We start from the raw sequence: 107,234 nt of genomic DNA on the forward strand, positions 1-107,234 counted from the left end.
GAGTGGTGATGGCACACCGCAATTTTGCACATCAGCGATACTAGAAATAGACTTCGCCTTTGGTAGCAAGAATCGCACTGACGTTAGTCAACATATGGCTTTAGCCGTGGGAGTGTCAATTCATGTACTGCATTTCAAAATATAGTTTTTCTGGTTTTTGATTTTGGTCTAAATAAAAAAGTATTTCTCTAATAGTTCCTTTTTCAACTTCAATATTTTCCATATAGGACTTACTTTCATTTTCTTTAACCTTTTGAAAAATAGAAGTAGGTAGCTTTACTGCACAAAATACCCCCATCTTACTTCCTAGCTTTTTATCTGAAGCCGCATCGTAAAAAATTTCATTTACAATTACTTCATTATCATCCGGATCGTACATGTACCCTCTTTGTATGCGTAGCAATGTATTACTCCTTTCTTGTATATTTTATTTTAATAAAAACAACATTTATATATGTCGTTTTTATTAAAATCGGCATCAAATAGTATTATTTCGTAAAACCCGTACTTTGTATAGAGGTAGACACAGGATAATTAGTTTTCTTAAATTATTTTTGAATATTTCGTGCTTTTTATATAACAAACAAGCCACCCTTTAAAAGAAAGCAATAGCTTGTAAGAGTGGCTTAGTTTATTGTGAATAGCTTTGTGTTTAATTGCTTAATCTCTCCCTCTGCAAGAGGTTGATAAAAAGCATGTTGTAATCCTTCTAAATGTAATGTTTCTCCTATACATAACAATACTTTACCAGGAATTAAATCGAGTAGTAGATCATTATTAATTTGCTTTGCTTGTTTTTCAGTAGAAACATAAATAACTAGGATTGTGGGGTTATTCCCTAAACCGTTCATGATAACATCCTTACCTGACTCTACGAAATCTTTCCATTTAGCGATAATTTGTCTTAAACGATCTTTTTTATCTGTTAATAAGGTGGAGTATACAACAAAATTAAATTCTTGATTTACTCCGCCTTGCACTGCAAAACTTAAAGGAGGGGTAAAAACCCCTTTACTAATAGATGGATGCATAATATGCCCTATAAAGGAAGGAGCATAACGCAGGTGGCAAAGTAGGTCTATATCATGCCAATAGCGTAGATGAACATATTTACCGTGATTATCAAGACGCTCTGGAGCAAAGAAGAACATATTGCCTTTCCAGTATTTTAAGAGCTTATAACCATTATCGGATAACGTATATGTTTCTTCAAAGATCTCCATATCAAAACTCTCAACTTGCCATTTTTCAATTAGACGATAGTAAAGTAATCCTTGAAGTGCATCATTTATTTTCTTACGTGAATATTTGTTCTTGAATAAATATAATAAATGATTGAATCGAACAGATGTGTGAACACCAATAAAAGTGAGTATGGCATATTGTTCTTCTGTTAAACGCTGCTTAAACTTAACTAATTCCTCATAAGAATGGAATACAAAGGATTTATCCAGTTCATGTATTCGATATATTTGAAGTCCCTGTACATCCTCATTTGATAAATGAGGAATAGATGGTACATACGTAGACAATTGTTTTTCTATTGTACGCATAGTTATCCATTAAAATTGGTAAATTGACGAATTAGATTTTTTACTTTGTCCTTGCGGGTAATTTAGGATACGCACAGTTCCTCTTCTATTTTTGGCATCAATATTAAGCAGCTCGCATGTAACAATGGTTTGGCTTATTGCATCTTCCGCAGTTGGATTGGCAAGATTACGACTCTTTAGTCCTTTAAATTGAATACCTGGCGCAACTTCTACGAAAATACCAGCAATTGCATCTATCCCTACTATTTTACCTATAAAGCGGTCATGACGTTTTTTTAGTTCTAATAGTTTGTCCATTGGATCTGTTTCTAGTTTCTTTTTATTTCCCCTAAATTCATAACGATCATTCTTTTCTACTACTTTATCAATGATAAGTTCTATAACATCGCCAATCACAATATCTTCCGGACGTACAAATGAGTGTGACCATTGGGAATACCTTACTCCTACTATTATACCCTGAACTTCAACTAGAACAGTTTGTGCAGATGGTATATGTCCAGAAACGGTTCCTGTGTACACCTTATTTCCTTCTTGCGCTGTTACTTCTTCATATAATCTTTTTTGAAGTGCTAATTCCCCTGCTGTGATAGATACAACAGCAAAGTTGCCTTCCTCCGTTTTCTGGAAGTGTTCAATGATTAAAGGCTTTGTTCTACCAACTAGCCATTGAGGATTTTTAGGAACATTTATACCTGCCTCTGTAATGGGGCAATATGCTGTTGTATGAGTACCAATTTGCATTGTTAGTACTTGTATACGCTCAGACTTTCCGTTTTTAGTCGGGAATAGCTTTTCGGATACGACTGTAATCAAGCCTTTTCCTACAGTACGCTCACGTTTCATACGGGCTAATTCCTCTAGTTCATGATCACGTACTCGCTCAAATTGATTAAAGTTTGTTTCTAACATCGTGTCACCTTGTGGGTTCTCTGTTTCAAAAGTCATTCCAAGTTCTTCTACAGTTTGAGTGGTTGTCTTATCTTCTGCCATTATATTTTCCTCCTAGAACGTAAAAAAGGACACACCTGTACCGTTGGGATGGTACGTAAGGTGTGTCCTTCACGTAAATTATATTTTATTTATATAGTCGTTAATACAAATATAATGGTATTTATACTCAAATGCAAGAATAATTTTAAAATCATAAGTTTGCTATAGGTTAAATCAATATCTAGAATGCAGCCTTGCTAGGGGTACCGCTAGTATTTCGGAAAAAAACACGCTAAGAGTATGCATAATTTTATACAATTTTTCGAGTGATTCAGTAACAAACGAGAACCCTAAAACCTCGACAAGATAGGAATGTATAAAAAATTGAATAAATCTATAGAACAAAAAAAGCGGACTCCCTGTGAGAATAAGGGTCCGTTTTTTTCTTTCTACCGATAATAGGACGTTATGTGAACTATGTATGTATATGATATTCATATGGAATGTTATGTATTTATACTTCTAATTATGGTAAAATTTTCATAAAAAAGAGGAGAAAAACTATGATTATAAATTTTAAGTTACCAGCCCTTTTATTAATTATAATTTGGGTTATTTATAAAGTTATCTATTATAGCTTAAACAAAAATAGGTTTAAATTACATAAGGAATTACTTTCTACTTCATGTTTTGTATATGTTGTAGGAGTAATAAGTGTAACTATTTTCCCTTTAGCAATAGGTCTTCAAGAATCATTCCCAACAAGACACAATTATATTCCTTTTGTAAGTATAAACGAACTACTACATAATTCTTATTTTATAGTTCCTTTGCGCAATATAGGAGGAAATATTCTACTGTTTATACCTTTTGGAATTCTAATTCCAATGAAATTCAAAAAAACAAATAAAGGATTAAAAATAGTATTATTAGGCTTGTTAAGCTCTTTAACGATTGAATGCATTCAATTAGGGCTTACTTTTAGGTCATTTGATATTGATGACATTCTTTTAAATAGTTTTGGAGTATATATTGGATTCTTAATCTATAAGTGGATCACTCTGATTTTTATAAATAAACAATCCCATAAAAAGATATATCAAGAGCTTTAGTCCAACTTCTGATAACGAAAATTATGTAAATAAGCTATCCATATGGACAGCTTATTTTATTTTTTGCTTAGCGTGGTTTTTTTCCGAAATGCTGGCTAGACCAATACTAGGCTTAATTTAAAAACTATTAATCAAAGAAATTATTCAATTCCTTACTCATTACGTTTGATGTTTTGTGCTTTGGTTTCTCATTTTTATTAAGTATTGACTGTGTAGTATTATTCTTATTTTTTTGCTGAGATTTTAACTGCTCTTGGCGTTCTTTGTAACTCATAGGTTTATATTCTGGTTGCTTCTCATCATTTTTCGAGTGATTTTCTCTATTTTTTTCTAAGTTTTCTTGAACCATAATACTAATAGATTCGTAAACTTTTGCTACATCTTCATCTAGCTTGTTTTCTTCAACTGGAACCGTGTTGATCTCTACATGCGTTTCTTCTGCCGCTGTTATAGTAACGGGAGGTCCATCAGAGGGGAATTCTTCAAACAGCGTTTCGGTCTCATCAGGAATCACGGAATGAATAATGGCGCCTTCATTCCAATCTTGCTCTAACATAGTAATAGATAAGTCTTTGTTTAATTTTGCTACCTCCATGTTTATTTCATAGCATTCGTCCATAGGAGATAATTCTATATCTATGGTTTCTTTAATATCTTTTTTTACGACCGGTTCTTTTATTTCAGAGCTTATACTTTCTAAATGTGTTTCTTCTGCTATAACAGGCAGTTCACCATTTCGTTGTAGGGCATCTATTAATCTTGATGCACGTGTATAACTAATTTCAAACGTGTCTTGTAGTACAGAGATAGAGATAATTCCCGATTCCTTCACAAAACTTAAAACATCGTCGTATAGAATATCCTTAAAGGAGCTAGTTTCCTCTTGTTCGATTCCCTTTCCTTTAATTGGAATTGCTACTTCCGGTGAAATAGTATTGTCAGATGAATGAGTAGTATTAACACTTGTTTCTTCTGATGTACTGCTATTATTTGAAATTAATACTTTACGAGGACCATCCCCTGTGTAAGAACTTACAACTAGATTTTGTTCTAACTTTTCAATATATTGCATAGATTTCATATAGCTAATCTTGAATTTTCTTTGCAGAAAAGATGGCGAGACTTGTTGTGATTCAATAATAAATTCCTTAATATCTTCATACAAGTTATTTTCAATTTCATCATCGACATTTCCCTGCTGGCTCATTGCTACGGAATCATTAGGTAAGGTTTCATTTTGAGACTTTTGTCCCGTATAATCCTCCAATGATACAATGTGTTGATGCTCCTCGTTTGTTTCTATGGAGTTATTCTGTTCAATCTCACTTTCTCGTATAGGTGGTGATGGTTGTATGTTCTTCATGTTTCCTGCATCTACATGCTTCATAGGGTTTGCTTTTTCGATAGATTCATTAATAAGGCGAAGACGCTCATTTTCCCAATATTCACCCATTTTTGTATCTACTTGAATGATTGCTTGGGCGAATTCTTCTTTTGATACAAAGTTACTTGTGATTTGTTGTACAGCTTGCACATGATTATCTAGTACGATACGAACAGCACAGATGAATGCACCTTGTGCCATGATATCTCCTGGTGACATAACAACTTCTTTCGTTTTTTGATAGGTTGATCCTAGTCGACTAACTGGATTCTCTTGCATAGGAGAAATGCCCTGTTCGGATTCCGCCTCTTTAAATTCCTCTTTCTCACCAAACATGTCAGAGAAAATTTTTGCATCATATGGTGTTACATCTCCAAATATCATTTTGTTACGGAATGAACCTAATAAAGTAAACATGTATTGTTCTGTGAAATCAAGAGCTAATTGCGATAGCGTTTGGCTAGCGATTGTTAAAATTACTTTATATTTACGAGATTGTGCAGGGAATTCTTTAAACGGCCGCACAACATAATCCGGAAACTCATCGACAATTATGTGATGGTAAGGTGAGACGTTTGGTTCCCTACGGAATACCGCATTCTGCATACTCAGCAATACAAATTTTCCTAATACGTTAGAAAGGTCTGCTAATTCCCCTTTTGCAGTATTAACAAGTAGAATGCCACCCTGCTCTAAATGGACATCGAAATCAAAATCAGATTTTCCAAATAAAACACGTCGTATTAAAACGTTTGAAGCTAAATCTTTTAATATGTTGCGTAAGCCTTTTACATATTCTTCTTCTCTGTCATAATGCATTGGTTGTCCGCGGTATTTTCCTGATTTATAAACCGCTGGTTCACCTTGAAAATCCATTTTTTCACGAATGGTATTATCAAACCATTCATCAATACCTTTTATAATTTTATATTCATTTTTTTGGTCACGTGAAGCAGCGCCACTTTGAACAAAATCATATAACTTTTCGACCTGTACTTTTAATAGTTTATGCATACGGTGAACACGTTCTACATCGTCATACATCTCAATCAAATCGTCGAAGGTGACATCTTTTTGCGGGTTGTGAAGCTTTAATAAATAGATATGTTGTTTAAGGTGGTTACGTTGAGCTTGTTCAAAGAATGCATTGTTAGATTCAGACAAACCCTGAATAACCATTGCGAAAACTTCTGCTACTTTATCAACTGGCCCCCGCAGAATGTTTATATTTTTGGTATCAGGATTAGTTGGATCAATGTAATAAACCGAGCTTGCTGGAATCTTATGTGCTTGTACCAATTTAAATACTTTTTGACATAAATCATTACTGGGTTCAATAACAGTGACACCATTTAAAAATGTTCCTTTTACTTCTTCTGTATCATAATCATTCTTTTTATAAGCAGTTTCAAACTTATTTATGAAACGCACCATCCAGTGTAAATCTTGATTTATCATAGGAATAATTAAACTTGATGTTTTACCAGAACCAATTGGCCCAATAATGATACCATTCAACGTTCTATCTTTCCCTTTAATTCGGACCATTTCTTTATGTTCAATATGCGGTCCAATTTCTACATCAGGATATATTTGTTCTTCTTGGCTATTAAACCATTTTTGTAATTTGTAATTTTTATATTCGTATTTTTGTAACCACTGTAATATCTCTTCTCGGTAACGAACAATATGCCCACTATACCAAAGTGTAAACAAAATCATAAATACTGTTGGTAAAAATACAAAAATCATAGTGAGTGTGTGAGAATTGCCTGTTAAGACATGACCTAAGGCTTCATACTCACCAAAATTAAGATGTTTTGATTTATCCGCTAGATAAGGAATAACCTTTGCATGGATCGGAGCAGTTGCAAACCATAAAAATTGGATATCAACTGCAATGTGAGAGGCAATTAAAATTAACAAATTTCCATTTTTAACATGTAAAGTAGGAATACGGCTGTAAAACCTAAAGCTAAATTCTCCTAATAGCAAAGAGAAGAACATTAAAATAAGCGGTATATATGTAATTTCTATAGGATAAGACGGTGGTTCAAATGCATAGTAGAGTAACTTTATGTAGTTTACCAGACCGAATCCAAATGAAAGAAGAAATCCGCTAATTAAGGTGAGTGTAGTAAATAACGGTAATCGTTGTTTGAGTGTCCCCATAGAAACTCACCTACATTTTACAGGTATATTTGAATTTTATGATGGAATGTGAAGCGATTATTGAATTCTTGTTTAAATTGTTCTTTTGATTTTTCTAAAAAGAACTTTGCTGCATCTTCGGTTTGTTTTAAATATAAATCAATACTACTTCTTTCACATAGTTGATCGTATTCTTCTTGAGAAAGTACTGCAATATTCACCTCTATTTTTTTATTCGTTGCTGTTTCAATTATGACATCGTACCAAAAGTAATTTGGTTTTCCTGGAATTTTGATATCTTGTAGAGAAACATTAAACGTTGCACCCTCTTCTGTAATATGTTTAAGTACAAGTTCTGGATTCTTAAACGCTTCTCTTGCAGAGATTACTCCCCCATTAGTAGTTGTTGCAAATTGTAAATTCATTTTCATTTTCCACCTTTCTCCATATAAAAAAAGACAAGCGACACCCACTGTAAAAACAGCGTGTGTCGCTTGCCTTAAATTCATATGTTCTGATTTGATTGTTGTGTTCATTATATGTTCAAACGTTATTCTAACACCTTAAATAATAATAATCAATAAAATTATATAGTGTTATATAAAAATAATGGATTAATATAATTCTACAAGCCTACGCCTTTTCGGATGAATGTTATTTGCAGTACGTACCATGATCTGTTCATCCGCGTCTATAGTAACACTTTCATTTTGTAAGGATAGTAGTAGTACGTTGTCATAAGTGTTCATTAAAAGAATATCTCTAGGTTTTTCACGTTTAGGATAAATAACAACAAGTGGAACGCCTTCGTCCCCTTCTTTTCTTGAAAATACGACATCATCTAGTCTAGCAATCATCCGGTAATCATTTTCATTTCCGAAAATAAAGAAGAAATCTTGGATAACATCTTTATCTCTCCTATACGTTCGTCGAAGTCCTCCATCTATTGCTTCTTTGAACGTCTGAACCTTTTCAACAAATGCGTAACGCCAATCGGCATCTCCTACTGTACGTTGGGATAAAGATAAAAGAATATCTTGTTCGAAGTTTTGATTATCATCTTTTCCAAGGATGATATCTGTAATTACATCTCCAGCATTTTTAAGGGAGCAGACGTGTACATGTAGATTGGGTAAATTAATTAAAATTTCATGATATTTCCGTATGGAAAATAATAGATTTTTCATCCGCACGTATGGTGGTTCAGTATCTTCTGCAAGGAACATAGATTTATCGTACATAACAAAAACAACGGTTATATTCTCATTCGTTTTTCGTGCGAATTCAATGTACTTACCTACTTTTTCAACTAAGATAGTATTCGTTTCTTTACACATATCCATCTCGATATAGATATTTTTACCTTGATATGAAATATGTTCATCAGGAATTAAAGGCAACTGGTCATCCTCAATTTTCATATTTTGCTTCTGGTAAATAGAACGAATATCCATTTTATATAATACTTCATTGGTTTGTGTTTTCTTTGTAGTCGCTAGAAGAGTACGGATAATGACTTCACGTGAACATACTGTGTGAAAAGAAGTTGCTCGTGAGTACCTTCTTTTGGAACTTTTTTGGGGAATTCTTCCTATCTCAATTAAGAATTCAATTGTTTTTTCTTTTAAGGAAAATAAGGCGCGTTTTGTAATGCTGTCATTCCTTTTATCTATTTTTTTAGTTAGCATAGCCCCGTATTGTGAATATCGGTCAAGCTTTGTAAATATGCTAGCTTCAGAACATTCCCTTCCCTCAAATGCACTATATAACATTGTGATTTGTCGTGTTGTAAGGGCTCTTTTGTAATATAAAACTGTTAACATAAAAACGTCTGCTTCTTTTAAGTGAAAATGTTTTTTAGTACCTGGTCGTTTATATTTATACACTTCTCTGGACAAAGTATACACCTCTTATATTGAATTAGACTTAAATTAGATAATTATCATTTTTAATATACTATTACATTGATATGGTGATTGTAAAATAAGAAAACATGAATAAGAGGTTTTGTTTTTCAGAGATACCCAATTTTGTACACCAGAGTTGGGATGGTAACTACTCTAATAAATCAGTTGAAAATTATGGGGGTATATGCATCTATTAAACCTCTCATGTTGTTAGGCCGATATACTACTAGCCATCTAACAATAGTTATAATGAAATTTCGTTAATAAAATAATGTTATGACGTCCTAACATTTATTAGATAGGTATAATAACATTCTGATTGATTACAATTACTTAAGAATTATAAAGAGGCTTTTGATAACAAAGAGTAGTTATTCCTATATTTTTTAGAAAGTAAACTCTTTGTTGAAGTACCCTCCCCTACTTTTGTTACTGATTCATTGTAAAAAATTCAACTTATTCTTTTAGGTGTTCTAGCTTATAAAATTATAAATTTATTTAGACAAAAAATTAATGAGTATGTCTACATGTGCTTAACAAAAAGGTTCCATTCACATGAAATTAATTAGTTGTTAATTTTATGTGAAGTTCTAATTGCTATCATCATTCCTACTAAATTAATAAGACTTTTAGTGTAATGTAAGTATCACTTTGATGTTAATAAGATAAGAACTTACTGTTAATAATTCCATATACATAAATGTTCCTTTTTCATAGCAGTGATGCAATTTTTTAATATAATACTATTAGAATATCTTAGTTTAAAAGATTGTTTACAGGAATCTTAAGAACTATTGCATCAATCAGCTTAACCTTGGACTTTCTTTGTAACATGTTAATTATAATTTCATAAGATTTCTGGTGTTCATATGAAATTAACAGCCTCTCCAAATGGCTTTCTAAGAATGACTGAAATTGACAAGGAATTGTATTTAAATGAGGCTCAGAGCATATTTGTTTCTGTTAACATATCCATTCATGTGAACTAACAAGTACTAGGTAAAGAACAGCGCATTAACATAACATTAACAATTATCGTCCTTATAAGAGATAGATCCCTTCAAACCAATTAAGTAATAAAAAAACTTAGTGTGAATTGTTATAAGATCTTCATGAAATCTCTTTAGTAAAATATAGACACGCCTATGATAGTAGGTGCTTGGATATTGAATATTTTAGATGCGATTTATATAAGCTGTATAAGTAAGGATTATATATAAAACTTATTTATACAGCTTATATAAAATAATATTATATAATTTTTGTAAATAAAATTTAAATTATTGTTGTTATAACAGCGTTTATGTATACGACTTATATATAAGATTTATATATAAGTCGTATACATATTTTTGTGAGTTTTATGTTAATAAAAAGGATTGGTTTTTCATGTGTTTTTATCAATTTTTTCTATAGTGTTTTATTACAATTAATTAAAATGTAAATCACATGAAATTTAAGATTGATATAACATGTATACGCGTTATATATACGCTGTATATAAAAAACCTCATAAAACATAGATTATTTACGATTTAATATATATAGGTCTTATATATAAGGCCTATATATAAGTTTTATTTATAATGACTTGATATACAACGTGTAATGATGTACTATGTTTCTAGGAATAATTAACCAATGCTTTAAGGGGGGGACAACTTGAACGAGGTTTTAAGTGAAAAATATCAAACAATCAAGTTTGCAGATGAGGTAGTAAACATGTTTGCTGATATACTTGAACAAGATGAAATACTCTACAGTGTATTTCTATACATAGGAAACGTAGTAAATAAACAATTTCAAGAGACAAAGTACATGAGGGGCATATCGATTAATGAAATAGTGGAAAATGTAGTTATTGATAGGAGAGTAAAGAAGAAAAAAGGTAAATCCTATTCATTAGAAGTTGAACGTACAAATATATCTAGACGTTCAGCCGAAATAAGTGTGAGTACACTATCATCAATGTCTTTAATCTTTGAAAAGACTATGCATCCATATAAATTTTTAATCTCAACTTATAGAGGGCAACAAGTACTTATTGAGTTAGGGAAAAGAAAAAAGGTAAATAAGGAGAGATAAAATAATGGCAAAAAACTTCTTGAAAAATGAAGTAGCAGTTAAAATGACAATGGTTGGATTTGGTCAAGCTGGTACTAGAATGGTAGATAAATTTGCAGAATATACACATACAGATGGCACAGCAGTATATAATTGCTTAGCACTAAATAGTAATGATGGAGATCTAGCTGAATTAAAAAATGTACCAAAAAGTAATCAAGTTTCACTTAAATTAGGTGGTTTAGGTAAGAACCCGGAGCGTGCGGTAAAGGTTCTTGATTCAAATGAGGAAGCAAAAGAAAAATTAAAAGAATTTATTACTGAACGTGTAAGACCTTCTGATGAACTTGTTCTATTCTTTGCGGGTTTAGGTGGAGGAACAGGAACTTCTACAATCATTAAAGCTATTGAAGAATTTTCGGCTTTTCATAACAAACCAGTTATCAGACAAGAATTACAAAAAGTTGCGCAGCAATATCCAATGTCTGAAATCAAAGCAAATCAAGCAAAGTTTGCGAGAATTGCCTTTGAAAATGCTATTGAGCGCAAAGATTTTATTAAAATGGGGATTGTCGTAACACTTCCCGTTCGAGCAGATGGGCCAGATGTATTACGACAAGTAAATAAATTTTCACAGGAGATTTGGAAATTAGCAAATGATAAATCCAAAGGTGTAGCCTTTGTAGTATTTGCTGATAATCAGCACTTCTACGATGAATTTAAGGAATTAAATGAAAATGAGAAAAAAGGTATCGCCAATTCACGGGATTATGCAAATCAACGCATTAGTGAAATTATTCATGAGCTAAATACCGCTGCCAATGGATCGGGTACATCTGTAATACTCGATTCTCAAGACTTTAAGCGTATTTTACTTGAGAAAACGGGCTGTTTAGTAATTAATAAGGTTTCACGTAATATGAACCAGATAGAAAATAGCCATGCAATTATAGAGATGTTCCAAGAATCATTAAGAGGTAGCTCTTTCCATCCCCCAATTGATTTGATGAAGAAGAATAACGACGGTTCTGTAGAAGCGTCAAAAGTACATCATTTTGGTATGCTTGCTATCTTAGATGAGCAAAAAAATATTAATGATTCCTTTATGGATGATGCTAAGGTAGAAGTTTCAAATAATCTACCTATAAACGGTACAGTTTTTAACGGATATTTGGTGAGTAAAAATGATTTCTTAGGAAGTGTATATACGTTCTATAAAACTGATGCATTACCATCGAGACTATCTAAAGGATTAGTTGAAGAATTTAATGAGTTTAAAGAAAGACAAAGCCAGATTCAGTTTACAAAGTCTCAAATTAGTACTATCGAGAGTATTGATGAGGAAGAGGATTTAGGTTTTGCATTTGGAGATTTTATCGATATGGGTAGTGACGAAGAAAATAATGCTGGAGCGAATGAAGATGAAGATTTATCAGATTTTCTAGATCCAGATAAGATGTTTGGTACTACAAAATAATAAAAAAGTCTGGACTAAGTTCCAGACTTTTTTTGTTATTCCACAGAATTCATAAGAGATTTTATATAATCAATTATATTATCCTGTACATACTGTTCAATGAAAAGTTGTTTTTTACCCAAATCTTCCTCTTTTTTAAACCATCCTACCTTTCTGGTACGTTCATCTTCAGCTTTACTATTCCATAGGCCTTCTGCTTGTTTTCTTAATTCCTGTCGTGCTCTGTGTTCAATAATAAAGTTATCAAGTCTTTCTTGACGTTGACGTAATTTTAGAGTTTCAGCATCCTCTGGTTGCGGTAATTGTTTAAGTATACTGTCTACCCTCTCTTCATAACGAGACTCAATATGTTTTATTTTTTCCTCTAACTGTTTAGCTACCATTTTTTCAATGATTTCTGCAGTGGCCTGAAGGTTTAATTCAGTAGACACTTCATTTGATTGATTTTCTGGTGATACAGGTCTCAAATCGAATTGATGAGGTAATAGGTCAATAATTGCATCTAAAGACCATTTCTCATCCCTTTTTTGTTTAATAAATAGAGCAATTTCAAGATCTAATGCATTATAGAGTTTTTCATTTGTATTTTGGGTTCTTAACGTTTCGTGGAGCCCTTTTTCCTCTAAAATATTGAACCAATTATAAACGGTATTGTGATGACGTCCAACTAGTTTAGAGAATTCAGTTATTCGCCATGCTTTTTCAAAAATATTATCATCTAATATGTCATCATCGTTAATTTGATGGTCTTGTGATTCGTTTTTTTGTTCAATCATTGTAACAACCTCCTTAAAAATCAACTCATGAACACTCAATTTGGAATTAACATGTGAACTGAGATTAACATGTTAGTTATTATTTCGCTAATATGTATGCAAATCCCTATGTATTCAGTAACTCACATGAAATATAAAATTAACATGTAATTGAATGTTTGTTAACAGAACATTGACTATTGATATAAAATACGCTTAATTTGTTGATGCTATTGTTACCCCAAAGTATATAAATGGCAATGTTCTATCAAAGGATACCTCTATCCTTTATGCTAGCAGGATCGATGATAGTTGCCATGAGATTAACAAAACACGTTACTTAATACTAATGATAAGGAAATATAGGTATTTTGTAAATAAGTTATGAGGAGATAATCAATGATAGTGCGGAAAAATAAGCCGACATAAGCTAGGGAATTTAAATTAAAATGTATAATAGCTAGAAAAAAGGTAATAATATTAACAAGTTAGTAGTTTTTTATGAGAGCAAATATAGCTATGGATATAAGATTAGAATTAATGTGAATCGACTTTGAGGTCTAATGTTTACTCTATGTCACGATCAATATGATATTTACGAGTATTTTTAATAGTATATGGAATATTTGCGATAGATTTATGTCGCTGTGTTAGCACCTATGATTTTCAAACAATTCCAAGAGATGATTTGCTTAATTTCCAACAGGATAGCTTTTGTTAAAGCTGCAAATTATCCAATTTGAACAGAAATCCAAACCCTACTGACATTAACATGAGATATGAGATTAACATAGAAAGAAATTTTAGTAGATAACTATCAATGTCTTGTCAACCGAACTACCATTAGTTATCGCTGTATTAGTGGTATACCTATTAAAGCACCTTATTTATATGAGGGCAAATATAAGAAAAACTTATTCAAAATGACTGGATAAGTCTTTTAACACCCTGTAATATTGCTTAATTTAGTGGAGAAACTAGCATAAAGTTAATTATTTACTTGATTCCGTTATGAATATCTACACTCCTATTATTAACATGAAATCGATATTTAAACGCATTACTATAATTTATTGTCAATTTCATGTTAACCTAAAGGATGAAATATTAATACGGTAGTTTTATTTAGGTTATAGAACTAATAGCTATTAAGAATATCCCTAATAGAAATTGTTTTTTCAGGGGTGTTAATGAGTACTATGCTTATTGCATTGAAGGTGTTAACATAAAATTGATATTTCACTCTAGGCTTTATGGTTACATGTTGATATCGGTTGATATGTCAATGTCAGTGTCAGTGCGTATTGTGAAGAGGCCTTTTCTTGTCCATATGACATCGATAATGTTTAATTGTATATAAAGATTATAGTTTAATATACAATGGCTTCAGGTCTCTTGAAGTGATCGTTTAAATATGGTAGTACGCTAATGAGTTTAATTGACATGTAAAAGTTAGTTTAAATGGAAGTGGCGAGAATCCGAATGGATAATTCTTTAAATCTACACTACTATCATTAACATGAGGTTGACATTAAAATATTTTACTCTATTCTACTGTCAATTTCATGTTAACTATAAGAATGAAATGTTAATAAGATAGTTTCATATAGATTATTGATAGTTTGAACTTTGTACATGATTAGAGGTTTTATATCTTGTGGTAAGTATTTAATTAATTAATTTATTTATTATAAGTTCAGGTTACAGAATTAAGAGATATTAACAATGTTTCTATTAAAAAAGTGCTTTCCTATTGTTTTTTATAAATACTTATACTTAATATAGCAAAGATGTTGATATGAAATTAACATTTAACGCGGCTTTGTGATTACATGTCAATGTCTGTTGATATGTCAATGTGAGTGCGGGTTTCTAAGGAGCATTTTCTTATTCAAATGATACCAATAATAGGAATAATGTAGTTTTGAAAGTTCAAATGGTATATAAACATCCTAGTATTTCGTATAAAAGCTCCAGGTCTCTTGAAGTAATCATTTAAATAAGTGATGTGTCAAAAGATTTGAATAACATGTAAAAGTCATTTTAAAAGAAAGTGACAAGGATCTGAATGTATAATTCCTTGATTTCGTGTGTATAATTAACATGTAAACAATTATTGGTTGAATCTGTACAAATATCTGTACCGCTAGTATTAACATAAGATTGAATTTAAATACTTCACTATATTCTGTTGTCAACTTCATGTTAACCAAAAGAATAAAATGTTAATGTGATAGTGTATTAATAGATTGAGATTTCCATTTGATTAGAAGTTTTATATTTAGTTAATAAGTAATTTATATATTAAATATTTCTATTGCAGGATTAATAGCTATGAATAATATTACCATTAAAACATTTTTTAGATTATTAAAGAGTATTTGTATTTATTGCATAATAAACTGTTGATGTAAAATTAACAGTTCTTTTCGGTTTTTTGTTGACATATCAATGTTGGTTGATATGTCAATGTGAGTTCGGGGTGCAAAATGGATTTTTCTTGTTCATATGACATCAATAACAGAGATAATGGAATTTCGAAAGTTGAATAATATATAAAGATTATAGGTTTTTTTTACAAAAGCTCCAGATCTATTGGAGTAATCTTTTGAAAATAGTAGTCTGTAAAAAGAATTTATTGAAATGTAATAGTTTTTCTACATGAAGATGACAAAATCTAAATTTATATTGCTATTAATAGATGGTTATTTATAATTTTTTCTATTAAGAAGTGTATCTTATAAGATGTTAATGATATCTAATATACATACTTATTCTATTAAAATGTTGATATGAAATTAACAATTCTCCTTGGATTTTTCTATACATATTAATGTCGGTTTATATATGAATGTGAGTGTACTTAATAAAATGGGCTTTTATAGTTTACATAATATTAATATGGTGGCGATTGTAGGTTAAGTAGTTTTAAAAATTTGATCGTAAATAATATTACGAGATTTTTTTATAATAATTGCAGATTTCAAGTAAATAATCTTCTGTACATGGTATTATTCTGAAAATTGTTTGATTAATATAGAAGTTTGTGTAATTAACTGTATTTTTGAGTTTAGATACATGAAAGTATAGAGAAAGAGGAATAGATATATGTGAACAAGGATGCAATAAAGCTATTGACTTTTAAAAATTATAGCTTTATTCTTATGTGTGAATGACAATTATTTAAGATTAATATACAAATTGATAGATTTAATTTCTAGCTAAACGGACACACCGAAGGCACATAACCTGCCATTGGTGTGTCTTTTTTTGTATATATAACATTTGAGAGGGAGAATCCAGGCTATGAATGAAATTGTAAACCTGAGTAAAAAGAGATTTACAAAGTATTGTGAGAATAATACAACATTTGAGGAAAGTATTAATCGAATGATTAATCATTACTTTTTGCAGTTAGGTAATAGAACAAATATCTTACAAGAAAGAGAATTTAATAACGAAGTTGAAGAACAAAAATTTAAAAACAATGTAAAACGTTTTGAAACTTTATTCCCAGCAGCAGCTAAGAATGCGTTTTTAAAAGGGTATCAACTTTGCCTAGAGTTTATACATCATCCTGAAACACAAATTCCAGACACTTTATATACTGATCCTAACTTTATAAAAGATATTCCTTTTGCCTTAGCGAATGCATCTGAATTTGAATTATACGAAATCATTCGAACAGATGAAACACAGGAGTTTTGTGTGTTTGCCATACGAACATATGAGGGGATTCGTCCATTACTAGAACAAGTATTTTGTGAAATTGCATTTGCTGGTGCTGAATGTGCTTTTGAACATGAGCGATTGGAAAAAGGTTTTGAATTAGAGAAAGGTGATATTACCTCGTTAACCAAAGTTCCTGTAGATCGTTTTTTTGCTATTACGCCTTCAATAAATGGAGTTGTTGTGCACGCAGAAGAACATTGTGAGATCTGGAATCTAAATTGGAATAGTAAAGTTACAATTGATGATTCTTTTATTGAGGTTGCAGAGATTACATTTATTCATCAAACAAAGGATATGATTCAAAAAAATATTGATGATGGTGTTTTATACTACAGTATTCTTTATCTTGATACACCTTTACATGAGATACAAGATCGATTAGAAATAAGAGTAAAATTAAATTCTGATTTTGGTGCTCCACGTCCAATGGAACAAGTTGAAATGGAGTATATTCTGAATGAGATTATTGGGAAGATTCATCTTGAGGCACAAATTCCCATTGAAAACATGATTTTAATCCAACGTTAGAGTTTGTAGGAGGTTAACTATGGTGAAAAAAATCGTTTTAGCTATTAGCGATACTGTATATACGGCATATTTACGTGAAGATTTTATTGGTGCGGGATTTGAAGTTGCTGATAGTGATGTGATGCATATCAAGTATCTAGATGAAATTCTAGATACAGAACAGCCCGATATTCTATGTATTAATGACAAACGATTAAATATTGATGCGGGACATGAAGAGAATCGTGAATTGATTATCTTACAGAAACTAAGAGATATTCGCTTTAATCGAGATATTCGTATCGTGGTATTTACAGAGCGTGAAAATGATGATGAGTTTTTGGCGAAACTGATTTATCTAGGTATCTATGACATTTTTAACTCTCGTAAAATTGATATTGATAATAAAGTCATCCCGCAGCTGCTACAGGAATCGGATATTAAAAATGTAGCAGAAATTGTAGGAGCAAGTCAGGCACCGCAACAAACAAAGTTGCCCGAGGTTCCTGTTGATGATGAAGAAGGGGAAGAGGAAGAGGAAGCATCAAGTGAATTAGAGGAAGGTGGCAACAGTAAATCTGCCTCTAATTCCAACAAACTATTTAAAAACAAACAAAAACGTAAGTCTGTTTCAGAGAAGATACTAAAAGCACCTATTAAAAAAAAACAGTATAAATTGGCTTTTGAGCCGGTATATGAAAAACAAATCGGTATCGCTATTCCAAGAAGAACAATTGTTGTGGCCAGCATGAACAGAAGAAGTGGTGCTACTTTTGTTTCACATCTTTTAGCCGCTTACTTAAATGAACTACAGATTGATGTGAATTATATAGAGAATCTATATGATGATGGCTATACGTATCCGTTACTAAAGGGATATACAGAAGCACCAGAAAACTATCGTAGTGAATTTATCTTGCAGCGATATAAGGAGATGCTACAGAAGGAATCTGATATATTATCAATTCCAAAATGGAAGCAAGGCAAAATAAATTATATTGTAAAGAATCCTATAGTGGATCAAGAGCTGAAAAACGAGACAGAGCAGGACTTTGACCATTTTATTAAGGTTTTATTGAGTAACCAAGAAGCGCCTTTAACTATTATTGATGCGGGGTACGATTGGGATAAAGATTTATACCATGAAATATGCGAAATGGCAGATTATATCTTCTTTGTAGCAGAACCAGATTTACATCAATTGCTAAAGATAGCGCATCCTCTTACACAAAAAGAGAGAAAGCTCGTTTCTTACTTAGCTTTAGAGAAAACGAGAATCATTGGGAATAAGTTCTCCCCTGCACTTTTAAAGCACGAAGTAGTAGAAGAATGTTTTGGAGATAAGTTATTAACTGCTCTACCACCATATGATGTTAAAGATGTGTTTGAATCTCAACTGAATAGCAGTACGTTACTATCTAGTCGGAATTATTATAAAGAGCTAGAAGGAATACTGAAGGAAATAGCTGAGCTACTACTACCAAATCAATTGTTGAACCAAAAGAAAAGTTCCATTTTAAGTGGATTTCGATTTCGGAAGTCCGAAAATTAAGGAAGGATGAAGAAGGATGCAAAAATTTATCATAGGTGCCGCCTCACTATTATTATTTGTTGGTTGTTTATTCTTAATGACAGATTTGATTATTGGAGATACAACACATTCAGATAATAAGTCTGCCTTAGAGCGAGCTGGAAGTGCAGCAATGGATAAATCCGTAAAAGTTGGTATATTACGTGCACAAGAAGAAATTGCTATCGATCCAGAAATTGCAAAGAAAGAATTTGAAGAGTCCTATAAACAAAATGCAACATTTAAAGATCCGGCATCAAAACGAGATTTTTCTGTACATGCTGTACATGAGCAACCTGCAATGATTGCGGTTGAAGGAGAGGCGGAAGCTGCTAGTTATACTAAACAATTTAATGAAAAGAAAGGCAACATTAAGAGTAACGCAAAACACATATTTATTTATGAAGCAGATTCTGACAACAAGAAAGCTGGAGGAAACGTGAAATAAATAAGAAAAAGTAGGTGTGTAAGAAATGCAAAATACAGTAACAACAGCGCTTTTTCTAACGCTTTCTTTATTATTGATAACTCTTATACCAGAAGGTGTACTGTATGGTATGCAGTTAGTAAAGGCACATGATTTTGCTTCTAGTACAGTAGAGTTAGCAGAACAAACAGGTGGTTTTCAGTACACATATGAAGGAAAAAACGTAAATCTAATTCCTGATATAGAGAAGAAAATGAAAGAGCAGAATATGGATGGATGGAAATATGAATATACGAAAGGGCGCGTAGATCATAATCAGCCATTAAACTTTAAGATAAAAGCTGAACATCACTTCTTTATTTTTAAAATGATAGGGATAGACAGTGTGAAAGCACCGATATGGGCAAACAAAGATGGAATGGGACAAATCTATTTCCGTTGAAAATAAGAATACGTATAAAAGGGCAAAAAACTATACTTTTCAGTATAGTTTTTTGCTAGAAGAATATATTTAAAAATAAATATATAAAAATACTTTACAAGCCTATTTATATATGGTGATAGTTTCCATATATAAAAGTGGTTATAAAAAAATATTTATTTATAAATTTATATGTTAAATTATCTGGATTTTATATTTAAATTCGGTACAATAAAGGAATCTATGAAAAAACTAATATATTTGGAGGAACAAACAATGGCAAATAAATTTTTAAAAACAGCAACAGCATTAACAATTATGGGAACATCTTTATTAGGGGCAGGAGCATTTACAGCGAAAGCTGCTAATAACACAGATTCACTGAAATTCAATGATGTTCCAGCAGATCACTGGTCTACGAAAGCAATTTATGATTTAGCAAACCGTAAAGTAGTAGCTGGATACGGAAATCATGTTTTTGGTTTCGGTGACAACGTAACTCGTGGGCAAGTTGCTCGTATGATTTATGCATACGTAAAACCAGCAGATGCAGATACTAGTTTCAAAAATCCATTTACAGATATTAAAGGACACATGTTTGAAAAAGAAATCTTAGCACTTGCTAAAGCAGGTCTGGTAAGTGGTTATGGTGAAGGGAAATATGGTCCAGATGACATTTTAACTCGTGAACAAATGGCGCAAGTTCTTACAAATGCTTTTAAATTTAAAGCAGCTAAAACAACATCATTCACTGATGTGGATAAAAACTCTTGGGCATATAATGCAATTAATGCATTAGAGGAAAATGGTGTTACAGCTGGTACAGGAAGTAAGAAATATTCACCACAAATGCATGTAACTCGTGAACAGTATAGCCAATTTTTATATAACTCTATTAATGCAGTAGAAAAAGAGACTAAGCCAGAAGTAAAGCCAGATCCAAAACCGGAAGAAAAACCAGAAGTGAAGCCAGATCCAAAACCGGAAGAAAAACCAGAAGTGAAGCCAGATTCAAAACCGGAAGAAAAACCAGAAGTGAAGCCAGATCCAAAACCTGAAACAAAACCAGAAGAAAAGCCAGAAGTAAAACCAGACCCAAAACCTGAACCGAAACCAGAGATGAAGCCAGATCCAAAACCTGAGACGCCTAAAATACCAGAAGGATTAGATGCAAGCATTGTATCAGAAGACTTTAAATATTATCCAGAAGCGTTGGAAAATCCAGTAGTACAGAAGCAATTATCTCAAGAGGCACAGAATATTTTAAAAGGAATTAACAGTAAATATAAAACAAACCTTAAGTACGATAATCTTTTGGGTTCTGTACACATAGTAGATAAAAATATGTATCTTCCAGCAGGTACAATTGGGGCACAATTTGTTGTAATAGGTGGAAATACTACAGACGATTTTAAACTTTTATTCTTAGATAATAATGATGCAACTGTAGAATTAACAAAACAATGGGCTACATTTTTAAGTGGATTGAATTTAGATAAAGAAATTCAAGAAACGGTTGATGCACAAGTGATTAACAACTATGAAAAAGGTAATTATAAAATCCGTATTGGACATTCCACTGCTGATCATACAATGTATGTACAGGTTGAACCTAAATAGTGTATAATTAATTTAATATAAAAATAATATAATTCTTAAATGAAATACGTGAAGGACAAACCTTACGTACCTATTCCAAGGGTACAGGTTTGTCCTTTTTTCGTTATAGGAGGAAAAGGAATGAAGTTTAAGAAGAAATTGTTATTAGTGTGTACTTCTGTTTTAGTAAGTTTACCTAGCGTGGCAAGTGCCAGAAATAATGATGTGCCATTTTTTAATGGCAATGAAAATACGTTTTTAGAATCGGGTGAGTTACAAATGCCTGGAAAGTATTTGAGACCCGGAAGTGGGTATGCACCACCTGGTGTAGAGTTGTTATATAAAGGAGATTTGCATTATCCCGCAGTTTACAATGGTTCTTTTAGTTGGGGCACCCCACAGGTGAATTTAGTACAAAATGAAGATAGTTCTGAGCCATTTGTACGAATTGCGAATGAGGGTTATTTTAATGCTTCTGTTCCTGTGGGAGATAGAATGGTAACAGAAACAGAACGTGTAAATGCTTCTGTTATTGCTGATAAATACTGGGGAAATCCAGATTTTGTTTTAACTAATATGATTAAACACTCTATTACTGGGTTGAAAACTCTAAAAAATTACGGAACATTTTACTGGATTCGAGACATGGCTTACCTTTCTGGTGGATACGCTGGAGCTAGTGGTGTAGATGGTGTTAATAAGTATAACTTGTGGTATGTGCGTACAAGTAAACCTGAAATAAAAGATTTTAAAGCGTCTAGTGGTAAAAAAGATGTACCTGTTAAATTCACATTTAATGGTTTTGAATATGTAAGTAAGGGCAAAGGATACAACGATAGAGATCCAAATGGGACAACCGTAAATCCATATCAAGCAGCTGCTGGCGAGCGAAATCGTGTGAAATGGATGCTAGACATTACAAAAGATGGCGAAACAGTACACCACCACGAAAATTACTTGCGTTCAAACCCACAAACAGATAATCAGAAACCAAATGAAGGTGATGCAGGACAATTTACTAAAGAAGATCTAAGCTGGCAGCCGCAAATGTGCGGGCGTTATACTGCAAAGTTAAAGATTACTGATGCTGTTCAAAGGGATTCAAATGAGAAGACCGTAAACTTTAATGTGGATGGTAACTGTGTTACTGAAGTGACACCTAACCCAGATTCAGGCGATGAAGATGACTTTAAATATAAAATTGACTTTTCTAGTGACAGAATCGAAGGAGAAACAGCAAGAGAAGGAAAGAATATAAAAACAAGAATAGATGTATCACGTGATAATTTTAAACCGGAACGTGACCAATATAGAGCAAAGGTAAATAATAATATTAATAAGTCCCAGCAAGAAGTAAATAGTTCTGAATCCGATAGAGATAGTGCGCAGTCTAGTTTAAGTTATTGCCGTCGTGATCCAATTCATGAGGTAGATGCAGAAGGGAACCATCACTATTACGATAGAGACTGCTCTTGGGAAGAAAATAGACTGGATAGTGCAGCAAGTAGGCTAGATACAGCAAGACAGAAACTAGAAAAAGAGAAAAATAAAATTAAAAAGTTAGATTCATTAGAAGCAAAATATGCAAATCCTGAAACAGTAGTCGTGCTCAAGCATAACGGACAACAAGTAGCGTCACAACAGGTAAGGTTAACTGAGGGAGAAAAGAAAACCTTGAACCTTGGCTGGCAACATAAGGGGAAAGGAACAATTCAGGCAGAAATTAACCCTGCTGGTAATCGTCTAGATATAGAAGAAACCACATACAAAAATAATCCTATTAAAACAGCTATCTATGCACCATCTCATGAAAAAGGGATGTGCGGAGTAACGAGTGTAAAAGGTGTGGTAGAAACAGTAAGTGAACGTGTGTCAAAAGAGGATACAGTGGGAGAAATGTTCTATGAAACATTAAGTGGAAGTATTGATAGTTTAGTACCATCTAAGCTCCATGCTGGGTATGGTTTTTCTTATGAAGTTAACGGAAAATATAAAAATGATTGGAATGCCAATTATCCAGGTGTATTTACAAAAGCAACGGTACAGTATCCATTTGCAGATGAAGGACTAAAAACAACATATGATTTAGAGAGTGTTTCTAATAATGGCTTAACATCAAAATTCTTACCTAAAAATATGTATTTGTCTGAAATAACGGGACATGTCTTTGATAGTAAAAGACCAACTAAGTCTTTATATTGGGATGGACAAGAGAAAATTATTGATGGTGGACAAAAATGGTATGCACCATTAAAGACGAAAGATGGAAAGTATTCTTTCAATGTTGAGACAAATCCTGCCGGTGTGAATGAAATGAGCTTGTGCCTGACTAATGACGTAGAAATTAAAGGTGTAGCGTATGATGACTTTAAGAAGAGAAGGGTGCTTGCAGACCTCCCATTCCCTGTACAAACGCCTGGATGGAACTGGGTTGGAAAAGAACACATAATTACAGACTTATCAAACTGGTACTACATGAAGAATAAAAATTAGTTAAATAGTATTATATAATTAGTTGAATCGATAAAAGTATATAATCCTTCTTAAACTAGTAGCTGAATGGATAAACCAAAGGCACACCCTTAATGGGGTGTGCCTTTTTTACGTAGAAAGGGGAATTTTCGAATGGATAAAAAGAAAAAACAGCGTATGAAACGAACGATTTTTATTGGAGTAATCGCAATGATTATCTCGCTATATATTGGAAGTAAATTTCAGGATCGGAACGGGAAAAGCTATGCCCCTGCAAAGTATTTTGAAACAGGAACGAAATTGATTTCGTATTAAAAATACTTTGTGTTATTTCACCTCCTTTCTCCATAAAATGAAAGAGAAAGAATAGCAACCGACCACCCTGAAATATTCAGTTACGTTAGATTAATTATACCATATTTATGAGGTGTATAATAGCTTAAAAACCTTGATATGACAACGTTTTAAGGCTATTTTTTATTTTTGTAATTAGAATTTTAGAATGGTGAAAATAATATTTTTTTTAGAAATGATTGACATAAAACTCTATATATCATAATATTGAAATTGTAATATTAAAGAAAACAAATGCAATATTTTCATATAGACTTTAGATTAGCTAAAAGGACACACCTAAGGCGCATTATGCCATAGGTGTGTCCTTTTTTTGCGTTTAAAGGCTACGTAAGGAGGAATACAAACATTGAAGCCATCTAAGTTTCAAAAGAAGCAGATTGTTGCGGTAGGTCTAGCTGCTGCAACAGTAGCGGGTATCTATGGATACAATCACTTTGCAGTAGAAAATGCAGTAAAACCGACAAAGATTGTTGTAGCCGCAAAGGATATCCCTGCGCATACAGAGATTAAAGAAGACATGTTAGTGGAACGTACATTGCCTGGTGATGCCATTCCACCAAATGCATTACGTGTAAGCAAAAAAGAGGTTGTAGGTAAGTGGACAAATGATGGGCAACCCATTGTTGAAAACAGCTATTTATTTAAAAACAAAGTAGTAAAGAAAGAGGAGTTACCGGACTCTGCCATTTTAAATTTGAAAGATGGAGAAGTTGCATTCCCGTTACTCGTTGATCTGGAAACAAGTTCAGGAAATAGTATTATTCCAAACACATATGTGGACTTGTATTTTAAACAGGTTGTGAAAGAAGGGGACAATGAGAAGGTTATCTTCGGTGGTCTGTTCCAACGTGTACGTGTGACAGCTGCAAAAGATAGTAATACAGAAGATGCCTTCGTTCTAGAAAAGAAAGAATCAAAAGAGGAACAAGAAGGAAAACAGAAGCCCAAAGTAACGCGATTATATACACTGGCTGTTTCACCTGAACAACTTCAATACTTAAATCGTGCAAAAACACTTGGAGATGTAATCCCTGTTGCAGTCGGACAAAAGATGGAACAAACAGGGAAAGAATTAGAACCAGCTGAAGGATTCTCGCAAATATCTGATCAGAAGAACATTTTAGACTATGTAGAGAAGCATTCGACGAATCCAATTTCTAAAAATGTAAAAGAGTATGTAGCACAGTATCTAAACGAATCCAAGTAAGAAAGGGGTTATTAAGATGGAGCGGCAAGTAAGAAGCATTGCCTTTTATGCGACAAACGAAAATGTAGGAAAAAGCACATTAAGTATTGCGATGGCAAATGAATTGGCTCATTTAGAGAAAAAAGTGCTTTATGTAGAAGCCGACCAAGTAAGACCAAGCTTTGCAGTTGGAACTGGTCTTAGCCACGATAGTAAAAATATATTAGAGCTTGTAAGAAAAGAAAGTGAATACAATCTCTTGCAGTATATTTGTACCAAGCAAGATTTACTAGAGAAAAAAGTAAATCCAAGGCTGATGCAAAAATTGCACGATAAGATGGATTTTCTTGTATTTCCATCAGGTTATAACCTAGCTCAATTCCCTGAGATTCAAAACAAAGAACTGTTTGTAACAACATTAATCGAATCACTTGTAGACACAGAATACGATTATATCATTCTATCGGTGCCAACTGAATTATCAGAGGTGTTGAGTTATCCAATCCTATACCAATCAGACCTTGTTGTTCATGTGTTAAACGGCAACCCTCGTGGTGCGATAGCAATTAAGCGAGAATTACAACTAATAGAAGATGCGAAGCTAACATTACCACGAATGATTCATGTGCTAAATATGGCAGATGAGAATTATGTAGAAGATATTGAAAAGCTTTCTTCTCAAAAAATAGCGGTAACCATTCCGTATGACAGAGATCGTACGAGTTACGAATGGGGGATGCAATTTGGTTCCCCACAAATTAATACAAAGGTCCATCACATTATGGAAGCAGCTGGTCTTGGTATTCTATCTCAGCAATCCTCCGTGAAAAAGGGTTTCTTTAGTATACGAAATTAAAAAGGGGGGACAGGAGCATGTGGGGCTATTTACAGGAAAAACAAATCGCCTTAAAGCGAAATCGAGTGGATTTATATCACTTTGGTTACATGATTCGTTCCAAATCGGCTCGAAAATTAGGAACAACTACAGCCCAACAAATTAAAGATGTAACGGATGAAATTCGTGCATTTTTAGTAAAAGACCATCGTGATATTTTAAGTGAATCTTTTATGAATAAAGAAAAGAGAGCAGCTGTAGAACAAATCATTAAAAGCTTTTTATTGAGTAATCAAGTCGTTATTTCAGATGTACCTTCTGAACAGTTATTGAATATGGTGTGTGACGAAATTGTGGGGTTTGGGATTATAGAACCTTTAAAAGAAGATCAGGATGTAACTGATATTTATATCAATGGCACAAAAGAAATCATTTACGAAAAAATTGGAGAGGGAGAATGTACATTTCCTTACCGATTTGAGACGGAAGAAGAAGTGAAAGCTCTAGCTTATAAGATGGTAAACAGTACATCAGAGTCATTAAATACAGCCAAGCCGTATGTGGATTGCGTGTTTCCATATATCCGCATCAATATTGCTTTAGATGAACTTGGGGGACTCGGAACAACAATAACGATTCGTAAGAATGCAGATTACCTCCGTGCTTCTGAAGAGCGTATGCTATCTACTAATCAAGCGTCAAAAGTGATGTTGGACTTTTTGGCTGCAGCCGTGAAATCAAAAATGAATATTCTAGTTGCTGGAGCTACGGGTACAGGGAAATCAGAGTTTATGAAATATCTTGCCTCTCACATTCCGAAAGGAAAGAAAAAAGAACGTACTCTTGTAGTAGAAGATAACCCTGAATTATATTTGCATCGCATTTTTCCAGAACATCATTTTGTTCCGATGCAGTGTAGGGCATCCGAAGTAGAAGAGAATGCGATTGATTTTGATAGGCTGTTAACAAATGCTTTACGTCAAGGACCAAAACGATTAATCGTAGGGGAATCGAGGGGTAAAGAAGCATTGAAAATGATTAACTTCTTCCAAACAGGACATCCTGGCTTTACCTCTGTCCATGCAAGAAGTGCAAAAGAAGCAGTTAGACGCTTAATGCTCATGTGTCTGCAAAGTGGTGCGAATATCGATGCTCAGTATTTATATGAATTAATTTCACAGACATTTGATTTGATTGTCTTTTTAGAAAAGAAAGATGATGGGAATCGCTATATTACAGAGATGATTGAATTATTGGATTATCAAGATGACATACAGTTCAATCAGCTTTCTCAATTTATTCCGTCAGGTGAGGAATACGATGAAATGAATGAGAGAGTAAGAAAAATTCATGGAGATCATATCATTACAGCAAAAATGTCAGCTGAAATGGAGAGAAAATTCCGTTCTTCTACTGTAAACCCAGCTCTTTATGCACCATTCCTTTCACAACAGGAGGTGCAATATGCATAGTTTATTGGCCTATGGATGTATATTTTTAATCTTTATGAGTGTAGTATTGCTCGTTTTACTTTTTGCAAAATCTAAAGGTTCTGCTCTTTCTCAATTTGTACAAGAAAACGAGAAAGAAGAAAGACGCTTGGAATTAAGGAATATTAAAGGGATACGAATGTATCTGCCACAATCTGTTATCCAAGAGGCCCAAAAGTACGAGTGGAAATTAACGAAAAGCATGTACTGGGTATATACGATTCTTTCCGGAATGAGTATAGCAGCAGTATTCTATTTTTCCTTTGATAGAGATCCTTTTACACTGATTACCGTTTTATCTGGATTTTTAATTCCAAGGTTTCTTCTTTATCGAAGAAAAAAACGTTACTACTTGGTTGTTATTGACCGTCTTTCTATTTATATGAAAGCTGTAGCAAATGCACTTCAAATTAGTAATAACGCTAAACGCGTGTTAGTACAAGTAAAGCCAATGATGCATGAGAGCATTCAAGAAGAAATAGAAAAAGTTTCTCTTTTATTAGAAGGGGGAACTACAATGCACCGTGCATTTAGAGGATTCAATGAAACCTTTAACTTTAGAGAATTGGTATTTTTCCATGAAATGTTGAAAGTGTGTAGCCGAGAAGGCGGAGCAAATTCAGTGCAAGTTTTACTAGATATTGCAGAAGATTTTGAAAAACAAAAACTATATCTTGCAAGATTACGTTCTAGTTTATCACAAGCACAGCGTGCCTTTGTACAGAACTGCTTAATCGTCATTGCCATGCCGATTGTGATTATGTTGATGTCAAAAGAAGCATATGGATTTTTAGCAGGTTCTATGATGGGGAAAATTGCATTAGCGGTAAATATGTTCATTGTCTTTTTCTTAGCAACCCGTGTAGAAAAGATTGCAAATTATAATCCAACAGAAAGAGGGGAATAAATTGGCTACGATTCTAGTTTTAGTGGTATTCGTTGTCATGTACTGGGTATTCTCTACCTTTCTACAAAGTAAAAAAGACAGCGGTAGCCTACTTACAAACTATGTAGAAAACGCAAAACGAATTGAAAAAAAGAATTTAAATCAAATGATGCTCGCTCCCTTCCAGTCGTTATCACATAAGTATCTGACAGAAGAAAAGAAAGAGCTGATCCAGAAAAAGTTAGAAGAAGCTGGTTTGGATACGAAACCAGAAGAATATCTGAAAATGAAAGTTGCGTATCCTGTCATTTTCACCTCTGTTTTCTTGATATGTACGGTATTTCATGATTACTACTTATTTAAAATAGGCGTTTTAATTTCACCACTGCTTTATTTCTATCCTGATTATCTATTAAAGAAAAGAATCAAGCAGGCGATAGAAGCAAGGAAGTTCGAATTACCAGAGTATCTAATTCCAATGCTGCAGTTGTTAAAAACACATACAACATTAGAAGCAGTAAAAAAGGCGCAGATATATGCTGGGAGACATCTTCGGCCGTATGTATCTACCCTTACAGCGGAATTAGAAATGTATGCGGGTTCGGATCAACCATTTCGAAACTTCGCAGCAGCCTTAAATAGTCCAGAAGTAAATACCTTTACGATTGCATTGCAACAAGCGCAAAAAACGGACAAGGTACAAAGTCTTCGCATTATGGATGCACAAATTAAAATGATGCGTGAGTTAAAACATGAGAACTATAATCGTCTCATTCAAAATAAACCAATGGAAATGAATAAATTTAACGTTGCCGTTATTGGCTGTATTGTAATTTATCCAATGGTTATTGTTATTCAATCCTTAATGCAAGGATTTGCAAGTATATAAGAAGCTAGTATCCCAAATTGAATAAGAAGAGGAGCAACGCACATGTTAACAAAAATGAAGAATTGGTTAAAAAACGAAGACTCACAATTATCATCAGAAAATGGTATGTTAATCGCTTTGGCGGTAATTATTGTGCTAGTAATTGGCCCATTTGTATGGAAAGCAATCCAAGGTGGATATGATACAATTCTAGCTCGATTTACAAAAGCATCAAGCAATGCAGATGTGAATTCTTGGAACAACTAATAGAGGCTTTAGGTAGGCAATTTCTTATTTTAGTAGATTCTTAAAATCGATATATAAAGGAGAATAAATAACATGTTAGCAAAAATGAAGAACTGGTTAAAAAATGAAGACTCACAATTATCATCAGAAAATGGTATGTTAATTGCTCTTGCGGTAATTATCGTATTAGTGATTGGCCCATTCGTATGGAAAGCAATTCAAGGTGGCTATGATACGATTCTAGCTCGATTCACAAAAGCATCGAAAAATGCAGATGTGAATTCTTGGAACAACTGATGGGGAATTTAGGTAGGTAATTTCTTATTAGTATATATTCTTAAAATCGGTATATAAAGGAGACGAAATGCAATGTTAGCAAAAATGAAAAATTGGTTAAAAAATGAGGATTCACAGTTGTCATCAGAAAACGGAATGTTAATCGCGTTAGCGGTAATTATTGTGCTAGTAATTGGCCCATTTGTATGGAAAGCAATCCAAGGTGGGTATGATACAATTCTGGCTCGATTCACAAAAGCATCAAAAAATGCAGATGTAGATTCTTGGAACTAAATATAAATTGAATAGTAAACAGGGGGCTACTCTAAAGTAGTTCCCTTTTTTAAACAACAAATATAAGCGGATTCAGAAAAGGAGAGAAGAAAGTGTCTTTGTATATTATAGGATTACTACTAAGTTATATGTTCCTAAATGTATTTACTGATTTAAAATATAGAAAAACAAAGAATATGTGGCACCTACTATTCTTAATTTTTGGAATAGGAACCACGTATTTTACTGGAATAAGAACAGGGAAAGAGATTGTGATTGTACTAGCCATGGCATTAGCATGTGGTTTATTGTTGGAGACATTTAAATTTTCTTCACCTGGTGATACGAAAATGCTTGTGGTAGTAGCTTTATACATTAGCAATGTAGTAGAAGAATCGGCTGTGTTTACCGCAATTACACTAACAGCTTTCCATTTACTATTCTTTTGGATTGCCAGTATGTATCGGTTAATTAATGTTTTAGGATTTATAGGAGCAATTAAAGACCAATTAGAGCATGCTGCTTCTATATTTGGTGCAAAACTACCTAGGAAAGAAATACAGCTGATACAGAGCTTTCCAGGTGCTTGTTCTATTTTATTAGGAGCACTAGTTTATGTTGCGTTTACTGTATATCACAACGGAGGTATCTTGGCTTGAACAGTAGAATCATTCATCAAAGAGAAAAATATATTTACTTTACAATATTTGTGCTTATAGGAGTTCTCATTCTAAACATGTTTATTAATATGTTATTGGTATTAGCATATCCTTTATTAATTGGATTAATTGTGCAGGTTATCTTACTACAGAGGATAAAAAAATCTTTTTATCGGAATGGAAAAGAATTAACAGAACAGTTAAAACTAAAAAATATATTTCTGGTAGAATCAAATATTTTAGGAGATGAAGAAGGGACAGTCTATGAGGTGCATCAAATGCCTTTTGCATTCTCAAATGGATTAATCAATAAGGAGAAAGGTTATAAAGTAGTAAAACAAGAGTATGAAAGAAAAGTAAAAGAAGATTTAACTAAAATCGCAAAATGGCAAGTTACAACAAAAGCTAGACTTGTTACAACAACACATTTTCGATTATATACAATTTGGCAGAAAAATAGTACAGGCTATCAATTGAAAAAAATAGAGGATTGTATTGATCCATATGCAAGGATGAACCTTATACAATGGACGATTGCTTCATTCTGTACGACTGGTCGAATCAAGTATGATAAGAAACCAAAAGAGTGGGCAAGCTATGAATGGATTACTTTAAGGTAAATAAAAAGACAGAAGAAAAAACTAAGTAGTTTAGTTATTGTAGGGAAACTTATTAATATGCTGTTTGTATTCGCATATCTTTTATTGAGTGGATTAATTACGTAGGTTGCTTGCTACGGATGTTAAATAGTCATTTTATCGAAACGGAAAAAATTAAAGGAACAATTAAAGTTGAAAAATATATTTTTACTAGAATGAAATGTTTTAGGAGATGAAGAGGGAATAGTTTATAAGGTGCATGGCAGAAAAATGGTACAGGCTATCAATTGAAAAAATAGAGGATTGTATTGACTTTTACACAAAGTTGAATTTTATTTAATAGATGATAGCTTCTTTTTGTACCACTGGCAGGCTCAAATGTAACAATATATGAGTATAAGAATATTTTCTACCGTGTAATCTAATATAAGTTTCTTTTGATTTTCATATGAATAATTTCGAAGGCGTTTATTTTATACGAAAGAGAGTTAGAAGTGGCTAATTGAAGAATTTAATAATATTTTGTTTATTGGCTACATTCTGTCTAAATATTATAGGATGTTCTAAAAATTTGAGTTCACTAAGGGAAAAGTCTAAAACTTCAAAACCCATGGAGTTTAAACGAATTAACAAAGCATGGTACAAACATATGTAATAGTTTAAAAGAAATTGAAATGGTTACTGGCTAAAGGTTATAAGGAACAATTAATTTGGCTGATAGCAGATGATGTAGATCGAGAAAAAATATAACGAAATTACATTTGAATTTAAGTAATTATAAGATAAAAATGGTCTAGATTTAGACCGTTTTTTTTGATGTTTTTCATTGAAAAGACACACTAAGGTGCCTTCCTCCGACTAGAACCACTTTAATTTTAAAAATATATATTGGAATTTCATCCGAATATTATTTTTCTCAATGGACAATTGATATATTTCAGGGTTGTTAGTACTGTTTTTATGTTAAGATATTCTGGTTGTTATCTGTCTTATTTTAGGAGGTTGGAAGATTTGCTAAGGGCTTTTGATTTGGACATTGGTTTCTATACAGAAAATATAAAAGTTTTAGAGTTATTAGGGAATCCTACTCGATTATCAATGGTTTGTAAATTGATTACATATGGACCTTTGTCAGTTTCTGATCTAAGTAAGAAAACAAAAATTCCGGAAGATTTAATTGTACAACATTTGCGTAAATTAACTTCTGGAAATATTGTAATTAGTGAACGTTTGGGGAAAAGGCTTTATTGTAGAATAAAAGATGATAAAATAATTGAGATTATTAAGGTTTTAGGGTTATTAAGTTAGTTTTAATTACTTTATATATAAATGATACTTAAAGTTTTTTTATGATTTAATTGTATACAAGTCCAAGTCCAAAATTACATATAGTTCTCCTTGAAGAATAGGTGGGTTATTTTATATTAATGAGATTGTACCAGTATGAAAGAATAAAGGTAACTGTTTATTCTGGGGGCAATTGGTTATCCCTGCTTTCAATTTGGAAGGATAGGGATGGGATTCGTAAAAAATAAATGATATATCACTACCCTAATAGTAGGTATTAGAAGGGATGTTAACGCATCTCTTCTTTTTGATATGTATATGAGGTATTAATGTAATACTACTTCAGAGATTATATTAAACGTAAATAAAAATTAATGAGCTTATAATGTACAAGAGAAAAGACACCTTAAGGTGTCTTTTCCAATAGTTTTTTAGCAGAAGCAACTGCATCCGATAATGATTAATAGTATAAAGAGTACAACGAGTAAAGCAAAGCCTCCAGCAAAACCGCAGCCTTTTCCACAACTACCACTATATCCCATAACAATAGTTCCTCCTTTAGATAAGGGGGGAAACCCAGGATTCATTCCATGGATTTTAACGGGTTCATTTTACCTTATGTTTTGAAGAAAGAAATGAGCAGGTCCTTTTGAAAATAAAGAAAAGACGCCATTAGGCGCCTTTTCCATAGGTAGATAAGATTTGAGTTTTCCAATCTAAAGAAATTTTGTATCAGCTCCTTGTGAGTATATCATAATATCCGATTGATTTATTATGCATTGTTACATACTTCTCTAAATCCCTCTATTTTTCATTTGATAAAATAAAATCCTAATATTACCAAAAAACAAATAAATATTTCTACATATTCAAGATATTTACATTAATTACAGAAGTGATACATTTAAGCTGTAAGTTATAAAAACTATTAAAGGGGGAATTATTATGTTTAAGAAATTAGTATTAGGAGCTTTAGCAACTGGGCTTATGCTGTCTGGTGCTACAGGAGCATCCGCAGCTTTAGATACTGATAATAGTAAGAAGTCAATTGCTGCATCATGTGATTATAAGGCTTTTCCTTATGCTAAAAAAGAAGATATGCCTATGGTAGTGATAAAAGGTGGAATAAAACATTATTTAAAAGGAACTGTTATAAAGGATGGACAGTTATACGGGTTATATGAACCTGAATATTGTTAAAAAAGAAAGGACACTCAATGAGTGTCCTTTCTCCGACTTGAACCATCTTAATTTGAATAATATATATTGGACTCCCATCCAACTATTATTTTACCACGTTAAGTAATATTGGTGTAACTTTTAGATGAATTCATGACGTTTAGAAAGACGGTGTACTGTTTTCAGTCCTTTTTATTATCACATAGGAGGTTTGTATGAAAAATAAATTAGCATATTTAGGGCTTCTTGTTTTTTTTAGGTCCGTTTACATTTTTAGGTAATATTTCGTGGGCATATTATTTTTTCGGTTTCTTTTTCTTCTTCACATATGCAAAAGTAGTACCAGATGAGCTTTTTATGCTGCATGTTAGGATCGCTGCTACAAGAGCTTTTTTCGTAGCACTAGTACTAGGCAGTATACTACTCTTAAGTGTTTTTATATTAGAAAATTTACATATAATTCGGTTATTCGTTATAATTTCAGTTTTCATACCTTTAGGCACATTTATAATTAATTTAGAGATATTTGAGCGTAGAGAAAAGAAAGGAATGCAAGATGCCACTTAAGACTAGAATGAAAGAATATAGAGTTAGGTTAAATATGTCTCAAGAAGATTTAGCCAAAGAGGTGGGTGTTAGAAGGGAAACAATTGGAAATCTTGAAAATGGAAAATATAATCCTTCATTCAAACTTACTTATGATATAGCAAAGGTTTTAAAAGTACCTATTGAAGTTCTGTTTTGGTTTGAAGAATAGGCTGTGTATAAAATTAAATTCAGATTTCTAACAAGAGACTCTATTTTATTTAATATTTTTTAAAATGGAGTCTTTGTATTTACCATTTGGGTACCCTCAATATTTTTTATAAAAATACATATAAGTTATAAGTAATATGAGCAATTATACAAGGAAAAAGTAAATTGTTTTTTTATAAAGAAAAGACACTCATTGAGTATCCTTCCTCCGACTTGAACCATCTATATGTATTAGACCCCATCTAATGTAATTGTATCAAGCTGATGCACAGTGGCAATTGAGAAATACGGTTAACAAGAGAATGATAGTAGTGAAGACACCTAAAAATAAGGAAGTAGATTCTTACAGGTTGACTACGAATTCATTGACTCGTGGTAACCAAAGTGGCTGTAAACGATATCATTAATAGTATTACAATGATATACAATTCAGGTTGAGATAGCATAATACCAATCATTATGCCATAAATCCTCCTATTGCTCCTGCTACAATCCCATTTAATGTGGGGATTATATCTTAAAATATAATAATGACACTAACCGAAATACCAATCAGGGGTCCTAAAACAGAGGCTGTACTTAAATGGTTGTTACATTATTTGTAAGATATATTTTTTGTTCATTTAAAAATCCAAACAAGCTTATTAATGCATTACGGAGGTTAACAGGTAAAAACATCAATCATACAGATTTCTTGACTTAAAAAGGGCTACTAAACTACGTAGTCCTTTTTAACAATTTAGTTTCCAAAAATCTATATTTTTTGTAATTCAGTTGCAAACTACAAAGTTTCTTTTAAAAAAAATGTACGTACATACACATTATATTTTATTTCATAACGCTCTATCTTTTTTCACGATAGTTTAATATCGTGAAAAATAAAATATTTGGTACGACATCACTTTGTTTTTTTATATAGACTTGTAATTAAACTATATATTGAAATTAGTAATAAGAAAATGTATTATTGAAAAGCACAATTTATAATTCAAGTAATCAAGACTATGTACCCATAATAATTTGAACATTCAGAAATTATAATATTATCTAAAAATGAGGTGAGATTCATAGAAACAGTACATATTAAATGGTATGGATTGTATAGTATAAATGATTTTTATAATAGAGAAGAAGCTTCTAAGAAGGGGATATTTACAATTTCTAGAGTAGATGCTAAGAATATAACATTGCTCTATATAGGAAAAACCAAAAGAAGCTTTATACAAAAGATAAGGGAACTTAATAAGGAGTGGCTTTGTGATGATAGCGAATTAAAGATTACATTAGGAATAATAGAATTTCCTAGTGGTGAAAGTTACTCTGAAAAGAAGGTAAAAGAGATAAAATCCCTTTTAATTTTACGACATACCCCATTAGAAAACGAAACGTCATTATTATACCATAGAGGGAAATTTAAATTGAAAATTATAAATAAGGGAAGAAGAGGCTTAATTGTTAAAAAGCTTTCTACAGAAGATCTAATATGGAAGTAATTGGAATCACCTTTGAATAAAATTAAAGGTTTTTTAAGTACCTAAGCTTATCAATTTTTAATGTATTAAACTATTTTGAATAACATATGTCAGATGCTTGAAAAAAATAAATTTTATTATGATATAAAATCCTGTATGGAAAGTGTAGTTCATTTCTATTATTTAATAAAAATATTAAGAATTATAGGGATAATACATAAAGAGTAGAGGAGAAAATAAACACGGAGGTTTAAAGAATGGGACAAGTAAGCAGGTTTCAAGAAAAACAACAGAATCGTCGTCAAAAGGCGATTTTTAATATTGCATTTACTTTGGTATTAGTGACAGTTGGTATAGTGACATACCAGTTGTTTACCCCTTCTGATGCATCAAAGAAAGCAATTGCTCAAGAAAAGAAAGCAACAAAGATAGAAGAGAAAAAAAGTGAAGATAAAGAAATATCAAAGATAGAAGAGAAGAAAAGTGAAGATAAAGAAACATCAAAGATAGAAGAGAAGAAAAATGAAGATAAAGAAACATTAAATATAGAAAAGGAGAAGAATGAAGATAAAGAAGTAACAAAGATAGAAGAGAAGAAAAGTGAAGATAAAGAAGCAGCACAGCTAGAAGGGAAACTAAAAGCAGAAAAATCGGTAAAAACGAATGAAAACGAAAATGAAAATAAAGAGGGAGAAAAAACGGTATCTCAAGAAAAGGGTTCTCAAACTAATTCTTCTTGGAAGCCAATTGGTACAGAGCAAGGAGCAAAACCTGAAATGAAATTTAAAGAAGGAACAGTAGATTGGAGTGAGATGAAAAAAGCAATTTCTTATGCTGTTGATGTTCCAGAAAGCCAATTGATTTTCGATTTTATTGGAAATAATGGTAATAATAAAGCCTATGGTAATGTACGAGATAAGCAAAGTAATAAAAAATATAAGGTTAATATTGATTGGGTAGAGAATCAGGGATGGAAACCAGTATCTGTTCAGATGGTAAAATAAATAATAGAAATTGTAATTATGTGTTTAAAAGTTTACTTTTGTAAAAAACCCAAAAAGAGTCCGTATCAATCAGGACTCTTTTTGGGTTTTTTACAACATTAATTACTTGGATTCATTTATTAGATTCTGATGCGGACAAACTTGGAAATCTATAAAAAAAAATAATCTATGCGTCTACTTTATGTAGGGAAATAGATTATTTTTTGTTATATATTTATATAATTTCTGTTATTTATTTCATTTGTGATGGTGTAATATAATCTAGCCATAGAATACCATCATATTGTTCAATTGGATTCATAATTTCTTCAAATTCTCTCATACCCCAGTATCTTCCCGCAGTAGGAGAGAACATCCAAGAGGTTTCTGGACGGTTTCTTTCACCTTTTAAATTGACAAATATATTTGTGTATTGTGTAGCACTTAATATTTTTTCAATACTCTGTTCGGTGTGATCAGTTTCTACAGGAACTATTTCACTAATACCGCTATTCCAGCTGCTGCCACTATAAGCGTACACACCGACCATGTACATTTGATCCTTAATACGTTTAGGCATGTAATCAATCATATTCGGTGCTATAAAATTATGTTTTTGTATACCAGTAAAATCGAGTATCATCTTTGAATTTTGCTTCCGAATATGATAGTTATGTCCCCATACGATGATTTTTTTGTTTTTATATTGTATGTCACTTAGCCATGCTAAAGTTTGTCCCATTTTCTGATCTCGAATATATAATGAGAACTCGGACGCTTTTGGATTCGATGAGAATATGAAGTTTTTTTCTTTTACTTTAGCATCTTGATGTGTTTTAATCGTATCAATTCGTATACTAATGGATTTTTCTAATAGATTTACATCATATGTATTAACTGGCGCGGCCTCGAGTAATTCAGTTTTATGCTCTTGAATAAATGCTTTAATTCTTTCGTATTTGTCTATTACAGGCTGAATCTCCTTTTTATATTGTTCATACGGATACTGATTACCTTTTGGGGTAAATGTCCGCTCTATATCGACCAATTCTTTATCAGCTAATTCAACATCATTAGCAATTTCAGGACTAATTTTCCTTAACCATTCTTTTGCGAATTGTGGGAAAGTTGATTCCCACCAAATTTGAATATCAAATCCAGTTAAAATCAGTGGAGTCCCTTTTTCTTTTTGCTCTTTTAGATAATGAAACAGCTCCTCAATTTCTTCTGTATGCCATACGTTTTCTAAAGATTGTATCATGGCTTGAGTAGCCGTTAATCGGTCCAGTTTTTGATTAACAGCATTTGCTTCTGCAAATCCAGATTCAAATGCCAATACATCATATCCCATTTGTTCATGCAAATACTTAATGATTCGTACTTTAGATTGGTTTATTTCTTTGGCACCATGTGTACTTTCACCAAGAAGAACAATACGTTTATCTTGTACTGTTTCTTTTAAAAAGGACAAATCTTCAGTTGTCTGAGCATTAGGGTTGTTTAATTTTTTTGCATGCTCCTGTATCCAGTCTTCCCATTTTTGTTGTCCTTTAGGCTTTTCTTCTGCAGAAACAACGAATGTAGCCGTCGTAAATGCTAGGAGAAAAGTAAATATACCTACTTTCCACTTTCTAAACACATATCTCCCCTCCATAAATATATTTTGAAAAAAGTAGAATAACCTTCCAAAAATTACTATTTTCCCCCGTGTTTATAATACTTAATAATCTTAAAAATAACAAGTTGAATATTCTAAATACTTTATATTTAAGAGATTATATTTTCTAATTTTAGAATTATGATAAGTAATATAGAATGGTGTATTCGAACCCCCTAAGTTAATTAGTGAATCAAAAGGCGGTAATTAATGGGAAAATAAACTGCGGTGCAGGTGCAAAGTGAACTCTAGTAGAGAGTAAGATTCGTAAGATAGAATATTACTTAATCCGATTGAATAGTGAGAAAAGGAAAATAAAATTGGAGGTGAAAAATTAAACGTTTAAAAAATGTGGATCTGCCAAAGTATGCGAAGCCTGGTGATAATGGATGCCGTGGGGAAGTTGGAGTACTGGGTGGTAACTTTGAAATATGTAAAGTAGAAAACATGCACGCTAGTGTAATTGAAAAGGGTAATCAAATCGCTTAAGGCATCATCGTGCCAAGTGGAACCAACTATTTTTGTTGAGGTGGACGAGCTTTCTGAAAGCAAAAGAGGTAGCTAGGCTTCCGAAAATGGAGATTAAATAAAACAGGCTAGGGTTTGCTCCTAGCTTAGAGTTATGTCGTTGCAAATTTGTTTTTTTGAAATTCATTATATAACGTTTCTATTATATAAAGATTGAATCATAGCAATCTTTATGTAACCTTTACAACTGATTGAAGTATTTGATTAAAACAAAATTTGAATTTTGTAGAACTGTAGAGTAAGGAAATATGCTTGGGGTATTAGCGAAACCCAACTTTAATCAATTCTTCATCGTTTATTTCAATTACGAATCTATATTCTTTATCTAATAGCCGGTAATAAAAACTGACTGCCTCTACGTCAACTAGTGATTGGAATACTTTATCAAGATTTGTACTTACTACAGGGATTTTAAAATTATCCCATATTATAAAAATCTGTTCATCAAAATCAAGTTGGTTTGCTTTAATAAGGGAAATTAGTTGTTCTTTGTTTGAAGCTATTAATTGACTGTCTATCTGTTCCCAATCTACTCTTCCTGAGCCAGTTAAAGGAAATGAGTTAATTAAAGTAGTAACAATCTGCTGGCTTTTTTCTTGAGAGAAAATGAAAGTTTCGTTTCCTAGGGATTCAAGGCATTCATTAAACAAAGGGTTTGTATCATTTCTGTTTTTTGTTTTCAGTTCTCTTAACTTTTGTTGTATTTTCCATTGTCTTGACGATCTATCATCCATTATTAACATTCCTTATACAATTATTTATGAATGAGTATAGCATATCAGGGAAGTCCTTATGAAAATGAATTTTTATAATATAAATTAAACAAAGGCTTTATAAATATAACTATACATACGGTAAAAGAGATACTTTGGATTGTATTTTTCATTCCAGTTCATAATAATCACCTCTCATATAAATAGCTTAATCATATAATACAGTTGCTAATTAGAATGTTAAGAAAATTTGATGGAAATTAAGGTGAATTTAAACAAAATAGTTATTTAAAAAAAGGGCCCCTTACGGAAAGATAAGAGGCCATTAAAAAGTGTTGTATGTGAAACACGTGATGTTTCACAAAGGGATCGTAAAGTGTATTTATATATTAAGTATGTATAATGTTTAAGCGAAATGAATAAAATATACAAAATCCTTATTTAAATATAGAAGCCCTAGGATTAGGGGGCTAGGGCTTCTAGTCATGGTATATCTCACACGACATTATAAAAAGAAAAGAACGTACTGAAGATAACACATGAATGTTTCATAAATGTATCAAAAAAGTGAACAAAAAGTGATTTTGTAAATCAAGGTAGTCAGCACAATTAACTAACGCCTTGTTGAAAAAAGAAGCCCCGCAGAAAATGTTACAGGGCTTCATAAGATTGAGTTATGTCGTACTCACAAGAGATTTTAACATGGATTTAGCGGTGAATAAATTGGTAAATGCGTCCAACCAATCTGAAACTATTATCTTAAACAAAAACGTTAGTTTAACACAAAGGGAAATTGAATTTTATCAAGCTATACTTAAATAAGTCAAAGCAGTAAATCCGTAAACCAATAAGCTACAAGTAGCAAGGAATTTTATAGTTCCATTTGTAGAAATAATAGTTACATACAGTGCTACAGATACTCCTATAAAGAATTGGTACTTCGTATGTATATTTGTAAGATTGATTATTACAAGTACAGTGAAGAAAAGTGAAATGAAGTTAAAATATCTATTTATTGTTATATTAACTTTAGTTGTTTTTACCTATATTTATTATACCAATTTGAACCATTTATAGAATACTTTGTAATGAAGCTTTAAAAAATTTCATTTTGTCATAAATAAAAAGGTGATCGTTTCTGCAACCACCTTTTTATAAAACAGAGCAACTTTTTCAGAAATAAAATATGAATGGTTTCTGAAAAGGTTATAGGATATAATCCTATTTTTATAGCCTAAGTGACGAGCTTAATTTATAAGAAAGGAATGACTACATTATATGAAAACTTGTCTATAAAGGTCACAAATAAAAGAACAGCTAGCAAAAGCTAACTGCTCAATACAAGGAGATACAGAGAAAACTAAATGAATTTTGGCATACAGCCTATCAACATTATGGACATAATGTTGGTTTTTATTCGAAGGAGTTTATGTTTTATAAATTAGATTATAATAGTCGATATTCTCCATATTGACCAGAAAAGAACTAAGAATTCTAGGAAAATTCCAAGTGTTCTTTTCCTAGTTTTTTGAAATTCTTTTACCAAATACCCAACAGCACTAATTGCTAGAAGAATGAAAAGAATAAGTTCAAGTGTAACTGGCATTTGATCTACTCCTAATCATTTATTTTAATTTATTATATAACGATTATAAGATATTTTTGTGGCTAATGGTGAAAAATTAAACAAAACTATCTCTATATGAAAAAAGGTCCTGTTGTCTCCAACAGAACCCCTTCTAAAATGGCAAAGAGTAACTCTTACCTTACTCTTTGTTTATATACTACAGGAGTGTTAATGGAAATCCAAGGCTTCTCATATTGAGAAATAAAGAAGAATTATTATAAAAGATTTTACCTGTTTTCATAAATAAAAGAGCAGCTAACAAAAACTAACTGCTCAGCTGGTTCTCCAAGGGGGAAAGGAGAAAGGTTAGGGACTTCATTAAATGAGTTATGGCCATCGCCTATCTATATTATTGACAAAATATTAAGTTTTATTCCAGTGAACCTAAAAAGAGCACTTTTAAAAAGTGCTCTTTAAGGGAAAAGTGAGATAGCAAAAAATAAATTAGTATTTTTTTCTTCGAGATAATATATGACCATTTTATCATAATGTGACGATGAATCCAAAAAGAACAGCTAGCAAATGCTAACTGCTCAGTTCTCCAAGGGGGAACAAGGAGAAAATCTAATGTCATATACAGTATTGACAGAATGTTTAGTTTTATTCAAGAGGGGTGTGCTAATTATACAGGTTACATAAGAAGTCCTATTAACATCCAGGCTGCCCCGACCAGAATTAAAGTTTCGAATGTAATCCAAAACTTTCTTTTTTCTGGTTTTTGAAATTCTTTGATTACAGAAAATATGGCACTTATTCCTACAAGAGTGAAAAGAGCAATTCGAATTGTTTCCGTCATTTGCATCACCACCTAATATTTGGATAACTTAATTATATATTAATTACCATTTTATTTCTCTCTATTAGATGGGTTAACTATGATTAAGTTAACAAAACATATTTTTTGAATTATTTAATACAAATATATATAATTATATAGATGTTTATATATCAACTAGTTAAAAATGGGGAAAGAAAAATGAAAATTAAATTTGATGTGGTTAAAGATGAAAATTTTGATTTTACCTTATTAGAAGCAAAATTACTGAAAACTTTTAAAGAAGTAGATAATGTAGCAATAGTTGAAAAGGTTGAAGACAAAATTTTTGAAAAAGACGATGTGAAAACCCATTTAGAGGAGATTACTATTAATGTTACAGGAAAGAATATCGGATATAGATCAGTTTCAGCTAGTATATTTATTGTTCTAGAAAGTCTATCAATGAAGCTATTCAATATTAATATTAGTATACATTAAGCATCCAATACGGGTGCTTTTCCTTTGTTATATAAAAATTACATATTAAACATATATTTATACGATTTGTTCCTACACAGTAATAAGCAATAAAAGATGATACCGATGAAACCGTATAAAAACCAAAAGAATCCTAAGATGGGTAATATTTTGGAAATTAAGCGTGGTAAACCTCCTTGGGTATATAGGAGATTTTTATATATTGTTGGTCTATTTAGAAGGAAAAACATAAATTGGTATATATTAAACGAGAATAAGAACAAGATGGACATTTGGTTTAAATGAGTATATAAATAGGGAGAATCTAATTATTTGATTTACATTTAAACCAAGAGGTACAAATTCGATGCGACGTGAAAAGAATTTGTTGAAACAATGGAAGGCGGATTTGCAAGCTATTCAAGAAGAGAAAAGGATGAAGAAGAAAGCTAAGAAAAAGAATAAAAAATATAGCATTCCGGGTAATACAGCTGACTTCATGAATGGCAAGAATACTTATCGTAAAGAGAATGGGGTATGGAAGCAAAGAAATAAATAATGTAAAGGTAAATAAGTTTGATTAAGTTTATAGCAGTTATTGTAGGCGCTGCCGCGATCTGGGCGGCGTCTTGTTTGTTGTTAAGGAAAGATAAGAGGGAAATAAAAAAGAGAGCTAATGCCCTCTTTTTTGGATGTGGTAATTAATCACAGATTGGTATTCCAAGCACTCTTAGAGCTAAAGCTACTTGAAGAGAAATCTCTAATCTAGCAATTGTTTCCGTACCCCTTTTAATGTGTTTCTAATGGTATTTTCCCAATATCCGAAACATCTTTATGCTCGTATTTTATTACTTTAAAACCTGGTATTTGTAAAGTAATTGTATCAAAACCGTAATAGACCATACTTTCAACCTCTAATTATGGAATATATCATGTAAGAAAAAAGCGGATTTATGCCCTAATATTGAACATAGTATCTGCTTCTAATTATAGTCTGTTTAAGAATGTTTTAGGTCTGAAGGATAGTGATATTTTTCAAATTCAAATGGTATGGTACGATCCAAACCAAGAGGTTAAAAAATAATAAAGGTGTAAATAAGGGGTTGTATTTTTAAAATCGTATTGCTATAATATGAACGTAATAAGATTTTATAATAAAATAAAAAATTAATCAGTTCGCATATAAGAGAAGACCTCAATATGCGCCATGTCCTTAGGGGACGTGTGCGTATATTGGGGTCTTTTTGCATTTTGCGAGCAAAATCACCCGGAGGTGCAGGAATTATGTTGAATTGGTTGTCTGCAAAACTTATGACAACATCAGTAGGAGATTTTTTACTGGCAAAAGATAGTTTTAAGGGAGGGCTTGGTAAGAACAGTAGTGGTTCGAATGCTGCAACTGTCCAAGATAGCATGAATACCCTTGTAAAAACATTAATTGGTTTTGGAGGTATTTGGGTAGTTGCTTGTGTTGTATTCGCAAGTATCAAACTCTCAGGTGCCCAAGGGAAGAACCCTGAAAACCGTACACAAGCTATGATTGGTTTAGCTTGCGCGGCAATTGGAGGCTTTGTCATGATCAAAGCGTACGACATCGCTGCATGGGTTACAACAATCTAACATAAGAGTTTGTACAAGCTCTCCTCCATTTGGGGAGAGCTTCTCTTATACAAGGGAGGAAACAATATGAGAAAAGTAACTGTTCCTGTTGACATGACTTCGGAACAAAAAACGTTGTTAGGTGTATTAAGTAAACGCCAATTGATTTATCTATTAGGTGGCGGTGCGGCTCTTTATTTATATGTACCATTTTTATGGCGGCTATTTGCACCTATTGATGCGGTAGTAGCATTTTTTATTTGCTTAATCTTAGCACTACCAACGGTAGTTGGTGTAATAGCGTTTGCTTTTATTTATAAAGAAAAACAACACATGTATCTAGATAGATTTTTACTTATCAAAATGCGTAGTCGTTCCGAAAAAGGCAAGTGGAGAAAAGGGTACGAGCCAACTACATGGGCAAAGGAGAATTTATAAATGTTGGAAATGATATATTTTGCGGCGATAGCCATTGTAGGATTTTTCTTTTATCGGAAAATGAATGGAAAACCGCTGTTTGGGTCTAAGAAAAAGGGAAAAAGGCAAGGCGGAGTAGAGAAACATACAGCAGAAAAAAGTGGAAAGAAGAATAAAAAGAATATGCCTGCTGAATCGGAAATTAATGAGGATAATGTTGATTTTTTCAGTGCTTTTGTAGAAGACATTAAAGAAATTGATAATCATATGATTCGGTATCATGATGATACATTTGTCCTGATTGCGGAAGCGCATCCAGTTAACTATTACTTACTCTCCAATATGGAACAAGAAGCGATTGATATCAAAATTGAATCATGGTTAACCACATTAGAGTTCAATACAAAAGTATATATTCAAAGTAAGTTTGTAGATTTAACAGATCCTGTACGAAAAATGACAGAAACGATGAAAGGTGCGAAGGACCTTACACCAGAGACAGTACTATATGGGCAAGAAGTTATCGATAACTTAGAGTACTGGCAACGTTCGCAACCTCGATATGAACAAAAACGATATTTAATTTATCCATACAAGGTGGATATTAGTACGATTACTGCTGATACAGAGGACGAGTTAGAGGAAAAGATTGTAGATAAGGCATTTAACGAATTATATCGTCGCTATAATGCTTCTAGAAATCTATTATCGAAAGCAAAAATTAATGTAGAAATGTTAACGAAAGATAAATTAATAGAACTCTTATACGTAGCGTTTAACCGTCGTAAAGCTGTAAAAGCGCGTTTCCAGGACTTAATTGAAAATGAGAATTTCTCCCTATATTCAACAGGTGAAACGAATGAGAGAAAACTAGAGTTACTAAAGAAAGTGCTAGCGGAAGAAAAAACAGAAAAATCAAATAATGGGGTGGCGTAAACATGAAGTTATTCGGGAAAAAGAAAAATAAAAAGAAAAAAATAGAAGCAGAAGAGAAAGATGAATTGGAACTAGAGGAGGAAGAGTTGGAAGATGAGGAAATACCGACCCAATTAGACAATCAAACAACTGTGTTTGATGTTATAGCTCCAGAAGGAATGAAAATTGACGCAGAAGATTATGGAGTCATTAAACAATCTTTAGGAAGTAATACCTTCTTCCGTCCGTTTTATATTCCACGTGATGGATACCCACGTATGATGCAAACCAATTGGTTGAATATGTTAACTTCAGCTGGGGAAGTGGATGTGATGATTGATATTCATAAAGAGCCAAAAGCCAAAGCGATGCGCTCATTAGATATGCAGCTTACGATGCTACGTTCGAATCTTTCCTTCCAGCGTACACGAGGCAACATTGACCAAGAAAAAGACTTAGATGCAAAAATTCAAGATACAAACAATTTAATGGATGAAATCCAGTTCAATGAAAACGACTCCTATATGGTGAGTACAATGGGTGTTGCGTATGCCGAATCAAAGAAAGAATTGGACGTCTTATGTGAGTATATTGAAGATGAAATGCAAGCATCTCACTTTAAGATAGCGAGTACTTGGAATCGGGTGAAGAGCGGTTTGAAAGCTGTTATGCCGCTAGGGGCACCGAATACCTTACAAGATACCTATCGAAATATCGATAGACGTGCTCTATGTACATTTGCACCTTTTGTATCAGGTTCCGGAAGGTTTAACGGTGGGATACCAATAGGAAAGAACAAAATTACTGGGCAAGTAGAATTTTTAAATTCATTCGGGAATGCTGATTATCGTCCACCAAACTATAACATTGGTGTGACGGGGATCTCAGGTTCCGGAAAAAGTTTACTTTTAAAAATGAAGCTCGCTCGTGAAACATCACTTGCAGATACACATGCGATGATTATAGATCCAGAGGGTGAATTCGTAAAAATTACAAAACGTTTGGGCGGTATTAATTTAAATATTTCACCTGAAAGTAATATCATTATTAATCCTTGTGCAATTGCTGTAACGGAGCTTCAGATTACGGATAAAGATGAAGAGCTAGAAGCACTTGAACAATACGATAAGAAGGAACTCGTAGAGCGTGATGGCGTGAAGTATGTAAGGTTTGTGCCGATTTTAGAGAAAATCAATGAAATACTAGGATTCTTTGACATTATTATTCGAGGGCAAGACTTTGATCAACCAGGATTAAATGTATTCCAGCGTACGATGCTAGAAGACGCGATTCGTGACGTGTTTGATAAGCATGGTATTACCTCACATCCTTCATCTCTATATACAGATGAAGTAAAAAAGGTGGATGGACAATTAATTCAGTCTCAAGTGAGAAAGCCAGAGCCCGAGTTAAAAGAAATCTACGATGTCATAGTAGAACGTCATGGAGACGATGTGAAAGCAGAAGAGTTAATTGCCGCGATTCGTCCGTTTTTACGTGATGGTTCCAAGCCATTATTTGATGGACAAAGTCATTTTGGACGTGGTGTAGAAACACAGTTAAATGAATCACGTGTTGTTAACTTTAATATTAGTCATTTAGAGGAAGGCTTCTTAAAACCAATCGCTTTCCACGTTATCTTGAACTATATCTGGGAGCATTGGATTAAGAGTCCAGAGCACGCTATTAAGCGAAAAGTACTGTATGTAGATGAGATGTGGCAGTTTATTGATTATGAACAGACAGTTAACTTCTTAGAAAAGGTAGCACGTCGTTCACGTAAAAGAAATGCTGGTATGTGTTGGGCCAGTCAGGACTTTGTTCGTATTTTAGAAAATGTGAAAGCGCGCGGTATCTTACAATCTACTTTCTCTTATTTCTTCTTAGAGCAAAATAAGATTGATAAGAAAAAAATCCAAGAGAACTTTAATTTAACTGCTGGGGAGTTAGATATTATCCTAAACAACCCAGGAAAAGGAGAAGGAATCTTCCGTGTTGGGGATAGTTCGGTTTGGATTCAAACAGATCCATCCGACAAAGAAATGATGTTCATTGAATCAAATGAAGCGGTACTACAAGAGCTTTTAAATAACATGAAGAAAGTACAAGGGTACGCAGGATAATAGCGTACCTTTGAAAAGGAAGGTGAAAATATGCTTGAGAAAATAATAGATTGGGTTGGTGGCCTTATTATCCACATGGTAAAGACTCTCCTAGCGCCTATTTATGGATTTATGGATACTATTCCAGTTCTAGTTTTTGGTGGAGATAATGCGAATCTAGATTTTTTATATGAAAAGAATGCGGTTACGAATGTATTAGATACCGGTATGCCTGTCATGTTTAAATTTGTTGCTTTTTGTGTCCTCGTCAGTGTAGTTTTTACAGCAGCAAAATATTCAGCAACAGCTATAAATCCAAATAATCGGACGGCATTAATTGAATATGCAAAAGACTTAATGATTATCTCGATTTGCCTCTGGCATTTAGATTTCTTTTATAATTTTGTATTTGATTTAAACACTTGGATTACATTGGAATTTAAAGAGGCGATAAATGGAGTAAATAACGGGAATTTTAACCCGGATCAACAAATACCTTTATTAAAGTCGGGACTGTCTGACTATAAGACAATTACAGAGCTTTCTATGAAAGGTCATGAAAACGATTATATGTTTATCATATTTGGACTATTCATTGAAGCTGGATTAATGATTTGGGCAAACTTTTATTATTTAATGCGTGCTGTGACACTGTACGTATTAATGTTACTAGGCCCTATAATGGTAGGAATGTGGTTGTTCCCACAAAAGAAACAACAGACGTTATATTGGATTCGTGAGTTTATGGGAACAGTATTAATTCAAGCGATTCACGCAATTACCTTATGGTTAGTCATTACACTTATTGGGGATGCCAAAAATCCTATTATAAAATTAGTATTGCTTGCCATGTTTATTCCAGTTGGTGAGATTGTGAAAAGCTTTATCGGCCTTAGCACCAATGCATCAGGTGGTATTCATAGAGCGGGTACGATGATGGGGATGGGTGCTTTAGCAAGTGTGGCTGGATTGGTTAAAGGTGTTCGTGACGATTACCGTAGTGCAAAAGATAAAGGGAAAGAAAAGAAAGATGGAGAGAAAGATAATAAAGAAGATGCTGATAACCCGAAAAATGCATTAGGAGCGAATTTAGGGACAGATGTTGGCACAACATCTCGTGCAGCTCGTATGTTAAAAGCAGGTCAAGTTGGAAGCTCACTTGGTAAAGCAACGACAGGACTTGCAGGTATGGCAGCAGGTGCAGGTCTTGGACCGGGAGCGATGGTAGCAGGATCGCAAGTTGGAAGTGCATTAGGTGGTGCTCCTGGTGCAGTGGCTGGTAGAAGTGTGGCTGCATTGGGTGAAGGAGCTGTAGCCTTAGGAAAACATATTGGTTCGAGTATAAAGAAGGGTACGGACACGTATTCAAATCTAAATGGTGAATCGTATCCGGAACTAACCGATGAAGATATCGCACAGGATTTAGCTACAAAAGATTTTGAAAATTGGAAAGCGGATAATCCTGATTCTGCGGTGGCAAGCCGCTTAAAACAAGCATTCCCTAATGCTTCCGATGCAGAGATTGCTAAAAAAGTAGCGAAAACAAATAGTGATCAAATGTCTCGTTTCACAAATCAGCGGAAACAAGATTTACAAAATATGAAGAAAACCGCTACACCATATGGAAATGCTAGAGATTTAGTTAACGCTGCGACTAACGCATTCCAAAAAGGATATGAGGCAGACCATAAAGATACGTTTATGAGTCAATTACCAGCAAATATGTTAGCGGAAGAAAAAGAGAAACAATGGAATGACCATCTGAATTCAAAAGTACAAGGATTTAGAAGCCACGCAGAACAGGCGGCAATAAAAGCCGGAGCTATGCCAGTTGATGCGAAAGATAAGCAAGGAGATAACTTGTTTGATAAGTCCTATGTGAATAAAGATGCCTTTGCTTCTCAACTTGCATTAGGAAAAATAGGAAAAGCAGTCGAGGATGTAAAAGGAGAAACGTTAGAAAGTGGCCATCAAAATATGGGGCAAGTCGGTGCTCTTGTCGGTGCATCTACTGCTGCATTTAAGAAAGCGTATAGTGCAGACCATAAGGCTGGATTCATGAAACAATTCCCTGCAGATATGCCACAACAAGAAAAAGAAGCAGCATGGAATAAGCATTTAGATCAAAAAGTACAAGGATTTAAAAATCATGCACAACAAGCGGCAGAATCGGCTGGTATTGTACAGCAAAAAGACGGTACAAACTATGCGAATAAAGAAGCTTTCACTGCTCATTTATCACAACAGTTACAAAAAAATCCTGACTTAAATGCTATGGGTATATCCAGTGCGGCAGGCATTCAGAAGGCAGTCCATGGTTTGAAAACACACGGTTTGACAAGTGGAGCTGGAAGCCAGCAATCAAAACAAGTAAGTAATGTTGGGAACCTGGTACAAGCCTCTACAGAATCATTTAAACAAGGCTATGCTGCAGAACAACAGGCAAGCTTTATGAAAAACTTGTCTCCAACTATGTCTCAACCACAAAAAGAACAAGCTTGGCAGACGCACCTAAATGAAAAAGGAAATGAATTTAAAGCAGTTGCACAACAAGCGGCAGTACAAGCGGGAGCGATGCCCGTACAGGCAAAAGATACGAGTGGGAAGAGTCTACATAATCAATCGTATATTAATAAAGATGCCTTTGCTTCGCAATTAACGAAAGGTTTACAAAATCATGCAAGTCTTGGAACGGTGAGCCAACAAGTAGGTTCTGGAATTACTAGTGCGATTCAAGGTGTTCGTTCACATGGCGTTGCGACAGGTGGCGCAATCAATAAAGCTGTATATGCAGCGACACAAACGCAAGCGAGTATCGCACGTGCAGGAAATCTTTCCGTTGCGGAAATTGAACGCTCTTATGCTGATGCATCAACAAGTGTAGCGAATATTGCACAAAGTGCTGGTAAAATGTCTATCCCAACTTCTGCAGTGGGACGCATGACACAGCAAAGTACAAAACTTGGCATGAGTGTAATGGAAGGTACAAAACACTTTATGCTTGCGGATCGTATTGATACGGTATCAAATGCATACTTTAGTGCCGCAAGTGCTGTACAACAATCCGGAGGGAATGCAGTACAACGAGTGATAAGTGGGACTAATGCTGCTGTTAATGCATCATTAGGTGGGAATGCAGCAGAACGCCATTACAATGTTACAAAAGGGTTAAGTTATGCAGCAGGTGTAATTGGTGGTGCAGGTGCTTATCAAGCGACTGCACGTATGGTAAGTAAACATAATCCTTATAACAAAGCTGTTCAAACAGAAGCAAAAGAAATTCAGGAAATTCAACAGATGGTACCTACGACAACAGATCATACAGGTACGAAATCGGTTGTAAAAGGTGCAGTACATCTTGTGATGACAAATAATAAATCGTGGATTGAAGCAAGAGACTCTAGTGGTATGACGCAAGTTGTCTCTCGTTATGGTAGTGGAGATAGTAGTATACGCTCTGGACAAGTGGTATATCAGGATTTAAATATTTCAGATGGACAGTTAACGCAGTATCGTAATGGTATGAAAGCTTCTCTAGCTTATATACAAGATTCAAGTGGTGGCAAAATCAATATCAATCGCTCGATCAATGTAAATCCAAATCAATTGGTAGGAAATCAAAATCAAAGACCATTACAACAGAAACCGGTATTTAATGAACCACCACTTACGGTCAATCACAAGGTAGACAATGGTCACTTCTATATGTCTGATTTAGACCAAGGTGGATATAAGAATGTACAAATGGTTGTAGAAAGAGATCGTAGTTACATGGTTGCGACAACAACAGACGGTACAGTGTCACGTATTTCACCATTCGGAAAAGGAGATACGCGTTTACAAGCAAACCAAAGGATTGAAAGAGCTTGTGAAGTGAAAGACAGTAGTATTAAACCAAGAGAAGAAATATTAGTCACACATGCACAGGATGAAGTCGTTCGTACAGAGACGCATCTGAACTTATCAGAACATGACCCGCAAAATCTGATTCCATTTGCGCCAAACCCTCGCTTGGCACAGCGAAGAGGAAGAAATTCTCAAAATGGAAAATATGGTGTGATTAGTCTATGAGTCAAAATCCTAATGATCCAAATGAACAGAAAAAAAGTAATCCTTTAAAAGATGTAGCTTCCCACTTTATTAAGAAAAAAGGGATGCAAGCGCGTGGGAAGATGGCAAAATTAGCAGGGAAAGCAGGAAAGGCGGCAGCGAAAGCTGCTGCCAAAATGCTAAAAGCAGGTATACTAAAAATTGTGGGTGCTGTTGTGGCAGCGGTTGGAGTACCTGCCGCTTTGATTATGGGAGTCATTATTGCTGTGTGTGTGATTTTAGTCTCTTTGATACCTTTTACTGATGATGATACGAAAACAGAGGAACAAGTAAAAAAATATATGGAAGTCTCAATGGCTCTTAATGTGGATTGGAAAGAGGTCGTCGCCTTTGACATGGCACGATATGATAATGATTTAACTGGTAAAAATCCGCATGATGCTATATCATATTTCTTAGATATCCAATATGAAGAATATACGGAAAAAGAGGTATGCGAGGCGGGACCGAATGGTCCTTGTGAAAAAAAGAAAAAAGAGATGCAAAAAACCAAATCTGAAAGTTACTCCGGACCAGATGTAAAAAAGATATTAGGAGATACAGATTTTAAGAAAAAGATAGATGAGATTAATGCGAGTGGAAGTAAAAAAGTGACAACATCTTCTCATGGGTTAGAGAAAGCGATGGAACTCGCAAAGTTTAGTAAGAGTCAAAAAGAGCGTGCTCGTGAGATATTGGAAGCAGGGTTGTTAGAGGCAACATATGGACACCTTGCACCTTCTAGTAATTTTGTTGGTGGTATGTGTGTAGGTAATGTGAGTCCTGGTGGAGAGCCTGTTAACCTTAATGAAAAAGTTACAGGATATCTACCTAAGATTAAAGAAATGGCAGAAAAACATGGTGTTGCTGAATATGTTGGTATTCTGGCAGCCCAAATGATGCAGGAATCAGGTGGAGCAGGAAATGACCCAATGCAGGCTTCAGAGGGGCAATATGGAGACATGAGCTCATCTTGTATAGGTGTAAAGGGAAATGCACGTATGGGTTGCATTAAAGATCCTAATATTTCTATAGAAGCAGGTGTACGGGAATTTAAAGATGTACTAGGAAAGGCCAATGGTGATATTGCTCTCGCTTTGCAGTCTTACAACTTTGGCGAAGGTTTTATTAGTTACGCTTTAGCAAAGGGTGGCTATTCAGAAGAAACAGCTATTGAGTTCTCAAGAAGTAAGAATCATTTAAATCCAGGTGGTTGCTCCGATCCGAATAACTTCAGGACAAAGGTTAATGCGTGCTACGGAGATTTTACATATGTTTCCAAAGTTTTAAAATATTACAAGGATTTGGGGTGTGTGGCAGCTGGAGATGGAGAATGGATTTCTGATAAAGGTTGGAAATGGCCAACGAAATCAGGTCGTATTACAGACACATTTGATGCAGTTCGTAATGGAAAGCAACATAATGCTGTAGATATTGGAGCCATGACCGCTGGAAAACCAGGAGACCCCGTATGGTCGATGGAAGCGGGAGTAGTTACAGCTCAAACAGGATATGTAAACTACGGTGGTCTAGGTGTCTATATTGACCATGGAAATGGCATTGTATCTCGTTATTTACACTTGAGTAAGATTTCAGTTACCCCAGGAACTATGGTAACAAAAGGACAAATTATCGGAGAAATGGGTGGTTCTAACTATGTTGGTGGCGTTCTGAATATGCTTGGATACGCTGTCCATTTAGATTTCCAAATTCGTATAAATGATCAACCGACGGATCCAATGAAGTTCTTTAAGAAAAATGATGATCCAGGGTTATCATCTGGTGGTTCTCCTACCATGACAAATGCTAAACGACAAAAGGTATTGGAAGAAGCGAAAAAATGGCTAGGGCAAGGGAAAGTCAGATATGTATTAGGAGACCGTAATCCACCAGGTGGCTCTTCAGACTGCTCAGGATTTACGCAGTATGTCTTTAGAACAAGTATAGGTGTGCAACTTGGAGATTGGACAGGTGCTCAAGTTGGGCAAGGTAAACAAGTACCAGAAATTAATCATGCACAACCAGGGGATCTTATCTTCTATGAAAATCCAGGGCACGTTGCAATTTACATGGGGAATCAAAAAATGATTCATATTGGTGATAACAAAGGTGTACAAATTACTGGTCTAAACTATACGGCAAGAGGTCAACATATGACGCAAATTCGTAATGTTATAGACTGATAAAGGATGAGAGTAGATGAAGAAAATAATCAACATTTTATCCAATATGCCTCGTAAGTACTTAGTTATATTGGGAATTATAGTGTTAGTAGTAGGCGTTGCTACCTATAATACTATTCATCGTTACATGATGAAATCTCAAGTACAAGAGGAAGAGCAAGTAAATCAAGATGAAATCGAGATGCTTGGAGATAAACCGAAGGGATTTGATACAAAAGAGGAGGAATATATCGCAAAGACAAAAACTGTAGAGGATTTACTACGAAAAATTTCTAATAGTAGTTATGATGTTCCGTATTTGTTTACAAAAGATGGATTTGGTATTGAACCAATGAAAATGACAAGCAATGAGCGTATGCTCGCTACAGAAGCTGTACAACGATACTTCCTAAATGGAGATAAGTTTTACAATGCGCGAATTACCAAAATTGACCGTGGAAAAAAAGTAGATACCTTTCATATTGAAGTTTTAATTCAACAGGTAAACTTCTTAGAACCACGACAATTTAAAGTGCAGGTAAACAAATATGCACAAATTGTAACACCAATTGCACAAATTCCACATGGACAAGAAGAAGTACCTGTGGATTAAGAAGGAAATGAGGGTTGTGGAAGAAAAAACACAACCCTTTTATAAAAAAATAAAGAGTACCTAAAATTATTTATTGAATATTCATAATTTTCTTATATGATAAAACCATGGTTAAATGAAATTTGTATATAACGCTAAAATGAGATGGATATGGAGGAATACAAATGAGAATGTTGATTGGAACAGCTGCGAATTTTGTTTCGGGGTATTATATAGGACGAAATTCTGGATTATTAGGAACGTTGTTTGGCTGGGCTTTTCTGTTGGGTGGTGGCTATCTGTTAATAGAAAATTGGGATAGCATCACAGCATGGATGCATAGTTTGAATATTGTAAGAGGATTAGATGGTTATGAAGACATGAGTAATGGCTTTATTTTTATCTGTTTGGTAGTAAGTGGCTTTATTCTCATCTTGTTGTCGCCGATTTTCGTTATTTTACTAATAGTTTGTTTCGTGTTAATGAATATTGTTGCTTGTACACTTGTGTTATTAACATCACCAAGTACATATATAAAGAAGAAAGATAAGGAGAATGAGTGGGAATGAATACAATTTTAGTTTTAGGTGGATCGAATGGAAGAACGTTAGAGAGGTTGGCCAAAAAAAGAGACTGCCAGGTTATTTTCCATGATGGGAAAAATCACGGTGGCGTAAAGAAAACGTTTCGAAGTGTAATCAAAAAATGCGATGTTATTGTTGTTCAAAAAGGTGCATGTGGCCATGTATCTATTGATGTAGCAAAAGAGTACGCAAAGAAGTATGATGTCCCACTATTATTTAATCAAGGGTTTGGTGGAACCAGTGCATTAGAAATCGGGTTAAAGCATCTGCAAGCGGCTTGATTTTAGTAGGTAGTCTGAGATAACTGTTTGGACATTATATCATTTAATTGTTATATATAATTTTTAAATCAAAATAATAATTATTTAACTTACTAAAATTTGAATTTTGTAGAAAAGTAAGTGAATAGACCGATGGTTACTATTCTTGAATCGAAGGATGTCAAAAGCAAAAGTAACATGAAAATTCTCTAAAAAGACAAACGAAAAACATCACTGGATCCAATGAAAGTTCGCTATTAAAAACAAAATCGTAAATTAAATAAAAAAGTGAAGGGCAAATACATGAACATGAATAATAGTAATATACATAAATCAGGTTATATTATACTTATATATTTTGTAATGACTCAATTTGTTGGGATTATAGGGGTACAATTGCTAGCAAAGACGGGCTGGTATGATATTCAGGGAAACCAACAGCAAGCAATCCAACAACTTCTTGTGCACTGGGACCTAATTGGGTTTTCACTTATGCTGATAATCATCTTTCTTATATATAGTAAGGAGATAATAAATGATCAAAAGTTATCGATTAAATTATCAGGAAATTCATTCATATGGATTTTAGTTGGGATCATATTCGTATTTCTTGCGCAGATAGTAGGTAGTATGTTAGATAAAAGTATATTTCAGTTAACTACTCAATCAGCAAATACATCTAATACGGTCGCTGCTGCAGCAATATCTCCTGTGGCACTTATTTCAATTGTTCTTCTTGCACCGTTAGTAGAAGAGTTTGTTTTTCGTTACGCGGCCATAAATATTTTAATGTCCAAGTTTAAGCGAACTTGGAGCATATTAATAAGTTCATCGTTCTTTTCTATCATGCATTTTGATTTTCCATTTATATTTGGATACTTTTTAATTGGAGTTATACTGGCTTTAGTATATGTACATACCAATAGGTTGCTAGTATCATTTGTTGTTCATGCTAGTATGAACTTAATTGTTGTTATACTCCAAATTTCTTGATGAAAAGCAGCGGATTCGTGCGATTTACTAGTGATTTAGCTTTTTTGTGTTTATGAATTTAAAATTATGGTAGTCTTAATAAGACTAGATTTGAAAATGTGGGTTCAAGTTGCTGTATCGACTGAATTGCACAAAAAAACCAATTCCATTACACGGGAATTGGTTTTTTTGGTGTGTGTTTTGTTAGCATAATGTTTGACGGCCTAAAGGAGAGTTGTTCCTTTGTAGTTTAGTATAACGCAAATAAAAAGAAAATTCAAAATGAAATGATGAATCTTTACATATTTTAAAAATTCAACACAAATATGTAAAGATATGGTTTATAATAAGTGTTGAAACACTCTCCTATGTTTCTAGTGATTGTATCTTTTATCTGTTTTTGGTGCGAAATCTGTTGATAGATTTTGCACTTTTTTATTTATTGTTTAATAGGATATGGATGATATAGTCACTACTATTTCTTGTAAACTCCTTTTCTCCATACCCACTCAATAGGACCATAACGGAAATATTTACTCCACATTTTGCTGAACATAATTTGTACAAGGATAATTAAAAGTCCGAAGATACATAGTTGCCAGTAATATACGTGTGAGACATCTTTCAAGTACAACGAAAGTATGACAAGAGTTAGTATACTTTGGCTAATGTAATTTGTTAAAGCACACTTGCCTACGTTCATAAGGGGGCGCAGCCACTCTATATATTTTTTATTCTCACAAACTCGAAGTAGGGTACAAATATAGAATATAGCTAGCGTTTTTCCTCCAAATAGAATCCATATTTGTATATCCTGAGAGTAATAGATATCCGATTTTATAAAGTAGTAGATAATAGGACAAGAGAGAAGACATGAAATGCATAACGAACTCCACTGTAAAAATTTAATTTTCTTTATTAACCCCGGTATCCTTTTAAAAATATCTTTCTTACCAGCCCATAAGCCGATTAAAAATAAGCCTATATATTCAGGAATTCCTATTAGTAGTTGTTGAGGTTCCTCTATCATCAGAAAAAACAAACGTGCTTTTACTTGATATAAATAATGTGTAAATAGATTTACCGTGTGGTTGGTAGTGTTACCTGTAAACATATATTGATAGTAAGTTGGCACTTCAAGAATAGAAGAACTTGCTTGTAAAAATACAATAATATGTAATACATAACTAACCGTTAGGAAACTACAACCAGCTATAAAAATAAGCTTAGTAGATCGCTTATAAAAGAACAATAGAATAAATCCTGCTATAGCATACGCATGTAGAATATCTCCATACCATAGAAAGGTGAAGTGGAGTAAACCAAAGGCTAGTAAAATACACAGTCTCCGGGTAAATAACCTATACATGGGATAACCTTTTGCTTCTGTATTTTTCATAAAGATATAAAACCCTACGCCAAATAAGAATGCAAAAATAGTATAGAACTTTGCCTGTATAAACAAATCTACTAAAAAACGAATCGCTTTATCCGTACCGGAGTAACCTGCCTGATTAAAGGGATCTAATCCCGTCATAGTAGGTAGATTCGCAAAAAGGATACATAGTATGGCAATACCTCTTATTATGTCTAAAGATTGAATACGGGCGTTTTGTTGCATCTTAATTCTCCTTTCGTACAAAGAAAAACGAGCACTATACTAGCTAGCGCTCGAATTACGTCTTGTAAAGAATCCATCATAGGTAGCAGCTGACATAGCTCCTTCTAAACGTTCAACTTCTTCACCTCTGTTATAAGCTACAACAACTGGAGTACCTGGAATGTCGAACTCTTGAAAGGCACTTTGATTTTCTGGGGTAGAGATATCAATACGATAGATGGTTCTATCATGCTTTTTTGACATACGATTGATATCCGGTGCAGCCTTTTTACAATAATGACAGGTTGGTTGATGGTAATACGCAATGAATTCTTCATGGGATTTTATTTTTTGCTTTAATTCTTCTTTTGAAATATCTTTTATATTTTCAGGTGATCCTTTTACATCTGCAGCAGATACAATTGTTTTTTTAGGTGTTACTATTTCTGTTTTGACTGATTCATTTTTAGTTAAAGTAAAGATCGTGATACCAATAACACATAAAGTTGTTATAATTGCTCCGATTTTGTAGATTTTTTTCATAGTAAATTCCTCCTTAAAGTAAAAAAAAGGACAAACCTCGCCCGAGTTAACAGGGCGTAAGGTTTGTCCTTCACGCTACGTACAATAGAGTATAAACAATGGAAACAAATTTTCTATCTCCATAATAACATAAGATTTATATAGAATGCTATAAGAATTTCAAAAGAAAAACTAAGGGATAACTTAATTATAAAATTTCATGTACCAGATTATATATCAAAAACAATAAACACTACAACAAGGTGGGCTCTGTGGTGTATCCAACTGATTGGGACACTATCCTCCTCCAATAAGCATAAAATCATTCAACAAACACATCTCAAAAAGTGTGTGTACTTATGAAGTGTGTCTTAAGTATATTTTGATACCTTTTGAAGTAGTTTAAGCTGCAAAGAATATACTATATCTAAAGGTGTACCTTTTGGGAATGTTAAATTTTATATTTTTATGAACTTAATACCATATTTTTGTGTTCATTCGTTTTTTAGGGGGGAAGATTTATAGGCATAGGGTGATATTAAATGTGTATAGGTAATAGTAGCTAGTAAGGGTGATAATAGTTTGTATAGGTGATAATGAATGCGCTCGTGTGATAGTGGAGTAACATTAGATAGTAATCTATTACATTGAAAGATTAACGATCTTTATGATGTAATAGAAAGGGTTTTTAGAATGAATAAAAAATTTAAACAGCAGAAGAGTAAGAAGAGTACTAAAAATGTAAAAAAACAAAAAAGACTTCTAAAAGGAAAACAGTTCAAAAAGGACATTATTTTAGTAGCAGTTGGCTATTACTGTCGTTTTTCTTTAAGCTATCGTGATGTATCTGAGATTCTCAAGGAACGTGGTGTGTCAGTTCATCCAACAACTATCATGCGTTGGGTTCATGAATATGGAAATCTAATCTATCAAGTGTGGACGAAGAAAAATAAATCGGCACTCCATCTCAGTGTACAATGAATTACAACAAATTACAACAATTAATGGCCACTGCATAAATAGTTTCCCTTATTTATCCACTCGTTTATGCTTTTTTCAAACTTTGCAACACAACCAGAACAGTCATCGTTTGTCGCTGAAAACGTTGTATTACCAACGTTTTTGCTTAGTCGAGAATGTCTCGCACTCATGATTTACGTCTTCCTATTAGTGTGTTTCTGTGTCTAGCTGTAGCGCTATGCGTGTAGGAAATCCCTCGTAAAATAATGTTCTTCCCAAACTTTTTAGCAGATTTATGAATTACGGGGTAAAGAAAACTATAGTATGAGGTATTAACCAATTGTTAAAATATCGAAAAATTTTATAGGGTACTAGCTATGACAATAAAAGAGGGATAATAGATGGATTCATTGAACCTTCTCTAAAATTAACAAAAAAATTTAGAAAATTTAGAAAAAAACAATTTACATAAAAAGGGAATGGTTGTGTTATGTAAATGCAAGTCCATTTACAAAAATAGGAAAGGGGAATTTTAAATGAAAAACAAAGGTATTAAGGAAGTTGATGTACAGGTTAAAAAGGTCAACACGGAGTTGGAGAATGTTCTCAGTGTTGAAGATTTTGTCATTGAAGAGCTTCCGCCTCTTCCATTAGCGCTAGAGCAAGGTGATCCATCCTATACTGATATGTAAGTATAGGCGTAAGCCTATAATTCTAGGGGCTGCGTAGATAGCCCCTAGAATTATTTTATTACAAGTTATTGAAGGAGAGATGACTATGTCTTCGATAAGTACTAAGCAGGTGTTACATACCCATGTATCAATTCGGTTTGAACCCCCTATGGTTGGCGAACAGAAATGGCTTGTTACAATGCTTCGCCGACGGTTTCGTGTATCAGTTCCCGCATGTGCTCTACTCGTATCATTTATGGGTGGAAGGAGTGTAGAAGATGCGGTTGCTGAAGTGGCATCGCTCTTTTCAATTGACCCACGACCTCTTAAGATGCTAATTAGTGAATTTGAAAAAAAAGGATTATTAGTCGCTCCAGGAAACGACAGTCATACTTGGGCAATGCAAATCAAGCAGCGCTGGTCGTCATATGGTTGGGACCAAGCAGCTGACTATCAAATCGCATCCTATGACTACCCATTCGTAAATTATGCAGTTGACGGACGCTTACTAGATATTTCTAGAATGAAAGATTACTCTACGGCAGAGCCAGATGTGAACCGCGTGAAGTCGCCCATGAATGCTTCAGAAACCCTTCCGACCATCACCGCCAGAGCAGCACTTGATAAACTGACAGAATCATTTAATCGAGTTTGGAATCAAGAGTGTAAAGGGAAGTCGCTCAATGCGGAACGTTTCGAGGTACTCTTATCTACACTTTTTGGAACGCTACGCTACAAAAAACGATCTGCTGATCCTAATCGAGCAGATTTGATCCGTAAGACAAGTCCATCGGGTGGTTCTCGACATCCGACTGAAGGATACGCTTTCGTTCAAAATGTTGATGGAATGGAACCAGGTATCTACCACTTTTCGGTGGCTGCTAATGCACTAGAGCGTGTGGGTTCCTTACCAGACAAAGAGATTCTATATGATCTATTTTCTGGGCCAATGCGAAGAGCGCAGTTCCAGCCACAGGTATTCCTTGTAATGACATCTTACTTTGAGCGTAACATGTACCGATACAGGGAACCACGCACCCTTCGATCCATCTTTATGGATATAGGTCACTTATGTGTAACCATGGAAACTGTGGCAAATTCAATGGGATTAAGATGTCAATTCCACCATTCGATTGACGATCAACACATAGAGTCCCTTTTAGGGATTTATCCGCTCGAGGAAGGAGCGATGTTTGGTGTAGCATTGGCAGGAGGTGTAGAAGAGCTATGAATTTAGAATCGTTTGAACAAGTGAAAGATGAAAAAGGTATCCAGAAAGGATGGAGTCCGCTTACTTTTATGCGAATGCATGTAGGTGAAGAACAGAGCGGATATGTAAAATTTGAGAATCCTTTATTAGGAAAGAATATTCTACTAAATCGTTCTGCGGCACTAGAATTACTGAAGGGTAGCTTACAAAAACCTGAATGTCCTGCTGGGGTGACGGCAGAGCGTTTACGCGAATTTGGTCTACTGGATGCACCGCAGATACATCCTACGATGCTTGCGGGTATAGAGCATTGGAAAAGCCGTAATTGGAACGATTCAATAGGTTACTTTTTATCATCTCGAGTTAGAGACTTCGCTGATAAGATAGAGGATTATCGTACAAAAAATCATATAATATTGCAGGATTACTTAGATAAAGATGGTGAACCACCAACTCATAAACGAGTAGGAGAAAAAGCTAAATCACTAGCTGAACCGGTACCTCTTCCCGATATCCCTTTGAACAAAGTGTTATATCGTCGCAGTGCTGCTCGTCATATACCAGTCCGGCATTTTAAACATGATATCTTGAGTAGTATCCTTTATCATGGCACACAGTTAATACGCAGGAGTAGGAATGTTCCACAAACAAAAGGAAATAGGTCATACCTGTACAGCTTTGGTTGTGCCTTTGATATTTACCTTGTTGTTTATGGGATTGAAGGTATGGAATCAGGCATTTATCTTTATGATGTAGAGAATCATGCTATGGAGCTTATCGTACCTGGTGAGTGCCGTGAACAGATGTCAGCTTGTCTGTATGGACTGAAATGGCCTTTGACAGCTGGATGTACGCTACTTTACGTTGCCGAATATGAGCGGTATCAGTGGCGCTACCGTCATGAACGAGCCCTGCGTAATTTGTTTATTGATGCTGGTAGAGCGGTTCATTATACGATTCTGTGTGCTACTGCTTACGGGAAGTTGACAGCCCATACACCAGCTGTGAAGGATGCTCTTGCAGCAGAATTGCTGGGACTCGATCCTACTCGTGAGCAAGTTCTTTACACACTTACACTGGCATAAGGAGGTATTTTATGCAAGACGTCCAAACAAAAGTGCTACGATTAAGCAAGGGATGGGATTATTTATTGAGTGCAGAAGGTATCCAAATATGGTCTCTCCCAACCCAACGACGTTTTCTCTTACATGGTTCAGCACAGGAATTTAGACAGCTACTAGAGTTACTTAAAATCGGTATACCAATTGAAGGAGCCGTTGAAAAACTAAGTAAGCAGAGTGGAATGAACCCGAAACGAGTGGAAGGTTTTGTTAAATCTTTGTCGAAGCTTGGGGCTATTGTGGTAGCTCCTCCTTTGCAAGAGCAAACGGGAAGTCTTTATGAGCGTCAACAGTGGTTCTTTGATCAATGGGAAAGAGAAGGAGTAAGTGGATTCGACCTTGACCTATGCCTCCGACGTAGTAAAGTGTTGGTGGTAGGCGCAGGAGGGATTGGCAGCTGGATAATGTTGAATTTGGCTCGTATTGGTATTCAGCACATTGTAGCGGTCGACCCTGATCACATTGAAACAAGTAATCTGCCAAGGCAGATTCTATACAATTCCGGGGATGTAGGGATGCTCAAAGTCGACGCAGCGGCGCGAAGGTTGCAAGAGGTAGATTCACAGATTCGGTATGAAGGACATGCACTGTACATTGAGAAAGCAGAAGATTTAATCCCGCTTTTAGATGGGGTTGATTTAGTAATAAACCCATTTGGATTTATCTCCAGTCGCACTCGTAATGTGATTGCTGAAGCATGCTTTAATTGCCAGGTTCCTGTTCTCTTTGGGGGACAGTGTATAGTGGGACCACTGTGCATTCCAGGGGAGACCTTATGTCATCAGTGTATGTTTGAGTATGATTCGGGAATTAAAGAAACATTACAAATGGTTGATGCTGTAGGATGGATGCCGCCAAGAACACCCTTTTCACCAGTTATGTCCATTAGTTCTGGGCTGATTGTATTTGAAGCAGCTCGTTATCTATCAGGTAGTGAGCAAGCCCGAAGTCTTACAGGTATGTATGTGGTTGATCCCTATAATTACAAAATTACATTTAGGCCGGGAGAGCGCAATCAACAATGTCCTGTCTGCAGCAGTATTTAAGTGTATAAATTTTCGAAAAACGATAGAGATTAGTAAGCTCGGGTGCCCATGCTTCCGAGCTCTGCTGGTTAGCTACGATTTTTCGCTTGTATACATAAGTCATACATTCAGACTTGCCAATAGTCATCATGATGGAAATCTGGATTTCTATTGAGAATTAACAATTATTTTTATTTATACCAAACAATGAAAGTATAAGTTTATGAGGATGCTGATAACCTTAAATTTGATATTCTTGTCTAACATATAAATGCAGATTGTTCTTTGAATTCTTGAAGATTTTGATCCTGCAACTCTTAGAAAGGAGGATGGATGTCATGTCGAAATTAACTTGGAAGTGGAGTAATTACTGGGAGATTCTTTCCATATCTCTTCCTATTCTTGCTGGATCTATAACGTCCATGCTTGTTGGTGTAATCGATACAGCCATGATGGGGAGGTTCAGTGTAGATGGTTTAGCAGGTGTCGCGGCAGCTGCTGCTGTTTTCAATATCTTTACGAATATTATTATGGGCGGATTAACAGGGCATCAAATACTAGCATCTAGGCGTTTTGGGGCTGATAAACCAGAACAGGTGGGAGTTTCATTTCGCCATTCTCTGGTATTCGCAGGAGGAGTATCTCTGGTTTGTGTAACAATCCTTCTAGTTGCTAGCGATTGGCTGATGTTGTTCATGACAGACTCTATTAATGTCTTGAAATCTGGAGCAAATTATTTGTATGCCCGTTCTCCAGAGCTATTAATCATGGTTCCCACTATACTGATTCAAAGTACTTTTAATGCTGAAAAGCAGACAAAGTGGTCTATGTATACAATGATATTAGTTGCATCAACAACTGTGATATTTAACTATCCCCTCATTCATGGTTTAGGAGCAATCCCGGCCCTTGGGGCAACTGGATCGGGTCTTGCTAGCGTTTTTGCGCGTATTGCAGGCCTTTTATTTCTAATAGTAGTGGCTTACAAAAAAAATCTGTTTGGGCGTATAAATCTCTATAAATTTCACTTCAAAGTAAAAGAGTTTAACCAGATTCGTAATATAAGCTTACCAGCAATATTATCAGGCGCGTTCGACTATGCTGCCAATACTTTTTTCTTCATTATGATGGGGATGCTTGGGAGTGTTTACCTTGCAGGTGGGCGTATCGCCTTTAATCTGATTATGATTTTCTTTTCAATTGCAATGAGTCTTGCAATGGGTTGCCAAATTCTTGTAGGTCGCTCTTGGGGTGCTAAGAATTTGGGAATGATCCAGGTTTATATCAGGCGGAGCCGCTTGTTACTAACAGTAATCCTGACATTATTGGCTATTCCGCTGATTGTTTGGCCACAGGGTGTAGCAAGCATTTTTACATCTTTTATCGAAGTTCAGGAAGCATCATTGGATGCAATAAGAATCATTGGCTTGTGCGCGCCAATCGTAGCCCTAGCTTGTACAAACGTTAGCGCGCTGCGGGGGATGGGCAAAACAAAGTGGGATATGTACACGAACGTATTGCCGGGATATCTTCTTAGATTACCTATCGCATGGTTTCTAGGAATTGTTGTGGGATGGAAGCTAACGGGCCTTTATATTGGCTATATTGCCTATTGGCTTGGTCGGCTTGCTATAGGACAGATAATGCTTGCTAAAACAATGAAAATCACTGAAGAACAGGGGGAAATAGTCCATGATGGATTACAACAGAAAGTTTAAAGCATTTGTTGTGTCAGAACCAGTTAGACTCTTAGCAGAGCGTATCTACATGCTATATCGTGAAAAACAGCCAATTTCAGCCTCGCTATGTGGTTCTGTTCAATGGGATCGAGTAGAGGACCTCTCGGACCAAGGTCTAAATGATTACGCTGAAGATTTGAAGTCACTAGCCTCAGACATCGTAGTAATGAGGCGCCAGACCCTTGAACTGACAGACCGAGTGGTAGTGAAGGAGTTGGATCGTTTTATACAGGAGAAGTTATACCAAACTAATGTACAACGTCTATACCAGACAAGTCTTATGCCGTACTTTCAGCTTATTGCAGCTTCACTACTACCATTTTCCCTTAATCCACCCCTACCAGAGGCGACTGACAATCGACTTTCTGAACGTCTCCATGCGGCACTCAATTGGTTGGATTTAGCTGCTAAGCGTCAAGAATCTGGCTATATAGTTGTTTCTTCTGACGATAAAAATGCTGCAGAGAACTTAGCCGTTGCAATTGAAGAATTCATAAGAGATAGGGGGACTGTATCGAGCAGGATCTCGAATCAATTGGAACAACTATGTTCCCAACTTCGACGTTGGTCTGTTTTGGAAAAAGGGGCTAACGTATCAAAGCGTGGGTTAAGTCTCGATAATATGGAACATTTATTATTTGATTGTTTTGGAACCGGACAATCAGTGAATTGGTGGGCTAACGCACTTAATAATCGTCTGTTTGTAGAATTGGACCATTTCTCTAATATGGAACAAGTTGAAGGGTCATTTCAGGAACTTGGTCAGCTTACAAATTGGGATTTTGTTTCTGAATGGGGGATGGAAATTCATGAACAAATGGAAATTCATGAAAGAAATAATGATCCAGCTGGTGTGCTTCAATGGCTCCACTCGGTATATCGTCATTTAAGATCTAAATCGATAGGGACATATGTTCATACCACAGCACCTGTTGCTCGTATCGAGGTGGGGAAGCGGCTTCTTTCGTTTCTTGCTACTGAGGTACTTTACTTGCCGTTATCGGATAGCGGGCAAGAGGCACGTATGTTAGTTTCACCACTACTTGTGTACCGTAACGCTCCGTTGACTTGCAGATTCCGCCTCCATATGACTCTTGCTGTTGCACACGATCTTTGTCCAGGACACCATGAGCATGTGTGGCGAAGAAGTGGTGGTGTTGTGGGTCCGTACCTCGAGTGCTTACAAAGTAGCGTGGGATTAGAGGGATGGGGTGTATTTGCTGAAGGTATCTTGGCTGATTTATCTCCAAAAGGTGCTCTAGAGATGCACTACTCAAGGATACGCCGACTGATGCCATCGGCAATCACACTAACGTTGATGGATAAAGGACGTGATGTTGCCAACAATTTACTTCAGGACATCGCGAGGCAATACCCTAGCATTATTAAAGAGGGAATGCGTTTTGGCGGTGGACTTGGGTGGGCTTCATTACCGTATGCGGTCGGACTTTTGGAAACAGAGCGAGCATTAGAGCGGATACATGCTGCTTTTCCGAAGGGGAAGTACGTTACTGGAGTTACGGAACGTTATTTATCACAAGGCCCTATGACTCCTTGTTTGATTTCTAGCCTAGCTTCAAAGATAGAATCACTAGAGGAGGAGAATGATGGACTACACAGAAATTTTAGTGGAAAGTATTGAACGGAAGCTAATCATCGGAAATCGTTATATCAATCTAAAACTAATGATGAAGCCACCTCTTGGCTGCTCTTCTTTGCTATTTGCAGCTAAGGACGTCTTGACAGATAAACCGGTTGTATTGAAATTTCTTCACCCTGGTGTAGATGATCCATACTGGCGAGCGGCTTTTGAGCGTGAAGAGCGAATACTGAGTGAGCTAAAAGGAAAGTCCTACGTGGTAGAACTTTTAGATGAAAATTGTGAATTTCAATTGAATTCAACAAACTCTGATGGCACAGAACTTTCCGTAAACCTTCGCTATTTGCCTTTAGAACGAGGAATAAGGGATCTCTCTGAATATATAAAATCACCAGATAGAGATCCTTTGGAATCTTTACACCTCTTTAGGGAGCTCTGTAAGGCAGTAGAGGAATTACACAAACAAGGAATTAGTCACAGGGATCTGAAACCTAACAACTGTGTGCTGTTCCAAGAAGGGAGCTTGAAACTAATTGACTTTGCTCTCTCTTATAGAGAAGGAAGTTCGGTTATATCACAGGGGGAACGATATGATCGCTGGTACTCTATTTTTGTCCCTAATCATCTATATGGGGCTCCTGAATTATACTGCGGCTTTGCTTTTACGCCTGCTCAGTTTCCAGTAGCAGATTTTTTCCAGCTTGGGGCAATCCTTTTCGAACTGTGGACTGGATCGCGACTTATGAAGTTTTTGTATCAAAGGGACTTTATGTTGGACTTTGGGCATCTATTTTGTTATGTCCAAGATGGGAGACGAAGGGAGAATTATCGACGTGCTATTCAAGTTATTAAGAAGAAATACCCATTGCCCTCTATAACGGAACTAACAACCGGACCTTGGAGGCAAGGAGCAGAGGCTATCAATGAAGTATACCAAGCGATGTCAGAGTTAGATTATGAGCAACGTTGCACCGATTTTGATTGGATACAATGCCAACTGGAGGTGGCAATTGATCAAATTATGACCAATCAGTGACATGTCAAGAAGGAGATGAAGCACTATGATGGCACCTTTATTTTGGAAAGATCTCACAGTAATGAGTCCAGGGTTTGATGGGCGTGGAAAGGTTATTATTTCAAATCCCTTAATAGGGAATCGAGTAGAAGTAGGAATAAGTGACCTCTTGGATTTATTGGCTATATACACCTCAGGAGTGGAGAAAGATAAGCTATATTTACAGGCGTATCTTACTGAACAGGGATTCCTCTGTGAAGAGAAACAGATAGAACCACGTAGTGACTTGGAGCACTGGGAGCGACGTGGCTGGGATCAGGTACTTGAGTATTATTTGTGGTCCCATGTAAAACCGGATAGGCAAGGAAATATGCTACATAGACACCCGGATTCTATGACAGATATTAAGGTCAAACACCTCACGAATCTGATGGATTTTCCAGAAGACCTACTTTTAGGAGAAGTTATTTTAAGAAGGCGTACTCTACGTCGGTATGCGGATAAATCACTTGCGGAATGGAAATTCAGTGGGATTCTGTGGTACGGGTTAAGCCGTCTCCGCAATCCTATAATAGAAAAAATGAATAAATCAAACTCTTTAGGGGTGTATATAATTATTTACTCTGTCGAAGGGATAGAACCTGGTCTCTATAGATATTATCCACAATCTCATGGGATTGAACTGCTAGAGCCTGGTATGCTAAGGGGAGAAGTTTCCCATTTACTATTCGGGCAAAGTGCTCCACTTACCGCTGCCTGTTCTATTTTTCTTACTGTTGACTTGTTTGATTACGCACACTGTCACCATGGAGAGGACTCACTTCGGGGGTTATTAATAGAAGTAGGGAGATTTGGACACGAGTTGCTAATTGCAGCAGATGCCCTAGGACTTGGTGGCCTAACTGCACCAGCTCTGCGTGAGCGAGAGGCAGAGCAGTTGCTACCGATACAGAAGGCGCGGGAAACAATCTTATATACAATTACATTGGGGGCACAAAAAATGATTGAGAGGAGCGACGATAATGGAAATTCAAACGCAAATTAGTGCTCGCATACGCCCGGCGCGGGAATTTGTCAATCAACAACGCTGGATTGTTGATCACCTTGAGGCTAGGCGGCGGTTTTCCTTACCGCTTGCTGCCGTCATGCTTCTAATTGTATGTGTCGAGCCAATAGAAGAACAAGTAGCTATAAAGAAAGTTGGGGATCTCATGTCGCTTCCTGTAGAGTTACTTGAGCAAATCCTTGACAATCTTAGGCATAAAGAACTGCTGATAATCACTACAGACTATAATTTTCAGAAAAATCGGGAGTATATGGCTAGCTTCGCGCGAAATGGCTGGCAGGGGGCCTGGGATTATTTACTATTAACCTATAACTACCCGTTTGTCGATTATGCAGGGAATGGTCGCTCTATTGATTCTAAGCGAATGGAGGAGTATAGGAAGATAGAACCAGATAACTCTCGGTTTAAAAAATATCCTAGTCCCCTTAAGCGTCTTCAATTACCCACAATAGGAGTTAACTTAGTGCCAGGGAATGTTAGGAATGCTTACCGGCATCTTACCCAAAATGAATGGGGTATTCTGGAGCTACGTAAGTTATGCGCTGTAGCCTTTGGTAAGGTGGGTGTCATTAGACATAATCATTCGGATGATCAAACATCTGAGCCTCTTTATTTACGGACTAGCCCTTCAATGGGGGCACGACATCCTGTAGAAGCCTATGCTCTTGTGCAGGATGTAGAGGGACTAGATAAAGGCTGGTACCATGTATGTGTTGGTGATCATAAAATGGATTATATTTCTTGCGAACAAATTGATTTCAAATCCTTATCTGCATGGATTCCAGCGCTGGCTAAGGAGAGTAAAAAGCCACCACGTGCGATTTTACTCTTAACAGCCGTGTTTGAACGCAGTATGTACCGATACCGTGAACCACACATATTTCGATCTATTCATTTCGATGTTGGACATTTATGCGCCTCTGTAGAGTTGATAGCCCGGAGCCACGGAATGATGGTGGAAATATTCCCGATTACTCAAATTCCGGGAGCTGAAAGACTAGGAATAGAAATGTTGACTGAAGGGGGGATGGCAGCAGTGGCGCTTTGGTGATAACAAATTCTTATTCCAACTTAGTTAGAATTATTTTGTTTAACGAAACAGAATAGAAGTTAAAGAATGAACATTCACCGCTATTTTAGCCACCCACTAGTTTCCGTTGTTAGGTGATACAGAGGATAATGTCATAAAGATGAAATGATTTACTGGGTGGCTTGTAATGTCTGATTCAGTTGTTTCATAATTTATGACAATTGAATTTTTTAGTAACGGTCATTTTTATCCCAAACGAATAAAATGACCGGAGTTCGACCGGTCATTTTATTTCAAACTCTTATGATAGTATTATTCGCTCTAGTCGTTCAAAAACCCTTTTTTCACCCATTACTTTCATAATATCAAACAAATCAGGTGTATTTGTTCTATTAGTTAGGGCGACTCTAATTACCATAGCTACATCCCCAACATGTCCCTTGTAATTGTTAGGATTAGCTTTATATTGCTTGACATCCTTTGCAAATCCTATCTCCCCAGCAAGTTCTTTAATTTCATGGAACCAAGCGTCCTTTTCACTATTAAATCTATAAGTTTTGCTAAATCCGCTTATAATTTCTTTCACAATATCCAAACTTACATTTTTAGGGAAATTATAACCGTTCAATATATCCTTTTTAAATAATTCATCATAAAAGAAAGCAATCATGGGCTGTACATCTGACCACTTTGAATAATCTTTTCTTGGTTTTTTTATTGTTCGCCCCACATTTAGAATGTTCAAAGTGTATTCTTTATTTTTGGCAATTAAATGATAAAACTCAGAATCAAATTCCTTTGCCCAATTGTATAAATAGGAAAAAACCTGGTCACCGGTGAGCTTAGATATAACATCTTTGCTAGTGTCATCGAGTTTATTCATGTCTAATAATGCACCACTAGCGCTCATTTTACCAGTATAGATAAAAAATTCTCTAAATGACTTATGAGGGTTGGCCATCCTCCATTCTTCAAAGTCAGAATTGATTAGATTCATAAAGTATTCACCTATAGCTATTCCTGGATATCCCTGTTCTTTGTAATATTCAGCTGTGCCATCAAGATCCTTACGTTTACTGAATTTACGTTTAGAAGTTCCGACTTGCTTCATTATTGGAGCAATATGTCCATATTCTGGTCTTTTAAAACCTAACGTTTCAAACAACTGAATATGGATAGGTACAGATGAAAGCCATTCATCCCCCCTAATAACATGAGTTGTACCCATCAGATAATCGTCTATAGCGTGTGCAAAGTGATATGTGGGTAATCCATCCATTTTCATTATAACAATATCTTGGTCATTTTCAGGTAACTCAATGGGGCCTTTCACCAAATCATTGTACATTATTCTTCTCTCTGATGAACCTGAAGATTTAAGTCTGATAACAAATTGTTTACCATTCGAAATCTCTTCATTGGCTTGTTGAAAAGAAATATATCGATATTTAGCCCATTGACCATAATAACCTGTTGTTACTTTTAACTTTTGTTGAATTGATCTTATCTTTTGTAAGTCTTCCGTATCACAGAAACAAGGATATGCTAATCCATTTCGCACTAAGTGTTTAATAAATACCTTGTAAATGTGTATTCGCGAGCTTTGTTTATAGGGACCATAAGCGCCCATTTCCTCATTAGATAAGGTAGGACCTTCATCGAAATGAATCCCGAAGTATTGCAGTGAATTGATAATGTTTTCGATACTACCATCTATTTCGCGTTTTTTATCTGTATCTTCAATACGTAGGAAAAAAACTCCGTTACTTTGGTGTGCTAATCTTTCTGATATTAAAGCTGCGTAAAGCCCACCAATATTCAATGAACCCGTTGGACTTGGTGCAAAACGGGTTACCATAGAAGATTTGGATAACTCCCTTGGATAATATAGTGAATAAATATCAGTAGGTAACTGTTGTATATCCGGAAATAATAGCTCTGCCATATTCTCGTTTGACATATCATATCCTCCTTATAAATTCAAAATAAAAAAAGCCTATCATCCTGTTAAAGGACGAAAGACTTGCTTCCGCGTTACCACCTAAATTGGTTAAAAACCCGCTCATTGTGCAGCAAATTATTATCTCGCCACACATTTCTTTAACGGGAAATCCCCGGTAGACCTAATTTGAATTTTCAGTCTACTGCTCCAAGGCTTCTTTCACTAAGCTCGAATACCCAATTTCACCAAAATGGGCTCTCTAAGATTCGAGTGGTTAATTACTCTTCCTTTTCTTTGCATTTTACAATATATGTATTATTACTGATACATTAATTTATTATAAAAAAATTGTCAAGAATATATTCGGAATTTATATATCTTAATCATGTTATATTATATGCCTCCTATGTTATTTTCAACGGAAAATTAAGCATTTCCTCTTGAATATGATGGGTAGCATATTCAAGAGGAAATGCATTTTTGGATTGCTGAATGTATCTAATCTGAAAGATGAATTATAGTTAATGTGGTTACATATAATATCTTTACAAATACCAATGAACTTGGTAATATAAATATTAATTTATAATCCAAATAATGTAATAGCGACGAAGAGAAGAGTAAATAAAATTAATTCTTTACAGAGAGCTCCAGCCGCTGAAAAGGAGTAAGAATTATTTATTGAACCAAGACTCTGAGCATTCACATTGGAACCTATTTTATAGAGGGATAGTGTGACAGGAGCTCCTGTTATAGAGCTAAGGTATAAGTGTTTTTATTAACGCATGACCTGAAGAGGTTAATATGGAGACATATTAATAAGCTGGGGTGGCACCACGAAAAAATCTCGTCCCCAAGACTGGAATAGTCTTGGGGACGAGATTTTTTATTTGATAAGAACAAAGTACAATATTTTATTACTGGAGGGATAAAAGTGAACGAAGAGAAGAGTGAATTTTTCAATAGTTTAGAACGAATCGTTGATGAAGATATAAGGCGGGGCATTTATAGTAGAAAAATTTGCACAAGGTTTCCCCCTGAGCCAAATGGTTATCTTCATATTGGAAGTGCTTATGCTATTAATATTAATTATATGATTGCTCAAAAGTTCAATGGAACATTTAATCTTCGATTTGATGATACCAATCCTTTAAAAGAAGATATTGAATATGTTAATGCAATTATTGAAGACATAAATTGGTTAGGATATTCCCCTGTCAACCGTATATTCTATGGCTCTGATTATTCAAATGAAATATTTGATGCAGCAATTAGTTTAATACGTAGGGGTAAAGCTTATGTATGTGAATTATCACCTGAAAAAATTAAAGAATATCGAGGTACTCTGACAGAACCAGGTAAAAACAGCCCTTATAGAAATAGGACTATTGAGGAGAATATGGATTTATTTTTAAAGATGAAAAATGGTGAATTTCCAACTGGTTCAAAGGTGTTAAGAGCAAAAATCGATATGGAATCGCCAAATATTAATTTAAGAGATCCGATTCTTTATAGGATAATTTACGCAAATCATTATAGAACAGGTAATGATTGGTGTATATATCCGATGTATGATTTTGCTCATCCTATACAAGATGCAATTGAAGGCATAACACATTCTTTATGTTCCATAGAATTTAAAGATCATCGTCCTTTATACGAATGGGTTCTAAGAGAGTTAGGAATTGAGGAACCGCCAAAACAAAGAGAATTTGGCAGAGTTAATATAACTGGTGTTGTAACGAGTAAACGTTATTTGAGGGAGTTAGTTACAGAAAAGTTTGTAGATGGATGGGATGACCCTAGATTACCAACTTTAAAAGGGCTCAGAAGAAGGGGGTTTACCCCTGAAAGTATTCAATCTTTTGTTAATGAAATTGGTTTTGTAAAACATCAAAGTACAGTTGATTTTACAATGCTTGAAAGTATTGTACGTAATGAATTGAAAACAAAAGTTCAAAGTGTAATGGCTGTTTTAAACCCGCTTAAAGTAACTATAACAAATTATGATGCAAATAGGACTGAACTCTTATCGATTGAAAATAATAAAGAAAATCTTGAGTTAGGAAGTAGGGATGTACCTTTTTCAAAGGTAATTTATATCGAAAAGGATGACTTTATGGAAATTCCAATAAAAGGTTATAAAAGATTGTCTTTAAATTCAGAGGTTAGATTAAAAGGTGCCTACATTATTAAGTGCAATGATGTTATTAAGGATGAAGTCACAGGTGAGGTAACCGAACTTTTATGTACTTATGACCCAATAACTAAGAGTGGAACAGGGTTTAAAGGAAGAAAAGTAAAAGGAATTATTCATTGGGTTTCAGCTGAAGATTGTATTTCAGTTGAAGTAAACTTATTTGATAAGTTATTTCATAATGAAGAGATTGTGAAAGACTCCCAAAAAACTTGGAACGAAAAGATCAATCCAGATTCTAAAATGGTTCTAAATGATTGTAAAATAGAATCTTGTATCATAAATGCAAATATTGAGGAGAGGTTTCAATTTTTCCGACATGGTTATTTTTGTTTAGATAAATACTCAACGGATAAAAAATTTATTTTTAACAGAATTGTTTCATTAAAGGATTCCTGGAATGGAAAGAAAAAATAAAATTTTAAAGTTGAAACACAATCTGTTTTATTCCGAAAAAAATGAAAAAAAAAGATCCATATCGGTTCCGTTGCAAAGTTTTTTAAATGAAGCTAAACTGTAGGGAAAATGTGTTGAGGAGAATGATACATGAGATATTTTAAAGGAAAACAGTTCAAAAAAGACATTATTTTAGTAGCAGTTGGCTATTACTGTCGTTTTTCTTTAAGCTATCGTGATGTATCTGAGATTCTCAAGGAACGTGGTGTGTCAGTTCATCCAACAACTATGATGCGTTGGGTTCATGAATATGGAAATCTAATCTATCAAATGTGGAAGAAGAAAAACAAATCGGCACTCCATGCTTGGCATTTGGATGAGACGTATATCAAAATTAAAGGAGAATGGTGTTACTTGTATCGTGCCATTGATAGTGATGGACATACACTGGACTTTCAACTTCGAAAAACACGTAATCATCAAACTGCTTATGCCTTTATGAAAAGACTGGTAAAACATTTTAGAGAACCATCGGTTCTTACGACAGACAAGGCCCCGGCTTTACTTTGTGCATTCAAAAAATTACAAAAAGCCGATTATTATACACATACCAAACACTGTACCATTAAACATCGTAATAATCTCATTGAACAAGATCATCGACATGTCAAAATCCGGTTTGTAAAATCAGCTGGATTTCAAACTCTTCGTCATGCTTCTCGTACCATCAAAGGAATCGAAACGATTCAGGCTATATATAAACAAAGGCGAAATCTTCAAACAGATTTCGCCTTCTCAGTGTACAATGAATTACAACAATTAATGACCACTGCATAAATAGTTCCCCTTATTTATCCACTCGTTTATGCTTTTTCAAACTTTGTAACACAACCATGAACAGTAAGACTTATAATATATATTGAAGAAAAGGACTCTTTGAATAAATCATGAGTCCTTTTTATCATTTAGAAGTGAAATTTGATTTGTAGTGTATTCGTTCATTGTAGATGTATGATAATCAATCCACTCTTCAACTGTCATGCTAGAATCTCTAGCGAACTTTTTGGCATATTTATGTACGGTTTTATTAGTTTCTTTAAAACCATATAGGTTAATGCCACCAGCGGTTTCGCCTATAAAATTAAATTCTCGGTGTTCATCAGGATAAAAATTAAACGCGATTTGATGGATTGTAGTATCGATTACGTACCCATCAAAGAGAATGTAAGAATGAAGTCCGAATAATCCGTTTTGATGCATGTTTTTTAGAATATGTTGACCATGGAATTCGTGATGGTAATAGCCTTGCATAAAGGATAATTTGTTCTTAGATATTTCATTTGATGTCAATAACAAATAATAAAGTAAAACACTTGCGTAAATACATAATCCGCCGTTTTTGTTGTGCTTTAAAACTTCTTTCCAGGCAAAATCATCTTTTTTTAGAAAAGAAGATACAAGGTTGTAATCTTCATATAAAGCAGCGTGTGTCAATTTTGTTAGGTATAGAACTGGTTTTATAGTTTGTGCGGTAAAGAGGTGACCTGGCGCTTGTTGACTTTGATAGCGTATAGGTTTTTGTTTCTTGTAATCATAACTTGTAAGCCATTCCTTTTTAAATACAGAGGAAATGTTTTTGATAACTATATTATGTGGATCTTGAGACTTGTTTATTTTTAGGGATATATCCATAAGAACCCTTCACTCGGATTTGTAATTTCACATACCGTAATCTTAGAGTTTGATATTCATATTATATGACGAGGACAAATTTGTTACCAGAAGATATATCGAAAAAAACGTCAGAGAATTCTATAATAAGTTACTTTTAAAGGTAACAAATATGTACAATCTATTAATCTGACAAAATACAGCAAAGACCGTACGAGCTTCGTCGATGGATTGTAAGAGGTTATTACTCTATGGATATGGAATTCTCCTTATAGGAGGTGCGTAGCGCTATGTCAGATACAGAAATACTATATACCGCTAATGAAGTTTATGATCGCTTAGGAGTAAAAAGCAGCACACTTAGAAAGTATTCGGATGTCCTGGAACGTGAAGGTTATATAGTAAAGAAGAATAGTAGAAGAAGAAGGGAATACACTGATTTTGATGTATTACTTATTGAAAAATTAGTAGAGTTGAGTAGAGAAGACGGTATGACATTAGAGAAATCAGCAAAAATGATTATTCAACAATTTGGAATAGAAAACAAAAAAGAAGATGCTAAGGAATCTGACTCATTACCTTATCAAGTACAGGTCCAATTTCAACAACAATATAGCGCTATGATACAAGAGATTAATAAGATGCAGCAAGCAAACCTATTAGAATTGGAACAAAGGTTAAGTGATCGCATTGATCAAAGAAATAAATTAATTGAAAACGATATAAAGGATCGTAAGGAACGTGAAGAAAGAATAGAAAAAAGGCTGGAACTGAGAGATGACAATCTAATGAAAATGGTTAGAGAGATCCAAGATGCAAAACGTACTATTGTATCAGCCCAACAAGAAATAGCGGCAGCAAAAAAGAAAGCCTTGTGGAAATTTTTGGGATAAGCACATTCATTAGTGGATGTACTCATATTTGTGATAGAAGAGAAATGATCTAAACTAAAAGTGTTTCGTATTTCTTTTGTTATTTGTATAATAAAGGAAGAGATATTTTAATAGTGGTTATAACATTAAGTAACTTCGAGGGAGAATTCAAATGGATATAACAGAGCAAAACGAAATGGATGAACTAAAAGCATTAAAAGATGAAACATTATATGATTTATTGATAGTTAAGCATTATTTGGATTTTCAAACAAATGGTAAAGCGCAAATGAACTTGTTTTTAAAACCGATGTTTAATTTTGAAAGGGTAACGAATATTGATGAGGTTTTTGAGTATACAAAAGCAATTAGGCAAGAAGTAGCTAAAATTTATCATTTAATTGGTAGACTCCAAGAGGGATTGGAGCAAAAGGGTGTTGAGAGTAATAAGACAGGAATTGATGTGTTTGCAGGGTTAGATATTGATTTGTTTTTTGTGAAATATCGTACAATCATAGACTATCTATTGCATATTGTCAGGTTGAATTATGGAGATGAAATGGAGAAAATAAAAAAGGTAAAAGATATTTTTGTTTTTCTGAAAGATAAGGCGAAAGAAAAAAACTACTCTACTTCATTAATAAATCATTCTTGGTTTTATTTAGTTGGGGAATATAGAAATGGTTTAGTTCATAGAGGAAGTAATTGTGCAGCATTTGCAGCTTCAAGTGACATTCCATTTCAAATCTATAAAATAGGTTTGGAAGATACTGTATTTGATAAAGAGTATTTATTATATAATGATGCCAATCTTTACAGTTTTCGCTACTTCTTTGTAGTGTATATGTCATATTTACATTACTTCATGGAAGAACTTTTCACTTTGATGTATAAGACAAGTCAAAATGGAAGTGCTGAACTAGAGGATTTGGACAATGATTTAGGTTATCTTACGAATAAAGAGATTGTTTTGAGTTGGACTACAGATTGCTATAATGCAATTATAAAATATTTGGAAAAATTTGATTTTTAGTAAAAAAACAGAACAATATATGTATATTTGATATTGAAATGTGATTAAAACCATCATAACAGGAGGAATATTCATGAGAATAATTTCAGCGCGCTTTAAAAATGAATCTTATAATTGTGATTGTAACGAAGAAATAGAAAGTGAAAAAGTTAATAGAGAAACATGGGAATGTAATGAATGTAAAGAGAAAATAGCTATTGATATAGGGAGTATAAGGGATGAATTAGTTAGATTACACCCTAATGAAATAAGTAAGTATGACTATGTTTTTAATCGAAGTGAAGAAGAGTTTTGTGCGGTGAAGGATGTTTTGCATTATAATGGGAAATATTACATTTGTATTGAAGGTTATGGAAAGATAAAGGTTGAAGCATATGAATTTGTAGATTGTATGAGAAATCAACATTAAATTTAAATCAGAAGTTGTGATTGTTTAGGAAGAGATCAATTGATTGTAGAAGAGCGTCCGTATTTTATAGAACAAATGCAAGAAATGAATTGTATATACAGAGAGAATATTGGAAATAATTATAATGCGGTTAAATGAATCTTTTTTTATGCATAAGATTCGATTGGTTAAGCTACTGATCATGGTGTATTCAATCGAAAAGAAACGGATGATCGTCACGAATAATCGGGCACATACATAGCCTGGTGCACCTGAATAAATTTAGTGTCTGAAAAAATGTCACATAAGGGATATATATTGTTAAATGTTTTACTGACAATACATAGTGAAAATTGCCTGGTTGATTTGCCCTAAATCAATACGGGGCTATTCGTGTTTGTTGGGAGCATTGTGTCTATTTTATTAATATAATTTCACATACCGTAATAAAAATACATTTTAATGATTGACACAATAATCTAAACAGTGCTACGTTTTTAGTGATATGAGAAAAAGAGGTTTATTGTATAGGTTAAATATCTTTAATGATAAGAGATGTCATAAGGTATAACAGGAAAGGTGATCTGTCTCTTTATATACTGTAAAATTCAATATATAGATAATTTAATTATATGAACCTCATATTTAGAGAGGGAGAAATTAAGATGTTAAAAAAAGTAACACCGGTAATTGCTACTGTGATGGGATTTGGACTGCTGTTAACTGCTTGTAGTAGCCCAGGAAGGGGAAGTAGCACAACGACAGGAGAAGGGAAAAGTGAAGCGAAACAATCTATTCATTTGCCCTATATAGCAGAGATCCCAACAATGGATGTAACAAAAGCAACCGATGGAGAATCAATGAATGTGATGAGGAATGTGTTTGAAGGGTTGTATACTCTTGGTGATGAGAATAAAACGGTTCCTGGTGTGGCTGAATCTTGTGATATAAGCCCTGACAAAAAAACATATACATTTCATCTAAGAGAAACAAAATGGTCGAATGGAACTCCTGTTACTGCCGAAGACTTTGTGTTTTCTTGGAAAAGAGCTGTTAATCCTGATACAGCGGCGGAATATGCGTTTTTATTTTTTGATATCAAAAATGCAAAAAAGATAAATAGCAAGGAATTAGCTGTTGATCAGCTGGGAGTTAAAGCTATAGATAATAAAACATTAGAAGTACAGTTGGAGCAACCTGTACCGTATTTTATTCATCTAACAACTTTCTCGACATTTTTACCGATTAATGAAGAATACTTTAAAGAAAAAGGGAAGCAATATGGTTTAGAAGCGGACCAATTACTTTATAATGGAGCGTTTACATTAGAGAATTGGAAACATGAGCAAAGTTTTCAGTTTAAAAAGAACAAAAATTATTGGGATGCGAAAACAGTTAAATTAGATGAAATTAATTTTGATGTTGTTAAGGATAAAGCAACTGAAATTAATTTGTATGAAGCGGGACAATTGGATCGTGTAGGGTTAACGGGTGACCCCTACTAGAGCTTCATAGTGATAGTTGAAATCGTCTTTTTGTTTAGTTGGATTATGTGGTTTATGGATTGTATATAACGCTTGTTTATAACGCAAATACTTTTCATATCTGGAATTTGTTTTTCCAGTGTTCTTTTTGGAATTAATATAACAAACATAACCTCTAGATTCTTCGATGTTTTTTTGAACCTGCTCGTATAATTTTTTATCGTAATTAATGACGCTATACATATTTAATACTTTATAAAACAATTGATCAACTCCATTTGTTAATAAATTTTTTTGCTGTTTGTAGTAGTATCATTTTTATTTGAATTCTACATAAAATTTAGTGTCAATAATTCCAAAAGCAACTTTACTTGGAAATGGATTATTTCCTACTGAAGCAGCTTGCAAACAAGAAAACACCCAATGTTCCAGTTCGAAGGGTAAGCGGTATGCTTGAAGACTACCATCATTGTTTTTTACTGTTACAATCGGTGCATTTATCCTGGTTGTAGCAAAACCATCCGTTGTTATCATTGCTACTGCATCATTCGATTGAAAACCAGCGCTTAACACCTCGTAAATTACCCCGTCTTTCTTATTAATAATCATAGGTATATTTAGAAAGGGATAGCTATTAATATCATTATGAATAACTACTCCTGCTGTATTCTTTCTTATCTGATTCCCTTGCATTTTATACACTCCTTTATAAGGTTCCAACATGTTCACTTACATGCTTTCTATTTTACATCTATTATATTAGAAAATTGTAGTTTCATCTTGTTACCAAAAGCATCCGTACATATAACAGCGCTATTTAACGGATCAATATCAACAACAGTCATATAACCTGAGAGTAAATAACCGTCTTCATAATATGAAATTAATATTTCTTCTTCAGATAATAAGGAACATACTAGCATATTTTCAATTCGTTCTTTTTCTTCAGTTGTTAAAATTGGACGGGTGACTTTGTGTTGTTCCTTAATGATTTCATGTATCCCATCAAATTGGGGTGTTAATGCTGCGAACGGAGCCCACTTCACCATTCCGCGTCCCTTTGGCATATTAGCGTTGCTCATTTTCTGTGTCCTCCTATCAGTGTGTTTCTATATCTAGCTGTGGCGTTATGAGTGTAGGAAACACCCCGCAATATGCTGTTCTTCCCAAACCTTGTGCGTATTTCATCCATTACTTTTGTTAATTTTACTTCTTGTTCTCGCTGCGTTATGTTATCAAAAAGAGAAATTTGTTCCTCTCCTTCTTGGATTAGGTTCGTTAGAGAAATGCTTATGCTACGGATGGGTTCTCCAGTATATTGTTGATGTAAAAAGTATGTACAGATCTTATAAATATCCATTGTTAGATTAGTTGGACGACTTAAAGTATGTGTTTTTCTAATACCACCGTTATAACTTTTGCTATAACCGACAGAAAAATGAACGGTTTGGGCAAGTTTATTTTGTCTTCTAAGCCGATAACAAACTTCTTCTATATGTTCCAATAGAATAATCGGAAATTCTTCTATTGTGTAGTCACGCATTAAAATTTGGCTTTTCCCAACAGAAGTTGTGGCAGGAACATATTTTTCTGAAATGCGACTAAAGTCAATTCCGTAGCTATGTAAGTGTAATTCTTCTCCAATCTTACCGAAGCTCTGTTTTAAGTATTTAAGAGGGTAATTGGCTAAATCTCCTATAGAATGTATTCCTTTTCGATTCAGCTTTTCTTCCGTTTTGTACGAAATACCCCAAAATGTATTAAGCGGTCGTATGCTCCATAATTTTGTTGGGACATCTTCATATTTCCAATAAGCAATGCCGTTTTGATTCTTCTTTGCTTCAATATCTAAAGCTACTTTGCTCATTAAAGGGTTAGGGCCAATTCCTATTGTGCATTCGATCCGTGTTTTCGCATATATTTCACGTTTAAATTTCAACGCAAACTCATAGGGATCGTTAGCAAATAAATGAATACTATCCGTAATATCCATAAAGAACTCGTCGATGGAATATTGGTGAAAATCCTCAATAGGAACGTACTGCAAAGCTAGCTTTGTTATGTAATTGGAGCATTTTATATAAGTACCCATAATTGGATTTACAACAAGAATATCTTTTCTGCGAGGAATCTCGTATAATCTGGCCATCTTCTTTACCCCCAATTCTTTTAATGGGGGAGTGGCAGCTAATACGATTGAACCGTTTCTATTTACATCACCGACTACTGCCAATTTTGTATACATAGGATCTAACCCCATTTTGATGCAACTTACAGAAGCGTAAAAGCTACGTAAATCAACACATAAGATGATTCTATTCGGTAAGATAGAATAGTCATACACTGTTATTCCTCCCTATATAATAAGAACGTTCGTTCTTATTATATACGAACTTGCGTTCTTTTATAAAGAGTTTTTGTTTAAAAATAATCTTTTGCATAAAGAAAAGACACTCTTATATGAGTGTCTTTCAGATATTCTGCTTGTGGGAGCAGCAATTCTAACACCAATCAACAATAAGAGGGCATAGATATATATCCTCTTACTATTGATTAAAGGTACGAAATATAAAAGAAGAGACACTATACAGTGTCTTTTTTGTTGATATTGCTTTAAGGAAAATGTAGTGATTAATCAAAGAATCTTGGATGCTTCTTGGTTAATCTTAGTATAACATTATTTTTAATCTTAATATATGAAATTTTACATATATTAAGGTGTATATTTCAATTGATACCTTTGTTTTATGATCAAAAGAATACCGCCAGTATTTCCAAAAGCCTCCACATTAAGATTATGCACGATTTTATACAGTTTTTTGACCGATTCAGTAACAAATAACAAACCTAAAAACGCACTATAATATGGATGTATAAAAAATTATATAGGTAGATAGAACACAAAAGGAGTTTTCTTTGTGAGAGTAGGGTTCCTCCTTTTTCCTTGCTACCAATAATGAGACGTTATGTTAACCTGATATGTATAGAATATACAACAAAAATCAAACAACATATCAATTCTTTCAAATGGTAAAATAGGGGAAAAGGAGGTTCTAAATAATGCCTTTAGAAAACCCTATGTATTACATAGGAATTGCTATTATTTTAGTAATCATCGGTGCACTATTTGGCGGGATTATACGTATAATTCGGCATACTAGCAATCACAAAAAGCAAGATCCAGTTGAGCAAAAGTTAGATAGGGTTATTCAACTGTTAGAAAAACAAAACAAAGATTGACTCTCCAAACAGAGGGAGTTGTTGTTGAGATGAAGAAAAGGAAGGGAACATAAATGGAGTTGTATCGCAGTAAAATTAGAGAATTGCTTGAATTCAATAATCAAAGGGAGTATTTCTATAAAGAGAAAGAAGAAGCTATTCAAGAAGTTGAAGAGAGACTTAACGTAAAGCTTCCAGACAGTTACCGATGGTTTCTAAAGGAATATGGAGGCGGGGGTAATGGTCTATATGTGAACGACTGCAACGATATTTTGCATTACCATGACAGATTTAAGTCCTTCAACATTCCGAAAGGATATATTATTATTGAGCATTGCGATGAGTATTCCTATTGTTTAGATACGGAAAAAATGATGAACAATGAATGTCCTGTTGTAAACTGGAGTGCTCATGAAAAAGGTATCTATCCAGAATCGGACAACTTTTACAAACACTTATTAGAGAAAATTGAAAATGCAATTGAAAATGAGTGGTGGGAAGAATAATATATAACAAACCACAACACAATTCCTTTCAAGAAATACAAGCAGAATTACTTCAGTTTTCGAATTTTACGTAAACTAGCCCCTACAAGAGAGGCTAGTTTTTTTCTTAGTGTGGCTTTTTTCAAAAATGCTAGTATTTTCCCAACAAGGCCATTAAAAAGGGGCTGATATGAATATCAACCCCTTTTGATTATGTATAATTATTTCACTGCTTCTTTTAATTCTTTTCCAGCTTTAAAAGCAGGTGCCTTTGAAGCGGCGATTTGCATTTCTTCACCTGTTTGTGGGTTACGTCCTGTACGTGCAGATCTTTCACGTACTTCAAATGTACCAAAACCAAGAATCTGTACTTTTTCTCCATTTGCTAGCGCATTTGTTATTGTATCTAAAACAGCTTGTGTTGCTGCAGCTGCATCCTTTTGTGTAAGTTCTGCTTTTTCTGCTACTGCTTTTGTTAATTCAGTCTTATTCATTTTCTACACCTCGTTATATGTAATTAGGTGACTATTATAACGTGCCTATACTTTTGATGCAATTAGTACCATACCTATATATTTTTATAAACTAATTATAAGACTACTCTTTTTATTTTTTAAGATTGACTAAACTTTAATACACTGTAAGAAGAAGTTACAGGGAGAACAATTGGTGTGTCAAATTTACCAGGGCTATGTTGAGCTATCCTTGGACCGTCTGGTGTTTTTTTAATAACAAAAACAGTATGCCACATAGTTCCCGAGGAAGTTTCTTTATATTGTACTACATCACCTGCAGCTGAACCTTTCCATACTGAGGATAGAACAGTAGTTATAGTAAATTATCCAGAAGATAATAAGTATTATATATTTGAAAGATAATTTATTATTTATTTTCAAATTAAGTAGAAGAAAATTTGTTTATTCACTCTAATAAAAAGCTATCCATAAGAACAATTAATATTTTTTAGACATAAAAAAGGAGCAAATGATTTGCTCCTTTTTACTTAGAAAATTAATTTAAATTACCTAAATGCAGGATGCAATAACTAATTGCATAAAGAGCGATTGCTAGCCAAGTAACTATATACATAGCAATCTCAAATTTGGAAGCTTTTCCTTCTCGTTTGCTTTTTCTTAATTGCCTAATATATAAGAAACTACAAATTAAAAGTAATAGTGTAGCAACTTCCTTTATGTTTATTAATGTATTAATCATAAATAATCCTTATCCTTTTACATTTAGTTAGCAGGTGGAGTACTAGCAGGGCTAGCTCCACAAGTCATTGCAAATAAAAATATAGTCGCAGGTTGGATAGCTAACCCAAAAAATGCAAGAACACCTGCAGCTCCACTCCAATCCTTCGCATCAACATATTTCATGAATTTATTAAGCTCGCTACCAGTTATTCCAATTGCCTCAGACATACATCTTTTAAAAGCGCTTGAAGCATAAGCTACCGAATCATTTTCGTTCAAATATTCAGTAAAATAAACAATGCCCTCCTTTTGCTCTTCGCTGTATTTTGATTTATCTAATTCTTGTTCATTAACGTTATATTCCCCAGTAGCTTTATCTTCGACAATAATATCCGTGAAAATATATTCTAGTTCATTTGCTGCCTGAACGAGTTCTTGTTTAGAAGGGTGAGAACTTGGCAACCTTTCTTCAGCAAAAGCACTAGTTGTAAAAGACGTAACAAAGCACAAAACGATTAACAAAGAAAATATTTTCTTTGTTACTGAAAAACCTCTTTTCTTTAAAATCGACATACATTAACACTCCTTTTAAATTTTTTTATACATGTATATATTAATTATTCTATTAAACTTCATCTAAACCTTCTTTTTTCCAAAAAAATTCCATTTTCGATTTTATTTTTCTAATCTGTACTTTTTCTGTAAGTTTATATAAAATCCTAATTTTAAAACTAGAAACAAATTTTATAAAATGACGATAAAATATTAGCTGGATACCTTGTCAATTTAAAAAAACTTCACACCAAAAGAATTGAATAATTTTCCAATAAGAAACAAGCATATTTTCGTAAAATGAGTTGAATATTTTATGGTGAGTAGGAATATAATAAGAACATACGTTCTGTTAAGAAGACTAAAATAGTGTATGACTATTCACTTTGCCCAAATAATACTATATTTTGCCTAGATCTTGTTTCGTTTTTTGCATCTGTTTCTTGCGTCAAACTAGGTTATGATCCACTACAAACAAAGTTAGCGGTAGTTAGCGATACTACAAGACCAGGTTCTGTTGTGTTAGCTGCCACAAAACCACTTGAAAATTTAGGTATAAAGCAGGGCAGTCGGCGATATGAACTAGAAAATATACTAGGTGTACTAGTTGTAAATCCACAAATGGACACATACATACGCTGCTCTAACTACATAGCAAAGATTATATTGCAGTACGTTCCCCCTGAATATTATTTCCAGTACAGCATTGATGAGTGCTTTATACAGATTGACAACGTATTTTCTCTTTTTGCTAAGTGCCTATTCTACATATTCTAAAAGGGGTCTCACCAACTAAACGCGAATTTCGTACGCTAAGGAATTTCTAAGTTGAAAAACTTGGTTTTACCATACGTTAACAAAGTACCATAAACGACATTTAATGTTTGTTATGGTACTTTGTTTTTGATAATGAGTTTTGGAACTGGTTTTTGACCGTATTTCTTTCAGTTATATTAGAAGTAAATAGAGTTCCTTAAACGGTCGTTTTTGGTGCTGTTATTTATGCATCCGGCAAGAAAATTTGTATCATACAATTAATTCAGAATTTAAATAAAATGTTAAACTGAAAAGGTAGAATAATTATTGAAGAGGTGTTTATTTTGAAGCTAAAAGAAATAGCAAGTCTATTTTTGGTTAAAAAGACCGTTGGGGACATGGATACAGAAATTACAGGTTTACAAATGGATTCTAGAAAAATAGAAAAAGGAAATTTATTTATATGTGTATCAAGTATTAAAGGGTTTCTTGAGGATAGGCATCATTTTGCTGAAGATGCAGTGAAAAACGGAGCGGTAGCATTAATTGTAGAAAGAGACGTAAACATCAATGTTCCTAAAATATTTGTTAAGAATGCACGATATGCTATGGCTGTTATTGCCTCGCACTTTTATGGATACCCATCTGATGAAATGAAACTAATTGGAATTACAGGAACAAACGGTAAGACAACAACTTCGTATTTGCTTGAGAAAATTTTGGCTGACTATGGACTTCAAACAGGTCTCATGGGGAATAACGGAATAAAAATTGGTGCAGAATTGTATCCCACTGATATAAACACTCAAGAGCCGCCAATTCTTCAGCGAAATTTACGAGCAATGAAAGATCATCAGACAGAGTATTGTGTTATGGAAGTTACATCACAAGGTTTAGATATGGGTAGAGTTATGGGGTGCAATTTTAAAACTGCTGTTTTTACAAACTTAACTCAAGATCATTTAGATTATCACGGAACATTTGAAGAGTATAAGTATACAAAAGGTCTTTTTTTCTCAAGACTTGGGAATGAATTTTCTTCCATAGATAAAAAATTTGCTGTTCTTAATGCAGATGATCAGTCAGTAGATTATTTTCAAAAGTTAACTTCCGCTGAAGTTATTACATACGGAATAAATAATGAAGCTGATGTTAAAGCAAAGAATATAGCTTTAAGTCCAAAAGGTATTCGATTTTTAGTTTCTTCTTTTAATGGGGAATTAGAAATTACTCTCAACTTAGTTGGACGATTTAATGTTTATAATGCATTGGCAGCAATAACAACTTCATTGATTGAAGGCATTCCACTTGAGGATATTAGTAACAGCCTATCTAGTATAAAAAGCGTCGAAGGTAGAATGGAAATCGTGGATGAAGGCCAAGATTTTCTCTTATTAGTTGATTATGCTCATACACCTGATGCATTAGAAAATGTACTGTCTACAATAAGTGAATTTTCAAAAGGTAAAATTATCACTGTTTTTGGCTGTGGAGGAGATAGAGACTCGAAAAAACGACCTGTAATGGGGGAAATTGCTTGTAGCTACAGTGATTTTGTATTTGTAACCTCTGATAATCCGCGTTCTGAGGATCCTTTGACAATTATTAAAGATATTGAAAAAGGTATGTTGAAATTTAACAATTCAAAGTATAAATTAGAGGTTAATCGTGAGGAGGCTATAAATAAAGCTATACAAATGGCTTCATCCAATGACATTGTTCTCATTGCAGGTAAAGGTCATGAAACTTATCAAATTTTAAAGGATAAAACAATACATTTTGATGATAAAGAAAAAGCCCAAAAAGCTATTTTAAATAACAAATAATTCATGAACATAATTTAACCAACAATATATAAAGTTTAATATATACTATAAAAAAGCTGATTATTCCTTTGATACAGGAAAACAGCTTTTTTCCTGTGAAAAATCTCTTAGCGTACGAAATTCGCGTTTTGTTGGTGCTACCCCATGTCCATTAACCTAACAGAACAGGTTGCCCCCAAAACGATAAAAATGAACTTCATTGCTATAAAAGACTCTAATTTTTCGTTTTGGAGCATTATAAAATTTTAACTTGATGGTGATGGGCGATACCCCTTCAAAGGAATCCTTCCTTTAATGTCGAAATATTTAGTTAAAAAAGAATCGAGGAGAGAGAAAAATGGATAAGGAATTTTTCAGCAAACATTTTAGCCTTGAAAAAGTTAGTGAAGGGATATACGTTGCAATAGCAAGAGAAGGCGGTGGTGCCGTAGCAAATGCAGGCTTTATTGATTTAGGGGATAAAACAATAGTTTTTGATACATTTAACACACAACAAGCTGCTGAAGATTTGAAATATATTGCAGAAAAAATAACAAATCGACCCGTGACATGGGTTGTAAATAGTCATTGGCATGGAGATCATATTCGAGGTAACCAAGTATTTAAGGAAAGTAATATTATTTCAAGTCAAGTTACATATGAAAAAATGAAGGATATTCATCCAGCGAGAATCAATAAGCAGAAAAATGATATACAAGGTCTAAGAAATTATATTCATTCTTTAAAAGATCAAATAAATCAAACCAATGATCCTAAGTTAAAACATCAAATAAACTTTCTAAGTGAATTGGAAGTTTCATTACCAACTTTGAAATTAGTTTTACCTCAAAAAACATTTTTTGATGCAATAACGTTTCATGGAGTTAAACGTAGTGCACAGCTTTTCACATTAGGTGGTGGACATTCATTTTGTGATGCAGTTCTCTATATTCCAGAAGAGAAAGTAATATTCATGGGTGATTTATTATTTGTTGATTGCCATCCAACATTTTTTGAAGAATCGAATCCTGAGAATTGGATTCATATTTTGGAAAAGGTTAGCGATATGGATGTTGAGATAGTAATTCCAGGACATGGTTCAATTGGAACGAAAATTCACATTTTAGAATTAATAGACTATATAACTGATTTAACTGTAATTGCACGAGAAAAAGACCATATCGAAGATATTAAAATACCTAACAACTATAAAAATTGGGGTTCTCCAGAGGTTTATCAACAGAATTTTAAAATGCTAAAAGGAATATTGAAATGTTAAATCATATAGAAATCCTTTTTACATTCCACAATATAGGCTCCCCCCATCGCTATTAAGCTAATAAAACTAAATTTCCTTAAAATGAAAAAATACGCTATTCTTTCTGTAGAATCATAGGAAAGGATGGCGTTTTTAGCATGAACTTATCGACTTTTGATAAATTAGAATTGTTTTCTAAAGAATTACAACGATATATGTCACCTAGTGCTTTAGAGCAATTAGCTAGAGAGATAGGATTTGTTCAACGAAAAAGTAAATATCGTGCACAAGATTTAATAGCTCTTTGTGTTTGGTTAAGCGAAAACATAGCAAACACTTCATTGACACAATTATGTAGTCGATTAGAAGCTAATACAAGTATTTCAATTAGTCCAGAAGGACTCAATCAACGTTTTAATTCTCAGGCTGTTCAGTTTTTGCAACAACTCTTAGCACGTTTACTTCACCAACAATTTTGTTCTTCTAGCAAGATTCCAACGTTGTATACAAACTATTTTCGACGTATCCGCATATTGGATTCTACACATTTTCAAATTCCAGATAAATTCACTTCTACATATCAAGGTTCAGGTGGAAGCGGTCAAAGTGCTGGCGTGAAAATTCAACTAGAGTATGATTTATTAAGTGGTCAATTTCTACATATTCATGTAGGGGTACCGTCAGGAAAATGCGGATTTACAACGTTAAGGAAATTTAATGTTAAAAAGTCGGATTCCAATAGCTATGGAATCCGACTTTCATGACGTTTTTTAATAAAACCCATTATTCAACTATCGCGTGTTCGTTAGCTTAAGGTACTTCCGCGATATGAGTAAACAAAGCAAACGAGGTCATTATTTACTTTTATTTAAAGGAACGACTAATTCTAATTCCTTTATTTCTTTACTAAATCCTTCACTATTTGTTCGACTTGGCTTGAGTGTAAATGATTTTGGTATGGTATCCATTGGAGGCAATGTCAGTACCATATGATGACCATAGTTCCCAACAGCCATGCCTTCCTGTAGTTTTAGCTTATCATATACCTGACCATTATTATCGACTACAGAGAAATTAAACCATGGCCAACTATCGTTTTTATCCATTTCGGCAGGGTAATCAATCGTTAGGTCTATTCTTGTTGATAAAGGTGAGAATGTTACTTTGTCGGCTGTTAGTGTATACACTTCATCAACCGTTTGTGTTGTAACTTCTGGATAAAACTCAAATACATCACCTTTTATTTTTTCAAGTGGGAAAGCCACTTTCAACTTACCTTCATAGCCAAATAAATCTTCTCCATGGACCTCAATCTCAATGTTATTGCCATATTCATTATACTTAGAAAAGGTAAATTGATGATGTTCAATTATTGTTTTCGAGTTTACGTCATCTTGCCCTATTGAACCCATCGCTGGTTTAATTTCTTGTTGTCCATTAATTGTTATATAGCTAAATCCGGCCTTTTCTTCTTTCATCGAAAGTTCTTTTTGACCTGTGTAAACAACTGTTACGATTAACCGGTTTCCATCATAAGCTGCTTCTTTTACAGTCATTGTTAAGCCGTTTTTACTATCTTGTTTATCAATTACTGTCGTAAGTTGATCGTGTTCAATTTTATCTGAGGCAATGTCTCTAAAATCTTTATAAATTGGACCAATTAGCGGAACATTTGATAAGGCTTCCGCCATGCCTGTTGAAACAAATCCAGAACCAAGCAAAGATAGACATAACCCACATGCAACCAAGATTGACCGTTTTGTGGTTCTTTCGGCTTTTCTTTTTTTCTTGGCTTGAAAGATAGCCGCCTTCTCCCTAGCCATTAGCTTTTCAACAGGTACATTTATGTTGTCGATGGATCGATTGAATTTGTCTTTATTCATAAAGATAGCCCTCCTTTAAAATGGGTCTTAACTCTTTTTTCGCCCTATTTAAGTGTGATTTCACGGTTCCTTCCGGGTAATTCATGATGGTGGCAATTTCCTTAATGGACAAATCGTGATAATACCTCAACAAAATAATGGTCTTAACAGTAGGATTTAAGAATTTAAATGCTTCTGATAAATCCATCGAATGCATGATAAAATCAACATTTTCAGAAGCGATTAATTCAGTAAAGATTTCCTCATTATCTGTAGTAAAATGGCGAGACTCTTTCCTAATAAAATCAATCGATTTAAAAACTAGAATTTTTGTAATCCAACTCGAAAAATGTTCAGGCTTTTTTAATGTCTTTATTGAAATATAGGCTGTATAAATTGTTTCTTGATAGACATCAAGAGTATCTTGTTCATTTCTAACATATGCATAGGCTGTTCGATACAGCTTTTGTCGAACAGAATCAATCAGTTGTTCAAATGCTTCATCATCACCTTTTTTTGCTTTTTTCACTAATTTTGCTATATCCATTTTGGTTCTCCTCTCCGTTACACAATAAAGTCGAATGAGGAAGTAAATTGGTTGCAAAATAATTAAATATATTAAAATTGTTATCCATTATCTTTTTCTATTTCCTTTAGCCTACGATAAAATGCCGCCTGACTGATTCCTGTAATTGCACATATCTCCTTTACAGTTTTATTGGTAGTTTTACGTAATTCAATGGCATGATTCATACCTTGATGCTTATCCGTATATTTTTTAACTCTTCCTCGATATTTCCCCTTTTGCTTGGCCAATTTAATTCCTGAACGTTGCTTCTCTTTAATCATTTCTCGATCTAGTTCACTAAAGGCTGCCATTACCGTTAAAAAGAATTTACCAGTTGGTGTTCTGGTATCTATTCCTAAGTTTAAAATAACAAAGTGTATATCTCTTTCTCTAAGTTGTTCAACTAATTGCAGTAACTGAATAGTGTTTCGACCAAGACGATCCATTCGTGTCACAACTAATGTATCATTAGGAGCTACCTTGGAAAGAAGTTCATCTAAAAGTGGCTTTTGTTTAGAAACGCCACTTATTTTCTCCTCCACAAGTTCATCTACTCCGTATTTTGTAAGTTGATCAATCTGGCTATCTAGATTTTGATCTTGTGTACTTACTCGAGCATATCCATAAATCATTTTTATCCCTCTTTTAATCTATAATTTTGATAAGTGTTATTGAGAGTCTATTAAGCTAATAATATCAAGGAGCCAAAATTCTATCAATAGAGTACACTCTATTGATAGGAGAAATATGCAATTATGCATATTTATATTTTTTTATTTTAATAGCAATGAAACCTAATATATAATTGAAAGGTTTTTACGAATTGATAAGGAGATGCGAGTATGAAGAAAATCATAGGACTTATATCATCATTATTTTAATTATTTTCTACCTATGCACCATTGTTTACAGAGGGAGTCGAAGTTTTAAATCAAATAGGTCGTGTCAAAGAGAAAGGAGACTGGTATTATTATGGATTTTGTCAACATAATGCGAATTTTACACTAAGGGATTTTCAAATTGAAAAACTTGGTTTTACTGTATATTAAGAAGGTTCTATAAACGGGCTACTACATTTAAAAAATAAAACATCTTATGAATTAATTATTGTTTAGACAGAATGACTTAGGTTGTCCTTATGTGAAATATCAGTATGAATAGAAATTTGATAATTATATAAAACGTCGTAAATGAAGGATAAAATAAGTGCTGATTTTGCAATTATATTTTTAACAATTGAATAGGAGCTATTATGAATACAATTAAGAAATTATTTTTAAGTTTTATGGTAGGTATTTTATTATTTAGTACAGTAGGAACAGTGTATGCAGAACAAAATGGTCAAGTAAATTCATCATCTTTTATTGATGTTCCTAAAACTCACTGGGCGTATAAAGAAATGATGTATATGGTGGAGAATAAGATTATAACAGGATACGGAAATGGGTATTTCGGTGCAGCTGATCCTATTACTCGCGAACATCTCGCTGCTTTCTTATATCGATATTTAAAACCGCAAGATAGTACAAATAATCCATTTGTTGATATTGGTGACAGCAATTTTAAAAAGGAAATTTTGGCACTAACAGCACGTGGTATTTTCAGTGTAAATGCTGAGAAAAAATTTAATCCGAAAAATAATATGACACGTGCTGAAATGGCAACTGTGCTTGTCAAAACATTTGACTTAAAACCACAAGGAAATGTTGAATTTACGGATATGAAAGGTCACTGGGCCAACGAATATGTCAAAATATTAGCTGGTAACAACATAACAAGTGGTACAGGTGACGGCAATTTTAATCCAAATGGCATTGTTACTAGAGAGCAATTTTCTATGTTCTTGTATAGGACAATTACGGCAACATCAAGTATAAAAAACAATGAATCGGTTGGCTGGGTCATAGATGGAGAAAAGAAATACTATTATGACAAACCAGGCGTGAAACATACTGGATTATTACGTTCAGGGGATGATACCTATCTCTTCGATAAAAATGGTAATCTAGCTTCAGGATGGAATACTGTAGGCGGAAAGGATTACTATTTTGATACGGTAAGTGGAGCTGCACAAAAAGGATGGTTCTCTCAAACTACTCATTGGTATTATGCAGACGATAACGGTGTGATTCAAAAAGGTGATGTAACCTATAAGGGAAAACAATTCCAATTTGATAGAACAGGTAAAATGGTAAAAGGGTGGATAACAATCCAATCCCTCGACCAAAATATCTACAAATCCAGAACAGTTGTAAGGGGATTTGACCCGATAAAAGTTAGTAAGGATGAAATTCTTGAAGTAGTAGGGGAAGACGGTCCTCTATGGTTTAAGGTGAACTACAATGGTCAAACATACGTTGTGCAAAAATTATTTGCAGTCGTATTTGATCAATCCTTATCTAATAAAATAGATACGATTCGTCATGATATTGACGATTTAAAAACGAGCGCTGAGTTAGTAAAGAAATACTCTGAACGCTATAAAAAAGCAAAAGAAACTAAAAATTATGATGCAGCTTTAGTTGAATCAAGTCAATTCGCACAAAGTGTATCTCAATTACTAACGACATTAAAAAAATCTGAATTGAAGAATACTGTAGATAAGATTTATGAAAAAGAAGCTGATCCAGCTGTAAGAGAAAAATACAATTCTACTATCGCAACTTTAGAGATGATGAATGAGGATTTTGGGAAAATCCATAAATTAATGCTACTAAAAGATAGTGTTATGATTATCGATAAAGCGAATCAGGGTTCAGGTAATATTATTCAACAAATTCAAGAAGGTAAATATTTAGTACAGCAGGATAAAGCTAAAGTTGTGAATGATTTAACAAATTATAAAAATAGTATGACAGCCTATAAAAAGCAAATGTTGGAGTGGTTTGTAGATACTGCTGAAGCAGGAACAGATGCCCTGATAATGTTTATGGATATGACAACAGCTTACTCGCTCTCAATTAATAAGGTGTTTATTGAACCTGCAGAAAAATGGGTTGGCACATTACCAAAAGGTGAAATAGAAAAATTTGCAGACGGTGTTCGTGACTATGGACAGCAACTTACTACCATGCACGAAGGTTTCAAAAGTAGATTACCTGAATATAAACAAATGGCCAATGATCTACGAGATGTGAATCAAAAGTTTCTTAAATTCGAAAATTCTTTAATGAGAGCTGGGGATTCTCTTCATAAACAAGCAGTAATGGCTGATGGACTAATTAATAGTGTCTCAACGCATGTTACAGAAGCCCAACAAGCATTTCCAACAATACATACAGATATTATGTCTGGATTAGATGCTGCCAATAATATTATGGACTCTGCTAATAAAATTGCGAGTTATAAAATTGATGTACCTGCAGCATCCAAAAACATTGGAAATATTGACTTGAGTAATGCACTACGTGATTTAGGTGCTGATCCATCTAGAGTATATGATCGTAAGAATGATGGAGATCTATCTTTCATATTGGGTATTACGCCTATAATTGGTACAGGAAAAGAAATTGGACAACTCATAAAAGGGGAGGACTTAGTAACAGGTCTAAAATATGGTCCAGAAGATTATGCATGGGGGACACTGGCTGCCGTATCTGGTGGTACAACACGAGTTGTTGGTAAAGTTTTCGGAAAGGTTGGAGACCTTGAGAAGAAAGGGAAGGCTTTAGAAACGGCTGCAAAAACTACTAATTTCACAAAATATCCTACTGGTTTTGATGAAGTTGCTAAATATGTAAAAGAACATAAAAAATTACCGGATAATTATATCACGAAAGAACAGGCACAAGCACTTGGTTGGGTTAGTAAGGATGGGAACCTTCATGAAGTAGCCCCTGGGAAAAGTATAGGAGGTGATATATTCCAAAACAGAGGGAATCCCTTACCAAGTGCTCCAGGTAGAGTTTGGTATGAAGCTGATATTAATTATTCATCAGGGTATCGAGGTAATGATAGGATTCTTTATTCTAGTGATGGATTGGTGTATAGGACTTCAGATCATTACAAAACGTTTACTGAAGTAAAGTAGAAAGGAATTTAGTTATGGAAAAAATATATTTAGATGGACGGATGTTTACAAGTAAAAATGCACTGCATAAAACATTAAAGAACAAATTAGATCTTCCAGATTACTATGGTGAAAATGCTAATGCGTTGTGGGATTGCTTAACTGCATGGGTTACTCTTCCTTTAACAATAGAATGGGAATTTTTCAAAGAAAGCCAGAATATGTTAGGCGAAGAAGCAGATTTGATTCTAGAAACATTTCAAGATGCACAAAATGAAATGCCAGGTAAGTTCTATATTGTTGTAAAATAATTAAAAGGATCTTAGGTAAAAATAAAAACCGTGGAAATATTTAATTTCTACGGTTTTTATTGTATCAATTAGGTTTTCTTTCATAGTGGCCCCTCATACCTCGAATCGTTTCTGTACCCCTTATTGTTCAGATACATTAAGGAGAATAAGAAACAAGTATTTTAATTGTTTTTACATTGTTGAAAAAGCAAACTCCTCTCCGTTTGGGGAAGAGTTTGCTCTAATATTACAAATTAGTTTCCTTTAACGAATTTTACGTAAACTAGCCTCTCTTGTAGGGGCTAGTTTTTTTCTTAGTGTGTTTTTTTCCAAAACGCTGGCGATGTCCTAAAAAGGCTATGAAAAAAGGGGCTGATATGAATATCAGCCCCTTTAGATTATGTATAATTATTTCACTGCTTCTTTTAATTCTTTTCCAGCTTTAAAAGCAGGTGCCTTTGAAGCGGCGATTTGCATTTCTTCACCTGTTTGTGGGTTACGTCCTGTACGTGCAGATCTTTCACGTACTTCAAATGTACCAAAACCAAGAATCTGTACTTTTTCTCCATTTGCTAGCGCATTTGTTATTGTATCTAAAACAGCTTGTGTTGCTGCAGCTGCATCCTTTTGTGTAAGTTCTGCTTTTTCTGCTATTACTTTTGTTAATTCTGTCTTATTCATTTTTTGCACCTCTTCATATGTAATTAGGTGACTATTATAACGTGTGTATACTTATGATGCAATTAATATTGTGCATAGAAAAAGCCCTAGCAAGAGCTAGGGGACAATTTCTGTGTGGTAGTAAGAAAGAAAATCATGTTCATCGTACAGTCTATATTGTAACATCTATATTAAATGATTAAAAGTACCTATTATAGATGTTCTGCTTGTTCCACATATTCTAAAATAAGAAATATCCCTCTGACTCATTTCATCTTAGAGGGATATTTCCAATCTTTTTCCTTTCGAGTATTTAGTGTAGGTTTAGATGAATTTGTCGGAAGTGTTTGCTTTTCTATTTTCTCTAATCTCTCATCAAATTTTTTAATAGCTTCTTTTGTTTCCTTCAGCTCTAATTTAATTTCTGTCAGCAAACGGAGTATTGCATCTCCTTTTGTCATTTTCAACAGTAATCGCTCCCTTACTCATATTAAAAGTGTTACTGTATATACTGGGGTCACCATACATGCCCATCAACTTAAGAATATTCACTATCACAAAAAGTAAAAAACGTCACTCTTTCTAAACAAGAACAGACATTTTTCTTCATTTTCTGAATTTTCCGTTGATAACCGAAATAAATATATATATACTGTAATCACAGGTTTCGAATTCAATATATACCTGTCACTACAAATAAAGGATGTGTCTTTATGAAAAAAGCATTAATTTCTGCTCTATCTTTAGGTATTTTAGGTAGTTTTGCTTTTAGTTCTGGTGCAAGTGCTGATTCTATTCCAGTACCTGCTGATCGTGAAAATTTTAAAAACGCAAAAGAGACTGCAGTTTCTGTAATGAGTGATGATCGAAGTCTTTTTGTATATCCAATTTCGGGAAGATCTGTTCTTGGAAAAAATAGTGCTGGAGTAATGGCTTTTGGAGATTCTACAGCCGGTCGACCGATTCAAATTATTTCTGTTGCAAATTTCTTCTATAAAAATGGTAGTCTTGCTACTACACCATCATCTGATACACAGTACGGCACAGCTTATGCTAACGCACAATCAGCTTATGGATACTATTATACTTCAGGTAGCTATCGTAGTGAATCTGTACACAAATTTTATAATAATGGACAAGATAGCGTACTATATACACAAGATACAGACTTTTAAAGGTTAATTAGGTCATATGAAAACAGTCTACAAAATATTCTCATTAGTAGTTATTGCTGTTTTATTGGTTTCATGTAATTCGAGTGAAAACACGACTTCAAATGAAAATACTAATAAAACTAATGAAAAAAGTGAACAGACTAAAGAACAAACAAATCCATTAGTAGGAACTAGTTTTAAGTTAACTAGTGATAATGCCTTATCAGATTTTCAATATACATTTAAATTGGATAATAACACTTTTAAACCAGCTATTACAATTGCAAATCAACATCCAGAAGATATGGAATATAAATTGTTTTTTTTAATAGATTATAAAGAAGCGCCTTTCAGTATACCTAACAAGAAAAAACAAACAAGTATAGATTTTAAGATAAAAGCAAATGAACAAAAAAATTTGGATATTACTTTCTCTGATATTCCTAATGGCCGACATGATGTGCTAGCTATTCTTATCAGAAGACCCAATGATTATTTGAAAAATAATCATTATTATTCTCCAGATAATTTTATGAACATTAGAAGATTGCAGCTTATTGTAAAAGATGATGTAGTTCCTAAAACACCAGAATTCACTCCAGCCCAAGTTGATACTAACAGTATTGAAATTTCTAATGAATTAGTATTTGTTACAGAACAAGAAAAATTTACAAAATATGAAGATGCACTAGGACAAATAAAAAAGAGTTCATTAGAAAATTTATGGCTCCATTTTAACGCTACAAAGGATGAAAAATTTGTTGTTGTACCATTAATTGATTATAAAGTTAATGAACACATTATTTCAGAACGATTTTTATATGCACAAGAAAACTCTGATGTATCTTTGAAGTTAAACTTTAAAAATACAGATTTACCGAAAAGTAAAAACAATATAAATATACTTGTCATTAAAAATCCTTTTGAAAGAATTGAGAATGAAAGTGGACCATTGAAAAATCCTGATTTTTGGGATATCAAAAAGCTAAACCGAGTACAAATAGAGTGAGGGGATAAGTGGAATGATGAACATAGAAACTAACAGTATGATTCAAGATTTACTTTCATGCTATGGTTCGTTTTCTGCTTGTGGCCCACCCAAATACAGCTTGGCATCGATTATAGGATTAATAATTATCTATTGGTTATATAAAATAATCTATAAAAAAAAATAGATATTGTTCACCCAAAAAGAGTCTTATTTACTAAGGCTCTTTTTGCGGCACATAATAGGGGTATCTAAGTAAAAAATATAATAAGCTGTCCATACGGACAGCTTATTTACATAATTTTCATTGGAGGAAGTTAGGTTTATTTTTTTAGGAAATCAATTGCTTGTTTAAAATTTGTATTGTCTATCTTAAAAGCCATAGCGTTAGTTTCATCTGTACTTTCTGCAATCATAATTTCAAGATCCCTTTCCATCCAAACAAAAAAAGTTTCTTCTGAGCCATTTTTATATTTAATAATCATATGCGATCTTATTGCATTTTTAGTTTTTTGATCCAATGATATATTTGTGGGTTTACTATTTTCTATTGCTGAAACAACAGATTTAATCGTATCTTTATTTGTTGTTTTGATAATATCGTGTTTGCTTAATTTTTTCAACTCAATTGATGTAATTTTGTCCTTGTCCTCAAATATTACAGCATGAGCCTCTGCTTTTTGTTGTTCAGATGTAGACGGTTTTGAAGTAGCAGCTTGTTTTTCTTTATTAGTACAACCTACCAAATTTATAGATAGCACAAAACCTATAACTAAACACATGATTTTTTTCATTTTTCTCCTCCTTATTTTAGATAATAAGATATAGAATGATGAATTAAAGAAAAAAGATTTTGTATACATTATACATGTAAAGTTAATATAACACATTATTATCGGTAACGAAGAAAAAGACGAATCCCTATTTTCACAAAGGAATCGTCTTTTTTGTTCTATGGTTCTATACAGTTTTTTTACATTCCTATACTGCTGAGGTTTTAGGGCCCTTGTCAGTTATTGGATTAGCCGAAAAACTGTATAAAATATCGTGTATTACGTGGAGCTGGTATAACTTTTGTAATTATTTTTGGATCAGCTTGTGCTAAACAATCTACTTTATTTCCATTGAATTCTTTGATGGTAATATTAGGTCTTTTTAATTTTTATGCCATATATTTTTAACGATTTTTGGAAGACTGGAGTATGGTTTGTCTCCATCTTTTTAATCTCTTACAAAAAAACGGCCGAAAATCTCACCGGTATGAGAAGAAGACAGTCTTTGATATTCTGGGCATTGTATATGAGTATAGTGGTTTGAGAAGGAAAAAGAAAGCTGCATAATTTTTTAAAATGATGCCCATCTAGGTTTATTTGGCATGCACATTTATAAGAGTGTACCTCTACTTTAAGAATATTTTAGTCCTGATGAACGAAAGTTCATTTTGTTCCTGTTCTTAAATTGATGGCCATGGGGTTCAAACAATAAAAGATGGAATCCAATATACGACACCAGTACAAGATATCCACATTGAAGCGAAAGATAGTTTAACAAGAATTGTTGCCATTATGCCAGTCGGAACAACGAAAGAACAAGCAAAAGAAGTAGGCGATTCATTGGCACGACAAGTAGCAAGTTTTGGAACGATGGGATTATATGTTGATTTACACTCACCTAGCAAAGACTATTTAGGAGAATACTGGGAGAATTTTAGCGGTGATATTGGTATCTTTGACAGTAATGAAAAACAGTTAGCACGTGGATACATTGATAAATTGAATCCAACTAAAATAAAATGGTAACTTTGATAGAAAACGAGTTATTTTTTGGGATTGGTTAGTTGCTGTTGTAGTTTGATGGCGATACTCCAAATTACAAATATCTTATGAGTATAAGCGTTTCTATAACTCTACTAGTGTATGTTTGTGCCTAATAATAGAAAAAGCTCTCACAATTGATGTGAGAGCCTTATAACTAAATTATACTATTTCATTCTGGGTTCCTATCACATCGCCATCAACTAAAAAATGTTTGTTCCCACAAAAACGAAACTCAGGAAGAAGCAAAAGAAGTTGTAAACGACATTACCTGGAAATCCAAACATACGGAACGCTCATTCTTTCCCATTATGTTGGGGTATGGATCACTGGTAGCTTTTTTGAGAAGCTAAATGTGTTTATAATAAAACTGATGAATCGGATAATATGTAGTCCATAAAAAATCATGGCCATTTCCATAGGATGGCCATGATTTTTTATATACAAAGGAAAAGACACCTTAAGGTGCCTTCCTCTGACTTAAACCACTTTAATTTTAATCACATCATTTTACAATCACAAATGTATCTTTTATCTTTCATATGATATTTTATCATTTTTTCAGTTAATTGCATAAAACTGGTGAAAGATAGGTTATTTTTTGTAAATTCCTCTTCTCCATATCCATTCAATGGGACCATAGCGGAAATATTTACTCCAAATTTTGCTGAATATAATTTGTACAAAAATAATTAAAATCCCGAAGATACATAGTTGCCAGTAATATACCCGTGAGACATCTTTAAAGTACAACGAAAGAATGACAATAGTTAGTATGCTTTGGCTAATGTAATTTGTTAAAGCATACTTGCCTACGTTCATAAAAGGTTTCAGCCGCTCTATATATTTTCTATTCTCACAAACCCTAAGTAGAGTACAAATATAGAATATAGCTAGCGTTTTCCCTCCAAATAGAATCCATAGTTTAATATTCTGAGAGTAATAGATATCGGTTTTTATAAAATAGTAGATAATAGGACAAGAGAGAAGACATGAAATGCATAACGAACTCCACTGGATAAATCTAATTTTTTCTGTTAATTCCGGTACCCTTTTAAAAATATCTTTCTTACCAGCCCATAAACCAATTAAAAATAAGCCTATATATTCTGGAATTCCTACTAGTAATTGTTGAAATTCCTCAATCATTAAAAAGAACAGACGAGCCTTTACTTGATGTGAATAATGTGAAAATAGATTTATAGTGTGATTGTTAGTGTTGCCTGTAAACATATATTGATAGTAACTTGGTACGGCAGAAATAGAAGGATTTGCTTGTATAAATAAAATAGCATGTAATGTATAGCTAACAAATAGAGAGATGCAGCCAACTATAAAAATTAGCTTTGTGGATCGCTTATAAAAGAACAATAGGATAAAACCAGCTAAGGCATATGCGTGTAGAATGTCTCCATACCATAGAAAGATAAAGTGGACTAAACCAAAGAGTAGTAAGATAAACAATCTACGGCTAAACAGCTTATACATAGAATTGCCTTTTGCTTCAGCATTTTTTATAAAGATATAAAACCCTACTCCAAATAAGAACGCAAAAATAGTATAGAATTTTGCCTGTATAAACAAATCTATTAAAAAACGAATCACTTTATCTGTACCGGAGTATCCTGCTTGATTAAAGGGATCTAGTCCCGTCATAGTAGGGAGGTTAGCAAATAGGATACATATTATGGATATTCCTCTTATTATGTCTAAAGAATGAATACGAGCGTTTTGTTGCATGTTAATTCTCCTTTCTTACAAAGAAAAACGAGCACTATATTAACTAGCGCTCGAATTACGTCTCGCAAAGAATCCGTCATATGTAGCTGCTGACACTGCACCTTCTAGGCGTTCAATTTCTTCGCCTCTGTTATAAGCTACAACAACTGGAGTACCAGGAATGTCGAACTCTTGAAAGGCACTTTGATTTTCTGGGGTAGAGATATCAATACGATAGATAGTTCTATCATGCTTTTTTGACATACTATTTATATCTGGTGCAGCCTTTTTACAATAATGACAGGTTGGTTGATAGTAATACGCAATGAACTCTTCATGTGATTGTATTTTTTGCTTTAATTCTTCTTTTGAAATATCCTTTATATTTTCAGGTGATCCTTTTACATCTGCAGCAGATACAATTGTTTTTTCAGGTGTTACTATTTCTGTTTTGACTGATTCGTTTTTAGTTAAAGTAAAGATCGTGATACCAATAACACATAAAGTTGTTATAACTGCTCCGATTTTGTAGATTTTTTTCATAGTAAATTCCTCCTTAAAGTAAAAAAAAGGACAAACCTCGCCCGAGTTAACAGGGCGTAAGGTTTGTCCTTCACGCTACGTACAATAGAGTATAAACAATGGAAACAAATTTTCTATCCCTACAATACCATAATATTTATATAGGAATCTATATGAATTTAAAATAAAAGAAATAACTTAGTTTGTATAATTTCATGTACCAGATTGTATATAAAATAAATACAAAAACACAAGCAAGGGAGTTTTTGTGTTTCATCTAACTGTTAAGAACACTATTTCCTCCATTAAGCATAAATTCATTCAACAAACAATCTCTCAAAAAGTGTGTGTGTACTTATGAAGTGTGGCTTAAGTACATTTTGATACCTTTTGAAGTAGTTTGTGCTGCAATAAACGCACTTTATCTAAAGGTTTACCTATACAGATATACATAAACCTATAGGAAAATGCGTCTGTAAAGGTAATTTTAAACATTACGGATGTCTGTATATTTTATAAACATTTACAGACGTTTTTGTTATAATTATTTATGGGGTGTATGAAATGAAACATAAAACATTTGGATATGTACGAGTTTCCAGTAAGAATCAAAATGAAGAACGACAAATTCGAAATATGAAAGATTTAGGGATAGAAGATCGAGATATTTTTATCGATAGACAATCTGGTAGAAATATGCAACGCGAAAATTATCAAACGGTAAAACGTCTTGCTCGTACAGGTGATACCATTGTATTTGATTCTTTAACTAGACTAGGAAGAAGCATGAATGATGTCCTAGAGGAATTCAGATACTATGAAAAGCATGAGATTAATTTACAATTTATAAAAGAACCATTTATTAATGTAAATTACACACGTAAGAGTACAAATGATGTTATTCAAAGTGCTATTCAGAAAGCAACTCTTACCATTTTATCTGCTTTTGCAGAAAAAGAACGGCATGATATTAAACAGCGACAAGCGGAGGGTATGGCTCTAGCTAAAAGGCAAGGTAAGCGGTTAGGACGTCCTCCAGTAGAAATTACAGCCGAATTTATTGAAGCCTATAAAGAATGGAAGTCTGGTGGCATGACAGCAGTAGGAGTCATGAAGAAATATGGTATCAAACGTTCTTCGTTTTACAAACTTGCAAAGCAGTATGAAGAAACAAAACATAAAAATCTACTGAATGATTAATTATAATTTAGGAGGTTGTTATATGGAACATACAGCAAAAGTAAAAATTGGTGATTGCGTTCAATTTTTTTATCGTAAGAATCCTTCCTTGCAATTAACTGGATATGTGGTAAGAGTTTTAACGAATACCATTGTTGTAGATGTTTCAGATATGATGGAAGAGGAGTTAATTGATGCTAGACAGGTAGTAAAACATGGGCGTTATCATAAGATAACCCGTAAACAAGTAAAAAGTAAAGTTTCATGAAAATTGCTCTTAAAGAAATCTAGAAGCAGTTTTTCAAATGTCATATGCTGTCTTGAATACATTTATATATTGGCATTTTTGTTCGTATTTTGTATACTAAACGTGAGTTTTCCTTACAGTAGGCAATCTTTCAATTTCTATGAAAGCCAACTAATCTGTTAATTATGTATGGTAGCAAATAAGCTCTTATGTCCACGGATATAAGAGCTTATTTGCATATGAATCATTGTTTTTTATGTACAATGAAAGAAAAACATTATATGAGATGGAGAGAGGAAAACCCGTGTCCAACCAATAATTAGTGAATTTACACATAGATTTTGCTTTTAAACAATTATTTGGTACAAGTGGAAATGAAGATATTTTGATTACTTTTTAAACGCGATGTTACTGAATTCTTTGGAATCACCCATTGTTTCGTTACAATTAGAAGATCCACACTTGCACCGCGAGCATGAAGAGGATAAAATATCGATTTTAGATATTTCTGCTACATTAGATACCGGCACAAAGGTAAATGTGGAAATACAGTTGAATAACAATCATGACATGATTAAGAGAAGTTTATATTACTGGGGAAGACTATATACATCCCAACTACAAAAGGGGATGCCATATAGTTCTCTTCATAAAACCATTACGATTAATTTGTTAAATTTCGTTATGTTTCCTGAATATGAGGTATTTGATAGTTTTTCATAATATCACCTCTGGTAGTCATTATAGCCGCACTATCTGGAGTTTATGTGGAGATACAGTAGGAAACTTCATAGGGGGCACCATATCACTTTAAAAAAATTGTCTGCTAAGGGATTTATAAGGGTTATTGAGACATAATAAACGTTTATATACGGTAGTTCACTTTCTTCATTGTTGTATGGAACTCTTCTTTTCTGATAGGGGAGGATCTCTACATTGGGAATACGTCAATTTCTTTGGTGCATATAATTTTGAGGAGTTACATTTGACTAATTTACAATCCGTACGTCCTTTGTATATAAAAGAGCTGACTTATTTTTAATAAGGTGAAATATGGATGTTTTTTGTCTAAATGGACTTTGCTTGTTTTTTTTGAAATGTTAATGTTACTCTTTGTATGGCAAAGAATTAGATTATTGAATATTGGGAATAATTAGTTTAAATTCTATCAATTTACTACATATTACATTTATGTAAATATTATTATGAGGGATTTTTCAAGACTTTCCCCTAATAAAGTTTTGAAAAAGTTGTCTCTGTATTCTCCATGTTGTAAATATACAAAGAAGAGAGAAAAACAATATTATTATAATAGGATTTTAAAATAAAATTTATAATATTTTAAGAGAAAAAATACCTTCATTTCGACATAATGGAATGGATTTGGAAGGGGGCTATGTTACTAGCTTGTACAAATGAAGAAATTATCGTTTCAACAGGCAATGGCGAATCAATCGCGGAAATAGGTACTTTCCGTGTGAGAGTTGAAGTTGAAAATGCTGCTGGTTCAATTGATACAATGTACACAGTGTCAGTAAAATTAACACGATAAAATAATTGGGAATTGGAGGAATTTAACATGAAACCATGGAAAAAGAAAATGGGTATGACAATGTTAGCTTCAGCAATTGCATTAGGAGGTGTAGGTACTCTAGAATTAGTTAACCCCGTATCAAAAGTAGCAGCGGCTTCAGGTTACGGAGCTAGCGTAAATACAACAAAAGCAAATCATTATGTTGGTACAGATTCATATATAAATATTAAAATTAAAAATGACAACAAAGCTTATGAAGTTGAGCTTCGTATGCAACCACAAATTCAGCGTGCAAATGGCACGTGGGAAAATGTGAACAAGCCTTTAATTTCTTGGTTTGTACCTGGAGAATATGTAGGAATGAACATTGATATTGGTAAAGTCAATTACAATGGGGTAGGCATTTATGAAAAAGGAAAATATCGTTTGAAAGTTGATACGTACAAAACAACATCTTCAGGTTCTGTATATTTAGGAACGTTTAATACAGACGTATTTTATTTAAAATAATATCAATAATAAAACTCCCTTTTAGGAGTTTTCCGGGTAAGGTAAGAGGGATCGAGGATATAATAATAGATTCTTTTTAGGATAGAAAAATGCTAATCATTTAGAAGTATATTTATAGCGGACGCTCCTATGATGGGAGTATCCGTTTTTTGTTTTATCAGAAAAAGGGTATCGTAATGGGAGCATCAATAATTGACTACGATAATAAGCGACTGTCTTTTCTCATTTGATGGGGAAAGGAGGTGTAGCCAATGGATCTATTACTTCTAAAAACAAAAAGAAGAAGACCACCCGTCAGCCTCGCAAGCGTGGGAAGTCTTCTAAATCTAAAAGGAGTATTTAGTCGCAACCACTCACCTTACGGTAGCAGTTACTTGAAGAGATGTTGACGCGTCTCTTATTTTTATCATTTTAGCCAAGAAGACTCCTTCCTCAAGGAGCGCGAAGGGTCACAGCCCAGTGAGTAGGTAGGAGATGAATTGGCTTCGAACAAGGGAT

94 protein-coding genes, 8 pseudogenes and 2 other annotated features are annotated in these 107,234 nt (G+C 33.9%); of the genes and pseudogenes, 71 read left to right on the forward strand and 31 right to left on the reverse strand.

The window, feature by feature from the left end; genetic code table 11:
• Window positions 1–115: 115 nt before the first annotated feature.
• From AC0NJG_RS21440 to AC0NJG_RS21450, 3 genes are all read right to left on the reverse strand, one after another.
• Window positions 116–403: a hypothetical protein gene (locus AC0NJG_RS21440; protein WP_080545637.1), complete on the reverse strand. Its 288-nt coding sequence runs from the start codon at window positions 401–403 to the stop codon at window positions 116–118.
• Window positions 404–626: 223 nt separating this feature from the next.
• Window positions 627–1,553 (reverse strand): hypothetical protein, encoded by a 927-nt coding sequence (locus AC0NJG_RS21445; RefSeq protein WP_474063389.1) that lies wholly within the window; start codon window positions 1,551–1,553, stop codon window positions 627–629.
• Window positions 1,554–1,562: 9 nt separating this feature from the next.
• Window positions 1,563–2,546 (reverse strand): RNA-binding protein, encoded by a 984-nt coding sequence (locus tag AC0NJG_RS21450; RefSeq protein ID WP_474063390.1) that lies wholly within the window; start codon window positions 2,544–2,546, stop codon window positions 1,563–1,565.
• Window positions 2,547–3,049: 503 nt separating this feature from the next.
• Between AC0NJG_RS21450 and AC0NJG_RS21455 the strand changes: the two genes are divergently transcribed.
• Complete coding sequence (locus AC0NJG_RS21455) at window positions 3,050–3,598, forward strand: VanZ family protein (protein WP_474063391.1); 549 nt, start codon at window positions 3,050–3,052, stop codon at window positions 3,596–3,598.
• A 127-nt stretch (window positions 3,599–3,725) separates the two neighbouring features.
• Here AC0NJG_RS21455 and AC0NJG_RS21460 read toward each other — a convergent pair whose 3' ends face one another.
• From AC0NJG_RS21460 to AC0NJG_RS21470, 3 genes are all read right to left on the reverse strand, one after another.
• Window positions 3,726–7,154, reverse strand: coding sequence for a DNA translocase FtsK (locus AC0NJG_RS21460; protein WP_474063392.1), 3,429 nt, complete (start codon window positions 7,152–7,154; stop codon window positions 3,726–3,728).
• A gap of 17 nt (window positions 7,155–7,171) precedes the next feature.
• Window positions 7,172–7,642 carry a hypothetical protein gene (locus AC0NJG_RS21465; protein WP_173601989.1) on the reverse strand — a complete coding sequence of 157 codons (471 nt, stop codon included), beginning with the start codon at window positions 7,640–7,642 and terminating at the stop codon, window positions 7,172–7,174.
• A gap of 105 nt (window positions 7,643–7,747) precedes the next feature.
• Window positions 7,748–9,031, reverse strand: a complete 1,284-nt coding sequence (locus AC0NJG_RS21470) for a replication-relaxation family protein (protein WP_474063393.1) — start codon at window positions 9,029–9,031, stop codon at window positions 7,748–7,750.
• A gap of 1,671 nt (window positions 9,032–10,702) precedes the next feature.
• Between AC0NJG_RS21470 and AC0NJG_RS21475 the strand changes: the two genes are divergently transcribed.
• The gene (locus AC0NJG_RS21475) at window positions 10,703–11,125 is read left to right on the forward strand and encodes a hypothetical protein (protein ID WP_001006727.1); all 423 of its coding nucleotides are present in this window, start codon (window positions 10,703–10,705) and stop codon (window positions 11,123–11,125) included.
• 4 nt (window positions 11,126–11,129) lie between these two features.
• The gene (locus AC0NJG_RS21480) at window positions 11,130–12,581 is read left to right on the forward strand and encodes an FtsZ/tubulin family protein (protein WP_001097033.1); all 1,452 of its coding nucleotides are present in this window, start codon (window positions 11,130–11,132) and stop codon (window positions 12,579–12,581) included.
• 35 nt (window positions 12,582–12,616) lie between these two features.
• Here the strand turns inward: AC0NJG_RS21480 and AC0NJG_RS21485 are convergent, their stop codons facing one another.
• Window positions 12,617–13,357, reverse strand: a complete 741-nt coding sequence (locus tag AC0NJG_RS21485; protein ID WP_000572540.1) for a MerR family transcriptional regulator — start codon at window positions 13,355–13,357, stop codon at window positions 12,617–12,619.
• 3,285 nt (window positions 13,358–16,642) lie between these two features.
• Here AC0NJG_RS21485 and AC0NJG_RS21490 point away from each other — a divergent pair.
• The 18 genes from AC0NJG_RS21490 (at window position 16,643) to AC0NJG_RS21575 (ending at window position 33,047) form a co-directional block, all read left to right on the forward strand.
• Window positions 16,643–17,596 (forward strand): hypothetical protein, encoded by a 954-nt coding sequence (locus AC0NJG_RS21490; protein ID WP_474063394.1) that lies wholly within the window; start codon window positions 16,643–16,645, stop codon window positions 17,594–17,596.
• Window positions 17,597–17,615: 19 nt separating this feature from the next.
• Entirely contained in the window at window positions 17,616–19,127 is a 1,512-nt protein-coding gene (locus AC0NJG_RS21495; RefSeq protein WP_474063395.1) for a hypothetical protein, read from the forward strand.
• A 16-nt stretch (window positions 19,128–19,143) separates the two neighbouring features.
• Window positions 19,144–19,593, forward strand: coding sequence for a hypothetical protein (locus AC0NJG_RS21500; RefSeq protein ID WP_001168867.1), 450 nt, complete (start codon window positions 19,144–19,146; stop codon window positions 19,591–19,593).
• A gap of 25 nt (window positions 19,594–19,618) precedes the next feature.
• Complete coding sequence (locus AC0NJG_RS21505) at window positions 19,619–20,014, forward strand: DUF4320 family protein (RefSeq protein ID WP_001181745.1); 396 nt, start codon at window positions 19,619–19,621, stop codon at window positions 20,012–20,014.
• Window positions 20,015–20,206: 192 nt separating this feature from the next.
• Window positions 20,207–21,613, forward strand: a complete 1,407-nt coding sequence (locus AC0NJG_RS21510) for an S-layer homology domain-containing protein (protein ID WP_474063438.1) — start codon at window positions 20,207–20,209, stop codon at window positions 21,611–21,613.
• A gap of 120 nt (window positions 21,614–21,733) precedes the next feature.
• Window positions 21,734–24,085, forward strand: coding sequence for a hypothetical protein (locus AC0NJG_RS21515; RefSeq protein ID WP_474063396.1), 2,352 nt, complete (start codon window positions 21,734–21,736; stop codon window positions 24,083–24,085).
• A gap of 132 nt (window positions 24,086–24,217) precedes the next feature.
• Window positions 24,218–24,379 carry a hypothetical protein gene (locus AC0NJG_RS21520; protein WP_474063397.1) on the forward strand — a complete coding sequence of 54 codons (162 nt, stop codon included), beginning with the start codon at window positions 24,218–24,220 and terminating at the stop codon, window positions 24,377–24,379.
• A gap of 388 nt (window positions 24,380–24,767) precedes the next feature.
• Window positions 24,768–25,628: a Flp pilus assembly protein CpaB gene (cpaB, locus tag AC0NJG_RS21525; RefSeq protein ID WP_173601878.1), complete on the forward strand. Its 861-nt coding sequence runs from the start codon at window positions 24,768–24,770 to the stop codon at window positions 25,626–25,628.
• 16 nt (window positions 25,629–25,644) lie between these two features.
• The gene (locus tag AC0NJG_RS21530; protein WP_173601877.1) at window positions 25,645–26,463 is read left to right on the forward strand and encodes a CpaE/TadZ family protein; all 819 of its coding nucleotides are present in this window, start codon (window positions 25,645–25,647) and stop codon (window positions 26,461–26,463) included.
• Window positions 26,464–26,480: 17 nt separating this feature from the next.
• Window positions 26,481–27,914 (forward strand): CpaF family protein, encoded by a 1,434-nt coding sequence (locus tag AC0NJG_RS21535; RefSeq protein WP_173601876.1) that lies wholly within the window; start codon window positions 26,481–26,483, stop codon window positions 27,912–27,914.
• Window positions 27,907–28,839, forward strand: coding sequence for a type II secretion system F family protein (locus AC0NJG_RS21540; RefSeq protein WP_087953959.1), 933 nt, complete (start codon window positions 27,907–27,909; stop codon window positions 28,837–28,839). Before AC0NJG_RS21535 ends, AC0NJG_RS21540 begins: the two co-directional genes overlap by 8 nt.
• Before the next feature lies 1 nt (window position 28,840).
• The gene (locus AC0NJG_RS21545; RefSeq protein WP_087953958.1) at window positions 28,841–29,707 is read left to right on the forward strand and encodes a hypothetical protein; all 867 of its coding nucleotides are present in this window, start codon (window positions 28,841–28,843) and stop codon (window positions 29,705–29,707) included.
• Window positions 29,708–29,749: 42 nt separating this feature from the next.
• Window positions 29,750–29,953 carry a hypothetical protein gene (locus tag AC0NJG_RS21550; protein ID WP_087953957.1) on the forward strand — a complete coding sequence of 68 codons (204 nt, stop codon included), beginning with the start codon at window positions 29,750–29,752 and terminating at the stop codon, window positions 29,951–29,953.
• 72 nt (window positions 29,954–30,025) lie between these two features.
• Entirely contained in the window at window positions 30,026–30,229 is a 204-nt protein-coding gene (locus tag AC0NJG_RS21555) for a hypothetical protein (RefSeq protein ID WP_000879951.1), read from the forward strand.
• A gap of 72 nt (window positions 30,230–30,301) precedes the next feature.
• Window positions 30,302–30,502, forward strand: coding sequence for a hypothetical protein (locus AC0NJG_RS21560; RefSeq protein WP_000879950.1), 201 nt, complete (start codon window positions 30,302–30,304; stop codon window positions 30,500–30,502).
• A 92-nt stretch (window positions 30,503–30,594) separates the two neighbouring features.
• The gene (locus AC0NJG_RS21565) at window positions 30,595–31,140 is read left to right on the forward strand and encodes a hypothetical protein (RefSeq protein WP_087953956.1); all 546 of its coding nucleotides are present in this window, start codon (window positions 30,595–30,597) and stop codon (window positions 31,138–31,140) included.
• Window positions 31,137–31,760, forward strand: a complete 624-nt coding sequence (locus AC0NJG_RS21570) for a hypothetical protein (protein ID WP_474063398.1) — start codon at window positions 31,137–31,139, stop codon at window positions 31,758–31,760. Before AC0NJG_RS21565 ends, AC0NJG_RS21570 begins: the two co-directional genes overlap by 4 nt.
• A 1,008-nt stretch (window positions 31,761–32,768) precedes the next feature.
• Window positions 32,769–33,047: an ArsR/SmtB family transcription factor gene (locus AC0NJG_RS21575; RefSeq protein ID WP_173601987.1), complete on the forward strand. Its 279-nt coding sequence runs from the start codon at window positions 32,769–32,771 to the stop codon at window positions 33,045–33,047.
• 410 nt (window positions 33,048–33,457) lie between these two features.
• Here AC0NJG_RS21575 and AC0NJG_RS21580 read toward each other — a convergent pair whose 3' ends face one another.
• Complete coding sequence (locus AC0NJG_RS21580; RefSeq protein WP_087953954.1) at window positions 33,458–33,568, reverse strand: YjcZ family sporulation protein; 111 nt, start codon at window positions 33,566–33,568, stop codon at window positions 33,458–33,460.
• A 403-nt stretch (window positions 33,569–33,971) separates the two neighbouring features.
• Between AC0NJG_RS21580 and AC0NJG_RS21585 the strand changes: the two genes are divergently transcribed.
• The 5 genes and pseudogenes from AC0NJG_RS21585 (at window position 33,972) to AC0NJG_RS21605 (ending at window position 37,437) form a co-directional block, all read left to right on the forward strand.
• Window positions 33,972–34,226, forward strand: coding sequence for a hypothetical protein (locus AC0NJG_RS21585; protein WP_474063399.1), 255 nt, complete (start codon window positions 33,972–33,974; stop codon window positions 34,224–34,226).
• A 194-nt stretch (window positions 34,227–34,420) separates the two neighbouring features.
• Window positions 34,421–34,772: pseudogene (locus tag AC0NJG_RS21590) on the forward strand (DUF3796 domain-containing protein).
• Entirely contained in the window at window positions 34,762–34,962 is a 201-nt protein-coding gene (locus AC0NJG_RS21595) for a helix-turn-helix transcriptional regulator (protein ID WP_071758049.1), read from the forward strand. Before AC0NJG_RS21590 ends, AC0NJG_RS21595 begins: the two are co-directional and overlap by 11 nt.
• Before the next feature lie 1,057 nt (window positions 34,963–36,019).
• Entirely contained in the window at window positions 36,020–36,454 is a 435-nt protein-coding gene (locus tag AC0NJG_RS21600) for a sodium:proton symporter (RefSeq protein WP_087953952.1), read from the forward strand.
• A gap of 236 nt (window positions 36,455–36,690) precedes the next feature.
• On the forward strand, window positions 36,691–37,437 hold the full coding sequence (locus AC0NJG_RS21605; RefSeq protein WP_173601873.1) for a YrrS family protein: 747 nt from the start codon (window positions 36,691–36,693) through the stop codon (window positions 37,435–37,437).
• Between the two features lie 232 nt (window positions 37,438–37,669).
• On the opposite strand, the gene AC0NJG_RS21610 is transcribed toward AC0NJG_RS21605, so the two are convergent.
• Window positions 37,670–39,055, reverse strand: coding sequence for an erythromycin esterase family protein (locus AC0NJG_RS21610; RefSeq protein WP_474063400.1), 1,386 nt, complete (start codon window positions 39,053–39,055; stop codon window positions 37,670–37,672).
• A gap of 369 nt (window positions 39,056–39,424) precedes the next feature.
• On the opposite strand from AC0NJG_RS21610, the gene AC0NJG_RS21615 reads away from it, so the two are divergent.
• On the forward strand, window positions 39,425–39,562 hold the full coding sequence (locus tag AC0NJG_RS21615; RefSeq protein WP_474063401.1) for a hypothetical protein: 138 nt from the start codon (window positions 39,425–39,427) through the stop codon (window positions 39,560–39,562).
• Between the two features lie 299 nt (window positions 39,563–39,861).
• Here the strand turns inward: AC0NJG_RS21615 and AC0NJG_RS21620 are convergent, their stop codons facing one another.
• From AC0NJG_RS21620 to AC0NJG_RS21630, 3 genes are all read right to left on the reverse strand, one after another.
• Window positions 39,862–40,335, reverse strand: coding sequence for a CDI toxin immunity protein (locus AC0NJG_RS21620; protein WP_474063402.1), 474 nt, complete (start codon window positions 40,333–40,335; stop codon window positions 39,862–39,864).
• A gap of 782 nt (window positions 40,336–41,117) precedes the next feature.
• The gene (locus tag AC0NJG_RS21625; protein WP_474063439.1) at window positions 41,118–41,330 is read right to left on the reverse strand and encodes a hypothetical protein; all 213 of its coding nucleotides are present in this window, start codon (window positions 41,328–41,330) and stop codon (window positions 41,118–41,120) included.
• A 1,242-nt stretch (window positions 41,331–42,572) separates the two neighbouring features.
• On the reverse strand, window positions 42,573–42,737 hold the full coding sequence (locus AC0NJG_RS21630; RefSeq protein WP_166689762.1) for a hypothetical protein: 165 nt from the start codon (window positions 42,735–42,737) through the stop codon (window positions 42,573–42,575).
• Window positions 42,738–42,917: 180 nt separating this feature from the next.
• Here AC0NJG_RS21630 and AC0NJG_RS21635 point away from each other — a divergent pair, with 180 nt between their 5' ends.
• A complete protein-coding gene (locus AC0NJG_RS21635; protein WP_087953947.1) occupies window positions 42,918–43,196 on the forward strand; it encodes a hypothetical protein in 279 nt (92 codons plus the stop codon).
• 346 nt (window positions 43,197–43,542) lie between these two features.
• Entirely contained in the window at window positions 43,543–43,734 is a 192-nt protein-coding gene (locus AC0NJG_RS21640; RefSeq protein ID WP_243501005.1) for a hypothetical protein, read from the forward strand.
• 142 nt (window positions 43,735–43,876) lie between these two features.
• Here the strand turns inward: AC0NJG_RS21640 and AC0NJG_RS21645 are convergent.
• Window positions 43,877–43,948: pseudogene (locus AC0NJG_RS21645) on the reverse strand (DUF3956 family protein); the annotation flags it as partial.
• A 427-nt stretch (window positions 43,949–44,375) separates the two neighbouring features.
• On the opposite strand from AC0NJG_RS21645, the gene AC0NJG_RS21650 reads away from it, so the two are divergent.
• From AC0NJG_RS21650 to AC0NJG_RS21695, 10 genes are all read left to right on the forward strand, one after another.
• A complete protein-coding gene (locus AC0NJG_RS21650; RefSeq protein WP_474063403.1) occupies window positions 44,376–44,795 on the forward strand; it encodes a hypothetical protein in 420 nt (139 codons plus the stop codon).
• Between the two features lie 66 nt (window positions 44,796–44,861).
• Window positions 44,862–45,212: a PrgI family protein gene (locus AC0NJG_RS21655; RefSeq protein ID WP_087983626.1), complete on the forward strand. Its 351-nt coding sequence runs from the start codon at window positions 44,862–44,864 to the stop codon at window positions 45,210–45,212.
• Entirely contained in the window at window positions 45,213–46,127 is a 915-nt protein-coding gene (locus AC0NJG_RS21660) for a hypothetical protein (RefSeq protein WP_474063404.1), read from the forward strand.
• Window positions 46,128–46,129: 2 nt separating this feature from the next.
• Window positions 46,130–48,229 carry a VirB4 family type IV secretion system protein gene (locus AC0NJG_RS21665; protein WP_474063405.1) on the forward strand — a complete coding sequence of 700 codons (2,100 nt, stop codon included), beginning with the start codon at window positions 46,130–46,132 and terminating at the stop codon, window positions 48,227–48,229.
• A 30-nt stretch (window positions 48,230–48,259) separates the two neighbouring features.
• Window positions 48,260–52,279, forward strand: coding sequence for a type IV secretion system protein (locus AC0NJG_RS21670; protein ID WP_474063406.1), 4,020 nt, complete (start codon window positions 48,260–48,262; stop codon window positions 52,277–52,279).
• Entirely contained in the window at window positions 52,276–54,480 is a 2,205-nt protein-coding gene (locus tag AC0NJG_RS21675) for a lysozyme family protein (RefSeq protein WP_474063407.1), read from the forward strand. Before AC0NJG_RS21670 ends, AC0NJG_RS21675 begins: the two co-directional genes overlap by 4 nt.
• Window positions 54,481–54,496: 16 nt before the next feature.
• Entirely contained in the window at window positions 54,497–55,072 is a 576-nt protein-coding gene (locus tag AC0NJG_RS21680) for a hypothetical protein (protein ID WP_000720698.1), read from the forward strand.
• 164 nt (window positions 55,073–55,236) lie between these two features.
• Window positions 55,237–55,620, forward strand: coding sequence for a hypothetical protein (locus AC0NJG_RS21685; protein WP_474063408.1), 384 nt, complete (start codon window positions 55,237–55,239; stop codon window positions 55,618–55,620).
• Window positions 55,617–55,916 carry a DUF2325 domain-containing protein gene (locus tag AC0NJG_RS21690; protein WP_474063409.1) on the forward strand — a complete coding sequence of 100 codons (300 nt, stop codon included), beginning with the start codon at window positions 55,617–55,619 and terminating at the stop codon, window positions 55,914–55,916. The genes AC0NJG_RS21685 and AC0NJG_RS21690 overlap by 4 nt, the downstream gene beginning before the upstream one ends.
• Window positions 55,917–56,204: 288 nt before the next feature.
• On the forward strand, window positions 56,205–56,888 hold the full coding sequence (locus tag AC0NJG_RS21695) for a lysostaphin resistance A-like protein (RefSeq protein WP_474063440.1): 684 nt from the start codon (window positions 56,205–56,207) through the stop codon (window positions 56,886–56,888).
• Between the two features lie 454 nt (window positions 56,889–57,342).
• Here AC0NJG_RS21695 and AC0NJG_RS21700 read toward each other — a convergent pair whose 3' ends face one another.
• Both AC0NJG_RS21700 and AC0NJG_RS21705 read right to left on the reverse strand, forming a co-directional pair.
• Entirely contained in the window at window positions 57,343–58,488 is a 1,146-nt protein-coding gene (locus AC0NJG_RS21700; RefSeq protein ID WP_474063410.1) for a DUF418 domain-containing protein, read from the reverse strand.
• 39 nt (window positions 58,489–58,527) lie between these two features.
• Window positions 58,528–59,010 carry a thioredoxin family protein gene (locus AC0NJG_RS21705; protein ID WP_474063411.1) on the reverse strand — a complete coding sequence of 161 codons (483 nt, stop codon included), beginning with the start codon at window positions 59,008–59,010 and terminating at the stop codon, window positions 58,528–58,530.
• Window positions 59,011–59,778: 768 nt separating this feature from the next.
• On the opposite strand from AC0NJG_RS21705, the pseudogene AC0NJG_RS21710 reads away from it, so the two are divergent.
• The 10 genes and pseudogenes from AC0NJG_RS21710 to AC0NJG_RS21755 form a co-directional block, all read left to right on the forward strand.
• A pseudogene (locus AC0NJG_RS21710) lies at window positions 59,779–59,955 on the forward strand (IS6 family transposase); the annotation flags it as partial.
• Between the two features lie 530 nt (window positions 59,956–60,485).
• A complete protein-coding gene (locus AC0NJG_RS21715; protein ID WP_474063412.1) occupies window positions 60,486–60,641 on the forward strand; it encodes a hypothetical protein in 156 nt (51 codons plus the stop codon).
• A gap of 85 nt (window positions 60,642–60,726) precedes the next feature.
• Window positions 60,727–61,851, forward strand: a complete 1,125-nt coding sequence (locus AC0NJG_RS21720) for a SagB/ThcOx family dehydrogenase (protein ID WP_474063413.1) — start codon at window positions 60,727–60,729, stop codon at window positions 61,849–61,851.
• The gene (locus tag AC0NJG_RS21725; RefSeq protein WP_474063414.1) at window positions 61,848–62,915 is read left to right on the forward strand and encodes a SagB/ThcOx family dehydrogenase; all 1,068 of its coding nucleotides are present in this window, start codon (window positions 61,848–61,850) and stop codon (window positions 62,913–62,915) included. Before AC0NJG_RS21720 ends, AC0NJG_RS21725 begins: the two co-directional genes overlap by 4 nt.
• Window positions 62,916–62,926: 11 nt before the next feature.
• The gene (locus AC0NJG_RS21730) at window positions 62,927–63,997 is read left to right on the forward strand and encodes a HesA/MoeB/ThiF family protein (RefSeq protein WP_474063415.1); all 1,071 of its coding nucleotides are present in this window, start codon (window positions 62,927–62,929) and stop codon (window positions 63,995–63,997) included.
• Window positions 63,998–64,314: 317 nt separating this feature from the next.
• A complete protein-coding gene (locus tag AC0NJG_RS21735; RefSeq protein ID WP_474063416.1) occupies window positions 64,315–65,694 on the forward strand; it encodes an MATE family efflux transporter in 1,380 nt (459 codons plus the stop codon).
• 187 nt (window positions 65,695–65,881) lie between these two features.
• The gene (locus tag AC0NJG_RS21740; RefSeq protein WP_474063417.1) at window positions 65,882–67,357 is read left to right on the forward strand and encodes a hypothetical protein; all 1,476 of its coding nucleotides are present in this window, start codon (window positions 65,882–65,884) and stop codon (window positions 67,355–67,357) included.
• Window positions 67,323–68,351: a serine/threonine protein kinase gene (locus AC0NJG_RS21745; protein WP_474063418.1), complete on the forward strand. Its 1,029-nt coding sequence runs from the start codon at window positions 67,323–67,325 to the stop codon at window positions 68,349–68,351. Before AC0NJG_RS21740 ends, AC0NJG_RS21745 begins: the two co-directional genes overlap by 35 nt.
• A 409-nt stretch (window positions 68,352–68,760) precedes the next feature.
• Window positions 68,761–69,375, forward strand: a complete 615-nt coding sequence (locus tag AC0NJG_RS21750) for a nitroreductase family protein (protein ID WP_474063441.1) — start codon at window positions 68,761–68,763, stop codon at window positions 69,373–69,375.
• Window positions 69,353–70,447: a SagB/ThcOx family dehydrogenase gene (locus AC0NJG_RS21755; RefSeq protein ID WP_474063419.1), complete on the forward strand. Its 1,095-nt coding sequence runs from the start codon at window positions 69,353–69,355 to the stop codon at window positions 70,445–70,447. The genes AC0NJG_RS21750 and AC0NJG_RS21755 overlap by 23 nt, the downstream gene beginning before the upstream one ends.
• A 280-nt stretch (window positions 70,448–70,727) precedes the next feature.
• On the opposite strand, the gene gltX is transcribed toward AC0NJG_RS21755, so the two are convergent.
• Window positions 70,728–72,386 carry a glutamate--tRNA ligase gene (gltX, locus tag AC0NJG_RS21760; RefSeq protein ID WP_474063420.1) on the reverse strand — a complete coding sequence of 553 codons (1,659 nt, stop codon included), beginning with the start codon at window positions 72,384–72,386 and terminating at the stop codon, window positions 70,728–70,730.
• A 47-nt stretch (window positions 72,387–72,433) separates the two neighbouring features.
• Window positions 72,434–72,672, reverse strand: a binding site (T-box leader).
• A gap of 295 nt (window positions 72,673–72,967) precedes the next feature.
• Window positions 72,968–73,226 (forward strand) — a binding site (T-box leader).
• Between the two features lie 76 nt (window positions 73,227–73,302).
• Here gltX and AC0NJG_RS21765 point away from each other — a divergent pair.
• Both AC0NJG_RS21765 and AC0NJG_RS21770 read left to right on the forward strand, forming a co-directional pair.
• Entirely contained in the window at window positions 73,303–74,982 is a 1,680-nt protein-coding gene (locus tag AC0NJG_RS21765; protein ID WP_474063421.1) for a glutamine--tRNA ligase/YqeY domain fusion protein, read from the forward strand.
• Window positions 74,983–75,111: 129 nt separating this feature from the next.
• Window positions 75,112–75,798 carry an IS6 family transposase gene (locus AC0NJG_RS21770; protein ID WP_474063422.1) on the forward strand — a complete coding sequence of 229 codons (687 nt, stop codon included), beginning with the start codon at window positions 75,112–75,114 and terminating at the stop codon, window positions 75,796–75,798.
• 108 nt (window positions 75,799–75,906) lie between these two features.
• On the opposite strand, the gene AC0NJG_RS21775 is transcribed toward AC0NJG_RS21770, so the two are convergent.
• Complete coding sequence (locus AC0NJG_RS21775; protein ID WP_474063423.1) at window positions 75,907–76,653, reverse strand: hypothetical protein; 747 nt, start codon at window positions 76,651–76,653, stop codon at window positions 75,907–75,909.
• A 269-nt stretch (window positions 76,654–76,922) separates the two neighbouring features.
• On the opposite strand from AC0NJG_RS21775, the gene AC0NJG_RS21780 reads away from it, so the two are divergent.
• From AC0NJG_RS21780 to AC0NJG_RS21795, 4 genes and pseudogenes are all read left to right on the forward strand, one after another.
• Window positions 76,923–77,525 (forward strand): DUF3967 domain-containing protein, encoded by a 603-nt coding sequence (locus AC0NJG_RS21780; protein WP_474063424.1) that lies wholly within the window; start codon window positions 76,923–76,925, stop codon window positions 77,523–77,525.
• 151 nt (window positions 77,526–77,676) lie between these two features.
• A complete protein-coding gene (locus tag AC0NJG_RS21785; protein WP_474063425.1) occupies window positions 77,677–78,537 on the forward strand; it encodes a hypothetical protein in 861 nt (286 codons plus the stop codon).
• Window positions 78,538–78,610: 73 nt separating this feature from the next.
• On the forward strand, window positions 78,611–78,946 hold the full coding sequence (locus AC0NJG_RS21790) for a hypothetical protein (RefSeq protein WP_474063426.1): 336 nt from the start codon (window positions 78,611–78,613) through the stop codon (window positions 78,944–78,946).
• Window positions 78,947–79,590: 644 nt separating this feature from the next.
• Window positions 79,591–80,421 (forward strand): annotated as a pseudogene (locus tag AC0NJG_RS21795) (peptide ABC transporter substrate-binding protein); the annotation flags it as partial.
• A gap of 306 nt (window positions 80,422–80,727) precedes the next feature.
• Here the strand turns inward: AC0NJG_RS21795 and AC0NJG_RS21800 are convergent.
• The 3 genes from AC0NJG_RS21800 to AC0NJG_RS21810 are packed head-to-tail and all read right to left on the reverse strand — an operon-like array spanning window position 80,728 to window position 82,753.
• Window positions 80,728–81,102, reverse strand: coding sequence for a hypothetical protein (locus AC0NJG_RS21800; RefSeq protein WP_474063442.1), 375 nt, complete (start codon window positions 81,100–81,102; stop codon window positions 80,728–80,730).
• A gap of 47 nt (window positions 81,103–81,149) precedes the next feature.
• Complete coding sequence (locus AC0NJG_RS21805; RefSeq protein WP_088118911.1) at window positions 81,150–81,491, reverse strand: YolD-like family protein; 342 nt, start codon at window positions 81,489–81,491, stop codon at window positions 81,150–81,152.
• Window positions 81,488–82,753, reverse strand: a complete 1,266-nt coding sequence (locus AC0NJG_RS21810) for a Y-family DNA polymerase (RefSeq protein ID WP_474063427.1) — start codon at window positions 82,751–82,753, stop codon at window positions 81,488–81,490. The genes AC0NJG_RS21805 and AC0NJG_RS21810 overlap by 4 nt, the downstream gene beginning before the upstream one ends.
• A gap of 716 nt (window positions 82,754–83,469) precedes the next feature.
• On the opposite strand from AC0NJG_RS21810, the gene AC0NJG_RS21815 reads away from it, so the two are divergent.
• Both AC0NJG_RS21815 and AC0NJG_RS21820 read left to right on the forward strand, forming a co-directional pair.
• Window positions 83,470–83,649, forward strand: coding sequence for a DUF4083 family protein (locus AC0NJG_RS21815; RefSeq protein ID WP_336577416.1), 180 nt, complete (start codon window positions 83,470–83,472; stop codon window positions 83,647–83,649).
• Between the two features lie 53 nt (window positions 83,650–83,702).
• The gene (locus tag AC0NJG_RS21820; RefSeq protein ID WP_336577415.1) at window positions 83,703–84,134 is read left to right on the forward strand and encodes an SMI1/KNR4 family protein; all 432 of its coding nucleotides are present in this window, start codon (window positions 83,703–83,705) and stop codon (window positions 84,132–84,134) included.
• A 200-nt stretch (window positions 84,135–84,334) separates the two neighbouring features.
• Here the strand turns inward: AC0NJG_RS21820 and AC0NJG_RS21825 are convergent, their stop codons facing one another.
• The 3 genes from AC0NJG_RS21825 to AC0NJG_RS21835 all read right to left on the reverse strand — a co-directional run bounded on the left by AC0NJG_RS21825 (window position 84,335) and on the right by AC0NJG_RS21835 (window position 85,882).
• Window positions 84,335–84,607: an HU family DNA-binding protein gene (locus AC0NJG_RS21825; protein WP_061130487.1), complete on the reverse strand. Its 273-nt coding sequence runs from the start codon at window positions 84,605–84,607 to the stop codon at window positions 84,335–84,337.
• Between the two features lie 119 nt (window positions 84,608–84,726).
• A complete protein-coding gene (locus AC0NJG_RS21830; protein WP_474063443.1) occupies window positions 84,727–84,945 on the reverse strand; it encodes an amidase domain-containing protein in 219 nt (72 codons plus the stop codon).
• A 406-nt stretch (window positions 84,946–85,351) separates the two neighbouring features.
• Complete coding sequence (locus AC0NJG_RS21835) at window positions 85,352–85,882, reverse strand: hypothetical protein (protein ID WP_098382502.1); 531 nt, start codon at window positions 85,880–85,882, stop codon at window positions 85,352–85,354.
• A 348-nt stretch (window positions 85,883–86,230) separates the two neighbouring features.
• Here AC0NJG_RS21835 and AC0NJG_RS21840 point away from each other — a divergent pair.
• The 4 genes and pseudogenes from AC0NJG_RS21840 to AC0NJG_RS21855 all read left to right on the forward strand — a co-directional run.
• A pseudogene (locus tag AC0NJG_RS21840) lies at window positions 86,231–86,614 on the forward strand (Y-family DNA polymerase); the annotation flags it as partial.
• Window positions 86,615–86,961: 347 nt separating this feature from the next.
• On the forward strand, window positions 86,962–88,443 hold the full coding sequence (locus tag AC0NJG_RS21845) for a UDP-N-acetylmuramoyl-L-alanyl-D-glutamate--2,6-diaminopimelate ligase (protein WP_474063428.1): 1,482 nt from the start codon (window positions 86,962–86,964) through the stop codon (window positions 88,441–88,443).
• A gap of 337 nt (window positions 88,444–88,780) precedes the next feature.
• Complete coding sequence (locus AC0NJG_RS21850; protein ID WP_429680818.1) at window positions 88,781–89,701, forward strand: MBL fold metallo-hydrolase; 921 nt, start codon at window positions 88,781–88,783, stop codon at window positions 89,699–89,701.
• A 137-nt stretch (window positions 89,702–89,838) separates the two neighbouring features.
• Window positions 89,839–90,354: pseudogene (locus AC0NJG_RS21855) on the forward strand (IS4 family transposase); the annotation flags it as partial.
• A 180-nt stretch (window positions 90,355–90,534) separates the two neighbouring features.
• On the opposite strand, the gene AC0NJG_RS21860 reads toward AC0NJG_RS21855, so the two are convergent.
• The 3 genes from AC0NJG_RS21860 to AC0NJG_RS21870 all read right to left on the reverse strand — a co-directional run bounded on the left by AC0NJG_RS21860 (window position 90,535) and on the right by AC0NJG_RS21870 (window position 92,742).
• The gene (locus AC0NJG_RS21860; protein WP_149174857.1) at window positions 90,535–91,563 is read right to left on the reverse strand and encodes a DUF4179 domain-containing protein; all 1,029 of its coding nucleotides are present in this window, start codon (window positions 91,561–91,563) and stop codon (window positions 90,535–90,537) included.
• Window positions 91,556–92,089, reverse strand: a complete 534-nt coding sequence (locus AC0NJG_RS21865) for a sigma-70 family RNA polymerase sigma factor (protein ID WP_000350214.1) — start codon at window positions 92,087–92,089, stop codon at window positions 91,556–91,558. Before AC0NJG_RS21865 ends, AC0NJG_RS21860 begins: the two co-directional genes overlap by 8 nt.
• 80 nt (window positions 92,090–92,169) lie before the next feature.
• Window positions 92,170–92,742, reverse strand: coding sequence for a recombinase family protein (locus tag AC0NJG_RS21870; protein WP_474063429.1), 573 nt, complete (start codon window positions 92,740–92,742; stop codon window positions 92,170–92,172).
• 620 nt (window positions 92,743–93,362) lie between these two features.
• Between AC0NJG_RS21870 and AC0NJG_RS21875 the strand changes: the two genes are divergently transcribed.
• Both AC0NJG_RS21875 and AC0NJG_RS21880 read left to right on the forward strand, forming a co-directional pair.
• Window positions 93,363–96,140 (forward strand): S-layer homology domain-containing protein, encoded by a 2,778-nt coding sequence (locus tag AC0NJG_RS21875; RefSeq protein ID WP_474063430.1) that lies wholly within the window; start codon window positions 93,363–93,365, stop codon window positions 96,138–96,140.
• Between the two features lie 14 nt (window positions 96,141–96,154).
• Entirely contained in the window at window positions 96,155–96,430 is a 276-nt protein-coding gene (locus tag AC0NJG_RS21880) for a barstar family protein (RefSeq protein ID WP_474063431.1), read from the forward strand.
• Window positions 96,431–96,817: 387 nt separating this feature from the next.
• On the opposite strand, the gene AC0NJG_RS21885 is transcribed toward AC0NJG_RS21880, so the two are convergent.
• Window positions 96,818–97,090 (reverse strand): HU family DNA-binding protein, encoded by a 273-nt coding sequence (locus tag AC0NJG_RS21885; RefSeq protein ID WP_001043935.1) that lies wholly within the window; start codon window positions 97,088–97,090, stop codon window positions 96,818–96,820.
• A gap of 245 nt (window positions 97,091–97,335) precedes the next feature.
• Window positions 97,336–97,530 carry a hypothetical protein gene (locus AC0NJG_RS21890; protein ID WP_002029280.1) on the reverse strand — a complete coding sequence of 65 codons (195 nt, stop codon included), beginning with the start codon at window positions 97,528–97,530 and terminating at the stop codon, window positions 97,336–97,338.
• A 252-nt stretch (window positions 97,531–97,782) separates the two neighbouring features.
• Here AC0NJG_RS21890 and AC0NJG_RS21895 point away from each other — a divergent pair, with 252 nt between their 5' ends.
• Together AC0NJG_RS21895 and AC0NJG_RS21900 are read left to right on the forward strand one after the other, a co-directional pair.
• Complete coding sequence (locus AC0NJG_RS21895; RefSeq protein ID WP_087953930.1) at window positions 97,783–98,244, forward strand: hypothetical protein; 462 nt, start codon at window positions 97,783–97,785, stop codon at window positions 98,242–98,244.
• Between the two features lie 16 nt (window positions 98,245–98,260).
• A complete protein-coding gene (locus tag AC0NJG_RS21900; protein ID WP_087953929.1) occupies window positions 98,261–99,232 on the forward strand; it encodes a hypothetical protein in 972 nt (323 codons plus the stop codon).
• Between the two features lie 302 nt (window positions 99,233–99,534).
• Here the strand turns inward: AC0NJG_RS21900 and AC0NJG_RS21905 are convergent, their stop codons facing one another.
• Window positions 99,535–100,005 (reverse strand): hypothetical protein, encoded by a 471-nt coding sequence (locus AC0NJG_RS21905; protein ID WP_087953928.1) that lies wholly within the window; start codon window positions 100,003–100,005, stop codon window positions 99,535–99,537.
• A gap of 675 nt (window positions 100,006–100,680) precedes the next feature.
• Here AC0NJG_RS21905 and AC0NJG_RS21910 point away from each other — a divergent pair.
• A pseudogene (locus tag AC0NJG_RS21910) lies at window positions 100,681–101,010 on the forward strand (multimodular transpeptidase-transglycosylase / penicillin-binding protein 1A/1B); the annotation flags it as partial.
• 609 nt (window positions 101,011–101,619) lie between these two features.
• On the opposite strand, the gene AC0NJG_RS21915 reads toward AC0NJG_RS21910, so the two are convergent.
• Both AC0NJG_RS21915 and AC0NJG_RS21920 read right to left on the reverse strand, forming a co-directional pair.
• Window positions 101,620–102,765 (reverse strand): DUF418 domain-containing protein, encoded by a 1,146-nt coding sequence (locus tag AC0NJG_RS21915; RefSeq protein WP_474063432.1) that lies wholly within the window; start codon window positions 102,763–102,765, stop codon window positions 101,620–101,622.
• 39 nt (window positions 102,766–102,804) lie between these two features.
• On the reverse strand, window positions 102,805–103,287 hold the full coding sequence (locus tag AC0NJG_RS21920) for a thioredoxin family protein (protein WP_173601861.1): 483 nt from the start codon (window positions 103,285–103,287) through the stop codon (window positions 102,805–102,807).
• Between the two features lie 543 nt (window positions 103,288–103,830).
• Here AC0NJG_RS21920 and AC0NJG_RS21925 point away from each other — a divergent pair.
• The 5 genes and pseudogenes from AC0NJG_RS21925 to AC0NJG_RS21945 all read left to right on the forward strand — a co-directional run bounded on the left by AC0NJG_RS21925 (window position 103,831) and on the right by AC0NJG_RS21945 (window position 106,736).
• Entirely contained in the window at window positions 103,831–104,466 is a 636-nt protein-coding gene (locus AC0NJG_RS21925) for a recombinase family protein (RefSeq protein WP_474063433.1), read from the forward strand.
• Between the two features lie 22 nt (window positions 104,467–104,488).
• Window positions 104,489–104,713 carry a DUF2187 family protein gene (locus AC0NJG_RS21930; RefSeq protein WP_474063434.1) on the forward strand — a complete coding sequence of 75 codons (225 nt, stop codon included), beginning with the start codon at window positions 104,489–104,491 and terminating at the stop codon, window positions 104,711–104,713.
• Window positions 104,714–105,014: 301 nt separating this feature from the next.
• Window positions 105,015–105,400: pseudogene (locus AC0NJG_RS21935) on the forward strand (Rpn family recombination-promoting nuclease/putative transposase); the annotation flags it as partial.
• A 664-nt stretch (window positions 105,401–106,064) separates the two neighbouring features.
• The gene (locus AC0NJG_RS21940) at window positions 106,065–106,244 is read left to right on the forward strand and encodes a hypothetical protein (protein WP_474063435.1); all 180 of its coding nucleotides are present in this window, start codon (window positions 106,065–106,067) and stop codon (window positions 106,242–106,244) included.
• Window positions 106,245–106,271: 27 nt separating this feature from the next.
• Complete coding sequence (locus AC0NJG_RS21945; protein WP_474063436.1) at window positions 106,272–106,736, forward strand: DUF5065 domain-containing protein; 465 nt, start codon at window positions 106,272–106,274, stop codon at window positions 106,734–106,736.
• Window positions 106,737–107,234 lie beyond the last annotated feature (498 nt).

It is taken from the genome of Bacillus sp. SSR7 (assembly GCF_055902415.1).

Coding starts and splice junctions, on each gene's coding strand:
- AC0NJG_RS21445 (WP_474063389.1), bottom strand. CDS start 1,553: ATGCGTACAATAGAAAAACAATTGTCTACGTATGTACCATCTATTCCT.
- AC0NJG_RS21450 (WP_474063390.1), bottom strand. CDS start 2,546: ATGGCAGAAGATAAGACAACCACTCAAACTGTAGAAGAACTTGGAATG.
- AC0NJG_RS21455 (WP_474063391.1), top strand. CDS start 3,050: ATGATTATAAATTTTAAGTTACCAGCCCTTTTATTAATTATAATTTGG.
- AC0NJG_RS21460 (WP_474063392.1), bottom strand. CDS start 7,154: ATGGGGACACTCAAACAACGATTACCGTTATTTACTACACTCACCTTA.
- AC0NJG_RS21465 (WP_173601989.1), bottom strand. CDS start 7,642: ATGAATTTAAGGCAAGCGACACACGCTGTTTTTACAGTGGGTGTCGCT.
- AC0NJG_RS21480 (WP_001097033.1), top strand. CDS start 11,130: ATGGCAAAAAACTTCTTGAAAAATGAAGTAGCAGTTAAAATGACAATG.
- AC0NJG_RS21485 (WP_000572540.1), bottom strand. CDS start 13,357: ATGATTGAACAAAAAAACGAATCACAAGACCATCAAATTAACGATGAT.
- AC0NJG_RS21490 (WP_474063394.1), top strand. CDS start 16,643: ATGAATGAAATTGTAAACCTGAGTAAAAAGAGATTTACAAAGTATTGT.
- AC0NJG_RS21495 (WP_474063395.1), top strand. CDS start 17,616: ATGGTGAAAAAAATCGTTTTAGCTATTAGCGATACTGTATATACGGCA.
- AC0NJG_RS21500 (WP_001168867.1), top strand. CDS start 19,144: ATGCAAAAATTTATCATAGGTGCCGCCTCACTATTATTATTTGTTGGT.
- AC0NJG_RS21505 (WP_001181745.1), top strand. CDS start 19,619: ATGCAAAATACAGTAACAACAGCGCTTTTTCTAACGCTTTCTTTATTA.
- AC0NJG_RS21515 (WP_474063396.1), top strand. CDS start 21,734: ATGAAGTTTAAGAAGAAATTGTTATTAGTGTGTACTTCTGTTTTAGTA.
- AC0NJG_RS21520 (WP_474063397.1), top strand. CDS start 24,218: ATGGATAAAAAGAAAAAACAGCGTATGAAACGAACGATTTTTATTGGA.
- AC0NJG_RS21530 (WP_173601877.1), top strand. CDS start 25,645: ATGGAGCGGCAAGTAAGAAGCATTGCCTTTTATGCGACAAACGAAAAT.
- AC0NJG_RS21535 (WP_173601876.1), top strand. CDS start 26,481: ATGTGGGGCTATTTACAGGAAAAACAAATCGCCTTAAAGCGAAATCGA.
- AC0NJG_RS21540 (WP_087953959.1), top strand. CDS start 27,907: ATGCATAGTTTATTGGCCTATGGATGTATATTTTTAATCTTTATGAGT.
- AC0NJG_RS21550 (WP_087953957.1), top strand. CDS start 29,750: ATGTTAACAAAAATGAAGAATTGGTTAAAAAACGAAGACTCACAATTA.
- AC0NJG_RS21555 (WP_000879951.1), top strand. CDS start 30,026: ATGTTAGCAAAAATGAAGAACTGGTTAAAAAATGAAGACTCACAATTA.
- AC0NJG_RS21560 (WP_000879950.1), top strand. CDS start 30,302: ATGTTAGCAAAAATGAAAAATTGGTTAAAAAATGAGGATTCACAGTTG.
- AC0NJG_RS21580 (WP_087953954.1), bottom strand. CDS start 33,568: ATGGGATATAGTGGTAGTTGTGGAAAAGGCTGCGGTTTTGCTGGAGGC.
- AC0NJG_RS21585 (WP_474063399.1), top strand. CDS start 33,972: ATGTTTAAGAAATTAGTATTAGGAGCTTTAGCAACTGGGCTTATGCTG.
- AC0NJG_RS21595 (WP_071758049.1), top strand. CDS start 34,762: ATGCCACTTAAGACTAGAATGAAAGAATATAGAGTTAGGTTAAATATG.
- AC0NJG_RS21605 (WP_173601873.1), top strand. CDS start 36,691: ATGGGACAAGTAAGCAGGTTTCAAGAAAAACAACAGAATCGTCGTCAA.
- AC0NJG_RS21620 (WP_474063402.1), bottom strand. CDS start 40,335: ATGGATGATAGATCGTCAAGACAATGGAAAATACAACAAAAGTTAAGA.
- AC0NJG_RS21630 (WP_166689762.1), bottom strand. CDS start 42,737: ATGACGGAAACAATTCGAATTGCTCTTTTCACTCTTGTAGGAATAAGT.
- AC0NJG_RS21635 (WP_087953947.1), top strand. CDS start 42,918: ATGAAAATTAAATTTGATGTGGTTAAAGATGAAAATTTTGATTTTACC.
- AC0NJG_RS21640 (WP_243501005.1), top strand. CDS start 43,543: ATGCGACGTGAAAAGAATTTGTTGAAACAATGGAAGGCGGATTTGCAA.
- AC0NJG_RS21650 (WP_474063403.1), top strand. CDS start 44,376: ATGCGCCATGTCCTTAGGGGACGTGTGCGTATATTGGGGTCTTTTTGC.
- AC0NJG_RS21655 (WP_087983626.1), top strand. CDS start 44,862: ATGAGAAAAGTAACTGTTCCTGTTGACATGACTTCGGAACAAAAAACG.
- AC0NJG_RS21660 (WP_474063404.1), top strand. CDS start 45,213: ATGTTGGAAATGATATATTTTGCGGCGATAGCCATTGTAGGATTTTTC.
- AC0NJG_RS21665 (WP_474063405.1), top strand. CDS start 46,130: ATGAAGTTATTCGGGAAAAAGAAAAATAAAAAGAAAAAAATAGAAGCA.
- AC0NJG_RS21670 (WP_474063406.1), top strand. CDS start 48,260: ATGCTTGAGAAAATAATAGATTGGGTTGGTGGCCTTATTATCCACATG.
- AC0NJG_RS21675 (WP_474063407.1), top strand. CDS start 52,276: ATGAGTCAAAATCCTAATGATCCAAATGAACAGAAAAAAAGTAATCCT.
- AC0NJG_RS21680 (WP_000720698.1), top strand. CDS start 54,497: ATGAAGAAAATAATCAACATTTTATCCAATATGCCTCGTAAGTACTTA.
- AC0NJG_RS21685 (WP_474063408.1), top strand. CDS start 55,237: ATGAGAATGTTGATTGGAACAGCTGCGAATTTTGTTTCGGGGTATTAT.
- AC0NJG_RS21690 (WP_474063409.1), top strand. CDS start 55,617: ATGAATACAATTTTAGTTTTAGGTGGATCGAATGGAAGAACGTTAGAG.
- AC0NJG_RS21695 (WP_474063440.1), top strand. CDS start 56,205: ATGAATAATAGTAATATACATAAATCAGGTTATATTATACTTATATAT.
- AC0NJG_RS21700 (WP_474063410.1), bottom strand. CDS start 58,488: ATGCAACAAAACGCCCGTATTCAATCTTTAGACATAATAAGAGGTATT.
- AC0NJG_RS21705 (WP_474063411.1), bottom strand. CDS start 59,010: ATGAAAAAAATCTACAAAATCGGAGCAATTATAACAACTTTATGTGTT.
- AC0NJG_RS21715 (WP_474063412.1), top strand. CDS start 60,486: ATGAAAAACAAAGGTATTAAGGAAGTTGATGTACAGGTTAAAAAGGTC.
- AC0NJG_RS21720 (WP_474063413.1), top strand. CDS start 60,727: ATGTCTTCGATAAGTACTAAGCAGGTGTTACATACCCATGTATCAATT.
- AC0NJG_RS21725 (WP_474063414.1), top strand. CDS start 61,848: ATGAATTTAGAATCGTTTGAACAAGTGAAAGATGAAAAAGGTATCCAG.
- AC0NJG_RS21730 (WP_474063415.1), top strand. CDS start 62,927: ATGCAAGACGTCCAAACAAAAGTGCTACGATTAAGCAAGGGATGGGAT.
- AC0NJG_RS21735 (WP_474063416.1), top strand. CDS start 64,315: ATGTCGAAATTAACTTGGAAGTGGAGTAATTACTGGGAGATTCTTTCC.
- AC0NJG_RS21740 (WP_474063417.1), top strand. CDS start 65,882: ATGAGGCGCCAGACCCTTGAACTGACAGACCGAGTGGTAGTGAAGGAG.
- AC0NJG_RS21745 (WP_474063418.1), top strand. CDS start 67,323: ATGGACTACACAGAAATTTTAGTGGAAAGTATTGAACGGAAGCTAATC.
- AC0NJG_RS21750 (WP_474063441.1), top strand. CDS start 68,761: ATGGATTTTCCAGAAGACCTACTTTTAGGAGAAGTTATTTTAAGAAGG.
- AC0NJG_RS21755 (WP_474063419.1), top strand. CDS start 69,353: ATGGAAATTCAAACGCAAATTAGTGCTCGCATACGCCCGGCGCGGGAA.
- gltX (WP_474063420.1), bottom strand. CDS start 72,386: ATGTCAAACGAGAATATGGCAGAGCTATTATTTCCGGATATACAACAG.
- AC0NJG_RS21770 (WP_474063422.1), top strand. CDS start 75,112: ATGAGATATTTTAAAGGAAAACAGTTCAAAAAAGACATTATTTTAGTA.
- AC0NJG_RS21775 (WP_474063423.1), bottom strand. CDS start 76,653: ATGGATATATCCCTAAAAATAAACAAGTCTCAAGATCCACATAATATA.
- AC0NJG_RS21780 (WP_474063424.1), top strand. CDS start 76,923: ATGTCAGATACAGAAATACTATATACCGCTAATGAAGTTTATGATCGC.
- AC0NJG_RS21785 (WP_474063425.1), top strand. CDS start 77,677: ATGGATATAACAGAGCAAAACGAAATGGATGAACTAAAAGCATTAAAA.
- AC0NJG_RS21790 (WP_474063426.1), top strand. CDS start 78,611: ATGAGAATAATTTCAGCGCGCTTTAAAAATGAATCTTATAATTGTGAT.
- AC0NJG_RS21800 (WP_474063442.1), bottom strand. CDS start 81,102: ATGCAAGGGAATCAGATAAGAAAGAATACAGCAGGAGTAGTTATTCAT.
- AC0NJG_RS21805 (WP_088118911.1), bottom strand. CDS start 81,491: ATGAGCAACGCTAATATGCCAAAGGGACGCGGAATGGTGAAGTGGGCT.
- AC0NJG_RS21815 (WP_336577416.1), top strand. CDS start 83,470: ATGCCTTTAGAAAACCCTATGTATTACATAGGAATTGCTATTATTTTA.
- AC0NJG_RS21820 (WP_336577415.1), top strand. CDS start 83,703: ATGGAGTTGTATCGCAGTAAAATTAGAGAATTGCTTGAATTCAATAAT.
- AC0NJG_RS21825 (WP_061130487.1), bottom strand. CDS start 84,607: ATGAATAAGACTGAATTAACAAAAGCAGTAGCAGAAAAAGCAGAACTT.
- AC0NJG_RS21835 (WP_098382502.1), bottom strand. CDS start 85,882: ATGTCGATTTTAAAGAAAAGAGGTTTTTCAGTAACAAAGAAAATATTT.
- AC0NJG_RS21850 (WP_429680818.1), top strand. CDS start 88,781: ATGGATAAGGAATTTTTCAGCAAACATTTTAGCCTTGAAAAAGTTAGT.
- AC0NJG_RS21860 (WP_149174857.1), bottom strand. CDS start 91,563: ATGAATAAAGACAAATTCAATCGATCCATCGACAACATAAATGTACCT.
- AC0NJG_RS21865 (WP_000350214.1), bottom strand. CDS start 92,089: ATGGATATAGCAAAATTAGTGAAAAAAGCAAAAAAAGGTGATGATGAA.
- AC0NJG_RS21870 (WP_474063429.1), bottom strand. CDS start 92,742: ATGATTTATGGATATGCTCGAGTAAGTACACAAGATCAAAATCTAGAT.
- AC0NJG_RS21875 (WP_474063430.1), top strand. CDS start 93,363: ATGAATACAATTAAGAAATTATTTTTAAGTTTTATGGTAGGTATTTTA.
- AC0NJG_RS21880 (WP_474063431.1), top strand. CDS start 96,155: ATGGAAAAAATATATTTAGATGGACGGATGTTTACAAGTAAAAATGCA.
- AC0NJG_RS21885 (WP_001043935.1), bottom strand. CDS start 97,090: ATGAATAAGACAGAATTAACAAAAGTAATAGCAGAAAAAGCAGAACTT.
- AC0NJG_RS21890 (WP_002029280.1), bottom strand. CDS start 97,530: ATGACAAAAGGAGATGCAATACTCCGTTTGCTGACAGAAATTAAATTA.
- AC0NJG_RS21895 (WP_087953930.1), top strand. CDS start 97,783: ATGAAAAAAGCATTAATTTCTGCTCTATCTTTAGGTATTTTAGGTAGT.
- AC0NJG_RS21900 (WP_087953929.1), top strand. CDS start 98,261: ATGAAAACAGTCTACAAAATATTCTCATTAGTAGTTATTGCTGTTTTA.
- AC0NJG_RS21905 (WP_087953928.1), bottom strand. CDS start 100,005: ATGAAAAAAATCATGTGTTTAGTTATAGGTTTTGTGCTATCTATAAAT.
- AC0NJG_RS21915 (WP_474063432.1), bottom strand. CDS start 102,765: ATGCAACAAAACGCTCGTATTCATTCTTTAGACATAATAAGAGGAATA.
- AC0NJG_RS21920 (WP_173601861.1), bottom strand. CDS start 103,287: ATGAAAAAAATCTACAAAATCGGAGCAGTTATAACAACTTTATGTGTT.
- AC0NJG_RS21925 (WP_474063433.1), top strand. CDS start 103,831: ATGAAACATAAAACATTTGGATATGTACGAGTTTCCAGTAAGAATCAA.
- AC0NJG_RS21930 (WP_474063434.1), top strand. CDS start 104,489: ATGGAACATACAGCAAAAGTAAAAATTGGTGATTGCGTTCAATTTTTT.
- AC0NJG_RS21940 (WP_474063435.1), top strand. CDS start 106,065: ATGGAATGGATTTGGAAGGGGGCTATGTTACTAGCTTGTACAAATGAA.
- AC0NJG_RS21945 (WP_474063436.1), top strand. CDS start 106,272: ATGAAACCATGGAAAAAGAAAATGGGTATGACAATGTTAGCTTCAGCA.